Origin of the sequence: Lutibacter sp. (genome assembly GCF_046055765.1) — a bacterium.
Lineage (GTDB): Bacteria > Bacteroidota > Bacteroidia > Flavobacteriales > Flavobacteriaceae > Lutibacter.
In genome coordinates this window covers 1-95,542 of sequence record NZ_JASFZF010000015.1, presented here as the reverse complement: position 1 = coordinate 95,542, position 95,542 = coordinate 1, and the positions used below count along the sequence as shown (strand labels likewise).

84 protein-coding genes, 1 tRNA gene and 1 pseudogene are annotated in these 95,542 nt (G+C 28.6%); 38 read left to right on the top strand and 48 right to left on the bottom strand.

Going from position 1 to position 95,542, the window contains the following annotated elements; translation table 11 throughout:
• The 3 genes from QM495_RS01750 to QM495_RS01740 form a co-directional block, all read right to left on the bottom strand.
• Nucleotides 1-387: hypothetical protein (locus QM495_RS01750; RefSeq protein WP_408670382.1), on the bottom strand; the 387-nt coding region annotated here is incomplete at its 3' end.
• Between the two features lie 219 nt (nucleotides 388-606).
• The gene (locus QM495_RS01745) at nucleotides 607-1,311 is read right to left on the bottom strand and encodes a hypothetical protein (protein WP_408670381.1); all 705 of its coding nucleotides are present in this window, start codon (nucleotides 1,309-1,311) and stop codon (nucleotides 607-609) included.
• Between the two features lie 3 nt (nucleotides 1,312-1,314).
• Nucleotides 1,315-1,647 carry a PadR family transcriptional regulator gene (locus QM495_RS01740; RefSeq protein WP_408670380.1) on the bottom strand — a complete coding sequence of 111 codons (333 nt, stop codon included), beginning with the start codon at nucleotides 1,645-1,647 and terminating at the stop codon, nucleotides 1,315-1,317.
• Nucleotides 1,648-1,768: 121 nt separating this feature from the next.
• Here QM495_RS01740 and QM495_RS01735 point away from each other — a divergent pair, with 121 nt between their 5' ends.
• The 4 genes from QM495_RS01735 to QM495_RS01720 all read left to right on the top strand — a co-directional run bounded on the left by QM495_RS01735 (nucleotide 1,769) and on the right by QM495_RS01720 (nucleotide 5,168).
• Nucleotides 1,769-2,824 (top strand): 2Fe-2S iron-sulfur cluster-binding protein, encoded by a 1,056-nt coding sequence (locus QM495_RS01735; protein WP_408670379.1) that lies wholly within the window; start codon nucleotides 1,769-1,771, stop codon nucleotides 2,822-2,824.
• A 37-nt stretch (nucleotides 2,825-2,861) separates the two neighbouring features.
• Complete coding sequence (locus QM495_RS01730; protein ID WP_408670378.1) at nucleotides 2,862-3,533, top strand: LysE family translocator; 672 nt, start codon at nucleotides 2,862-2,864, stop codon at nucleotides 3,531-3,533.
• 487 nt (nucleotides 3,534-4,020) lie between these two features.
• Nucleotides 4,021-5,004, top strand: coding sequence for an NAD(P)-binding domain-containing protein (locus tag QM495_RS01725; protein ID WP_408670377.1), 984 nt, complete (start codon nucleotides 4,021-4,023; stop codon nucleotides 5,002-5,004).
• Between the two features lie 17 nt (nucleotides 5,005-5,021).
• Nucleotides 5,022-5,168 carry a YwbE family protein gene (locus QM495_RS01720; protein ID WP_408670385.1) on the top strand — a complete coding sequence of 49 codons (147 nt, stop codon included), beginning with the start codon at nucleotides 5,022-5,024 and terminating at the stop codon, nucleotides 5,166-5,168.
• A gap of 26 nt (nucleotides 5,169-5,194) precedes the next feature.
• On the opposite strand, the gene QM495_RS01715 is transcribed toward QM495_RS01720, so the two are convergent.
• Nucleotides 5,195-5,344 carry a hypothetical protein gene (locus QM495_RS01715; protein WP_408670376.1) on the bottom strand — a complete coding sequence of 50 codons (150 nt, stop codon included), beginning with the start codon at nucleotides 5,342-5,344 and terminating at the stop codon, nucleotides 5,195-5,197.
• Nucleotides 5,345-5,644: 300 nt separating this feature from the next.
• On the opposite strand from QM495_RS01715, the gene QM495_RS01710 reads away from it, so the two are divergent.
• The 5 genes from QM495_RS01710 to QM495_RS01690 all read left to right on the top strand — a co-directional run bounded on the left by QM495_RS01710 (nucleotide 5,645) and on the right by QM495_RS01690 (nucleotide 9,238).
• Entirely contained in the window at nucleotides 5,645-6,193 is a 549-nt protein-coding gene (locus tag QM495_RS01710; RefSeq protein ID WP_408670375.1) for a class I SAM-dependent methyltransferase, read from the top strand.
• Nucleotides 6,194-6,339: 146 nt separating this feature from the next.
• Nucleotides 6,340-6,663, top strand: a complete 324-nt coding sequence (locus tag QM495_RS01705; RefSeq protein ID WP_408670374.1) for a hypothetical protein — start codon at nucleotides 6,340-6,342, stop codon at nucleotides 6,661-6,663.
• Nucleotides 6,664-6,728: 65 nt separating this feature from the next.
• Nucleotides 6,729-6,923, top strand: a complete 195-nt coding sequence (locus tag QM495_RS01700) for a YwbE family protein (RefSeq protein WP_408670384.1) — start codon at nucleotides 6,729-6,731, stop codon at nucleotides 6,921-6,923.
• A gap of 199 nt (nucleotides 6,924-7,122) precedes the next feature.
• Nucleotides 7,123-8,025, top strand: a complete 903-nt coding sequence (locus tag QM495_RS01695) for an aldo/keto reductase family oxidoreductase (protein WP_408670373.1) — start codon at nucleotides 7,123-7,125, stop codon at nucleotides 8,023-8,025.
• Nucleotides 8,026-8,062: 37 nt separating this feature from the next.
• The gene (locus tag QM495_RS01690) at nucleotides 8,063-9,238 is read left to right on the top strand and encodes an ATP-grasp domain-containing protein (protein ID WP_408670372.1); all 1,176 of its coding nucleotides are present in this window, start codon (nucleotides 8,063-8,065) and stop codon (nucleotides 9,236-9,238) included.
• Between the two features lie 110 nt (nucleotides 9,239-9,348).
• On the opposite strand, the gene QM495_RS01685 is transcribed toward QM495_RS01690, so the two are convergent.
• The 5 genes from QM495_RS01685 to folB all read right to left on the bottom strand — a co-directional run bounded on the left by QM495_RS01685 (nucleotide 9,349) and on the right by folB (nucleotide 14,426).
• On the bottom strand, nucleotides 9,349-11,184 hold the full coding sequence (locus QM495_RS01685) for a M1 family metallopeptidase (RefSeq protein ID WP_408670371.1): 1,836 nt from the start codon (nucleotides 11,182-11,184) through the stop codon (nucleotides 9,349-9,351).
• A gap of 100 nt (nucleotides 11,185-11,284) precedes the next feature.
• On the bottom strand, nucleotides 11,285-12,943 hold the full coding sequence (locus QM495_RS01680; protein ID WP_408670370.1) for a S8 family peptidase: 1,659 nt from the start codon (nucleotides 12,941-12,943) through the stop codon (nucleotides 11,285-11,287).
• An 11-nt stretch (nucleotides 12,944-12,954) separates the two neighbouring features.
• Nucleotides 12,955-13,815 (bottom strand): MBL fold metallo-hydrolase, encoded by an 861-nt coding sequence (locus QM495_RS01675; RefSeq protein ID WP_408670369.1) that lies wholly within the window; start codon nucleotides 13,813-13,815, stop codon nucleotides 12,955-12,957.
• Nucleotides 13,816-13,910: 95 nt separating this feature from the next.
• Nucleotides 13,911-13,981 (bottom strand) — tRNA-Cys (locus QM495_RS01670).
• An 85-nt stretch (nucleotides 13,982-14,066) separates the two neighbouring features.
• Nucleotides 14,067-14,426, bottom strand: coding sequence for a dihydroneopterin aldolase (gene folB / locus QM495_RS01665; protein WP_408670368.1), 360 nt, complete (start codon nucleotides 14,424-14,426; stop codon nucleotides 14,067-14,069).
• Nucleotides 14,427-14,763: 337 nt separating this feature from the next.
• Here folB and QM495_RS01660 point away from each other — a divergent pair, with 337 nt between their 5' ends.
• Nucleotides 14,764-16,443, top strand: a complete 1,680-nt coding sequence (locus tag QM495_RS01660) for a glutamine--tRNA ligase/YqeY domain fusion protein (protein WP_408670367.1) — start codon at nucleotides 14,764-14,766, stop codon at nucleotides 16,441-16,443.
• Nucleotides 16,444-16,498: 55 nt separating this feature from the next.
• Nucleotides 16,499-16,711, top strand: a complete 213-nt coding sequence (locus QM495_RS01655; protein WP_408670366.1) for a DUF6515 family protein — start codon at nucleotides 16,499-16,501, stop codon at nucleotides 16,709-16,711.
• Here the strand turns inward: QM495_RS01655 and QM495_RS01650 are convergent.
• From QM495_RS01650 to QM495_RS01605, 10 genes are all read right to left on the bottom strand, one after another.
• Nucleotides 16,708-17,682 carry a DUF4837 family protein gene (locus QM495_RS01650; RefSeq protein WP_408670365.1) on the bottom strand — a complete coding sequence of 325 codons (975 nt, stop codon included), beginning with the start codon at nucleotides 17,680-17,682 and terminating at the stop codon, nucleotides 16,708-16,710. The two genes, QM495_RS01655 and QM495_RS01650, sit on opposite strands and share 4 nt — an antisense overlap.
• Before the next feature lies 1 nt (nucleotide 17,683).
• Nucleotides 17,684-19,225, bottom strand: a complete 1,542-nt coding sequence (locus QM495_RS01645) for a LysM peptidoglycan-binding domain-containing protein (RefSeq protein WP_408670364.1) — start codon at nucleotides 19,223-19,225, stop codon at nucleotides 17,684-17,686.
• Between the two features lie 6 nt (nucleotides 19,226-19,231).
• Nucleotides 19,232-20,182: an OmpA family protein gene (locus QM495_RS01640; protein WP_408670363.1), complete on the bottom strand. Its 951-nt coding sequence runs from the start codon at nucleotides 20,180-20,182 to the stop codon at nucleotides 19,232-19,234.
• 21 nt (nucleotides 20,183-20,203) lie between these two features.
• Nucleotides 20,204-20,962 carry an exodeoxyribonuclease III gene (locus tag QM495_RS01635; protein WP_408670362.1) on the bottom strand — a complete coding sequence of 253 codons (759 nt, stop codon included), beginning with the start codon at nucleotides 20,960-20,962 and terminating at the stop codon, nucleotides 20,204-20,206.
• Complete coding sequence (locus QM495_RS01630) at nucleotides 20,959-22,779, bottom strand: AMP-binding protein (RefSeq protein ID WP_408670361.1); 1,821 nt, start codon at nucleotides 22,777-22,779, stop codon at nucleotides 20,959-20,961. The genes QM495_RS01635 and QM495_RS01630 overlap by 4 nt, the downstream gene beginning before the upstream one ends.
• Nucleotides 22,780-22,787: 8 nt before the next feature.
• Nucleotides 22,788-25,076: a transglycosylase domain-containing protein gene (locus tag QM495_RS01625; RefSeq protein WP_408670360.1), complete on the bottom strand. Its 2,289-nt coding sequence runs from the start codon at nucleotides 25,074-25,076 to the stop codon at nucleotides 22,788-22,790.
• Entirely contained in the window at nucleotides 25,076-25,576 is a 501-nt protein-coding gene (locus tag QM495_RS01620; RefSeq protein WP_408670359.1) for a gliding motility lipoprotein GldH, read from the bottom strand. Before QM495_RS01620 ends, QM495_RS01625 begins: the two co-directional genes overlap by 1 nt.
• Nucleotides 25,551-26,876, bottom strand: a complete 1,326-nt coding sequence (locus tag QM495_RS01615) for a stage 0 sporulation family protein (protein ID WP_408670358.1) — start codon at nucleotides 26,874-26,876, stop codon at nucleotides 25,551-25,553. The genes QM495_RS01620 and QM495_RS01615 overlap by 26 nt, the downstream gene beginning before the upstream one ends.
• 111 nt (nucleotides 26,877-26,987) lie before the next feature.
• Nucleotides 26,988-27,218 carry a ferredoxin gene (locus tag QM495_RS01610; RefSeq protein WP_408670357.1) on the bottom strand — a complete coding sequence of 77 codons (231 nt, stop codon included), beginning with the start codon at nucleotides 27,216-27,218 and terminating at the stop codon, nucleotides 26,988-26,990.
• Nucleotides 27,219-28,472: a peptidase U32 family protein gene (locus QM495_RS01605; protein WP_408670356.1), complete on the bottom strand. Its 1,254-nt coding sequence runs from the start codon at nucleotides 28,470-28,472 to the stop codon at nucleotides 27,219-27,221.
• A 390-nt stretch (nucleotides 28,473-28,862) separates the two neighbouring features.
• On the opposite strand from QM495_RS01605, the gene QM495_RS01600 reads away from it, so the two are divergent.
• Entirely contained in the window at nucleotides 28,863-30,011 is a 1,149-nt protein-coding gene (locus QM495_RS01600) for a N(5)-(carboxyethyl)ornithine synthase (protein ID WP_408670355.1), read from the top strand.
• Nucleotides 30,012-30,109: 98 nt separating this feature from the next.
• On the opposite strand, the gene QM495_RS01595 is transcribed toward QM495_RS01600, so the two are convergent.
• A complete protein-coding gene (locus tag QM495_RS01595) occupies nucleotides 30,110-31,456 on the bottom strand; it encodes a carboxypeptidase-like regulatory domain-containing protein (RefSeq protein ID WP_408670354.1) in 1,347 nt (448 codons plus the stop codon).
• A gap of 204 nt (nucleotides 31,457-31,660) precedes the next feature.
• On the opposite strand from QM495_RS01595, the gene QM495_RS01590 reads away from it, so the two are divergent.
• Entirely contained in the window at nucleotides 31,661-32,650 is a 990-nt protein-coding gene (locus QM495_RS01590; protein ID WP_408670353.1) for an aspartate-semialdehyde dehydrogenase, read from the top strand.
• 65 nt (nucleotides 32,651-32,715) lie between these two features.
• Here QM495_RS01590 and trxA read toward each other — a convergent pair whose 3' ends face one another.
• Nucleotides 32,716-33,075, bottom strand: coding sequence for a thioredoxin (gene trxA / locus QM495_RS01585; RefSeq protein ID WP_408670352.1), 360 nt, complete (start codon nucleotides 33,073-33,075; stop codon nucleotides 32,716-32,718).
• A 163-nt stretch (nucleotides 33,076-33,238) separates the two neighbouring features.
• Here trxA and QM495_RS01580 point away from each other — a divergent pair, with 163 nt between their 5' ends.
• On the top strand, nucleotides 33,239-33,610 hold the full coding sequence (locus QM495_RS01580) for a DoxX family membrane protein (RefSeq protein ID WP_408670351.1): 372 nt from the start codon (nucleotides 33,239-33,241) through the stop codon (nucleotides 33,608-33,610).
• An 88-nt stretch (nucleotides 33,611-33,698) separates the two neighbouring features.
• Nucleotides 33,699-35,843: a prolyl oligopeptidase family serine peptidase gene (locus tag QM495_RS01575; protein ID WP_408670350.1), complete on the top strand. Its 2,145-nt coding sequence runs from the start codon at nucleotides 33,699-33,701 to the stop codon at nucleotides 35,841-35,843.
• Between the two features lie 137 nt (nucleotides 35,844-35,980).
• On the opposite strand, the gene QM495_RS01570 is transcribed toward QM495_RS01575, so the two are convergent.
• Complete coding sequence (locus tag QM495_RS01570; protein WP_408670349.1) at nucleotides 35,981-36,436, bottom strand: 3-oxoacyl-ACP synthase; 456 nt, start codon at nucleotides 36,434-36,436, stop codon at nucleotides 35,981-35,983.
• Between the two features lie 42 nt (nucleotides 36,437-36,478).
• Nucleotides 36,479-37,813 carry a YfcC family protein gene (locus QM495_RS01565; protein ID WP_408670348.1) on the bottom strand — a complete coding sequence of 445 codons (1,335 nt, stop codon included), beginning with the start codon at nucleotides 37,811-37,813 and terminating at the stop codon, nucleotides 36,479-36,481.
• A gap of 104 nt (nucleotides 37,814-37,917) precedes the next feature.
• On the opposite strand from QM495_RS01565, the gene QM495_RS01560 reads away from it, so the two are divergent.
• A complete protein-coding gene (locus QM495_RS01560) occupies nucleotides 37,918-38,853 on the top strand; it encodes a TIGR01212 family radical SAM protein (RefSeq protein WP_408670347.1) in 936 nt (311 codons plus the stop codon).
• Nucleotides 38,854-39,033: 180 nt separating this feature from the next.
• Nucleotides 39,034-40,167 (top strand): saccharopine dehydrogenase family protein, encoded by a 1,134-nt coding sequence (locus QM495_RS01555; RefSeq protein ID WP_408670346.1) that lies wholly within the window; start codon nucleotides 39,034-39,036, stop codon nucleotides 40,165-40,167.
• Here the strand turns inward: QM495_RS01555 and dinB are convergent.
• From dinB to gdhA (QM495_RS01535), 4 genes are all read right to left on the bottom strand, one after another.
• Entirely contained in the window at nucleotides 40,164-41,258 is a 1,095-nt protein-coding gene (gene dinB / locus QM495_RS01550) for a DNA polymerase IV (RefSeq protein ID WP_408670345.1), read from the bottom strand. The two genes, QM495_RS01555 and dinB, sit on opposite strands and share 4 nt — an antisense overlap.
• A 70-nt stretch (nucleotides 41,259-41,328) precedes the next feature.
• Complete coding sequence (gene gdhA, locus QM495_RS01545) at nucleotides 41,329-42,666, bottom strand: NADP-specific glutamate dehydrogenase (protein ID WP_408670344.1); 1,338 nt, start codon at nucleotides 42,664-42,666, stop codon at nucleotides 41,329-41,331.
• 205 nt (nucleotides 42,667-42,871) lie between these two features.
• A complete protein-coding gene (locus QM495_RS01540; protein WP_408670343.1) occupies nucleotides 42,872-45,904 on the bottom strand; it encodes a PEP/pyruvate-binding domain-containing protein in 3,033 nt (1,010 codons plus the stop codon).
• Nucleotides 45,905-46,041: 137 nt separating this feature from the next.
• Nucleotides 46,042-47,385, bottom strand: a complete 1,344-nt coding sequence (gdhA, locus tag QM495_RS01535; protein ID WP_408670383.1) for an NADP-specific glutamate dehydrogenase — start codon at nucleotides 47,383-47,385, stop codon at nucleotides 46,042-46,044.
• Between the two features lie 293 nt (nucleotides 47,386-47,678).
• Here gdhA (QM495_RS01535) and pheS point away from each other — a divergent pair, with 293 nt between their 5' ends.
• From pheS to QM495_RS01520, 3 genes are all read left to right on the top strand, one after another.
• The gene (gene pheS / locus QM495_RS01530; RefSeq protein ID WP_408670342.1) at nucleotides 47,679-48,698 is read left to right on the top strand and encodes a phenylalanine--tRNA ligase subunit alpha; all 1,020 of its coding nucleotides are present in this window, start codon (nucleotides 47,679-47,681) and stop codon (nucleotides 48,696-48,698) included.
• Nucleotides 48,699-48,801: 103 nt separating this feature from the next.
• Nucleotides 48,802-49,203 (top strand): hypothetical protein, encoded by a 402-nt coding sequence (locus QM495_RS01525; protein WP_408670341.1) that lies wholly within the window; start codon nucleotides 48,802-48,804, stop codon nucleotides 49,201-49,203.
• A gap of 18 nt (nucleotides 49,204-49,221) precedes the next feature.
• Complete coding sequence (locus tag QM495_RS01520) at nucleotides 49,222-50,283, top strand: lactonase family protein (RefSeq protein ID WP_408670340.1); 1,062 nt, start codon at nucleotides 49,222-49,224, stop codon at nucleotides 50,281-50,283.
• Here QM495_RS01520 and QM495_RS01515 read toward each other — a convergent pair.
• The 7 genes from QM495_RS01515 to QM495_RS01485 form a co-directional block, all read right to left on the bottom strand.
• On the bottom strand, nucleotides 50,272-51,168 hold the full coding sequence (locus QM495_RS01515; protein ID WP_408670339.1) for a hypothetical protein: 897 nt from the start codon (nucleotides 51,166-51,168) through the stop codon (nucleotides 50,272-50,274). The two genes, QM495_RS01520 and QM495_RS01515, sit on opposite strands and share 12 nt — an antisense overlap.
• A gap of 393 nt (nucleotides 51,169-51,561) precedes the next feature.
• Nucleotides 51,562-54,165, bottom strand: a complete 2,604-nt coding sequence (locus QM495_RS01510; RefSeq protein WP_408670338.1) for a PAS domain S-box protein — start codon at nucleotides 54,163-54,165, stop codon at nucleotides 51,562-51,564.
• Between the two features lie 37 nt (nucleotides 54,166-54,202).
• Entirely contained in the window at nucleotides 54,203-58,240 is a 4,038-nt protein-coding gene (locus tag QM495_RS01505) for a PAS domain S-box protein (protein ID WP_408670337.1), read from the bottom strand.
• Nucleotides 58,237-61,758 carry a PAS domain S-box protein gene (locus QM495_RS01500; protein WP_408670336.1) on the bottom strand — a complete coding sequence of 1,174 codons (3,522 nt, stop codon included), beginning with the start codon at nucleotides 61,756-61,758 and terminating at the stop codon, nucleotides 58,237-58,239. The genes QM495_RS01505 and QM495_RS01500 overlap by 4 nt, the downstream gene beginning before the upstream one ends.
• A 177-nt stretch (nucleotides 61,759-61,935) precedes the next feature.
• Nucleotides 61,936-62,463 (bottom strand): menaquinone-dependent protoporphyrinogen IX dehydrogenase, encoded by a 528-nt coding sequence (gene hemG / locus QM495_RS01495; RefSeq protein ID WP_408670335.1) that lies wholly within the window; start codon nucleotides 62,461-62,463, stop codon nucleotides 61,936-61,938.
• Between the two features lie 400 nt (nucleotides 62,464-62,863).
• Nucleotides 62,864-63,055 carry a cold-shock protein gene (locus tag QM495_RS01490; RefSeq protein WP_408670334.1) on the bottom strand — a complete coding sequence of 64 codons (192 nt, stop codon included), beginning with the start codon at nucleotides 63,053-63,055 and terminating at the stop codon, nucleotides 62,864-62,866.
• Between the two features lie 100 nt (nucleotides 63,056-63,155).
• On the bottom strand, nucleotides 63,156-64,151 hold the full coding sequence (locus QM495_RS01485; RefSeq protein WP_408670333.1) for an NAD(P)H-dependent glycerol-3-phosphate dehydrogenase: 996 nt from the start codon (nucleotides 64,149-64,151) through the stop codon (nucleotides 63,156-63,158).
• Between the two features lie 172 nt (nucleotides 64,152-64,323).
• Between QM495_RS01485 and QM495_RS01480 the strand changes: the two genes are divergently transcribed.
• The 4 genes from QM495_RS01480 to dut are packed head-to-tail and all read left to right on the top strand — an operon-like array spanning nucleotide 64,324 to nucleotide 67,511.
• Nucleotides 64,324-65,778, top strand: coding sequence for a polysaccharide biosynthesis C-terminal domain-containing protein (locus QM495_RS01480; RefSeq protein WP_408670332.1), 1,455 nt, complete (start codon nucleotides 64,324-64,326; stop codon nucleotides 65,776-65,778).
• Nucleotides 65,779-65,782: 4 nt separating this feature from the next.
• Nucleotides 65,783-66,625 carry an alpha/beta hydrolase gene (locus QM495_RS01475; RefSeq protein ID WP_408670331.1) on the top strand — a complete coding sequence of 281 codons (843 nt, stop codon included), beginning with the start codon at nucleotides 65,783-65,785 and terminating at the stop codon, nucleotides 66,623-66,625.
• A 3-nt stretch (nucleotides 66,626-66,628) separates the two neighbouring features.
• Complete coding sequence (locus QM495_RS01470) at nucleotides 66,629-67,072, top strand: SRPBCC family protein (RefSeq protein WP_408670330.1); 444 nt, start codon at nucleotides 66,629-66,631, stop codon at nucleotides 67,070-67,072.
• A gap of 7 nt (nucleotides 67,073-67,079) precedes the next feature.
• Nucleotides 67,080-67,511, top strand: a complete 432-nt coding sequence (gene dut, locus QM495_RS01465; protein WP_408670329.1) for a dUTP diphosphatase — start codon at nucleotides 67,080-67,082, stop codon at nucleotides 67,509-67,511.
• Nucleotides 67,512-67,596: 85 nt separating this feature from the next.
• Here the strand turns inward: dut and QM495_RS01460 are convergent.
• The 3 genes and pseudogenes from QM495_RS01460 to recA all read right to left on the bottom strand — a co-directional run.
• A pseudogene (locus tag QM495_RS01460) lies at nucleotides 67,597-67,872 on the bottom strand (GIY-YIG nuclease family protein); the annotation flags it as partial.
• A gap of 83 nt (nucleotides 67,873-67,955) precedes the next feature.
• The gene (locus QM495_RS01455; protein ID WP_408670328.1) at nucleotides 67,956-68,897 is read right to left on the bottom strand and encodes an ABC transporter ATP-binding protein; all 942 of its coding nucleotides are present in this window, start codon (nucleotides 68,895-68,897) and stop codon (nucleotides 67,956-67,958) included.
• A gap of 84 nt (nucleotides 68,898-68,981) precedes the next feature.
• Complete coding sequence (gene recA, locus QM495_RS01450) at nucleotides 68,982-69,989, bottom strand: recombinase RecA (protein ID WP_408670327.1); 1,008 nt, start codon at nucleotides 69,987-69,989, stop codon at nucleotides 68,982-68,984.
• A gap of 95 nt (nucleotides 69,990-70,084) precedes the next feature.
• Between recA and QM495_RS01445 the strand changes: the two genes are divergently transcribed.
• Nucleotides 70,085-70,423: a cupin gene (locus QM495_RS01445; RefSeq protein WP_408670326.1), complete on the top strand. Its 339-nt coding sequence runs from the start codon at nucleotides 70,085-70,087 to the stop codon at nucleotides 70,421-70,423.
• Nucleotides 70,424-70,495: 72 nt separating this feature from the next.
• On the opposite strand, the gene QM495_RS01440 is transcribed toward QM495_RS01445, so the two are convergent.
• From QM495_RS01440 to QM495_RS01420, 5 genes are all read right to left on the bottom strand, one after another.
• Entirely contained in the window at nucleotides 70,496-71,077 is a 582-nt protein-coding gene (locus tag QM495_RS01440) for an NUDIX domain-containing protein (protein WP_408670325.1), read from the bottom strand.
• Nucleotides 71,078-71,079: 2 nt separating this feature from the next.
• Complete coding sequence (locus tag QM495_RS01435) at nucleotides 71,080-71,526, bottom strand: GNAT family N-acetyltransferase (RefSeq protein ID WP_408670324.1); 447 nt, start codon at nucleotides 71,524-71,526, stop codon at nucleotides 71,080-71,082.
• Between the two features lie 2 nt (nucleotides 71,527-71,528).
• Nucleotides 71,529-72,434: a cation diffusion facilitator family transporter gene (locus QM495_RS01430; protein ID WP_408670323.1), complete on the bottom strand. Its 906-nt coding sequence runs from the start codon at nucleotides 72,432-72,434 to the stop codon at nucleotides 71,529-71,531.
• A gap of 19 nt (nucleotides 72,435-72,453) precedes the next feature.
• Nucleotides 72,454-72,891, bottom strand: a complete 438-nt coding sequence (gene rpiB, locus QM495_RS01425; protein WP_408670322.1) for a ribose 5-phosphate isomerase B — start codon at nucleotides 72,889-72,891, stop codon at nucleotides 72,454-72,456.
• Between the two features lie 753 nt (nucleotides 72,892-73,644).
• Complete coding sequence (locus QM495_RS01420; RefSeq protein WP_408670321.1) at nucleotides 73,645-74,571, bottom strand: diacylglycerol/lipid kinase family protein; 927 nt, start codon at nucleotides 74,569-74,571, stop codon at nucleotides 73,645-73,647.
• A gap of 111 nt (nucleotides 74,572-74,682) precedes the next feature.
• Here QM495_RS01420 and rnr point away from each other — a divergent pair, with 111 nt between their 5' ends.
• The 3 genes from rnr to QM495_RS01405 all read left to right on the top strand — a co-directional run bounded on the left by rnr (nucleotide 74,683) and on the right by QM495_RS01405 (nucleotide 77,887).
• Nucleotides 74,683-76,890, top strand: coding sequence for a ribonuclease R (rnr, locus tag QM495_RS01415; protein WP_408670320.1), 2,208 nt, complete (start codon nucleotides 74,683-74,685; stop codon nucleotides 76,888-76,890).
• A gap of 64 nt (nucleotides 76,891-76,954) precedes the next feature.
• Nucleotides 76,955-77,629 (top strand): head GIN domain-containing protein, encoded by a 675-nt coding sequence (locus QM495_RS01410; RefSeq protein WP_408670319.1) that lies wholly within the window; start codon nucleotides 76,955-76,957, stop codon nucleotides 77,627-77,629.
• 42 nt (nucleotides 77,630-77,671) lie between these two features.
• Nucleotides 77,672-77,887 carry a twin-arginine translocase TatA/TatE family subunit gene (locus QM495_RS01405; RefSeq protein WP_408670318.1) on the top strand — a complete coding sequence of 72 codons (216 nt, stop codon included), beginning with the start codon at nucleotides 77,672-77,674 and terminating at the stop codon, nucleotides 77,885-77,887.
• A 144-nt stretch (nucleotides 77,888-78,031) separates the two neighbouring features.
• Here QM495_RS01405 and QM495_RS01400 read toward each other — a convergent pair whose 3' ends face one another.
• The 3 genes from QM495_RS01400 to gltX form a co-directional block, all read right to left on the bottom strand.
• Nucleotides 78,032-78,349: a heavy metal-binding domain-containing protein gene (locus QM495_RS01400; protein ID WP_408670317.1), complete on the bottom strand. Its 318-nt coding sequence runs from the start codon at nucleotides 78,347-78,349 to the stop codon at nucleotides 78,032-78,034.
• Nucleotides 78,349-79,272 (bottom strand): SPFH domain-containing protein, encoded by a 924-nt coding sequence (locus tag QM495_RS01395; protein WP_408670316.1) that lies wholly within the window; start codon nucleotides 79,270-79,272, stop codon nucleotides 78,349-78,351. Before QM495_RS01395 ends, QM495_RS01400 begins: the two co-directional genes overlap by 1 nt.
• Nucleotides 79,273-79,382: 110 nt before the next feature.
• Nucleotides 79,383-80,909, bottom strand: a complete 1,527-nt coding sequence (gltX, locus tag QM495_RS01390; RefSeq protein ID WP_408670315.1) for a glutamate--tRNA ligase — start codon at nucleotides 80,907-80,909, stop codon at nucleotides 79,383-79,385.
• A gap of 582 nt (nucleotides 80,910-81,491) precedes the next feature.
• Between gltX and QM495_RS01385 the strand changes: the two genes are divergently transcribed.
• The 9 genes from QM495_RS01385 (at nucleotide 81,492) to QM495_RS01345 (ending at nucleotide 91,757) form a co-directional block, all read left to right on the top strand.
• Nucleotides 81,492-81,935: a hypothetical protein gene (locus QM495_RS01385; protein WP_408670314.1), complete on the top strand. Its 444-nt coding sequence runs from the start codon at nucleotides 81,492-81,494 to the stop codon at nucleotides 81,933-81,935.
• Between the two features lie 20 nt (nucleotides 81,936-81,955).
• The gene (locus QM495_RS01380) at nucleotides 81,956-82,588 is read left to right on the top strand and encodes a hypothetical protein (RefSeq protein ID WP_408670313.1); all 633 of its coding nucleotides are present in this window, start codon (nucleotides 81,956-81,958) and stop codon (nucleotides 82,586-82,588) included.
• Between the two features lie 3 nt (nucleotides 82,589-82,591).
• A complete protein-coding gene (locus QM495_RS01375) occupies nucleotides 82,592-83,368 on the top strand; it encodes a sensor histidine kinase (protein ID WP_408670312.1) in 777 nt (258 codons plus the stop codon).
• 6 nt (nucleotides 83,369-83,374) lie between these two features.
• Nucleotides 83,375-84,019, top strand: a complete 645-nt coding sequence (locus QM495_RS01370) for a response regulator (RefSeq protein WP_408670311.1) — start codon at nucleotides 83,375-83,377, stop codon at nucleotides 84,017-84,019.
• A gap of 585 nt (nucleotides 84,020-84,604) precedes the next feature.
• Nucleotides 84,605-87,778, top strand: a complete 3,174-nt coding sequence (locus QM495_RS01365; protein WP_408670310.1) for a DUF4175 family protein — start codon at nucleotides 84,605-84,607, stop codon at nucleotides 87,776-87,778.
• Nucleotides 87,779-87,788: 10 nt separating this feature from the next.
• Nucleotides 87,789-88,202, top strand: coding sequence for an rRNA maturation RNase YbeY (gene ybeY / locus QM495_RS01360; RefSeq protein ID WP_408670309.1), 414 nt, complete (start codon nucleotides 87,789-87,791; stop codon nucleotides 88,200-88,202).
• Between the two features lie 33 nt (nucleotides 88,203-88,235).
• Nucleotides 88,236-90,107, top strand: coding sequence for a tRNA uridine-5-carboxymethylaminomethyl(34) synthesis enzyme MnmG (mnmG, locus tag QM495_RS01355; protein ID WP_408670308.1), 1,872 nt, complete (start codon nucleotides 88,236-88,238; stop codon nucleotides 90,105-90,107).
• Between the two features lie 50 nt (nucleotides 90,108-90,157).
• Entirely contained in the window at nucleotides 90,158-91,018 is an 861-nt protein-coding gene (locus tag QM495_RS01350; RefSeq protein WP_408670307.1) for a class I SAM-dependent methyltransferase, read from the top strand.
• 229 nt (nucleotides 91,019-91,247) lie between these two features.
• Nucleotides 91,248-91,757: an OmpH family outer membrane protein gene (locus QM495_RS01345; RefSeq protein WP_408670306.1), complete on the top strand. Its 510-nt coding sequence runs from the start codon at nucleotides 91,248-91,250 to the stop codon at nucleotides 91,755-91,757.
• A gap of 57 nt (nucleotides 91,758-91,814) precedes the next feature.
• Here the strand turns inward: QM495_RS01345 and QM495_RS01340 are convergent, their stop codons facing one another.
• From QM495_RS01340 to QM495_RS01330, 3 genes are read right to left on the bottom strand one after another with little or no spacing between them, the layout of a single operon-like run.
• Complete coding sequence (locus QM495_RS01340; RefSeq protein ID WP_408670305.1) at nucleotides 91,815-92,339, bottom strand: hypothetical protein; 525 nt, start codon at nucleotides 92,337-92,339, stop codon at nucleotides 91,815-91,817.
• 10 nt (nucleotides 92,340-92,349) lie between these two features.
• Nucleotides 92,350-92,745, bottom strand: a complete 396-nt coding sequence (locus QM495_RS01335) for a DoxX family protein (RefSeq protein WP_408670304.1) — start codon at nucleotides 92,743-92,745, stop codon at nucleotides 92,350-92,352.
• 12 nt (nucleotides 92,746-92,757) lie between these two features.
• Nucleotides 92,758-93,900 carry an ATP-binding protein gene (locus tag QM495_RS01330; protein WP_408670303.1) on the bottom strand — a complete coding sequence of 381 codons (1,143 nt, stop codon included), beginning with the start codon at nucleotides 93,898-93,900 and terminating at the stop codon, nucleotides 92,758-92,760.
• Nucleotides 93,901-94,040: 140 nt separating this feature from the next.
• Here QM495_RS01330 and QM495_RS01325 point away from each other — a divergent pair, with 140 nt between their 5' ends.
• A complete protein-coding gene (locus tag QM495_RS01325; RefSeq protein WP_408670302.1) occupies nucleotides 94,041-95,228 on the top strand; it encodes a phosphoglycerate kinase in 1,188 nt (395 codons plus the stop codon).
• Nucleotides 95,229-95,542 lie beyond the last annotated feature (314 nt).

The window sequence follows — 95,542 nt, the reverse complement described above, 5'->3', positions numbered from 1 at the left end:
ATTATTATGAAATCCTAATCCTAATTGTTCAAATTTTTGGTTATTAAATGAAGAACACATCATTTTCATATCATCCGTTAAACCTAATTTAGAGGATGCTAATTCTGAAGCCTTTTCATATTGGTCTTTAGATAAATAATCTATTATGGATTGCACAGCTTCTACATGACTTCTCATATTCATTAACTGATGTTTCGCTTTTTGTGGAGACATATTAAGTGCAATACGATTATCTTTTTCAAACTTCATATTATGCATCATCATTTGATCATGATTATGCATGGTTGTAGTTTCTTTTTTTGGTTGTTGCTTTTTCATTTTTTCACATGAAGTAGCTAAAATTCCTATCATAAAAATAAGGATTAAGATTACTGAATTTTTTTTCATTTTTTTAAGTGTTTAATAGTAGTTTAATGTATATCCGTTTTTTAGTTATATAGTTAACACATCACCTTAAATTTATTTCAAGGGTACTCTTTATCATGTTAATTTACAATTATTATGAGATTCTGAAACAAGTTGAGAATGACGAGCATACAAATATACATTTTTAGGATAGATTAGTATTTTAAAATTAACTAATAATACTATTTATCATCATGGCAATTATAATTGTATCAATTTATATTCAGGATAGTTTTCTGATAATAATTCTTCTGCTTTTTTGGGTAACACTTCTAAAACAATATAAAATAGAATAACTAGAATTGTAAACAATATAGCATAGATTAAAGCTTCTATGTTGGAGTAAATTTGATTCCCTTTGTGGAAAAAATGCATGAAATTTAAAAAATTGACAGGAATTGCCATAAAAGATCCCATTCCAGTTTTAAAAATCATTTCTTCTAACAACCATTTTTTATCATTTTGTTTAAAATTTCTTTTTAATATTTTATTTAAAAAAAAGGATTTATACAATGCATAGATTGAAAAAATAATTAAAATTGCTAGCAAAAAAGTGTTTGCAGCGGCGGTTTTACAAATCGGATAAAACGATAAAAACAATAATGCAGTTAGTATTATTTTTGGCAATTGAAACCATTCTTTAATAAACCTTCCTATTATTTTCCAATACTTTTTACCCATGGCTTTTTGACGTTCACCAACTACATCCATAAAACCAAAAACACCAAATTTTTTAAAGGAAATAGTTTTGGCTTGCTCAAAAGATAGAGTAGGTTGTTGTTTCCAAATTTGTTCAATATCATTTGCTAAATGATCTACCAATTCGGTTTGTAAATCGTAATGCTCTACATAATGTTGACGTGTAAATTTGTAAAGTTGTTGTATTTGTTGAAGAGTAAGTTTCATAATTTAAGCAAACTTAGGATTTACAATAGTTTGCATTGTTTTTATAAACTCTTCTAGTTCAGCTAAACGATTTACGGTTTCTTTGGTGCCGTTTTCAGTTAATTTATAATATTTCCGCAAACGGTTATCAACTTTAGCAACTTCAACATCCAACATTCCTTTTGCTTCTAATTTATGCAATGCAGGGTATAAAGCACCTTCGGTAATATTTAATTCTCCTTTGGTGAGTGCTTTCACTTTTTGGGTAATTTCATAACCATACATTTTATCATTTTGTGCTAACAATTTTAAAATAATAGTTTGTAATGAACCTTTATATAATTTTTGATTTCCCATTTTTATAACTAGTAATTATTCAAATATATACATAATTTACTTATGCATTATATTCTTAGGTATTCTTTTTAACAAAAAGTTGTATTTAGTTTAATTACTTTTGTAGTTCAAAAAAATTAAAATGTCAAAATTTCATTCGCTTACCATAAAAGAACTAAAAAAGGAAACTGCTGATGCTGTTTCTATTGTTTTTGATATTCCAACTGAACTTACTAATGAGTTTAAATTTATTGCTGGACAATATATTCCCGTTAAAACAACAATTGCTGGTGAAGAAATTCGTAGAGCATATTCAATCTGTTCAGCACCAAATTGTGGAGAACTACGAATTGCTATAAAAGCTGTTGATAATGGAACTTTTTCAGTTTTTGCAACCACTGTTTTAAAAGAAGGTGCTATGTTAGAAGTTTCAAAACCTGAAGGAAAATTTATTTTAGAAACTTCTTCAAATAATAAAAATAATTATTTAGGAATTGCTGCCGGAAGTGGAATTACTCCAGTTATAGCAATGATAAAAGATACCTTAATTGAAGAGCCTAAAAGTACTTTCACGCTTATTTATGGTAATAAAACTGAAGTTGATACTATCTTTAAAAATGAAATAGATAATTTAAAAACCGAGTTTCAACTTCAATTTAATATTCAATATATATTTAGTAGAGAGCAAAAAAAAGATGCTTTATTTGGTAGAATAGACAAAGGAAATATTAATTATGTAATTAAAAATAAATTTAAAGATATACTTTTTAATACTGCTTTTTTATGTGGACCTGAAAGTATGATAGCTTCAGCAAAAGAAACATTAATTGAAAATGGTTTGGCTGAAAAAAATATTCATTTTGAGTTATTTTCAACTCCTATTTCTTCCAAAGAAAAAATAATTCAAAACTTTGAAGGAATTAGTGAAATAACAGTGCTTTTAGACGACGACGAAAACTCGTTTGAAATGGATTCAAAAACAACTATTTTAACTGCTGCTTTAAAAGAAGGATTAGATGCGCCGTATTCCTGTCAAGGTGGAATTTGTAGTAGTTGTATTGCAAAAGTTACTGAAGGTAATGCCGTAATGAATAAAAATACTATTTTATCTGAAGAGGAATTAAAACAAGGATTAATTTTAACTTGTCAAGCTCACCCAACTACACAAAAAATAACAGTAGATTATGATGATGTTTAATAATTATAGTATTTTCACATTCTTATTTAATTAATTTATGACTTTCAGCGAAATAAAAGATGCGATTCTTATTGGGTTTTTCTTAGCCTTTATGATTGGCCCTGTATTTTTTATGTTAATTAAAACAAGTATTTTAAAAGGTTTTAGAGCTGCTTTTGTTTTTGATATTGGTGTAATTTGTGGTGATATTTCATTTATTTTGATGGCCTATTATGGAAGTAAAAGTTTGTTAGAAAAAATTAAAGATGATCCTCGATTATTTTATATTGGAGGTTTAATTTTATTAGTCTACGGAATTATTACCTATTTGGATAAAGGTCAAAAAAATATAGACGAAACTACTTTTGTTTTACCCGAAAAATCGAATTATATAAAGTTATTTTTTAAGGGTTTTTTACTAAACTTCATTAATATTGGAGTGTTGGCATTTTGGTTAGGAATGATTGTAATTGTAGGTTCAAATTTACAAATGGATGCTTCAAAAATATTCAATTATTTTACTATTATTATAATTAGCTATTTAATAACTGATATTGGTAAAATATTGTTAGCCAAACAACTTAAAAAGAAATTAACCCCTAACATTGCTTATAAAATAAAACGCGCAATGGGTATTTTATTAATGATTTTTGGTATTGTACTTATTTTAAAAGGCTTTATTCCTAAAGAAAATCAAATTTTTAATCATGTAATTGAGCAAGTAGAATAAAAGAAGTTTTCATTTTCTCTTTTCCCTTAAAAGTAAACTACTAAATATCAAATTGTTATATTTTATTATGTTTGAGTGAACATTTTTTTCAAAAATGCATTGTCTAAAGTTTTTTATAAAATTCACTAGTTAAGAGAAGTTACTGGTTGTAATTTTTTATAAAATCTCTATATCATGTATAGGGGAAAACACATTTAGATGGTTTATTATAATGAAACCTACTTCTAAATATCGTGTATTTACAAGTAGTATAGTTATTGAGTATTACATCATTGGAGAAAAGAGTCGAAAACTTATGGTATGAACAGTTTCCGAGAGGAAAGATAAAATTAACAGATGAGTAAAAATAAATATCAGAACTTAAAAAATAGTACAAAAGTTATAAAAAAAAGAATAAATTATTTAATGGAATTTCAAAAATGAATTCAAAAACACCTTCTTTAGGTCTAATTTTTTCACTTTTAATTAACCTTATAAATAAGTAATTATGTACGAAATAGTTGTTGTTGGTGCCGGCCCCGGAGGTATCAGTATGGCTGTTGAAGCCAGAACATTTGGAATTCCTTCAAATAAAGTATTAATTTTAGAAAAAGCAAATGAACATTCATTTACCATAAAAAAATACTATCCAGAAAATAAAATGGTGACAGCTAATTTTAAGGGTTTTACACCAGTTTGTACAGGTGTAATGTGTTTAGTTGATTCATTAAAACATGAAACTATTTCATATTTAGATAAAACAATTAATAAGTATGAATTGGATGTTAATTATAACGAAACTGTTAGTAAAATAATTAAGTCTAATGATGAACAAAAATTTACTATTATAACAGATAAAGGTGAATATACTTCAAAAACTATCGCAATTGCGGTTGGTATTTTAGGAAAACCTAATAAACCTTCCTATAAAATTATCCCTACTATAAAAAAAAGAGTGCTTTTTGATCTAACTTCAATTAAAATTAAAAACTCAAAGATATTGGTTGTTGGGGGTGGTGATTCGGCTTCTGAATATTGCCAATTTTTATCAGAAAATAGTGAAAATAACCAAGTAACATTAAGTTACAGAAATAAAACTATTTATAGAATGAATAACATTAACAGAGATTGTTTACTTACATTGGCAGGTACTCAAAAAACAACATTAATGTTTGACTCTAATATAGAAATGTTAAGTGATGCTAACGGTAAACCAAAAGTTCATTTTGAAGAAAAACACTATTCCGATATGGTATTTGATTATATTGTATATGCGCTTGGAGGATCAACTCCTGAAAACTTTTTAAAAACAATTGGAATTAAATTTAATGGTCCTAATCCTATTTTAAAAGAAGACTATGAAACTAATGTGCCTGGAATGTTTTTATTAGGTGATTTAAGTGCTGGTAAAAAAGGAGGTTCTATTGTATGGGCTTTTAATTCTGCAAATACAGCAATGAGAAAAATTTGTTCTGATTACTTAAAAATTTAATTGGTTTTACTGCTTAAATTACAAAAAAACTGCATCAAAAAATCGGAGAATTAACTGAAATAATTATAAAAAGATTGCTTACTAAATCTTCTAATCATCCTCACGGAATAAAAGTACAATTAGAAGTAGGCGAAATAGGGCGTGTCAAAAACATTTTAAATTAGGTGAATTTAAATTAGGCATAAAACTATTAGCTTGCATAATTCTTTAAAAATTCTTCTAAAGACATAGGTGTTAAATTTCTAGATTTGTAATGTGTTACATACGTATTATAGTTCCTTTTCGCTACTCTTGATACTACTTTTGGGTAATAATTTCCTAAAAATGATTCCGTTTTCATATTAAAAGAATTTATAGATTTGTTAATTTTATTTGAAGTTATAAAGCTACAACACAAATAGTTACAAAACAAGTCTAAATACCATTTATTATCATTTTACAACTATTTATCATTATTTTATTACCATTTATGTAATATTTTCTATAAAATGTAAAATTATATTTTATAGTTTTTAAGGTATAATTACTAATTTAAAATCTTGTACTTTTACAAAATATCAATGTTTCATAATATATGAACCTTTACAACAAATACATTCTTCCTAAGGCAATTAATTGGGCTTGTAGTCAAAAACCAAGTATGAAGCAACGCGAAAAAATAATTCCTTTGGCGAGCGGAAATGTATTGGAAATTGGTATAGGTTCTGGTTTAAACTTACCTTATTATTCTAAAAATATTAAAAAATTAACCGCCATAGATCCTTCAAAAGAATTATGGCTAAGAAATAAAGTAAATACACAAAAACTACCCTTTGATTTTCAGTTTATTGTTGCTGAAGCTGAAAATTTACCTTTAACTTCAGACAGTTTTGATTCTATTATAATTACTTATACGCTATGTACAATTCCTAATTTACATAGTGCTTTTTCAGAAATAAAGCGAGTTTTAAAACCAACTGGTAAGTTACTATTTTGCGAACATGGAAAAGCACCTGATGATTTCGTACAAAAATATCAAGCCCTCATAAATCCATTTTGGAAACGAATTGGTGGTGGATGCAATTTAAATAGAGATATTCCTACTATAATAAAAGCAAATGGCTTTACAATTCAAACCCTAGAAACCATGTATCTTCCCGGTTGGAAACCTGCAAGTTTTAATTATTGGGGTATTGCTACAATTAAGTAATCTTATCTCAATTAAAAATAGCTATTTATCATTAAATCAATTTTTTAAATTTTACCTTTACTATACACTATTAAAAATAATAGTATGGAAATAGCTATTTTTATTGCAAAAATTATTGGTGTTGTTTACCTCTCATTTGGAATTGAATGTTATTTAATAAAGAGTACTATTCAAAAGCTTTTGAATATTTATTAGAGAGTACTACTTATTTAATTATTGGTGGAATTTTAGCAGTTGTTTTTGGATTATTAATTCTTGAATATCATACTATTTGGAGTGATAATTGGACTGTTTTAATTACCGTTATTGGTTGGATTGCTTTATTTAAAGGAATCCTTCTTTTAGTATTTCCAAAGAGTTTTAATCGTTTTAAATATTTGTTTAAATCTAAAGGGTTTATTAATTTTTTAACCGTGTTTATTATTCTTTTTGGATGTCTTTTTATTTATTTTGGTTTTTTCTCCTACTAAATTTAACTTTTTCTATTTTCGTAAAATCAATTAAATCTAAAGAATAAACAATGAAGGAAAGAAAAATAGATGGAAAAAGTAGAAAAAACATCAAACTAAATAGTACTGTTGAAATTGTTCAAAAACACCATCAAAGAATTGGTGAACTCACAGAAGGTATTGTTAAAAGAATTTTAACAAAATCTTCAAGCCATCCTCACGGAATAAAAGTACAATTAGTAACTGGAGAAGTTGGGCGAGTAAAAAATGTATTCATTTGATGAGGTGCTTTTATGAATATTTTTAGTTAAACTACCTCGAAAAAAACCGTATCAAATATTATTGAATAGAGGAAAAATAATCTTTGAGGATTTTAGGTTTTAAAAATGAATAAAAAGTGAAAACTTAAAACTTCTATAACCCTAAAATTAAGTAATTTTATAATCGCTCAAAAAAAGGTTATTAATTAAATTTTTTACAATGAAAAGCCTAAAACGAACTCCCAATTTTGAAATTTCCAGAATTGTTCATGGACATTGGAGACTTAATGATTGGAATTTAAACAAAAAAGAACTTCTAAAACTTACGCAACAATGTATGGAACTAGGTGTAACTACCTTTGACCATGCAGATATTTATGGAAATTATAGCTGTGAAAAATTGTTTGGTGATGCGCTATCTTTAAAACCTGAGTTAAGAAAAAAAATTCAACTTATTACAAAATGCGGTATCAAATTACAATCAGATAAATATCCATCAAGAACGCTTAATCATTACGATTATAGTTTTAATCATATCATTTCTTCTGTTGAAAATTCTTTAAAAAACTTCCAAACAGATTATATTGATTTATTGTTGTTGCATAGACCTTCTCCATTTTTTAATCCTGAAGAAGTGGCAAAAGCATTTTCAGATTTGAAAAAAAGTGGCAAAGTACTTCACTTTGGTGTTTCAAATTTTAATCCACAGCAATTCGAAACTTTAAATACTTATACAGATGAGGAATTAGTGACAAATCAGGTGGAGATATCACCTCTCTGTTTAGAACATTTTAACAATGGGAACATTGATTATTTTTTAGAAAAAAAAATACAACCAATGGCTTGGTCACCATTGGCTGGAGGACAATTATTAAAACCAACAAACGAAAAAGAGTATCGAATTTTTAAAATGCTTACTAAAATTGCTGAAGAATTAAATATCAATAGTATTGATAAACTAATTTACGCTTGGTTATTAAAACACCCTGTTGGTATAATTCCTATTGTTGGAACCCAAAAAATTGAGCGAATAAAAAATGCCATAGAAGCAACAAAATTTGATTTAAGCTTAGAACAATGGTTTAAAATTTACACAGCATCTACAGGTACAAATGTTCCTTAATTACCTTTAAAATAATTATAAAATTCATCAAAAAAAAATGATTTTAATTGATAAACCCTACGTCTCAGATTTTCTGATAAAAACTATTAAAGAAAATAACTTTCAAATTATTGCAACAAAAGAAGCTGAAGAATTAATTGCCGATAGTTCTCTTAACTGGATTTCTGAAATTAATGCAAAAAATAGTATTCTAAAAAACCCAAATCAGCCTATTTATTCAAATTCAGAAAATAGTATTAGTTGGGTTGAACAACATTTAAACACAACACAACTTCCAAACCAAATTAATATTTTTAAAAATAAAATTAGACTTCGTGAATTATTAAAAGAAACCTACCCAAATTACTTTTTTAAAGGGGTGAAATTTGAAGAATTAGACCACTTAGAAATTGTAAATTTACAATTTCCTTTTATTATTAAACCTGCAATTGGCTTTTTCAGTTTAGGAGTTCATAAAGTTGACGAGCCTTCTGAATGGAAAGATGTTTTAGCTGAAATAAAAAAAGACATCAACCATATTAAGGGTTTTTACCCAACTGAAGTTTTAGATGCCAACTATTTTATTATTGAAGAATGTATTGAAGGTGAAGAATATGCAATAGATTGCTATTATAACAATAAAGGTGAAGCAGTAATACTCAATATAATGCATCATATTTTTTCTTCAGGAAAAGATGTAAGTGATCGTGTATATTCTACTTCAAAAGAAATTATTACTTCTAACCTTCATACTATTCAACGTTTAGTAAATATCATTGGAGAAAAAGCAAATTTGAAGAATTTCCCAATTCATATTGAGGTAAGAATTGATGCGAACGGAACCATCATTCCTATAGAAGTAAACCCTATGCGTTTTGGTGGTTGGTGTACCACAGGAGATATGACTTGGTATGCTTATGGTATTAATTCTTACGAGTATTTTTTTAATGGAATAAAACCAAACTGGGAAGAAATATTTAAAGATAAAGCTGATGAAAAATACAGTCTCATTTTGTTAGATAATACTTCTGGAATATCACAAGATAACATAAAATCGTTTGATTATGATTTATTGTTGAACGATTTTGAAAAACCACTGCGTTTAAGAAAAGTAGCAATGAAAGAATATCCTATTTTTGGATTTGTTTTTATAGAAACTTCTGAAGGAAATGACCGTGAATTAAAAAATATTTTAACTTCTAATTTAAGAAAGTATATTATTACAAAATATTAGTATTCACAATAAATTAAATCAATCTAAGGTTATTTTAGATTAATGGAATAGATTGGAAATCGACTTTATAAGATTCTGAAACAAGTTCAGAATGACGATATTAAAAAAATTTATTCCTTTTCAAATGTATTGTTCGTTTTATTAATATCAGCCATCATTTCCAAAGGGTCAATTACAACAGATTTAATTTCTTTGCTTACTAAAAATGTATACGTTGGATGTGCCCAAGTCCAGTCTTTTATTACTGTAGCAGTTGTTGGTTTATTACCTCGCATCATACGTAATGGAATGTTGAAATTTTCTGAAGTTCCATCAGTATAAGTTACTGTTAAATCAATTGGCATTGGCATTTGCCCTACACGAGCTAACGTAATACTTTTTTCTTCAACTTTTGCAACTGCGTAATCTATGGTATGTGTAGTTTCAATCCATTCATTTAAAAACCAATCTAATTGAAGTCTAGATACTTTTTCTGCAACTCTTTTAGCGTCATTAGGTGTTGGGTGCTTAAATTTAAAATTGTTAAAATACTTTTTTAGTAGTTGTTTTACATTTTCTTCACCCATAATATAATTCAATTGTGTAAGAAACATGCTTCCTTTTGTATAACTTCCTACGCTAAAAGCCATATTTGTATTAAACCTATCGGCATGAGTAGTTAAAGGTTCGTCTAAGCCATTATTAACTAAATAAAAATAACCTCTATAATTTCTTGATGAAGGTTTACCATCACCTCCTCTTAAAATTTTATTTGAAGCTAAAGATGAAATGTATGTCGTAAAACCTTCATCCATCCAAGAATGCTTACTTTCATTTGTTGCTAAAATAGTATGAAACCATGTGTGTGCAAATTCGTGAAAAACAGTTCCAGCAATTTCATTCAATGATTTTCCGCCTGCAATAAATGTACACATTGCATATTCCATACCGCCATCTCCACCTTGAATTACAGAATATTGTTTCCAAGGGTATTGGCCAATGTTTTCGTTATAATAATTTAATGCTTTTTCTGTTAATGGCTGAATTTCTTTCCAAGCTTTTGAATACTCTAAAGTATTTTTATATAAAAAATGAAGCTCAGTTCCACTTGAGGTTATTAATTTATCATGTGTATAATTTGGATCTGCAGCCCAAGTAAAGTCATGAACATTTTCAGCTAAAAAATGCCACGATAATTTTTTGGAATTACTAACATTCATCGCTAAATTTTTATCTTCATAACCATGGCCAATTTCTTGTGGGTTTTGAAGTATTCCAGTCCCTCCAACTGTATAATTTCTATCAATATGAAGCGTTACATCAAAATTTCCAAAAACACCATAAAACTCTCTAGCTATGTATGGATCTGCATGCCAACCTTCAAAATCGTATTCAGCCATTTTAGGGTACCATTGCGCCATGGAGAGTGCAACACCATCTTCATTATTTCTACCTGCTCTTCTAATATGTACAGGTAATTGACCTTCAAAAACCATATTAAATGTAACTTTTTCACCTGGTTGAAGAGGTGAATTTAACTTTACTTCTAAAATAGTTCCATCTGTAGAATATTTTAGTTCTTCTCCGTTTTGTTTTAATGAAAGTACTTTTAAAAAGCCTATTTCATTTGGTTTTAATTTAGCAATTCTACTTTCATATTTAGGATTTTCTTTCGTTCCAAGATTATTTACCATTCTACCATCTGGATCTACTATTGCTTGTAGCCTTGCATCCATTTCGCTATTTGGTTGAAACGCGTTGAAATATAAATGATAGTACACATTATTTAAAACATCAGGAGAATTATTTGTGTACACTAATTGCTGAATTCCTTTATATTGGTAATTATTCACATCAAAATCAACATCCATTTTATAGTCTACATGTTGTTGCCAATATGAAGTGTTATTTTGAGCTGCAACAATAATTGTTGTAAAAATTATAAATAATGTTAGTAGTTTTTTCATGTTTAAATTATTTCTTTTTCTGCAATATAATCATAACCTTAGTAAACAAAAAAGCACACTCGTTACAGAATGTGCTTTTTTAACAAAATATTATAGTTTGTTATCTTTTATGTACCATTTTATCAGCTAAAACTAATGCATTGTAAGCATTTGCTACTTTTCCTGAAATTGATAATTCAGAAAATTTCACTTTCTTACCATCAGGGTTTTCTTTTGATTTAGATCCAGGTAGTACTACATCTATATCTAATTTAGTTCCAGAATTCATAATAATATGTTTCACCTGACTTGCAGATAATTGTGGGTAGTACGATCTTACTAAAGCAGCAACACCTGCTACTTCTGGAGAAGCCATTGATGTTCCGCTATATTTTGCATACTTGTTATTTGGTATTGTAGAATAAATTTGTACTCCAGGTGCAAAAACATCTACATTTAACTTTCCAAAGTTTGAAAATGTAGCTGGTAAATTTTCATCATAATTAGAACTCATAGCTCCAATTGTAATCATATTGTCTGCAAATTCAGTTACTTTATCAGCTGAATCATTTGGCCAATTGTGTTTTACATCAATATCTTTATTATCGTTTCCTGCTGCATGCACTAATAATACGTCATGTTTTTCGGCATATTTAATAGCATCAAATACCCATTCAGAATTTGGTGACCAATTTTTTCCAAAACTCATATTTAAAACTTTTGCTCCATTATCAACAGCATATCTAATTGCTAATGCTACATCTTTATCACGCTCATCACCATCAGGAACAGTTCTAACTGCCATTAATTTTGCATTTGTTGCAACACCGTTTAAACCAATACCATTGTTACGAGTTGCTAAAATTATTCCTGAAACATGTGTCCCATGTGATTCACTTTCTGTAGAGCCGATTACGTTTCCATTTCCATAATTGGTATTCGTTATATCTTCTGGGTTATCACCAACAATTGCTCTTCCATCAAAAGTTAAATCATAACTTTTGTTTTTCTTTTGACCTTCATAATATTCCGTAAATGCTTTTTCATCTAAACCTCTTCCAAACAAACCTAAAACATCTCCTATTTGAGCTTGTAATTTTTGGTCTTCTGTTTTTACAGCTTGTAAATCTTCAAGTGTAAAGCTATCTTTTCCTAAAAAGGTTTTTACTGCAGCAAAATTAGCTTCAATTTGTGCTAATCTTTCCATTGTTTTAAAATGACGAGAAGATTTCGCTTCATACGCTTTTAAGTATTCTTGATACTTTTCAAAATCAGCTTTTTGATCTTCACTAATTGTTTCGGCAGTTTTACCTTCAAAACGATTTTTATACTTTGCATACAAACGTGTAATTTCTAATTGCTCTGGAGCTCCAACACCGTTTCCTCCTAAGAAGTTCCAACCATGAATATCATCTACATACCCATTTTTATCATCATCAATTCCATTACCTGCAATTTCTTTAGGGTTAGTCCAAATATTATCTTTTAAATCTTCGTGATTGATATCAATACCTGAATCTATAACTCCAACTATTACTGTCACTCCTTTTTTTCCTTCTAAAAATTTATAAGCTTTATCTAAACTCATACCCGGAATAGTGTCTGTTGCTAAATCTGCATGTGCCCAATGGTTAAATTCTTCTTCTCCTATTGCTCCTTTTTTTGCTGCTATTGATACCGTTGTATTCATAGTTGGTACTGCTAAATTTTTAACAGAACTACAACTTGCTAAAGTAATAGCAGATAATGCTACTACATAAATTGATTTTACTATTCTCATTATTACTTATTTTAATTAAATACTTCGTTAAATTTATATGTTTGGTTTAATCGCACTCCTTTTTCGGTGTGTTTTACAGTGCATAACTCATTGGTTGCATCGTGTTCAAAAAATAATAGATAATTATTATCTGCTGCCTTATTTAAAAATATTTGTTTTTCATTCATGGTTAATAACGGGCGTGTATCGTAGCCCATAACATAAGGTAAAGGGATATGACCAACTGTTGGCAATAAATCTGCTACAAATACAATTATTTTTTCTTTATATTGAATATGTGGAATCATTTGTTTTTCGGTATGTCCATCCGCAAATAAAATATCAAAACCTACTTCTGAATTTTGAAGAAAATCTCCTTTAGGTAAGTGAACAAAATTTAATTGTCCGCTTGCTTCTATTGGATGGATATTTTCTTTTAAAAATGAAGCTTTTTCTCTAACATTTGGTTCTACAGCCCATTGCCAATGGTTTTTATTACTCCAAAATTTAGCGTTTTTAAAGGCGGGTTCATAACCTGTTCGGTCTTTATTCCATTGAATACTCCCTCCGCAATGGTCAAAATGTAAATGTGTAAGAAAAATATCGGTAATATCATCTCTATGAAAACCATGTTTTGCTAATGAAGTATCTAAAGAGAAATCTCCAAACATGTAATAATAACCAAAAAACTTATCGGACTGTTTATTTCCTACTCCAGTATCAATTAAAATAAGTCGGTCACCATCTTCAATAAGCATGGTTCTAAGACTCATATCAATTAAATTATTGTTATCGGCTGGGTTTGTTCGTTGCCATAAAACTTTAGGAACTACACCAAACATAGCGCCACCATCTAACTTAAAATTCCCTGTTTCAATTGGGTATATTCTCATTCAATAATCTTATATGTACAAATATACATGAAATTATACTTAAGAAAATGTTAAAGAAAAGCAAAAAACCTAAGCTACAGCTTAGGTTTTTGTTGAGGCATCGAGCGGATTCGAACCGCTGTAGGAGCTTTTGCAGAGCCCAGCCTAGCCACTCGGCCACGACGCCTTATTTGGATTGCAAATTTAAGTATTTTTAATTTATTCGCAAGATTTTTTGTGATAATTGTTTAAATGTTCAATTATACATAAAATTATCTTCTTTTTTTAGACATTTCTATAGTTACCATTGCTACATTTCCTCCTATTGGCGGATTTAATTTTGACACTGCTACTTTCGCCTTTTTTACTATAGAAATTTCATTTAAAATTCTATCCAATATTCGTTTTGCAACTTCTTCTAATAGCTGAGAACGAATAGCCATTTCTTCTTTTACTATTTTGTTTAAATACACATAATCAACAGTATCTGAAAGGTTGTCGGTTTTTGAAGATTTAGATAAATTTGCTTTTACAGATACGTCTACACGATAATCTGAGCCTATTTTTCCTTCTTCAATTAAGCATCCGTGGTATGCGTATATGCGAATATTTTTTATTTTAATTGTTCCCATTTTAAGTGCTGATTTCGAATTACAAATTTAGAGTTTAGATTTGAGATTACGGATTAAAAAATTGAAAGATTTAAGAAATATAATTACTTTGTGTTGATTATTACAATTTTAAGTTTTTTTGAGAAATCTTGACGGTTGCTCAATTCAACTTTTAAAAAAAATTTAAACAATAATCACGCGTTAGGGATAGAGCGATGTGTTTGAGCTCTTTTTTAGTTTTTTCAACTAAAAAAAGCGAGTAGCGATAGCCCGACCTGAAAGGAAACGCCCAAATAAATATTTATAGTTGCATTGCCAAAAAAAATCGATAATTTTGCAACTTATTAGTTTTTGTATTATGAATGAAGAAAAAAAGTCGCTTAATTTTTTAGAGCAAATTATTGAAGAAGATTTAGCAAACGGTTTACCTCAAGAAAAATTACGTTTTAGATTTCCTCCTGAACCAAATGGATACCTGCATATTGGTCATGCGGCCTCTATTTGTTTGAATTTTGGACTAGGTTTAAAGTATAATGCACCTGTAAATTTACGTTTCGATGATACAAACCCAGCAAAAGAAGAACAAGAATATGTTGATGCAATAAAGCAAGATATTGCTTGGTTAGGGTTTAAATGGGATAAAGAATTATATTCCTCAAATTACTTTCAACAATTATATGATTGGAGTTTACAACTTATAAAAGAAGGTAAAGCGTATGTAGATAATCAAACTTCAGAAGAAATGGCAAAACAAAAAGGTACGCCTACTGAAGTTGGAACTAACAGTCCAAACCGTGATAGAAGTATTGAAGAAAATTTGGAACTTTTCTTAAAAATGAAAAATAGGGAATTTAAAGAAGGTTCGCATGTGTTGCGTGCAAAAATTGATATGAAACACGTAAATATGCAAATGCGTGACCCAATTATGTACCGTATTCTTAAAAAAACACATCATAGAACAGGTAACGATTGGTGTATTTACCCAATGTACGACTGGACACACGGAGAAAGTGATTATCTTGAACAAATTTCACACTCTATTTGTACCTTGGAATTTAAAAGTCATAGAGATTTATATGATTGGTATGTTAATCTAGTTTATGACGCCTCAAAATTACGTCCAAAACAACGCGAATTTGCTCGTAGAAATTTAAGTTATACCGTTATGAGTAAACGTAAATTACTCCAGTTGGTTGAAGAAGGTCTTGTAAGTGGTTGGGACGACCCTCGTATGCCAACAATTTCGGGTTTAAGGCGAAGAGGTTATACTCCTAACTCGATTAAAACATTTAGTGATACTGCCGGTATTTCTAAACGTGATAACGTAACCGATGTGGCTTTATTAGAACATTGTATAAAAGATGATTTAAACAAAACGGCACCAAGAGTATTAGCTGTTTTAGATCCTGTAAAAGTAATAATTACCAATTATCCTGAAGGAAAAGAGGAATTTTTAGATGCCAGTTATAACGATTATGAAGAAGGTTTTGGTAGTAGAACGGTACCTTTTTCTCGTGAGATTTATATTGAAAAAGAAGATTTTAGAGAAGAAGCCAATAAAAAATTCTTTCGCTTAAAATTAGGAAAAGAGGTGCGTTTAAAAAATGCGTATATTATTAAAGCTGAAAGTTGTGTAAAAGATGAAAATGGTACTATTACAGAAATTCACTGTACTTACGATGAAGATTCTTTAAGTGGAAGTGGAACTGAAGCTAGCAAACGTAAAATAAAAGGAACATTGCATTGGGTTTCCGTAAAACACGCTTTAAAAGCGGAAGTTAGAGTTTATGATCGTTTATTTACCGATGAAGCACCTGACGGGCATAAAGACAAAGATTTTAAAGACTTTATAAATCCAAATTCTTTAACTGTTATAAATGCTTTTGTAGAGCCTAGTTTAAAAACTGCTACAATTTTAGAGAGATTTCAATTTCAACGTTTAGGGTATTTTTGCGTAGATAAAGATACTACTGAAAATAACTTAGTTTTTAATAGAACGGTTCCTTTGCGTGATAGTTGGGCTAAAATGGAAAAGTAAAATTAAACCTTTATAAAGTTGAAGAGTCTTATAACTAAATCTAAATTTACTAGTTATGAGACTCTTTTATTTTACCTTGTTATTTCTATTTTCTATTTCCTTTAGTTCTTGTGTAACTACTGTTAGAACAACACCTTCAAAAATTGTGGTTATAAAAAAATTACCTAAAACGCACAAGGTAGTTTATATTAAAGGACACCGTTATTACAAGTGGAACGGTAAACATTATAGAAAAACTAAAAAAGGTTATGTAATTGTTCGCTTTTAATTAATCTTTAGGGTTTTTAAAATAGCTTCCAACTCAAACATATAATCTCGTTTGTTAATAGATGGTGCATAAGTAAACCCTTCTACAACAACTAATCTATTATTTGGTTTATCTACAACTGTATAACTTAAAAAAGGTCCTGCCATAAAAACTCCTTTTATTTCCCATTTACCACGAGTTTCGAAGGCTTTTTTTCCATCTAATTTAACTTCAAAAATATGAGGTGTATATGCTTCTTCGGTAGTCATATAGGACCCTTCTAGTTCACCTGGAATATATTTTTTCCCCATAGTATCTCTAATTGCTACAATATTATTTCCGTTTTCATCATCGTCAGAGGTAATTGGAACTGTATAAGAAATTAACTCCATACTATTTCCTCCAAATAAATGATAACGATACCAAACAAAATTTCCATTATCTTCTACTTTACTATAATTTTTAGGGATTTTTAACGTGAAACCTTGTTTTTTAAATGTTTCAATTGTTGATGGCTTCCAATATTCTTTAAGTATTTTTTTTCTTATTGCTCTTAAATCTGATTTTTTAAATTCAGAAACAATTACTGAACTATTTTTTTGAATTTCCTTTATTAATTCTTCTTTGTTTTCACCTGTAATAGTAATTATTTTTTGAGGGCTTGCATACACATCCGTAGCAATTGTAAAAGAGTTTTTATCAGCAATACCAATATTTAAAATGCTTCTGCTTGCTTTAAACATACTTCCAAAGCTCTCTAAAGGCACTTGTGAAACTTCAAACTGTGCTTCTGGTTGAGGTAATCCTAAAACAGGTTCTGCAATAAATTTTCTTAATTCATCTCCTATTTCACCTTGCCATTCACTATTTTTCATTACAATAAGCAAATTGTTAATTCTACCGTTTGCCCCACTTAATACTCTTTTATTATTTCCTGAATCGCAAGAAATTAAAAAAGAAACTATAACTAATAAAATTCCTAGATTTTTCATGTTATTTTTTAAATATTTTTAATTTGGTTCCTGGTTTTAAACTTTTAACACTCCAAATATTGTTCCAATCTTTAATATCTTGTACAGAAACATTTGTAAAATTTTGTGCAATTAACCATAATGAATCTCCTGATTTAACAATATAAGTATTAAACGCTCCTTTTGGCAGTACTTTTTTAGTCGTTTTTTTAATCTTTTTTGAAGTAGAAACAATATTTAGTTTTCTAGGGTAAATAGTTAACCGTTGTCCAATTCGTAAACGAGTGCTTCTCATATTATTCCATCGCTTTATTTTTGAAACTGAAACTCCATAACGTTCAGCAATTTTACCTAAAAAATCGCCACTTTTAACTCGATAACGAATTCTGTCATTCATTTCAAAATACTTCGGTAACGGTTTTTCTCGTTTTGCTTCTTCCGCAGCTGCATACGCATAAATTTGCTGTTCATTACTTACAAAATTTCCAACATCCTTTACTGGTAAAGAAAGTGTGTAATTTTTTCCTTTTATATAAGGAATAATATCTAACTTATATTGTGGATTTAAGTATTGAAGTACCTCAATATCAATATTTAAAGTTTCATAAATTTGTTCAAAAGTTAATTGTCTTTTCACCTGAACAGTATCGGTTTCAAAATACATTAATGTACTTTCTTTTGCTTTTATATTGTGCTCGTTTGCATATTCAAAAATGTACATTGTTGCATAAAATGCAGGAACATAACCCGCTGTTTCTCGTGGTAAATTATGTCGAATATTCCAATAATTTTTATTTCCTCCTGAACGTCTAATTGCTTTACTTACATTTCCTGGGCCTGAATTATACGCTGCTAACGCTAAATCCCAATCACCAAAAATTTTATATAAACTCGATAAATATTTGCACGCAGCTTCAGTTGCTCGGTAAGGATCTGAACGCTCATCAACATACGAACTCACATTTAAATCGAATTGTTTTCCTGTTTGGTACATAAACTGCCATAAACCAGTTGCTCCAACACGCGAACGTGCTCTTGGTTTTAAAGCCGATTCTACAATAGCTAAATATTTCATTTCTAAAGGAATATCGTATTTATCTAATTGTTCTTCAAACATTGGAAAATAATAACGTGCTTTTTCCATTAAGCTAGAAAATGATGATTTTCTTCGTTTTAAATAAGTTTTAATTACTTGCTCTAAATTTTTGTTGTATTCAATATGAAAAGGTGTTTTGCTGTCTAAAACTTTCAATCGTTCTTTTAACAACTCTGTAGGTAATTCTTCTAAATCAGTTACCAAAATTTCATCGTCTCTTAACACATATTGAATAGTGTCATACAACGGCGATTTAATCAATTCATTTAGCCACAAACTATCAATTAAGGTTGCTTCTTTGTGTATTTTTAATGTTAACGAATCTGATTTTTTTATAAATAACGTATCTGAAGTTGAAAACAATTCTTTAGTGTCTTCAACTTTTTGAAGTTTTAGCGTATCTGCCTCCGTTTGCGAAAAGCCGAAACTAACTACTAATAAAAATACAATATTTAGTAATTTATTCATGTACTACTATTCGTTTAAAAGTTTCGAAATTTCATCAAAATTAGGTGCTAAAATAATTTCAATTCTTCTGTTTTTTGCTTTTCCTTTACTTGTTTTATTAGTGTCAACTGGTACAAATTCACCTCTACCTGCAGCTGTTATTTGAGTTGGGTTCACTCCTTTTCCCTTTAAAATTCTTACAATAGCTGTGGCTCTTTTTACAGACAAATCCCAATTATCTAATAACGTTTCTCCCTTGTATGGATCATTGTCCGTATGACCCTCAATTAATACTTGAATATCTTTATTTTCAGATAGAACACCTGCTAATTGTTCCACTGCTTTTTTACCTTCAGTTCCAACTGCCCAACTTCCTGAGTTAAACAATAATTTATTTTCCATAGAAACATAAATTTTTCCATTTTTATGAACTACAGTTAACCCTTTACCTTCAAAATTATGTAAAGCATTAGAAATTGCTTGTTTTAATTGTTGCATTTGAGCTTCTTTTGCATCAATTAAAGTTTGAAGTTCTGTAATTTGTTGTGAACGCTGATTTAACTCTTTTTGAAGTTTTTCTAAACGTGTACTTTCTGCAACAAGGTTTTGTTCTTTCTCTTCTAGTTGTACTAATAATTCTTGATTTTTTTTAGACTCATCAGCTAATTTTTTTGAACTTTGTGTTGAAAGTAGGTTGTATGATTCATCTAAATTTTTATATTTATGTTGAAGTGAAACAAACTCATTATCTAAAATTTCTCTTTTAATTGATAACTCATCATACTGGTTTTGAAGTTTTTCTAAATTAGCCACCAACTCTTTTTTTGAAGCCAATAAATTATCTTTTTCTTGAATTAATGATGAATTTGATTCTTGTAACTTTTCGTATTTACGGTCTAATTCTTGGTACAACTTTTTAGAAACACATGAACTTAATGTAGCTATTGCAACAACTAAAACTATTATTTTTTTAAACATACTACTGGTTTTTCTTTTAAATTAATCAATTTCTACAACAATAGGGCAATGATCCGAATGTTTTGCTTCTGGCAAAATATAGGCTCTTTTAATTCTATCTCTCATTGGCTCACTTACCATACTATAATCTATACGCCAACCTTTGTTATTATTTCTGGCATTTGCTCTGTAACTCCACCAAGAATAATGGTGTGGTTCTTTATTTAAATATCTAAACGAATCTATAAAACCACTATCTATAAATTTTCCAATCCACTCTCTTTCAATAGGTAAAAATCCTGAAACACCTTTCATTTTAGGGTTATGAATATCAATTTCTTCATGACAAATGTTGTAATCGCCACAAATAATTATATTAGGAATTTCTTTCTTTAAATCATTCACATATTCCTGAAATTCAGCCATATAATTTAGCTTAAAATTTAAACGAGCATCATTTGTTCCAGAAGGTAAATACAAACTCATTACAGAAAAATTTTCAAAATCTACACGAAGGTTTCTACCTTCAAAATCCATCGTTTCAATTCCTGTACCATATTCAATGTGTTTAGGCTCAGTTTTTGATAAAATTGCAACACTGCTGTAGCCTTTTTTTTGTGCGGAAAACCAATAATGATACTTGTATCCAGCATCTTCAAACAAGCTTAAATCTAGTTGTTCTTTATGTGCTTTTGTTTCCTGAATACAAACCACATCTGGGTTTGCAGCTTGTAGCCAAGCTATAAATCCTTTTTTTAAAGCGGCTCTAATTCCGTTTACGTTGTACGATATTATTTTCATTTGTTTTCGTATAAATCTCTTAATTTTCTACGCATTACTTTATTAGAAGCCGTGCGTGGTAATGTGTTTATTTTTATCAAGTCAGTTACTTTAAATAATGGATTTAATTGTTTTCTAATACCCGTTCTTACTTCATTTAAACGGTTTTCATTTGATAAATTTGAAGCAATTTCGACATAATAAACAACCAATAAACTTGGCCCTCCATTTTTTGGTGAAACCGCAATTGCTGCACTTTCATTTATAAATTCTAACCGATTTAAAATAGCTTCTATTTGAATTGAACTTACTTTAATTCCTCCTAAATTCATAGCATCATCAACTCTTCCTTGAGCTTTGTAATAACCATTTTCTAATTGTTGTAATTCATCTCCATGACGGCGTAATAATTGCCCTTTATATGTTGGTGTATCTTTATAATATACATCAAAATGATTTCTATTTAAAAGCGTATTAGACAATCCCATAATTGGAGGTATTAAAAACAATTCTCCCATGGTTGATTTTTGATTGTTTTTAGCTAACAAAACAAACTCACCTCCCAATGCCTGACTTGAAAATGTACTTGCAATATTTGGTTGTACAACAGTGCTTGTTACGTAACCTCCACCAATTTCAGTGCCACCACAATATTCTATAACTGGTTTATTATTAGCTAGTTGCATTAAATATTCCATTTCTGAAGGATTTGAAATTTCACCTGTTGAACTAAAACATTTTATATTGTTCCAATTGTAATTTTCCATACAATTAGATGTTTTCCAATGTTTTACGAAACTTGGAATTACACCCAACATCGTAACTTTTGCGTTTTGCACAAACTCACCAAAACCTTCACCCATTGGCGCACCGTAATACAATGCAATGCTTGCTTTATTAATTAAGGCTGTAAATACTAACCACGGTCCCATCATCCAACCTAAATTGGTTGGCCAACAAACCACATCATTTTTTTGAATATCTTGGTGATAGTAACCATCACTTGCTCCTTTTATTGGTGTTGTATGTGTCCAAGGAATTGCTTTTGGTTCACCCGTTGTCCCAGATGAAAATAGGATTGTAATTATATCATCTGGCTTTTGAATTGTTGTTATAAATTCAGTTTTTGAACTTAAAAAATCAGTCCAAAGTAAATCATTTTCCCTTAAATAAATATTTTTACTTGAAACTTTTAAAACCACCACTTTTGGTGCTTTTGCTTCACAAACTTTTTGAAAAAGTGGTAATTCTTTACCTGCTCTTTGTAAAACATCTTGTGTGAAAATTACTTTTGGTGCTGTAATTTTTAAACGTACTGCTATTTCGTTTGGTGTAAAACTATCTGCAATGGTAACAATTGGCATTCCGGCTTTTATTCCTGCTAAATAAATAGCAACAGCTTCAACAGTCATTGGCATATCAATGGCAATTTTATCACCTTTTTTTAAACTTAACTCAACGAAACCATTTGCAATTTGATTTACTAACTTTAAAAGCTCATTTTGAGTAATTTTTTGAATTGATTTTCCTTCTTCTTGAAAAATAATTGCAGTAGCTTCATCTTCATTCTGAAAACAAGAATCTACAATATTAAGTTTCGCATTTTTTAACCATTCAGAATTTTCAACACCTTTTGAAATATCTAAAATTGAAGTGTATTTTTTAGTTAATTTAATTCCTAAATTATTAACTGTTGCTTCCCAAAAATCTTCTTTATTTGAAACAGACCATTTCCAAAAATCTTGATAATTTTCAAAACCATTAGCTTGCATCATTTTAAAAATGTTGCTTTGTTCAATAATTTTTTTTGATGGCTTCCAAAAAGGTTTTACACTCATTGTTATTATTAAAATTCTGGATTTTCCTCTATAATATTTTCAAATTTTTCACCCTCTTCATTCGTTTCGTCACAATTTATTCTGATACTTAAGTTTTTAGGTTTTTCAAACTCTTCCTTACTTACATTTAACGTTGAATCTGCATACATTTTTTTATAATATAACGCCCAAATAGGTAATGCCATAGAAGCTCCTTGTCCATAAGTAATTCCAGCAAAATGGACTGCTCTATCTTCAGCTCCAACCCAAACTCCAGTTGCTAAATTAGGAACTATACCCATAAACCAACCATCAGACTGATTTTGTGTAGTTCCTGTTTTACCAGCAATAGGGTTTGTAAACTCATAAGGGTAACCTGTAGCTACATTGTCGGGATATGATCCCCATTTGGTTCTTAAACGAATACCAGAACCTGCATCTGTAACACCTTCTAACAAATTAATAATAACATAGGCCGACTCTTCACTTAAAACTTCTTTAGAATTTGGTATAAACTGTTCTAAAACTGTTCCGTTTTTATCTTCTATTTTTAGTAACATCATTGGTTCAACTTGTAAGCCTTTATTTGCAAAAGTTGCGTAAGCGCCAACCATTTCATACAATGATAAATCTACCGAACCTAACGCTATTGCTGGAACCGCTTGAATATCACTTTTTATACCAGCTCTTTTAGCTAAACTCACTACGTTTTTTGGGTTTACCATGTCAATTAATTTTGCAGTAATTACGTTTACAGAACCAGCTAATGCTTGCTTTAAAGTTAATTCACCTCCGTATTTTTCTCCTGCATTTTTAGGAGTCCAATCTTCTGGCATTCCATATTTTTCTTTTGGAATTGTATACAATGTATTTGGAAATTTATCACAAGGTGATAAATTCAATTGATTGATAGCTGTAGCGTACACAAATGGCTTAAATGTAGAACCTACTTGACGTTTTTGCTGTTTTACAGCATCAAATTGAAAATATTTGTAATCTATACCTCCAACCCAAGCTTTTATATGACCAGTTTGTGGCTCAATAGATAATAACCCAGACCTTAAAATATGTTTGTAATAACGAATAGAATCTATTGGAGACATAATTGTATCAATATCTCCTTTCCATGAAAATATTTTCATCTCTGTTTTCTCTTTAAACGAAGCTTTAATTTGTTTTTCAGTAGCTCCATTCTTTTTCATTCGTTTCCACCGATTAGAACGTTTCATTGCTTGTTTCATGGTACTTGCAATTTGTTTTTTATCTAAATCGTAAAACGGTGCTGTTTTATTTCTTTTTTGTTCTTTAAAAAATATTCGTTGTAGATTAGACATATGTTCTTTCATTGCATCTTCAGCATAACTTTGCATACGTGAATCTATAGTTACATAAATTTTTAATCCATCACGATGTAAATTATACTCTGTTCCATCAGGTTTTGGATTGTTTTTAATCCACGTATTCATAAAATTACGTAAATATTCTCTAAAATAAGTTGCAGAACCATCACTATGAGTTTCCTTATTTATATCTAAACCTAAGCCTCTTTTCTGTAAGGTGTCTTTCTCTATTTTGGTGATAAATTTATTTTTAAACATTTGACCCAAAACCGTATTTCTACGATTTTTTACTTTTTTTGGTCTTCTAAGTGGATTAAAATAGGAAGCATTTTTTAACATCCCAACTAACATTGCAGATTCGGAAACTGTTAAATCAATAGGTTCTTTACCAAAATAAATGCGAGATGCTGATCGAATACCAACCGCTAAATTTAAAAAATCGTACTTATTTAAATACATTGTTAAAATTTCTTGTTTGGTATATTGACGTTCTAATTGAATAGCAATTACGTATTCTTTAAATTTTTGTAGAATTCTTTCTGGTAAATTTTTAGACCCTTCACCATGAAATAATTGTTTTGCTAATTGTTGTGTAATTGTACTACCTCCACCACCTTTACCAAGCTTAATAATAGCTCTAACACTTGATTTAAAATCGATTCCGGAATGTTCATAAAAGCGTTCATCTTCAGTAGCAACTAAGGCTTTTAATAAATTTTCTGGTAAATCTTTATATTTTACTGGAGTTCTATTTTCTTTAAAATATTTTCCTAAAGTTTTTCCATCAATTGAAATTACTTCAGTCGCTAAATTATGTTCTGGGTTTTCTAATTCTTCAAATGAAGGTAATGCTCCAAAAACGCCCCAAGAAGCTAATAAAAATAACAATATTATTGCCGAAGTTCCTCCTAAAATAGTAATCCAAAACCATTTTATATATTTAGAAAACGGATTATTAATTGTTGTCTTTTTTTTCATTATTTAACTTTTTCTATTCTTAAACCAACATCTGTAATTCCTTTTAAAGGTATTTTACCTTCAATATCATGAACGCTTCTTGTTGCATGTTGAACATTAAATTTATACGCTCCTTTTTCAGAAAAAATGACATTTTCTTTATAAAATAATTTATTTTCTTTAATATCTGTAAAACCTGAACCTAACCAATTTCCAAAAGAATCGGTCATTTCATATTCTAAAGTATCAACTACTTTATAACCGCTAGGGAATTCCATTTTAGTAATTAAAAATAACGAGCTAAACTCGTAGTTTTTATTGTTTCTAATATTAATAAACACATTTCTAGTAGAAATAGTATCTAAATTACTTACAATAAAAGAAATATTATTTTCTGAATCCCATTGATGATTTTCAATAGACTTGTATTGATCATAAATCATGTTTGAATCACAAGAAAATAATAAGAGTGTGCCTATAAAAAAGGATATGTATTTATGTGTTTTTAGTATCGTTTGCACTTTTTCTTGGTGGTCTTCTTTTTTTATTTCTATTCGGTTTTTTACTCTGTTGATCTGGGTTCATTTTTCGTTGTGGTTGAGCTTCGTTGTGCTGATTTGGCTGCTGTTTTTTTCTTGCTCTATTATTTTTTTGTTGAACTTGGGTTGTTGCTTGTTGGTTTTTTGAATTTTTAGATTTATTTCTATTGTTCCTTTTCTTTTTACGTTTTGGAGCATCAAACCTTGTTAAACTATCTTGCCCAACAACATCTTCAAACGCTACTTTTGCAACCTCAATTAAATCAGCTTCATATTCTTCTAAAGAGTGTGCTACTTCATTATCTTTATTCAATTTAATAATTTCTTTAACCTGCTCTAAAGTGAGTTTATACCACTTTACTCTATTTTCTTTGTAGGTGTACCAAAGTAAGCCTTTGAAAATATCCATTTTAATAAAAGTAGCATCTCCTTTTTCAGTTTTTAAAATAATATCTTGCCTTGGAAAACCAGATAATGCATCTAAGTAAGTATCTAATTCATAATTTAAACAGCACTTTAATTTTCCACATTGACCCGCTAATTTCTGCGGATTTAAAGATAGTTGTTGGTAACGAGCTGCAGATGTATTAACATTTCGTAAATCAGTTAGCCAAGTAGAGCAACATAATTCTCTACCACAAGAACCAATTCCTCCAAGCCTAGCTGCTTCTTGTCGCAAGCCAACTTGTTTCATTTCAACTCTTATATTAAAAGCACTTGCTAAATCCCTAATTAATTGTCTAAAATCTACTCTTTCTTCAGCCGTATAATAAAAGGTAGCTTTATTTCCATCTCCTTGATACTCTATATCTGAGAGTTTCATTTTTAAACCTAGCCTTCCTAAAATTTCACGACCTCGATATTGTGTGTCGTATTCTTTATTACGCGCTGCAGTCCAAATATCAATGTCTTTTTGTGTAGCTTTACGGTATATTTTTTTGATATCTTCACTATCAATTTCAATTCTCTTTTTCTTTAATTGAACTTTTATTAGTTCACCTGTAAGAGAAACGGTACCAATATCGTGTCCGGGATTTCCTTCAACTGCAATAATATCCCCTATAGAAATTTGTAAATTATCCTCATTTCTATAAAAATGTTTTCTTCCATTTTTAAAACGAACTTCAACTACATTAACAGGTTCTTGACCTGTTGGTAACGACATATTTCCAAGCCAGTCAAATACCGTAAGTTTTTCACAGTCTCCTGTAGCACAACTTCCATTACTTTTACAACCTTTTGGTACACTATTTATATCTGAAGAGCAACTATTACAGCTCATATATTTCTAATTTTATGGTGTTAAGTAAAATTGAAAATTCAATTTTACAATCTTCACTAATTTGTAAAGATAAATTAAAATTACTAACTGTAAAACGTTTAAAACTTGTTTTTAAGTTTGCTTTACATCAATAATTTTTACTGGACAAGCTTCTTTTGCTTTTATACTCGAATTGAAAATAGTTTCGTCGGGTGATTTAATAGTAAAAAAGCCTTTTTTTTCTTTAGAATGAAGTAATACAGATTTGCCGTCTTTTTTAGACATTTGAAACTGGGCAGGCGCTAATTCAACACAATAATTACAACCAATACATTTGGCTCTTTGTAACGTAATAATTACCATTTAAGCTTCTACTTTGTTTTCAACTATTTTATATAATTTATCTGAAGGTCTAATTCTAAATTCTAATGGAATGGTTACAGAATCTCCTTTTTGTCCTTTCTCTGCTTTGACATCATTCACAAACATTTCTTTTACTTCCATTTCTTGCGCACCTGTTGTTGGACCGGTAATTAAAATAGTATCGCCTAAAGTAATATCATAAGCTTCTATTTTAAATTCTCCAATATTAGATTTTGGAAAATAGTGCATTCCTTTACCAACATAAACTTTTTTCTGTGTAGCATGACTTCCTGAACCTTTACTCCATTCTCCTAATTTTTGTCCTAAATAATAGCCACTCCAAAAACCACGATTATATACTTTTTCAAGTTCTTGCATCCAACTAATTACTTTTTCTTTACTATAAGTTCCCACTTCAATACTATCAATAGCATCTCGGTAACATTTTATTACTTTAGCTACATATTCTGGCGCTCTACCTCTTCCTTCAATTTTTAAAACTTTTACACCGGCATCAACTATTTCATCTAAAAAATCAATAGTGCATAAATCTTTTGGAGACATAATATATTCATTATCCAGTTCCATTTCAACACCTGTTTCCTGATCTATAACCGTATATTTTTTTCTGCAATTTTGTTTACAAGCACCTCTATTTGCCGATGAGTTATGATTGTGCAAACTCATATAACATTTTCCTGAAACAGCCATGCATAAAGCTCCATGTCCAAAAATTTCAATTTCTACTAATTTTCCTGAAGGTCCACAAATATTTTCTTTTTCAATTTGTTCAGTTATTTTCTTTACTTGACGTAAACTTAATTCTCTGCTTAACACCATGGTATCAGCAAACATGGCATAAAACTTAACAGTTTCAATATTGGTGATATTAATTTGGGTGGAAATATGTATTTCCATCCCAATAGCTTTCGCAGAAGCAATAACTGCTTGATCCATTGCAATTACTGCTGTAATATTAGCGTCTTTAGCCTTTTGAAGTAATGTTTTTACAATAGTTAAATCGTGATCATAAATTATAGTATTAAGCGTAAGGTATGTTCTTACATTTTTAGCTTTACATCTATCTGAAATCTCCTGTAAATCATCTAACGTAAAATTTATAGATGCTCTAGCTCGCATATTTAATTGTTCCACACCAAAATATATAGAATCAGCACCATTATCTAAAGCTGCTTGCATTGATTCAAAATTTCCGGCAGGAGCCATTAACTCAATTTTTTCAGTAGTTGTCATTCCTTTTTTGATTTTTGGCGAAATTACATATTTTATTATAATTATTGGTGTTTCAATAGTGTAATGGCGTTAAAAACTATGTTTAATTGGTTTAAGCTAGGTAAATTAATTGGTTTTCTCTAATCTGCCTAATTTAGCAATTTTTTTAACCATTCCTATAGACTAGTTTTTTATGAACTATTTTCATCACTTTTTAAATTCAAATATCTCTTAAAAAAATAGAGTATCTTTACAAAAGGTTTATACCATTTTTGATTTCAATCAGTCATTACTACATTTTGCCACTATAAATAATATAGTTTTTTACTTCTGCAAATGATTTCTCTTTGAATAACAGATAATCAGGTTGACATTAAATTGTTTTATAACAAAACTAACAAAGTAGAATTCATGAAAAAACGAACATTAGGAGTTATTGGAACTTCAAAAAAAGTAGATGAAAAACGTGTGCCAATTCATCCAGATCATCTATCTCGTTTACCAGAAGATATCCGGAAACAATTAATTTTTGAAAAGGGATATGGTGCACCTTTTGGTTTGGATGACGATTTTTTTATTTCGCAAGCAGGAGGAGTTGCTTCTCGTCATGATTTATTAGCTGAAATTGGCTCAGTTATCATTGCAAAACCAACATTAGCCGATTTACAAGAAATACGTGAAGGTGGACTCATTTGGGGTTATCCACATTGTGCACAGCAAGGCGACATTACACAAACTGCTATTGATAGAAAATTAACCCTAATAGCCTTTGAGGATATGTTTGTATGGTCTCCAGATGGTCATATAGGTAGGCATACATTTTATAAAAATAATGAATTGGCGGGCTATTGTGCTGTTATACATGCATTACAATTAAAAGGTATTGATGGTCATTACGGTAACCAACGTAAAATAATTATTTTTGGATTTGGAGCCGTTAGTCGTGGTGCTATTTATGCACTCAAAGCTCATGGTTTTACAGATATTACAATTTGTATTCAAAGACCTGATCATGAAGTACGTGAAGAAATTTTAGCTGTACATTATGTTCGTATCCGCGAAGGTAATAATGGCGAGGCTAGAATGGTAACTATAGAACATGATGGAACAGTTCGCCCTTTATCCGATTTAATTAGTAAATCTGAAATTATTATTAATGGCACCTATCAGGATACTGACAATCCTATCGATTTTGTAACAGAAGAAGAAAAAGATAGTTTAAAACCAGGAAGTTTAATTATTGATGTAAGTTGCGACGAAGGTATGGGATTCTATTTTGCAAAACCTACAACTTTTAAAAAACCAATGCTGAATATAGATAACATTGACTATTATGCGGTTGATCATACTCCTAGTTACCTATGGGAAAGTGCTTCAAGATCAATATCTGCAGCGCTAATTTTTTATTTACCAATAATTTTAGAAGGTCATAAAAGTTGGATAAATAATCCTACAATTCAAAAAGCTATTAATGTTGATAATGGTGTGATTAAAAAAGAATCTATTTTAACTTTTCAGAATCGTATGCCAGATTATCCACATAATTTTATAAAAATTTAGAAGTCTGAATTTATTGATTTGAGAAATTTTTATACTAAAATGGTCAATTGTTTAGGCCAATGCTAAAGAAAAACTTACATCTATTATCTTTTAAAAACCTAAAGTATTTTTGAATTATGAATTCTAGTGTTGTTAAATTCGCTAATATCAATACTAAAAAGTCCTTTCGATGGAAATTGAGAATAGGTATTTGATCTTAAACCACCAAGTATATATAATTTATTATTAGCGTAATACAATTCTGAAGCTTCCAAAGATAAATCGATAAAATATTCGTTCAATTCTTTTGTTATTATATTATATGTGTTGATTTTCCCATCATTAAAAAAATAGATGATATTCTCTTTATGCGTTATTGCAGGTTTACTAACTCCATAAAAAAGTTCTCCTTCTTTTTTCCATTTCTGCGTAATCAAATCAAAAGATTCTAGTGCCAATAATGGTTTGTTATTAAATCCTCCTATTAAATAAATTTTATCATCTATTAAAACACCACAAGGCTCTTTAGCTATTGGCATACTTCCTAATTGAAACCAATTCCCCGTTTTTAAATTATAAAAATGAATCTTATTAGAGTATTGCTTTACTCCAAAATTATTTATTTTAGTAGATCCACCCATTACAATTATATTGTCCTTATAGGTGAATGAAGCAAAACTAGCAGTTTGATGTGGATTAGTATTATCAATTTTTATAGTATTATTTTCAATATCATATACTTCAATTTTATCATCTAAATATTCAAATTTACCATTAGGCGAAAGATTTTTACCTCCTAAAATATATAAGTTATTCTTATAAAAATGTATAGCATGATAGGCTCTCTTTTTAAATTTTAATTTATCAATTGACCATGTGTCAGACGCTACATCATACACTTGAAAATCTCCTTTGTAACTTTCTTTTGAATAAATATTACCTGTTTTAAAAAAATCAGAGATAGGCTTATCCGGGTCATCATAGCTCAACATTTTTTTTAAATCATTCCGTTTATAGGAAGCATCCCCACCTATTACATAAATTTTACCGTCATTTAACACAGACCCAAATGAGTGTACTCCATTTTTCATTGGTGACAATTTTTTATAAGAAATTATCTTTTTAAAATTTATTTTTCCTGAAATTTTAACCTCTTTCAGCTTTTTTAAATCACCTTTTAAGTATACTTTATAGTTTTTATTGCTTGAAACATAAGGAATTTCAAGTTCTTCGTATGCTATATGAGAAAAACGAATAATATCACTTTTAATCATTTTATATGGAAATTTTAAATAATAATTTCCTTTTTCGTTTGTTAAGGTTCCTCTATTAATTCCTTTCATAAACACATGAACTCCTTCAATAGGTTTGTTAGTAGTTGCATCTACAACTTTACCCTCAATATATTGTGAAAACGTTAAAAATGATGAAAGTGTAAAAAATAAAAATAGCATAAATTTTTTCATGGTTGATTTTTTAAGGCAAATGTTATTATTTGCATCAAAAATTATTCCTTTTTCTATAAAAATAGCATTTTGTTTTATTTTAAACTGATAACTAAAGTGAACTCTCTTTTTAACAAAAAAATATTTATTTGTTAATTATTATTGATTATTGTTGATTTATCGTCTTTTTTTATAAAATTTGCAGTGAAATTTAAAGATAGAAAAATGAAAGTAGCAGTTGTAGGTGCAACCGGAATGGTGGGAAATGTACTATTACAGGTTTTAGCAGAACGAAATTTTCCAATTACAGAATTATTGTTGGTAGCCTCAGAAAGATCTATCGGTAAACAATTAGAGTTTAAAGGAAAAAAACACACGGTTATTGGCTTACAAGATGCTGTTGATGCGCATCCAGATATTGCGTTGTTTTCTGCAGGCGGAACAACTTCTGAAATTTGGGCCCCAAAATTTGCTGAAGTTGGTTGTACAGTTGTAGATAATTCTTCGGCTTGGAGAATGGATCCAACAAAAAAATTAGTAGTGCCTGAAATTAATGGAGATGTATTAACTAAGGAAGATAAAATTATTGCAAATCCTAATTGTTCAACTATTCAATTAGTCATGGCTTTAGCGCCTTTGCATAAAAAATATACCATGAAACGTGTAGTAATTTCTACCTACCAATCAGTTTCTGGAACTGGTATAAAAGCAGTTCAACAATTGGAAAATGAAACAAAAGGTATTAAAGGTGAAATGGCATATCATTATCCAATCAACAGAAATGCAATTCCACATTGTGATGTATTTTTAGAAAATGGCTACACAAAAGAAGAAATGAAATTGGTAAAAGAACCTAAGAAAATTTTAGGTGATGAATCTTTTTCGGTAACTGCAACTGCAGTTCGTATTCCAACTGCTGGTGGGCATTCTGAAGCTGTAAATGTTCAATTTGAAAATGATTTCGATTTAAATGAAGTTAGAAATCTATTACACAAAACTCCTGGTGTTATTGTACAAGATAATTTAGATACAAATACGTACCCAATGCCTTTTTATGCACACAATAAAGATGAAGTTTTTGTGGGTAGAATTAGAAGAGATGAATCGCAACCAAACACTTTAAATTTATGGATTGTTGCTGATAACTTACGTAAAGGAGCAGCAACAAATACTATTCAAATTGGCGAGTATTTAATTGAAAATAACTTGATTTAACATCCTAAATAGTCAATAAAAAAGCCGCATAATATGCGGCTTTTTACTTTTGGGGTTTATTGGGATTATTTTGAAGCTTTTAATACATCTCCAATAATTTGTTCTAATTGATGTTTTGGAAGTGCTCCTTGCGCCATTTGAGGTTCACCCTCTTTTGGTACAAATAATATAGAAGGAATACTTCTAATTCCAAACGCTGCAGCTAACTCTTGTTCTGCTTCAGTATCTACTTTAAAAATATTTATTTTACCTTCATATTCATTACTTAATTCTTCTAAAACTGGAGCAACAGCTTTACAAGGCCCACACCAATCTGCATAAAAATCAATAATACAAGGTAAATCACCTTCAAACTTCCACTCTTTATTTTTTTCGAAATTAAAAACCTTTTCTAAAAAGGCTTGTTTTGTTAAAAATTCAGTCATCTTTTAAAATTTATTTTTAATAATAAAGCAATTTTAATGCCATTTTATTTGACGACAAAGTGACATAAAAACTTACAATATGATAGTAACTTAAGTTACATCTGTAATTAATTTTGTAATTTAACGACTTAATCAATTAATTATAAACTAAAACTTTAATATTATGAATTCAAAATTAACAATGGCACTTAGATTACTTTTAGGACTAATTTTAGTGGTTTTTGGCGCCAACAAGTTTCTAGATTTTATGCCTCATATGGAAATGCCTGAAGCTGCAGGAAATCTAATGGGTGCAATGATGGCATCGGGCTATATGCTTAAATTAGTTGGGGCTACTGAAGTTTTTGTTGGATTATTGCTTCTTATTAAAAAATGGGTACCATTAGCATTAGTTGTTTTAGCACCAATATCTGTAAATATGATTTTCTTTCATCTATTTTTAGCACCTGCAGGAATAGGGCCAGCGGCAATTGTAACTCTTATAAATATCATATTAATTTACAGTAATTGGAGTAAATTAAAAATACTGTTTTAACTTTTAGCACTTAACTAAAAATTAAAAAGGCATACTCAATTGAGTATGCCTTTTTTAGTTAAATTTGTTAGATTCAAAAAACAAAACAATGAAAAAATTTCTTTTATTAACAATGGCTGGAGTTTTTATGTTTTCATGTAAAAATTCTGAACCTAAAAAAGGCAATGTGCAATTGAAATATCCTACAACAAAAAAAGTTGATACTGTTACCAATTATTTTGGTACAGAAGTTAAAGATCCTTACCGTTGGTTAGAAGATGACATGTCTGATGAGACTGCAGAATGGGTTGGTGAACAAAACAAAGTTACGTTCAATTATTTATCAAAAATCCCATATAGAGAAGAACTTAAAAGCCGTCTTGAAAAACTATGGAACTATGAAAAAATTGGAGCACCTTTTAAGGAAGGTGACTATACTTATTTTTACAAAAATAATGGGTTGCAAAATCAATATGTAATTTATAGACATCAAGAAAACGAAAAGCCTGAAGTATTTTTAGACCCCAATACTTTTTCTAAAGATGGCACAACTTCATTAGGTGGTTTGTCATTTTCAAAAGATGGAAATACCGTTGCTTATGCTATTTCTGAAGGTGGTTCAGATTGGCGAAAAATAATTGTGATGGATGCTATTTCAAAAGAAATAAAAGAAGACACTATTGTTGATGTTAAATTTAGTGGAATGTCATGGAGAGGAAACGAAGGTTTCTATTATTCTAGTTACGAAAAACCTAAAGGGAGTGAACTTTCAGCAAAAACAGATCAACATAGGTTGTTTTATCACAAGCTAGGAACCAAACAAAAAGATGATCCAATTATTTTTGGTGAAACACAAAAATACAGATATGTAAATGGTTTAGTAACGGAAGATGGTAGGTTTTTATCTATAACAGCTTCAAAATCTACTTCTGGAAACGAGTTATATCTTCAAGATTTATCAAAATCTAACAGCAAAATAATTCCTGTAATTCAAGGATTTGATTATGATACGTATGTGTTAGATAATCAAGATGGAAAATTATTATTAGTTACCAATTTAGATGCTCCAAATAAGCGAATTGTTAAGGTAAATTCAAACAAGCCAACTTCTGAAAACTGGGTAAATGTAATTCCTGAAACTAAAAATGTACTTACACCTTCAACTGCAAGTGGTTTTATTTTTACAAAATACATGGTTGATGCTGTTTCTCAAGTAAAACAGTACGATTTTAATGGAAAATTAATTAGAGCTATTGAACTCCCTGGGATTGGAACTGCAGGTGGTTTTAGCGGAAAAATAGCTGCTAAAATTATTTATTATTCCTTTTCAAATTATATAACTCCTGGCTCTATTTATTCATTTAAACCTACTGAAGGAATTTCAGAATTGTATAAAAAACCTGCGATAGATTTTGATTCTGATGCCTTTGAATCTAAACAAGTATTTTATTCTTCAAAAGACGGTACAAAAATACCTATGATAATTTCTTATAAAAAAGGAACTGAGTTGAATGGAAAAAACCCAACTATTTTATACGGTTATGGAGGTTTTAATATTAGTTTAACTCCAAGTTTTAGTATTGCAAATGCTGTTTGGATGGAGCAAGGCGGTGTATATGCAGTTCCTAATTTACGCGGTGGAGGTGAATATGGTAAAGCGTGGCATAAAGCTGGTATAAAAATGCAAAAGCAAAATGTTTTTGACGATTTTATTGCTGCAGCTGAGTATTTAATTGAAAACAAGTATACCTCATCAGAATATTTAGCAATTAGAGGTGGTTCTAATGGTGGTTTATTAGTTGGTGCAACTATGATTCAGAGACCAGACTTAATGAAAGTAGCTTTACCGGCTGTTGGAGTTATGGACATGTTGCGTTATCATACATTTACCGCTGGTGCTGGATGGGCTTATGATTATGGAACTGCTGAAGATTCGAAAGAAATGTTTGAATATTTAATAGGGTATTCACCTGTCCACACTATAAAAGAAGGTGTTGAATATCCTGCTACGTTAATTACTACTGGTGATCACGATGATAGAGTTGTCCCAGCGCATTCATTTAAATTTGCGGCTGAGTTGCAATCTAAACAAGCTGGTACTAATCCTACTTTAATTAGAATTGAAACTAACGCTGGCCATGGTGCGGGAACACCTGTTTCAAAAACTATTGAACAATATGCCGATATTTTTGGCTTTACTTTTTACAATATGGGCTTTAAAGAATTGCCTAGTAAAACTAAAATAAAGGGGTAGAAATTTTAAAAAATATTCATTTTGTCAAACTGAGCCTGTCGAAGTTTCATTTAAAGTCTTCAACAAGTTCAGCCTGACAATATCCTAATTAACAGATTACTTCGTCGTTTCACTCCTCGTAATGACGATGTTTTTATTTAATATATCTCCAAAATTTTAGCTTCATTAAATGGAATAATTTCTCCAACTTTTTTTCCTAATAATTGTTTTCCAATAGGAGAATTTGTTGAAACAGCGTAAAAGTCTGTATTTTCAACTGTGATTTTTCCAGCACTTATTGCTAAATAATAAGTTTCTTTATTTGTTCTAATTAAACTTCCCAAACAGCTAATTACTGAAGAATTTTTAATATTAATTTTATCTAAAACTACTTTCATTTGGTTTATAACAACTAATTGTTGACTTGCTTTTTCCATTTCAAGTTGCAACATTGCTCTACCTGTTTCATGTTTATCACCCGCAGAACTTTTAGTTTCAGAAAACAAAGCTCTTTTGTTAGACTCAATACTTGTAGTTACTGTGTTTTGTTTTTCATTCACAAATAACAAACAAGCTTCGTATAATTTCTTTTTAATTTTTAAAGAATCCTTCATAATTGAAGCGTAAAAATAACTCAATAATTATTCATGAAAAATTTAAAAACCAATAAAAACTGCAACAATAATAGCTATAGCTCCAACACTTAATATTACCAACGTAAATTTAAAAATAAACTTAAACCATTGATCAAAAGGTATTCCTGCAATGGCTATAATTGCCATTAAAGCACCTTGTGTTGGGTAAATTAAATCCGTCATTACAGCTCCATATTGATAAGCTAATACACAAACCTGCCGAGAAACCCCTATTAAATCAGATAATGGAGCTAATATAGGCATCGTTAAAATGGCTTGACCAGAATAACTTGAAACTGGGAAATGCAATACCGATTGAGAAATCATCATAGAAATAGCTGCTAAACTTTTGGGTAAGTATTGCATTGGTTTAAACAAACCATAAATAATTGAATCTATAATCATTCCTTGCTTTAAAATAATTGAAATACTACTTGCAAAACCAACAATCATAGCTGCAAAAACTAGTTCTTTAAAACCATCAATATAGGTTTCAATAGTACCGTTCATTCCTAATTTACCAATTAAACCAACAAGTATTCCAAGTGCAAAAAATTCAGCTGACATTTCGTTAAATCCCCAGTTATATTTCATCATTCCAATAATTAAAACAACAAAAGCTACTCCAACTAGTGTTAAAATTAGAATACTTCTGATGCTTACTTTTTCAACCAATTCATTCGTTTCAACAAGCTTTTCAATTTTGTTTTTATTTGCATATCTAATAATCATAAACATCCAAAATACAAAAGCAACAAACAATATTATTAATCTAAATCCGCTTCCTGAAAGAAACTCTAAACCGGTTTCTTTTTGGGCAATTACAACAGCAAATGGATTAATTGGGCTAAACGAAGCGCCTAAAATTGCAGAACCAAAACTTATAGCAATAGCTACAAAAGCATTATAACCTAAACGTGAAGTTAAATAGAGTAAAACAGGCATCATTGCTATTATTTCTTCTTGCAAACCCATAAGTGCACCTGCGATTAAAAAAATAAGCGAAACTAATATTAACACGACCTCTTCTTTACCATTGAGTTTTATTGTTAAGTAAGTAATTCCTTCTTTTAGAGCTCCTGTTTTTTCAATCACATAAAAACAGCCTCCAATTAAAAGAATTAGCGCAATTAAATCAGCTCTATCTACTATTCCTTCAGGAATAGATAACATTGTTTTTAAAATAGAAACTGGTGCTGCATTAACTAATTTATAGGAATTTGGAATAACGGTTACTTGATTCGTTTCTGGATTGGTAATTCTTTCGTATTGACCTTGTGGAATTATGTAGGTTAAAATTGTAGAAAGAAAAATAAACCCAATCATAATGACTAGCGCATTCGGGAATTTTTTCATTTGTTTAGTTAGTTAGTATTTTGTAAGGTAATAAAAAAATATAACCTAAAGGTTCTTAGGTAATTATACAAGATAATCTTAATTTTGAAGCTTATTTTTAAAAAGTGATTTTTACAGGGAAAAGATACTTAGATTATTCTTCATTTATCAAATCAACATTTGGTGAAAGAGTTCAAAAAATATCGTTAGATATTGGTTTTTCTTGTCCGAACAGAGATGGTTCAAAAGGATATGGAGGTTGTACTTATTGTAATAATAATACGTTTAATCCTGATTATTGTGAGCCAACAAAAAGCATTCAAAATCAATTAGAAGAAGGAATTCAGTTTTTTTCTAAGAAATATAAAGCACAAAAATATTTAGCTTATTTTCAAGCATATACAAACACCTATGCCGATTTTGAATCACTTAAAAAGCTATATGATGAAGCGTTAAACGTTGAAGGTGTAATTGGTTTGGTTATTGGTACTCGACCAGATTGTATTTCAAATGAAATTATTGAATATCTCTCGTTTTTATCAAAAAAACACTTTATTTCATTAGAATTTGGTGTTGAAAGTACTTTAAACCGAACTTTAGAAAATGTAAATCGCTGTCATACTTATGAGGACACAAAAAATATGTATGAAAAGTGTAAAAACAAAGGGTTTCATTTAGGTGCTCATTTAATAATTGGCTTACCAGGAGAATCAAAAAAAGAGTTATTAAAACACGCTATTGAAATTTCTAAACTTCCTATTGATACTTTAAAACTACATCATTTACAAATTGTGAACAATTCAGTAATGGCAGTTCAGTATAAAAAAAAACCTGAAAAATTTAAATTATTTTCTTCTGAAGGTTACATAGATTTTATAACTGAATTTATTAGCTTTTTAAGACCTGATATTATTATTGAACGTTTTATAAGTGAAACACCACAGGATTTGTTGATTGCTCCAAAATGGAATAACCTTAAAAACTTTGAAATTGTAGCAAAAATTGATAAAAAATTGATTGAAAAGAATACGTGGCAGGGGAAATTTTATCACAAACATTAATTGATATAAAAATAAATTGTATGTTTAACCGATGAATTACAATCCAATAAAAAACCTTTCAGAAATGCCTTGGGTACTAATACCTGGTTTGTAGTTTTTTATTAATTCATTATTTCTATTCAGAGTCTTCAACTCTTTTAAAATTTTCTTATTCAATCATTTTAAAATCAAACAAAAATTATGAGCAATATAATTGTATTAGGTGCAGGTATGGTAGGTAGTACCATGGCTATAGATATGACAAAAAAACATTCAGTAACATTAACCGATTTTAGCGAAAAAGCCTTAGAAAAAGCAATTAAAAAATGTGATAAACTTATTCCTGAAGTGTTAGATGTAACAAATAAAGATCTACTTAAAGAAACGATAAAATCTTTTGATTTGGTAATTTGTGCGGTACCCGGTTTTTTAGGTTTTGAAACTTTGAAAACTATTATTGAAGCAGAAAAAAATGTAATTGACATTTCCTTTTTTCCTGAAAATTCGTTAGAATTAGATACCCTTGCCAAAGAAAAAAACGTAACTGCCATTGTAGATTGTGGTGTAGCTCCAGGGATGGGAAATATTATTTTAGGAAACTATAATGAGAAATTAGACTTAACAGATTTTGAATGCTTAGTAGGTGGTTTACCAAAAGTAAAAAAATGGCCTTTTAGTTATAAAGCGCCTTTCTCACCAGTTGATGTAATTGAAGAATATACGCGTCCGGCACGTTATGTAGAAAATGGACATTTAGTAGTAAAAGAGGCATTATCCGATTGTGAATTTGTAGATTTTGAGGGTGTTGGAACCTTAGAATCTTTTAATTCTGATGGGTTACGTTCTCTAATTTTTACCATGCCACATATCAAAAACATGAAAGAAAAAACATTGCGTTATCCTGATCATATTGAATATATTAAAGTGCTAAAATCAAGTGGTTTTTTTAGTGAAGAAAAAATAACTATCAATGGAACTTTAGTTTCACCTCTTGAGTTTTCATCAAAAATATTATTTAATGAATGGAAGTTAGAAGATACCGAAGAAGAACTTACTGTTATGCGAATTACCTTAAAAGGAACGAATAAAAAAGGGGAGAAAAAAACCATTACCTACATTTTACATGATGAATATTGTAACAAAACAAATGTTTCTTCCATGGCGCGAACAACTGGTTATACAGCTACAGCAGCAGCCAACATGTTTTTAGATGGGTTATTTAGTGAAAAAGGAGTTTTTCCACCAGAATTAGTTGGAAAGTATGATGTATGTTTTGATTATATTTTAAAGTATTTAGCAGATAGAAATGTAATTTATACGCTTGAAGAGTCTTAAAACTCAAATTGCAACTGAACTAAAATTGGTTTTTCAGTTATCTTTTTTGAATTAATATTTAAATTAGTAACTGAAATTCCTAACAAACGTACCGAATTCATTACTTTTTCTTGAAATAATAATTCTTTAACGGTTTCTAAAATAATAGCTTTTTCTTTTACAAAATAAGGAATCGTTTTACTACGCGTTTGCGTTTTAAAATCGCTGTATTTAATTTTTAACGTAATTGTTTTACCAGAAATTTTTGAATGAATTAATCGTTGCTCTAATTCTCCTGAAATTTTTTCTAATTTTTCAAGCATAAATATTTCAGAAGTTAGATTTTTTACAAAAGTATGTTCTGCAGCCACCGATTTTCGAAGTCGATTTGGCTTCACTTCGCTATTTTGAATACCTCTAACAATCTTGTAATAATGGCTTCCAGATTTTTTAAAATGTTGCATTAAAAATGCTTCTGTTTTTTCTTTTAAATCTAAGCCTTTAAAAATACCTAAACTGTACATTTTTGAAGCTGTAACTTTACCTATTCCGAAGAATTTTTCGATAGCTAATTCTTCCAAAAATGGAATTACTTCTTCAGGCGGAATTGTTTTTTGTCCGTTAGGTTTATTAATATCTGAGGCTATTTTGGCAACAAATTTATTTACTGAAATTCCTGCAGAAGCATTTAAATGCAATTCATCTAAAATACGTTGTCTTATTTCTTTAGCTATTAAACTTGCAGATGGGTTTCCTTTTTTATTTTCAGTAACATCTAAAAAGGCTTCGTCTAAAGATAGTGGTTCAACCAAATCTGTATATTCATAAAAAATAGTTCTAATTTTTTGCGAAATTTCTTTATATCTAGAAAAACGTGGTTTTACAAAAATAAGATGTGGACAATTTTTTTTTGCTAGTACACCACTCATCGCAGAACGAACATTAAACTTTCGCGCTTCATAACTTGCCGCTGCAACAACACCTCGCTCACTTCCACCTCCAACAGCTACGGGCTTACCTCTTAACTCTGGATTGTCTAATTGTTCTACAGAGGCGTAAAACGCATCCATATCAATATGAATTATTTTACGGTATGTTGTGAAATTTGTCATTCAAAACAAATATATAAAGAAAAAGAGAAGCTTTTCAGCTTCTCTTTTTTAAAATTATATGTAAAATTATTTAAACGATACCTTGATCTAACATAGCATCGGCTACTTTAATAAATCCGGCAATATTTGCTCCTTTTACATAATCTATAAAACCATCTTCTTGTGTTCCGTACTTCATACAAGCAACGTGAATTGAAGACATTATTTGATGTAATTTAGCATCTACTTCCTCTTGTGTCCAATTTAATTTCATGGCATTTTGAGACATTTCTAATCCAGAAACTCCTACACCACCAGCATTGGCAGCTTTTCCTGGAGCAAATGGTATTTGTTTTTCATGTAATACTTCAATAGCTTCAGGAGTACATCCCATATTAGAAACTTCAACAACATATTTTACACCACTAGCAATTAATGCAGCAGCATCATCGCCATTTAATTCATTTTGAATAGCACTTGGCATTGCTATATCACAAGTAACTTCCCAAGGTTTTTTACCTGGAATAAATTTTGCTTCTGGAAATTCTTCAACGTAAGGAGAAACAATATCATTATTAGAAGCTCTAAGTGCTAATAAATAATCTATTTTTTCTTTGTCCAAACCTTTTTCGTCTAAAATATAACCATCAGGGCCTGAAATTGTAATTACTTTTCCACCAAGTTCTGTTACTTTTAAAGCAACACCCCAAGCAACATTTCCAAATCCAGAAACAGCAACTGTTTTTCCTTTAAATGAATCGTTATTAGTATCCAACATTTCTTTTGCAAAATAAGTTGCTCCAAAACCTGTAGCTTCCGGTCTAATTAAGCTTCCTCCCCAATTTAAACCTTTTCCTGTTAAGACTCCTGTGTTTTCTCTTTGTAATTTTTTATACATTCCATATAAGAAACCAATTTCTCTACCTCCAGTTCCAATATCTCCTGCAGGAACATCAGTACTTGGACCAATAAGTCTCCATAATTCTAACATGAAAGCTTGGCAAAAACGCATAATTTCAGCATCTGATTTTCCTTTTGGGTTGAAATCTGAACCTCCTTTTCCACCACCCATTGGTAAGGTAGTAAGTGCATTTTTAAATGTTTGTTCGAAACCTAAAAACTTCAAAATACTTAAATTTACACTAGGGTGTAAACGAAGACCTCCTTTATATGGTCCAATTGCATTGTTAAATTGAACTCTATGTCCTAAATTAACATGAACTTCACCTTCATCATCTACCCAAGAAACTCTAAAAGTAAAAATACGATCAGGCTCTACTAATCGTTCAATTATTTTTGCGGCTTCATATTGTGGATTTTCATTATAAATACCTTCAATAGATTCCAATACTTCATGTACTGCTTGTAAATATTCTTGTTCACCTGGGTGCTTGGTTTCAAGATTATTCAATATATCTTTTACATTCATAATACTATAATTTATACGTGTTTAAAACTAATTTAAAATTCGGTACAAAAATACTGATATTAAATACATTTTTAATTAAAAAAAATGTAATTTTTCAACTTTCTGTAATTTATGTTGCAAATCTTTATTAAAAATTAATAAAATACTTTGAAATCTACTTCTAAATTATTAAATCAATAACCAAATATTAATATTTAACTGTTCATTACATAAACCCTTCTGGTGGTAAATCTTCCATTGAATCTTCTAAAGATTCTCTGTTTTCTAGGAATTTATAATCTTTTTTAAAGATTGCAGCCTTATTACTTTTCCCCTCAATAACAATAGTTAAAGGTTCTTTAAAACAAATATGCCTTATAAACTCTCCTTCGCAACAAGCTTCTTGTGCATTTAAGTAATCTAAATCAAAAAAGCCATCATTAATGAAGGGGTTTATTGTTAAATAACCCACTTTAAATGATGTTAAATTTTGAAAAAAGTGTGTCCCTTGACTTGGATCAATTCTATAATCATTCAAACCTGCTTCAACAATAATTTTTGCAGCAGATATTTGTGGCCATATTACGGGGATTCCCAGCCAAGGATCACTTGAACCCCATCTTCCTGGGCCAACTAAAACATATTGTTTATCCGCTTCTAAAAACTTTTTATTCATTTTTTCAACGGCAGCTGCAATTTCTCTAGTATTTGCACTATTAAAAGTTTCCGGTTTTACATAAACAAAATCATAAATACCTTCATATTTTCCATTTCCAAGTGCTGATTCTGAATAAATTATAGTGTCTTTTGTGTCTATATTTTTAGGGAGTTCACTTGTGGCTTCATAGCTTTCTATAATTGGCCTAATTTGTAAAAAACTAAACTCTTTAGGTTGCCCTATTGGTACATCTAACTTTACAGCAAATTCAATTTCTATCGGGTTTCTCATTTCACGCTGACCAATGCGTAACAAATCTTGTAAAATTTCTGGTAGTGGAAACGTTTTATATTTTAATACATTGTCGAATGTAATTAATCTTATTCCATCATGTAAGGTTCCTGGTTTTATTATATTGTTTTGTAAATCGTAGGTTGAAGCTACAAATTTTAATGAACCGTGTTTTTCAGCACGTCTAATCGTAATTTTCTTTTTATTAATAGACTCATTTGTAGAAGCATGATAGCTTTTTGGATCCATATCTAAACCGTATAAATATTGCTGAGTATCTCGTTGGGTAGAATCTGGAGAAGAAAGCTGAAGTACTTTTTTTGGATGCGCAGGTGAAAATCGTAAGGTACGGCCACCACCAACAATAATTTCACCTAATCCTAAAGCTATGTTTGCTATTCCTTCTTGAGGTAATTCATTTCCTATTGGATAGAAGTTAATGGAACGGGCTACTCCAGAAATATTTGGATAATAAACATCATTATATTGTTTCCCTGTAACTTCTTGTAAAATTACAGCCATTTTATCTTCTTCAATTGAATGTGATGTCGCTTTTAAATATGCTTTACTATTTTGAAAATAAGCAGATGCCATGACCGATTTTATTGCATTTGATACCATCTCTAGCATTTCAGTTTTATTGGCATTTGGTATCATATAGGTAGAGAAAACCCCCGCAAAAGGCTGATAATGAGAATCTTCTAACACACTTGAAGAACGAACCGCAATAGGTGAAATTGTAATATTTAAAAAAGCTTGAATATCATCTAAAACCCATTGTGGAAGTGGATTTGACACAAATTTATTTAAAATATCTTCATTATTATTACAATTAGCAACAAAATCAATTAATTCATGAGTTTCCATAAATTCATCAAAAACTTCAGTACTTACAACTACAGTTCTCGGTATTGAAATGGTTACATCTTTATATTTATGAAATAATCTATGACGTTTTAAAAATGAATCTATAAAAGCTAAACCACGACCCTTTCCTCCTAAAGATCCCTCTCCAATGCGTGAGAAGCCTAAGTATTCATCATATTTGTTTTTATTAAATTTAGCAATAACACCTCTTGCTCTAAAAACACGATATGCTTTAATTGCTTTTAGTAAAAACGCTCTAATATGCTCCGCATCATCAAAATCTTCATATTCAACTTTACTAAACAAATTAGCTAAAGGAAATAATACTCTTGATTTTAACCATTTTGAATATTCACTTCTTTTGGCATGATATTCTATAGAATCAAGTGTTACAGTACTTAAAGCTTTTTGAAAATTTTTTAAATCATTTACTTTTGTTAAAACTTTCATTTGTACTGGATCCCAAAATTCAAAAGCTCCAAAAGAAAAATATTTTGTGATGTATTTCTTTAATTCACTTCCTAATGTTTCAGAATGTTTGTATAAAAATTTCCCTTTTAATTCAGTCGCTAATTTTCTATTAATTTCATCTGAAGATTGTATTAAAACAGGAAAATATCGTTTAAATTTTCTTACATATTTTAATAACTCAAAACCGGCATATGGATTGCGCTTACCTTCTTTAAAGTAACTTACATCGGATATTACCCCTAAAAGATTGTGTTTGTATTTTTCAAAAAGGTTAATACTTTCTTCATAATTTGTAGCTAATAAAATTTTTGGTCGTCCACGCATTAACATCATACCTCTATGCTCATTTAATCCTTCAGACATAAATGAATAGGCTTGCTTTACTATAATTTTATAAATAATTGGTAAATATCTAGAGTAAAATCGTAATGAATCTTCAACTAATAAAATTGCTTTTACACCAATTTTATTGATATCATTTTCAGCATTCATTCTATCTTCCGTTAATTTAATAATAGCTAAAAATATGTCAACATTACCATTCCAATGAAAAATAAAATCTATAACTCCTGTATTTGAATTTGTTATTTTTTTTCTTAATTCAGATGAATAATGACTTAATGCAGCAATTGGAACGTTTGGAAATGCTTCTTTTATTTTTTTTGATGTTTCAAATGCTTTGTAATTTCCAATATCTAGCCAAGTTATAACTAAATCTATTTTATCTAACGTTAGTACTTTTATTGCTCTACGTGCTGAGTTAGCGTGTACAAAATTTGGTGGATATCTTAAATTTAAAGCTGTATATTCATTAAAAATTCGTTCATCAATTCTACCATCTTCTTCCAACATATAAAAATCATAGTTAGAACAAACTATTAAAATTTTATTAACTCTATTTTGCATTAATTTATTAAATGCAACATCTTCAAACTCATACGCTTTTAAATCTGGTAAAGGATTTTTAATCATTTTAAGTGACTTTATTTATTGTATGCAAGATAGAATTTTAACCCTAAATTAAAATGATTTTAGTCAGGTTAGTTTTGTAAATTTAAAAAGGAATGTTAAATAACATTCCTTTTTAAATTCTTATAATTAGTATTAAATTAAACCACGCCTTGTGCTAACATAGCATCAGCAACTTTAACAAATCCAGCAATATTAGCTCCTTTAACATAATCTATATAGCCATCATCCTGTTTTCCAAACTTGATACAAGAATTATGGATATCACTCATGATTTTTTTAAGTTTAGAATCAACTTCATCACGTGTCCAAACAATACGAAGAGAGTTTTGACTCATTTCTAACCCTGAAGTTGCAACACCTCCCGCATTTGAAGCTTTACCTGGAGCATATAAAATTTTGGCATTTAGAAATATATGAACTGCTTCTGGAGTAGATGGCATATTTGCACCTTCACATATAACGTAGCACCCATTTTTTAATAATGTTTTAGCATCTTCTTTATTAACTTCATTTTGAGTAGCACAAGGCATTGCTATTTCACATTTAATTCCCCAAGGTTTTTCTCCTGCAAAGAAGCTAGCATTTGGGTATTTTTTAACATATTCGTTTATTCTACCACGCTTATTATTTTTGAGATCAAAAATAAATGCTAATTTATCTGTATCAAAACCTTCTTTGTCATAAATAAACCCTGAAGAATCAGATAAAGTAACAACTTTAGCTCCTAATTGAAGTGCTTTTTCACAAGCATATTGTGCTACATTTCCAGAACCTGATATCGCAATTGTTTTCCCTTTTATTACTTCACCTTTTGTTTCAAGCATATTTTGAGCAAAGTATACTGTTCCATATCCGGTGGCTTCTGGTCTAATTAAAGATCCTCCCCAAGACATTCCTTTTCCTGTTAATACACCTGTAAATTCATTACGTAATTTTTTATACATTCCAAATAAATATCCAATTTCTCTTCCTCCTACACCTATATCACCAGCAGGAACATCTGTATTTGGTCCAATATGTCTAAATAATTCACTCATAAAACTTTGGCAAAAACGCATAATTTCTACATCTGATTTTCCTTTAGGGTCAAAATCTGAGCCTCCTTTAGCACCACCCATCGGTAAGGTAGTTAGCGCATTTTTAAATACTTGTTCAAATGCTAAAAATTTTAGAATACTTAAATTTACGGTTGGATGAAAACGTAAACCACCTTTGTAAGGCCCAATTGCAGAATTCATTTCAATCCTAAAACCTCTATTTACTATTATTTTCCCAGCATCATCAATCCAAGGAACACGAAACATTAATACCCTTTCTGGTTCAACCATTCTAGTTAGAATTTGTTTTCCATTGTAAATTTCATTGCTAAGAATAAAAGGAACAACTGTTTCTGCTACCTCTTCTATAGCTTGTAAAAATTCTGGCTCATGTGGATTTCTTTTTTTTACTAAATCCATGAATTCTTTAATTTGTGATTCCATAATTTCAGGTTCCATAATTTGTAATTCCATAATTTTTTGATGAATTTTTTTGGTTTTTATTATTTTACTACTCAAATGTACTTAATATTTAAATAAATATATCTATAAATAGAATTTAATTTAGGTGTAAATTATCCTATTTCAAACGTTTTCGCTTTGCTTTATATAACCTGTTTGTTTCATCTGTCTTAAACTATAATTTACTTATCAAAAATTCTTTGAATAGCATTGAAGTACTTATTCTTTTTTCAAAAAAAAATTGTTTAAATTTGCTGCCTAATTTTATATGTGAAATGTTAGATAAAGTAAAAGAACTGATTGGTGAAGTAAGTGTATTTAATGCAACTACCATAAATGAAATTGAAGCTTTTAGAATAAAATTCTTAGGTAAAAAAGGAGTGCTAAATAATTTATTTGTTGAATTTAAAAATGTAGCTCCTGCTGAGAGAAAAGATTTTGGACAAGCATTAAACACTTTAAAAAATTCAGCTCAAAATAAAGTAGCTCAATTAAAAGAAACTTTAGAAAATGCAACTGAACAAAAGGGCTTTTATGGAGATTTAACACGGCCTTCTGAGCCAATTGAGTTAGGTTCTCGTCATCCAATATCTTTAGTTAGAAATCAAATTATCGACGTGTTTTCACGTATTGGTTTTACCGTTTCTGAAGGTCCTGAAATTGAAGATGATTGGCATAACTTTACCGCGCTTAATTTACCTGAATATCATCCAGCACGTGATATGCAGGATACATTTTTTATAGAAAAAAATCCAGATTTATTATTACGTACACATACCTCATCAGTTCAAGTGCGTTATATGGAAAGTCATAAACCACCAATTAGAACAATTTCTCCGGGAAGAGTTTTTAGAAACGAAGATATTTCTGCACGTGCACATTGTATTTTTCATCAAGTTGAAGGATTGTATATTGATACTGATGTTTCTTTTGCCGATTTAAAACAAACATTACTTTATTTCACCAAGGAGATGTTTGGGAAATCTAAAATACGTTTACGTCCATCCTATTTTCCATTTACCGAACCAAGTGCCGAAGTAGATATTTATTGGGGATTAGAAACTGAAACTGATTATAAGATTACAAAAGGAACAGGCTGGCTTGAAATTATGGGTTGTGGTATGGTAGATCCAAATGTGCTTAAAAATGCTAATATAGACCCCGAAGTGTATTCAGGTTATGCCTTTGGAATGGGTATTGAACGTATTGCAATGCTATTGTATCAAATACCAGATATTCGCATGTTTTATGAAAACGATGTTCGATTTTTAGAGCAGTTTAAATCGGTATTGTAAAATTTTATCAAGCTGAATTTAGTTCAGCTTCTCATTAAAAATAGAACTAACTATCCTGAGATTCTGAAACAAATTCAGAATGACGGTTTTTATCAATTTTAAAATGAAAAAAGACATTCCAATTCCTGAAGTTACAAACGTTTTTATTGCTGTAGTTAAAGAATATAATGAAGAATTTCAATGTGATGATTGGAACGCCTACATTATTAACAACAAAGAAGTTGCTTTAGAAATGGTATTAATAATTTCAAAAGGTTACGATGAAGACACGTTGTTAGAAACTTCAATAATGCGTAAAAAAATTGAAATATTACCTTCAAAATCTTTTGCTAAAATTGAGTTAATACAAGGTGAGGTAGTAACTATTTCTAACTTTTTTAATGTTACTTTTTTTGAAAACAATAAAATGTATGATAAAAAATACTTATTTAAAAAAGGAACTATTAAAGAAAGTGCTTTACGCACCATTCCTTTATTAAATAAACGTGGTATTTTAGTAAAGTAATTCAGTTAATAACTAGTTATGAAATTTTTATACGTTGTCATTTTTTTAAGTTCTTGTTTTTTACAAGCTCAAAATATTCCACTCTATGTTGGTACTTATACCGGTTCAGATAGTGAAGGGATTTATTATTACGATTTTAACACAAAAACAGGTAAATTAACCCATAAAAAACTAGCTGTAAAAACTAAAAATCCTTCATTTTTAGCGTATGCAACCAATAGAAAATTTATATATGCTGTTGGTGAAGTTGCTAATTTTAATACTACTAATAGTGGTTTTGTAAGTGCTTTTTCTGTAACTGAAAACGGCCAACTTCAGTTTATAAATACGGTGAGTTCAAATGGTGCGAATCCTTGCCATATTGAATTAAATGCTGAAAATGCCGCTATTTCAAACTATACAGGAGGAACTATATCAATTCATAAAGTTGAAAAAAATGGAGCAATTAAACCTGCACATCAAATTATAAATCATAATACACCAAACAACAAATCTCACGCACATTCAACTCAATTTATAAATAATCAATTGTTTGTTGCAGATTTAGGTCGTAATTTTTTAGCAAACTACATTAGAAATAATGACACCTATTTTTTAAAAGAAAATTATTCAATGCCTCTAAAATCTGGACCTCGCCATTTTGAAATTTCTAAAAACGGTACCTATATTTATGTAATTAACGAATATTCTTCAACTGTGACCGTTTTAAAAAAAGAAGGTGAAAAATATATTAAAATTCAAAATATCAACACCTTAGATGAAAGTTTTGAAGGCGAAAGTTTTGGAGCTGATATTCATTTATCTAATAACGAATCGTATTTATATGGTTCAAATAGAGGTGAAAATAGTATGGTAGTTTTTAAAAGAGACACTACAACTGGTACGCTTCAAAAAATACAAAATATTAATGTAAAAGGTCATTGGCCACGTAACTTTACTCTTTCTCCTAATGGACAATTTTTATTGGTTGCCAATCAAAAAAGTAAAAATATTAGTGTCTTCAAAATAGCTATTAATACGGGTAAGTTAACTTATTTATACAGTGAACAAGCTCCAACACCCGTTTGTTTATTGTTTTAATTTAAAGTAGTAAATATTATCTGTATCACTAAATCTGAACGTTGTAAGATACCCACTTTTATCGGTATCAAATACAACTCCAAGTTCATCAAATTCAGAGTTTAAAACATTTACTTTTTCTGGCAGCTGCCATTTACCCTCTTTTTTTTGTGTTTTGTAAATGTTAAAAACACCTTTTTCTCTATTTTTTTCAACTAATTTAAGTACTCCTTCAACATTTTCGTATGTAAAACCATTTAATTTTCCGTTATACATATTTGATGAAAAATAAATGGTGTTTTTATTGTAAATAGTTGGATTAATAAGTTTAAAATCTGGGTGTGAAATGTAAATAACAGCTCCTCTTTTCCATTCGTTTTTACTATTTCTCTTCAATTCTAATAAATGGTATCTTCCATTTTCATTGGTTACAATCACCATTGTATTACCATCTTTTGCTATTGCGGGGTCTTCATAAGAAAAATAAGTAGTACATACGGGTAATATTTTAAGATTGGTAACTTTTAAATTCTCAATAACTCCTTTATAAATAGCTAAATTAAATACCCCAAACGAATCAACATAGCTAGAAGCAGAAGTAACATATATTTCATTTTTAAAAGTAGTTACTGCACCTGTTTGAAATTTCTTAGGGATTTTAATTTTTTTTGACTTAGACTTTAAATCTGAATAAAATAAATGGTAAAAACTAGCTTTATTTGAAGATGAATATATAAGGCCATTATTGTAAATTGTTGGAAATATATTTTTAATAGAATTGATTGAAATGTACGTTTCGTATAATTCTAAGCTGTCATTTTCACTTATAAAAACCTTTTCTTGGGCATTTATATTAAGTGCAAAAAACATTAAAATTGTAGCTAATTTCGTTTGGTTTTTAAACATAAATTTATCTGTTTTTTTGTATTCAGCCTCAAAAATTGTGCCTTTAAAAAGTAATTATTAAACCCGTTGTGCATTTTGATGAAATTTCGTCAATTCCTTTAGATTAGCAAACTGATAAAAACATCTAAATTTGTTAAAAGAAAAAGAATACGAGTGAATTTTAGCCTTTTTAGGCTTGAAATTAGTATCGAGAATAGGCTTTTCAGTTAAAACGGGTGTCATTCCTGCAAAGGCAGGAATCTAAACGCATCCTATTTATGGATTCCTGTCTTCACAGGAATGACAAAACAACTATAAAACGCACTAATTCAACAATTTGTATTATTTTACTTATAGCGAAGTGATGCAACAGTAAGTTTAAAGAATTAAAATGCACAACGGGTTTATTAACTTTTATTTTAGATAATTCTCAATTATTTTAAATAACATTTCTTTATTTATAGGTTTTGAAATAAACTCATTACAACCAGCTTCAATAGCTCTATCTTCTTCTTCTTTTGTTGAATAGGCAGTTTGGGCTATAATTGGTATCTTTGGCAAGAACTCTCTTATTTTTTTAGTTGCCTCATAGCCACTCATTACAGGCATTTTTAAATCCATTAATACCATACTAATTTTTGGGTTAGTTTTACACATTTCAATTGCTTCAACACCATTTTTTGCGTGTAGAATAGTGTATTCAAGCTTTAAAATATCAACTAAAAGTGTTTCTAAAAATAAGTAATTTACTTCTTCATCTTCAGCAATTAAAATTGTTGATGTACTCTTAATATTTTTTTCGGATTCTTTAAGATTGTTATAAACTGGATGATACGGAATGGTCATAAAAAAAGTAGCTCCTTTTCCTTTCACTGATTCTACAAAAATTTTACCTCCTAACAATTCGGTATTTTCTTTTGCAATTGACAAGCCTAAACCTAAGCCTCCAACATTTTTAGATAGCTCTTTTTCGGCTTGTGAAAACCTACCAAAAATTAACTCTTGCTTTTCTTTGTCTATACCAATACCTGTGTCTTTTACATATAGTATTAGTTGGTTATTTTGTAATTTATATCCAAATTCAATAAAACCTTCATTTGTAAATTTTAATGCATTTTCTATTAAATTACTTAGTACTTTATTTAGCTTCGTTTTATCAATTACAATTGTACTTTCTTTATCTGAAAGTCCTTTTTTAAGATATAACGGTGTTTTGTTTTCTTTGGCTTTAATATCAAATATTGAAAACAATTCAAACAATGTATTATTTAAACAAACATTTTCATTGAATGCTTTAACTTGTTTTGTTCCTAATCTAGAAATTTCTAAAATATCGTCTATAATTTGTAATAATTGTTTTCCGCTATTTCGAATAATCTTAACAAAATATTGTCTTTTTTCTACTGAAATTTCAGGGCTTTCTAACATCTCAGAAAATCCTAAAATACCATTCATAGGGGTTCTAATTTCATGCGACATATTATTTAAAAACTCTGTTTTTAAACGATCGCTTTCTTCGGCTGCTTCTTTTGCTTTTACTAATTCTTGCTCAATAAATTTTCGTTCTGTAATATCCTGTATAGTTCCTATAAAATTAGCAGGTTCTCCATCTTTATAGCTGATTTCTCCAAGTCCATGAATCCATTTTAAGGTTTGAGTATCTTTAGTTAAAATTCTATATTCTAAATCAAATTTATCACCTGTTTTAATACATTTTTTGAGCTCTATATCATTATTATTAATATCGTCAGGATGTACTATTTTCCTCCATTGATTAAATGTAATTTTACGGAATGGCTTTAAACCAGTTATTGAATTAAACGTCACTGAAGTTTTCCCAATTAGTGTTTTTAAATCTAAATTATAACTACCTAATTTTGCTATTTTTTGAGCTTGTATTAAATTATGTTCACTTCTTTTAAGGTTGGTAATATCTTCTTTAATTCCTAAATAGTTCACAATTTCTCCGTTTGTATCTTTAATTGGTGTAATTGTTATTTGTTCCCAAATAAGGTTGCCATATTTATCATTATTTTGGTATTCTCCTTTCCAAATTTTTCCCGAAGTTACTGTTTCCATAATATTCTTATGAAACTCTTTTGTGTGCCTGTTTGAATTTAAAAAATCTAATGGTTTTCCTTTTACATCTTTTAATGAATATCCTGTAATATCAGTAAATTTTGGGTTTACATATTCTATATAAGCTTTATTGTCGGCTATAATTACACTATTTGCACTTTGCGCAATGGCAACTGATAATTTTCTATTCTCTTTGGCTATTTCTTCTGCTTTTTCTTTGGCTAATTTTAATTCTATAAGTTGTTTAATTATTTTATTTTTTATGATAAAAAACGATATTGAAGCTATCATAAGAATTAATATTATTAAGGCATTAATTGTTCCAATTAAAATATAACTAATACGATCTAATTTGTCTGATTTCTCTTTAATTCTTTGTGTAAATAATACGAAAAACTCCTCAATGGGTTCTAGTATTTTATCTTTTTTGTCATGATAATTTTCATCAAAAAGTGTAGAATATGCCAATTTAATATTTGGAGAACCTTTTATGGTGAAATTTCCAGTACCATCATCAAATAATCCTTTTACAGCATGCATTGCAACTCTTTCAGTATATACTAAATTATTTAAATTTTCTTCAGCTATTTTAAATTTTGAAAGTTCAGTTGGTGTAAATCCAAACGATTTAATTGTATCGCTAAACTTTATAATATAGCCATTTCTCCAAGGTTTTTTTCCGTTAAGTATTTCTAATACTTCATGGTACTTTTGCTCCCAAATACTATCTTGTGTTAACACAGAAGTTCTGCAATAACGTGTAAGATTATTAGAGGATCTTTTAAATTTTGTGGCTATTGCAAACGCCTTATTTTGATTTAAGTTGTTTTTTTTAACGTTTGATTTATTATTAAACATTAAAAGTGTAAGTACACTTAATACAACTAATAAAACTATCAATAATATATGAAGCGTTGTAAATGTTTTTTTTAAGTTCATTTTTTCGTTTAAAGGTTATTATTATAAATAAATAGTTTTAACAAATCTCTTTAATTAAAAACGTATTTATAACGTTAACTAATGTTTCTTTTTCAATTGGTTTAGATATAAAATCGTTGCAACCAGCTGCCAATGCTTCTTCTTTGTCTTCAATAGTTGAATAAGCTGTTTGCGCAATAATAGGTAATTTAGCGTTGAATTTTCGTATTTGTTTAGTGGCTTTAAGTCCATTCAAAACGGGCATTTTTAAGTCCATCAAAATAATATCTATCGCTGCATTATTTTTACAAATTTCAATAGTTTCTCTTCCGTTTTTTGCATGTAAAATAGTACAATTTAATTTCATAATGTCTTTTAATATTGTTTCTAAATACATATAATTAACTTCTTCATCTTCAGCAATTAAAATAGTATAGTTATTATCTTCTTCTGTTGTTTCAATTATTTTATGTACTGGTTTAAATGGTATTGTTACAAAAAATGTAGCACCTTTCATCATTTCAGATTCTACCGTAATTTTTCCACCTAATAACTCTGTATTTTCTTTAGCAATTGACAACCCTAAACCTAAGCCTCCTACTTTTTTTGTCAACTCTTTTTCAGCTTGTTCAAAACGTTTGAAAATTAATTCATGTTTTTCTGGTTTTATTCCAATACCTGTATCTTTTACATAAATTTCTAAACTAGGAGAACTTGTATTGTTTTTTAGATTATAACCAAATTCTATAAATCCATTATTTGTAAATTTTAATGCATTTTCTAATAAATTACTTATTATTTTATTTAGTTTCGTTTTATCCGTATAAATAATACTTTGCACATCTGAAAGTCCATTTTTTAAATATAAAGGTGTTTTATTTTCTTTCGCTTTTATATCAAAAATTGAAAATAATTCAATCAATGTATCATTTAGTGAAACCTCTTCTTCTATTACTTTAACTTGTTTGGTTCCAAGTCTTGAAATTTCTAAAATATCATCTATTATTTGTAATAATTGATGACCGCTATTTTGAATAATATTTACAAAGTTACGTTGCTTGTCGGCATCTAAATCATGTTCAGCTAACATTTGTGAAAATCCTAAAATACCATTCATAGGAGTTCTAATTTCATGTGACATATTATTTAAAAACTCTGTTTTTAAACGATCACTTTCTTCTGCTTTTTCTTTGGCAATTGTAAGAGCTTTTTCCGTATTTTTTTGTTGGGTAATATCTTCAATATACAAATCAATATAATTAGAATCTAAAAAATAGGCGTTAGAGATTGAAAATATTTGATTTTTATAATTAATGTTTTTCTTGCTTGTACGTGTTCCTCCTTTTTCTATGGTGAAATTTAATAACAACTTAGGGCTTATTTTTCCTACTTGTAATTTTAAATCTGAAAAAACTTTTATAGCTGCCTTATTTGCATATAGTAAAATTCCCTCTAAGTTAATTCTTAAAATAGGGTTTGGATTTTCTGAAGGAAATTTTGCTAAACTCCTTATTTCCTCTTCAGCTTTTATACGCTCGGTAATATCTCTCCAAACACAATGTATAATTTTATTAGTTGGTTCATTTGTTATAGCGGTTAGTAAAACTTCTACAGGAATTTCATCTCCATTGCTTTTTAAGTGTATCCATTCAAAACGATGTGTTCCATTCTTTAAAGCTAAAGACATCATTTTTTCAGCTTCTTCAAGAGAGTTTAAACCATTTAATTGTTTTTTTGGTGATAATTTTGAAGGATGTACATTTAAAAACTCCTCTTTGGATACATATTCAAGTAACGAAGTAGCTGATTTATTACATTCAATAAAAATGCCGTTTTTAATAATTAAAATTGCATCTCCAGATTTTTCGTACAGTTCTTTAAATTTCTGCTCGCTTACTTTAGCTTTTCTTTCTGCTTTTTTTAAAGCGGTGATATCTATTACTGAAGCAATTGCATTTCCATGATTATCAATTATAGCTGAATTTACAATTGCTTTCATAGTTTCACCATTTTTATTAGCTAATTCAGTAAAATATTTAAATTCGGTTTTACCTAAAGCCATGGAGAGTATTTCTTTTTTAAGTGCTTTAAAAGCTATTTTGTTATCTGTTTTTTGCAGGTGATTTTTAAGTTCTTGTACATTTTTAATACCAAATAATTCTTTGGTAACTTTATTTACGTTTAAAATTTTTATTTTAGAAACACATGCTTCAATAAATTTAGGATTTTGATTGATATACGCTTTAATATCTGTTGTTTCTGTTTTCTTTTTATCTAATAATTTTATAACTTCAGAATAATCTTGTTCCCAAATGGAGACCGGACTTAGTTCAAATAAATTTTTGAAGCGAGAACTACTTTCTAATAGCAATCTATTCTTTTCAGATAATTCAAAACTTAGTTTAGTTAATTCTTGATTTTGATTTTCAGTTATTTCATAAGCGTGTTTTATTGAAGAAATATCTGTAACCAACGCAAACGAACCTATTCTTTCTTTATTATTATTATTATAAATTGGAGTAGATTTAAACAAACATGGTATATTTTCCCCTTTACTGTTTTTTAGTTCAATCTCATATTTTGAAGTGAGTCCTTTGGCTCTTTTTTTCTGTTGCGCTAATAATATTTTAGCATTCTCACTATCAACAAATTCAAAAACAGAAACGCCTATAATATCACTTTCTTTAAATCCTAAAATTTTACACATTTCAGGATTTACTTCTGTAGTTATATTATCTACATTAACCGACCAAAAACCTTCATTCGTAGTTTTTAAAATGGTTGATAAGTAGTTTTCGCTTTCTTTTAATAAATCGAATGTGATTTTTAAGTTTTCCTGTACCTTTTTTCGTTTGGTAATATCTTCTTTAACCGCTAAATAATTAGTAATGTTCCCTAATTTGTTTTTAATTGGTGTAATTGTAACTTGTTCCCAAAAAATAGTACCGCTTTTAGATTTGTTTTGAAATTGACCATTCCAACTATTTCCTGCAGAAATTGTTTCCCACATTTTTTGATAATATTCTTTGGATTGATATCCAGATTTTAAAATTCTTGGATTTTGACCTTTTGCTTCTTCCGCAGTATACCCTGTAATTTCTGTAAATTTTGGATTTACATATTCTATAACTCCATGAATATTAGTAATAACAATAGTATTTGCACTTTGTTCTACGGCAGTTTTTAGTTTTTTTGCCTCAACTTCTAATTTTTTTTGAACAGTAAGATTATTAAAAGCCGATATTCTAACTATTTTCCCTTTATAATGAGTCATTCTTGCTTGTATAGCTGCAGGAAATTTTGTGCCATTTTTTCGTAAAGCTGTTACTTCATAAGCTGTTTCATTACCCGATTTAATATTAGCATATACTAACTCGCGATCTTTTTTATCAATTAGTGTTGTGGCTTTCATTCCTTTTATCTCATCATCAGAATAACCAAACATTTTTTGAGCTGCTGCATTTTGCGCTATTCCAACGCCATTTTCTGATAAAAATACGGCTTCAAAAGAGGCTTCAGATAAACTTTTATACCGTTCTTCAGCTTCTTTCTGTTTTGCATTAGAAATTTCTAAATCTTTTATTTTTAACTCTAACTTATTTTTAAAAAGGTTTTTTTCAAGTACTTGAGCAACTTTAATAGCAATAATTTGAAGATTAATTTCTATAGACTTTGTTTCTAAAATTGGTTTATCGTGTACGATAGTAATTAAACCTATTGGCTCTCCTAAAGAGCTCCATAAAGGCACGCCAATATAACTTTGTGCGCCCATTTTTTTTAATGCAGTATCTTTAGAAAATAGCGTTTGTAAATTATTTGAATACACACATATTTTTTTGTTTATCACATTTTCACAAGGTGTATTTGCTAGTTTGTAAGTTATATTGGGTAAAAACCTTTTTTTTTCAAGAACAACTACTGTTTCAACTATTGTAGGGTTTTTAAGGGAATATTTATTAATAAAAACATAACTAATATTAAACAACGCTGCTATATGCTTAGCTGTATTTTCAAGGAATTTACTGCTTTGTTCTCGCTTGTCATTTTTAGCTAAAAATTCTAACGTTTGAGAAATTAAGATGTGGGTATTTTTCATATATTAGGAACAAACTTTGTAATTATTTTAAATAACGATTCTTTACTTATTGGTTTTGAAATAAAATCATCGCACCCAAAAGCTATTGCTTTTTTTATTTCGGTTTTCGTTGAATAAGCCGTTTGGGCTATAATTGGAATGTTTGGATTTATTTTTTTTATTGCTGTTGTTGCGTCATAGCCATTCATAATTGGCATTTTTAAATCCATTAAAATAACAGCTATTGAGCTGTTTTCTTTATAAATTTTAATTGCTTCTTTTCCATTTTTAGCATGTAAAACTGTACAATTTAATTTCAATATATCTTGTATTAATGTACTAAGGTACAAATAGTTTACTTCTTCATCTTCAACAATTAATACTGTTTGTTTTTCTTCTATATGTTCAATTTTAATATCCTCATCTTTAAAAATTGGTTTATAAGGTATGGTAACATAAAAAGTGGTGCCTTTACCTTTTGTAGAATCTACTGAAATTTTTCCCCCTAATAATTCGGTGTTTTCTTTAGCTATGGATAAACCTAGTCCTAATCCTTTTGTATTTTTAGATATTTCTTTTTCGGCTTGGGAAAAACGCTCAAAAATTAATTTTTGATCTTCTTTTTTTATCCCTTTACCAGTATCTTTTACATACATTTCTAATTGTCTTAACTTATTGTTTTCTATTAAGTTATACCCAAATTCAATAGTTCCAACATTGGTAAATTTTAAAGCATTTTCTAGCAAATTACTTATAATTTTATTTAGCTTAGTTTTGTCTGTTAGTATGGTACTTTGCTTATCTAAAAGTCCTTTTTCTAAATACAACGGTGTTTTATTTTCTTTTGCTTTGGTATCGAAAATTGAAAATAATTCTAGTAATAAGTTGTTTAAATTGACTGATTCTTCAAAAACTTTTACTTGTTTAGTTCCTAACCTTGATATTTCTAAAATATCATCAATAATCTGAAGTAACTGATGTCCACTATTTTTAATTATTTTTACAAAGTATTTTCTTTTCTCATCGGCTAAATTTGGATCGGCTAAAAACTCTGAAAATCCCATAATACCGTTCATAGGAGTTCTAATTTCATGAGACATATTATTAATAAACTCTGTTTTTAAACGGTCGCTTTCTTCGGCTTTTTCTTTTGCTTGAATTAATTCAGCTTCAATTAATTTACGATTTGAAATATCTCTTAAAACACCATGCATTACTTTATTATCATTTTTATTTGAAATTGCGGTGAGTAATATCTCTACTGGGAATATTTTTCCATTCTTTTTTTTATGTGTAAATTCAAATCTATGTGTACCATTTTCAAATGCAGCACCTAGCATTTCTTTAGATTTTACATAGGAATCACTTCCATCAGGTTGTATTTTGGGATATAAATCAGAAATTTTAGTTTTTAAAAACTTTTCTTTTGATGTATATCCAAACATGTGGAGTGCCGCATTATTAAGATCAACAAATTTACCATTCTTACCAATCATAATTGCATCTCCAGATTTTTCATAAAGTCCTCTAAACTTTTTTTCACTTTTAATAAGCTGTTTGTTTTGCTCTTTAATTTGTAGGTTCTTTTGTAATAATGTTTCTTCTACTTTTTTTTGTTCAGTAATATCTTGAATGGTACCTAACATTCTTATAGGCTTTCCTTCTTCATTAAATTCTAATTTTCCAAGCCCATGTACCCAACGTTCTTCCTTATCATTATTTCTTAGAATACGATATTCTTTATCAAAAAATTCATGATTGATAAGCACATTTGTTGATAGGTGATTAAACATCATTTTTTTATCTTTAGGATGAATTATTTTTAACCAACCATCTATATCTTTTTTGTAATTTTTATCAATACCAAAAAGGGTATCTAAAACTAGTGAGGTGGTCCAAAAACCTGATTCAATATTTAACGTATATGAGCCTAGTTGTGCTATTTTTTGTGCTTCGTTTAATAAAAATTCACTGTCTTTTAATTTTTTTTCGGAAATTTTACGCTCTGTAATATCGCGGGCAAAACCAAGTGTTACTTTTTCGTTATTTACTATGGCTACTCCAATTCTAATTTCAACAGGAAAAGTAGAACCGTCTTTACGCTTATGTATTGTTTCTAATGTTTGAGGATTATTTGGTTTTAATGTACTCCAAAGTTTTTTTGGATGTTTATCCTTAATAATATTAGCGTCTATTTCAAAAATTTTCATGGAAAGCAGCTCTTTTTTACTATATCCCAATGCTTTGCAAGCTAACTCATTTACTTGTAGTATATCTCCGTTAAAATTTGCCATATACATTGCATCACCAGCATTTTCTATAATAGTTTTAAAACGAGATTCGCTTTCAATAAGTGCAGCTTTTGATTTGTTTTGCTCTGTTGTATCAATAACTAAGGCTAAAAAATGTAATTTATCATCAATCTTAAATGTACTTACATTAATTTCAACGGGGTATAATGTTTTATCTTTTCGTTGGCGAAATGTTTCAAAACTCAGCCTGTCTATTTTTCCACTTCTTAAAGGTGTTAATTTTTTTAACGCTTCTTTATGATTAAATTGAGGTGTTAAATCTATTGGAGTCATATTTTTTAACTCTTCTAGAGAATATCCTAAGTTTTTAATTGTAATTTCATTAACAAATGTAAATTTTAAATTATCTGCATTAAAAACATGAACTTCATGTGTACTGTTTTTAATAGCAGTATTTAATTTTATTAATTCTTCTTGGCGTTTTTTGTTTTTAGTAATATCTAGTATAATACCTTCATAATATGTAATTTCTCCTTTTTCATTTCTTCTAATTTGAGTACGATCTTTTACCCATTTAATTTTTCCAGATTTGGTGATTATTCTATAATGTTTATGTTCAAATTCTGTTGAATTATTTTCACTATACTTTTTTATTTCGGCTGAAACAGCGTTTAAATCTTCTGGATGAATCAACTTTAAATAAGCTATTTTATTAGTTGAAAAATCTTCCGCTGTATATTCGAAAATTTGCTGCACATTATTAGAAACATATTCAACAAGCCAATTATTTTGATTTTTCCATAAAAAAACTACTGCAGGACTTCTTTCAATAATATGAGAAGCTTGTAAAAGAGTTGCTTCTACTTTTTTAATTTCTGTAATGTCTTCTCCTGTACTTAAATGCCCTATAATAGTTCCTTTTTTATTTCTTATAATTGCATTGTGCCATCTAATAATTTTTTCTTCTCCATTTTTTGTTAAAATTGGATTTTCGTTATCTTTTACACTTTCTGTTTCTCCTTGCAATAATTTTTTAGAAATTGACAGAATCTTTACTTTTGTTTTCTTTGGAAGAAAGTTATCAAACCAATTTTTACCAATAATTTCTTTTTCTTTATACCCTAAAACTTCACACATTTTTTGGTTTACGTGTGTTACAATACCCTTGGCATTTATTTCAACCAATAAATTTTGATTAAATTCTAAGGAGGTTTTAATCTCTTTTTTAGTTTTTAAAATTTCTACTTCTTTTTCTAATTCTAGGTATGTAGGTTTATTTTTAATCATAGATTTAAAATCTTACAAATTAGCACTCATTTTAGTTGTAAGAAGTTGTTATTAAATTTTTTAAATCTATCATTAGAAACAAGCCTCTAATACACTAAAACATAGCTATACATTATATAACCTCTAAATTTATTAAATTTAAATGATTGATTGTATGATAATTATCAATTATAAAGCTTAAAAACTGTGAAGCGTTTCACTAAATTCTTTTACTTTATTCCAATTCGTGTATTCTATTTCAACATTTTTATTAGTAGGTCCTTTGGTCATCCACATAATAAACTGAATCATAATCCGATCGAAAAAAGGATATTTTTTATAATCTAATTTCCCAGCAAAAACTTCAACAATAGGAGGTTTCCATGTAATTGATTTAAAAAATTTAACAACATAAGGATTGGTAGTTGGGGTTTGTTTTTCGGGTTTACGAGCTACTAAATTAACTGAGAAAAATGCTGATTTTATAGTATCTAGTAGGTTTTTATTGGTATTGATAAACTCAATTATTTTTTTATGATGCACGCCGTATCTAATGCTCGAACCAATTATTAGTTTATCAAAATTAGTTATTTCTTTGTTAAATTCTTCAATAGAATAAATTGCAACTTGGTTCCCTTTTTTTAGTAATTCTTCTTGAAGAATTTTACTAATTTTTAATGTTTGTCCATCAACTGTTGCGTAGATTATTGCTATCTTAACTTTCATAGTTGTTATTTAAAATTATCGTTTTCAACTAAGCATTAAAATGCTATTTATGTTATCAAAGTTACAAAAATCGATAGCTTGTTTGTATGATATTTATCAACGTGAGTTCGATATAAGTAAAATAATACAAATTGTTGAATTAGTGCGTTTTATAGTTGTTTTGTCATTCCTGCAAAGGCAGGAATCCATAAATAGAATGCGTTTAGATTCCTGCTTTCGCAGGAATGACACCCGTTTTTACTATAGAATTTATAAATGACTAATAATCAGAAGTCTTTATGTCGAACTCCTTTAGATTTGTTTTTGTAAAATAAGCTAACTTTAAAAAATGGAAAAGGTACACAAAAAAGCCAGTCAATTAAATTGACTGGCTTGAGTTTTTTAAAAAAATGTAACGTTATTAAATTACTTTAACATTTACTGCGTTCATTCCTTTTTTACCTTCTTTAAGCTCAAATTCAACTACATCACCTTCTCTAATTTCATCAATTAAGCCTGAAACGTGTACAAAATAGTCTGTACCTGAACCTTCTTCTGTTACAAATCCAAAACCTTTAGATTCGTTAAAAAATTTTACTGTACCTTTTTTCATTAGTTTTTATTAAAATATTAAAGTACAAAGATAGTTTTATTTCAGTCTTAAAAGTCTCTTTTTTTTAAAATATTTTTAACTAAAAAAGCATAAACATTTGTTAATCTAATAGTTCTGTTAATTTTTTAAAAATGCTCTTTGGATTTTTGTTTTCATATAATATTGCATAAACAGCATTAATTATTGGTGTTTTAGCATTATTTTTTTTATTTAATAAATACGCACTTTTTGATGCATAATACCCTTCAGCAATCATACTCATTTCCATCATGGCACTTTTTACAGTGTAGCCTTTACCTATCATATTTCCAAACATTCTATTTCTACTAAAAACGGAATAGCCTGTAACTAATAAATCGCCTAAATAAGCTGAATTATTGATGTTTCGCTTCATTTTGTGCACTTTTTTAATAAAGCGTTTCATTTCTCGAATAGAATTAGACATTAATACCGACTGAAAATTATCTCCATAGCCTAATCCGTGTGCAATTCCGGCAGCAATAGCAAAAATATTCTTCAACATTGCTGCATATTCTGTACCAATAATATCATCCGAAATTTTAGTTTTTATATAATTGCTAGAAAGATATTTAGCTACTAATTTTGAATTTATTGGATTTTGACACGCAATTGTTAAATACGATAAACGTTCCATGGCAACTTCTTCAGCATGACAAGGACCTGTGATTACACCAATATTTTCGAAAGGAATTTTATAATGTTGATGAAAATGTTGTCCCACAATTAATCCTGTTTCAGGTACAATACCTTTAATGGCAGAAAATATTATTTTTGAAGAAAAATCTTCGGTTATTTTGTCTAACTCTACTTTTACAAATGCTGAAGGAATTGCAAAAATTAAAACATCAGCATATTGCACCATTTGATTAATATCGCTTGATAAATAAAGCTGATCTACATTAAACTCTGCCGAACTTAAATAATTTGGGTTGTGCTCATTCTCTTTTATATAATCAATAGAGTTTTGATTTCGCATATACCAACCAACTTGTTCCAAATTTTCACACAACATTTTTACAATGGCGGTTGCCCAACTTCCGCCTCCAAAAACAGCTATTTTAGGTTTTTTACTCATTTATAAAGTTTAAGAAATCAAATGTAAACAAACTAAAAGTAAGACCAAAACATATAAGCTTAACAATTGTTGAAGTTATATTATTAAATAAAATCAATTTTTTACGTTCCTTTATAAACCGAAATCTTTTGTACATTTATGCGATGAATCTTTGTTACAATAACAATCACTATTGAGCGCACTTAAACGATTTTTTAAAGACACCATTATTTACGGAATTGCAGCCGTATTACCACGCGTAATTAATTTTTTGTTGGTTCGTGTGCATACGGATGCTTTACCCGCTAATAATTATGCTGAAAATACCAATTTTTACATTTGGGCAGCATTATTTTCTGTGCTATTAACCTTTGGAATGGAAACTGCTTTTTTTCGGTTCTATAAAGCTGAAGAAAAAAAAGATTCGTTAATTTCAACAGCATTTATAAGTGTGTTTGTTTCAGCAGTACTTTTTGTTTTAATTGCATTTTTATTTTCTGACTTTTTTACACAAATTTTTGATTTTGGTGGAAATCCATTGCAACTTAAATTACTGATTGGAATTTTAGCAATAGACACGTTAGCTGTAATACCATTTGCATATTTACGCGCCTCAAACCGACCAATTAGATACACCATAATTAAATTAATAAATGTTGTAATAATTGTAAGTATTAATTTATTGTTTTTAAAATTTATACCGCAGTTTTTAAATGAAGGAAAAAGCATTCCACTATTTCTAAATAACCTTTTTAACAGTACGCAAATTGTTAATTTTATATTTATTGCTAATATTGTTGGAAGTGCTATTTCATTGCTGTTATTGCTTCCGTATTTATTAAAATTTAACTGGAGTTTTAATACCGTTTTATTTAAAAAAATGCTCTCCTATTCTTGGCCAATTGCTGTTGCTGGTGTTGCTTATGTAATTAATGAAAATTTAGATAAAATTTTAATTGGAAAATTGATAGATAAAAATGCTATGGGAATATACGCAGCTTGTTACAAGCTAGCTATTTTTATGAATTTATACATTATGGCTTTTCGTTTAGGAGCTGAGCCTTTCTTTTTTAACCACGCCGATAAAAAAGATGCTAAAAAAACGTACGCTAAAATTTTAAACTATTTTATAATTGTTGGGGCATTGGTTTTTGTTGGAATAGTTGTTTTTATTGATATTTTAAAACAATTATTTATCAATGAAGCGTATTGGGAAGCTATTGTTATTGTGCCAATTGTATTGCTAGCTAACTTATTTTTAGGCGTTTACCACAACTTAGCTATTTGGTATAAACTAACTGATAAAACTCGTTATGCAATGCTGTTTTCAATTGTAGGCGCACTAATTACTATACTTATGAATGTAGTTTTAATTCCGAAAATTGGATTTATAGCTTCTGCTTGGGCAACACTTGCAGCTTACGGAACTATGATGGTTCTCTCCTATTTTATCGGAAAAAAACATTATCCGGTTCCGTATAATTTAAAAAAAATTGGAAGTTATTTGATAGCTTCAATTGTAATTTCATTTGTTTCATTTCAATATTTTAGAGAAAATTATTTAGTTTCTGTAGCGCTTGTTTTAGCATTTGGAGTCTTAATTTTTTGGAATGAAAAAAAGGAATTATTCACAATTTTGAAACAATAGTTTTATGAAAAAAATCACAAACTTTTTTATTATTTATTGTTTTACAACTTCTTTAATTTTTGCCCAACATACTTCTAAAAAAATATCTACTGCAGCTATAAATGTTGGTATTTTAAAAAAGGAATTTATTATTCCAAATCTCAATACTATCAGTCATAAAATTTGGGTGTATTTACCACCAAATTATACTGAAACTTCAAAAAAATATCCTGTTATTTATATGCATGATGCTCAAAATCTATTTAACAATACAACGTCATATATTGGAGAATGGGAAGTAGATGAAACCTTAAATAATTTATTCGAAAAAACTGGAAAAGGATTTATTGTTGTTGCTGTTGAAAATGGAGGAAACGAACGAATTAATGAATACACACCTTGGAGAAATAAGAAATATGGTGGTGGAAAAGGCGTAATTTATATCGATTTTATTGTGAATACTTTAAAACCTTATGTTGATGCTCATTACCGAACTAAGAAACAAGCAAAATATACCAGTTTAATAGGGAGCTCTTTAGGTGGTTTAATTTCTTATTACGGCGGATTAAAATATCCTAAAACCTTTGGGAAAATTGGAGCTTTATCTACGTCGTTTTGGTTTTCAAATAAAGTTATTGATTTTACTAAAAAATATGGAACAACTTCTAAAATAAAACTGTATTTATATGTTGGAGGAAAAGAAGGAGATTCGATGGATTCAGATACAAAAAACATGAAAAACTTATTAATTGCAACAGGTTTTCCTTCAAAAAATATAACTGTTAGTATTAATCTACAAGGAAAACATAATGAAACCGCTTGGAAAAACGAATTTTTAAAAGTTGTTTCTTGGCTTTATAATAAGTAGAAAATGACAACAAAAGAAACACCTGTTATTGTAGAGGAAATATTTCAAGTACCCACAAATAAAATATGGGAGGCTATTACGAGTATTTATAAAATGAAACTCTGGTATTTTGACAATATCCCTGATTTTAAACCAGTAGTTGGATTTAAGACTGAATTTAATGTGAAGTCTGAAGATCGAAATTTTTTACATCAATGGGAAATTACCGAAGTAATACCTCTTAAAAAAATTACCTATAAGTGGCATTTTAAAGATTATCAAGGAGATGCTTTGGTTCATTTTGAAATATTTTCAACTAAAAAAGAAACTATTTTACGCGTTACAAATGAAGTTATTAGCAATTTTTCGAATGATATTCCTGAGTTTAAAAGAGAAAGTTGTTTAGAAGGTTGGAATTATTTTATAAAAGACAGATTTAAAAATTATATAGAAAAAACTACTAAATAAAACACAAATGAAAGTTCAAATTATTAATAAATCAACACACGAAAACCCTAATTATGAAACCATTGCATCAGCCGGAATGGATTTACGAGCTAATATTTCGGAAGCAATTACTTTAAAACCTTTAGAACGTGCCATTGTTAAAACGGGTTTATTTATTGCATTGCCTGTAGGAACAGAAGCACAAGTACGTCCGCGAAGTGGCCTAGCGGCAAAGAAAGGAATTACAGTGCTCAATTCTCCTGGAACTATTGACGCAGATTACAGAGGTGAAATTGGTGTAATTTTAGTAAATTTATCTAACGATGATTTTGTAATAAATGATGGTGAACGAATTGCACAATTAGTTATTGCAAAACATGAACGTGCTGAATGGGATATTGTTGAAAGTTTAAGTGAAACTGAGCGTGGAGCTGGTGGTTTTGGCTCTACTGGAGTTTAACGTCATTGCGAAAGAGGTACGATTGAAGCAATCTGCTCATTAAAACCTATAGATTACTTCTTTGTTACCAATCCTCATAACGACGTTAGAATTCAAAAATCCAATCTTGTGATAAATCAGCCCAATTAGGATTCATTGAGTTAATTAGATTTTCCTTTTTATTTCTATTTCTAAATTTTAATTGTTTTTCTCTCAGTATAGCATCATTTATATATGAAAACTCTTCAAAATAAATAAGCTTATCGCAATTATATTTGTAAGTAAACCCTTTATATTTTTTTGTTTTGTGTTCAAAAATTCGTTTAACTAAATTTGAAGTAATACCAATATAAATAACTGTGTTATTTTTATTGGTTAGTAAATAAACAAAGTAACCTGTTACTTTTTAGAAATAAACAAAAAGATTACTTCGTCGTTACCACTCCTCGTAATGACGAGATTTTATTATACTATTTCAATAAATACTTCTTTACCTATATTTAGTGAAGTCGAGTGTTCAAAAAATACAATCGTGTTTTTTAATTTAGCTTCAATTAAGTAATGATTTCCTTTAAAATAGGTTGAAATTACACTTGCTTTTATGTTTGAATTTTTAACTAATTTTAGTTGATTTGGGTACTTTAAAATTGTTTTTTTAGAAATACTATTTAAGTCTAATTCATGTAAAGGAATTTCATTTATTTCGTTAAAAAAAGAAGCTACATACGCTGATTTTTTATTATTATAAATAGTTTCTGGAGTTCCTTTTACATCTATTTTAGCATCTTTTAAAACAATAATTTCATCAGCAAAAGAAAGTGCGTCGGTGGTATCATGAGTTGCAACAATACATGTTATATTTTTCACTTTTAAATACTTAAAAAGACTTCTTCTTAGTTTGTTTTTTCTAAAATTATCAATATGACTAAATGGCTCATCTAGCAATAAAAGTTCTGGTTCTTTTGCTATTACTTTTGCAATAGCAACACGTTGTTTTTGACCACCACTTAAATTTTTTACTTTCGTTTTTAAAAAGTCAGTCATATCAACAACTTCTAATAATTCTTGAATGCGTTGTTGTTTATTTGAATCTAAACTAGATATATTTTTACCTATATTTTCTTCAACAGTTATATAAGGCATTAAATCGAAATCTTGTGGAAGGTATTTTATAAAATCTTCCCCTGGAATTAAGTGAAAATTTGGTCCTAATAATTTTTTATTACTCCAATAAACAGCACCTTTTTCAATATGAAGTAATCCGTAAATAATTTCTAAAAGTGTACTTTTTCCACAACCACTTTCACCTACAACTGCAACATAAGCGCCTTTGTTTATAGTAAAACTAATGTTTTTAAGAACTTCTTTTGAAGTGTAACCAAACGATATGTTATCTACTTTTAGCATCAATTAAAAAACCGTCAAAGCGAACCCAAAAGAAACATATTGCTTCATTTCATTCACAATGACGGTTTTTATTTAATTTTTTAATTATTCTGCTGAATTAATAGCTTCTTTAATTTTAGTTTCTAATTCTTCAGCTAAATCTGGATTGTCTTGTATTAATGCTTTTACAGCATCTCTTCCTTGTCCTAATTTAGTTTCTCCATAACTAAACCATGAACCACTTTTTTTAATAATTCCAAATTCAACGCCTAAATCTAATATTTCACCTGTTTTAGAAATTCCTTTTCCGTACATAATATCAAATTCAGCAATTCTAAATGGCGGTGCTACTTTATTTTTTACAACTTTAACCTTCGTCATATTTCCTATCACTCTATCTCCGTCTTTTAATTGGGTTCTTCTTCTAATATCTAAACGAACTGATGCATAAAACTTTAAAGCATTACCTCCCGTTGTTGTTTCTGGATTTCCAAACATGACACCAATTTTTTCACGTAATTGGTTAATGAAAATTACAGTACATTTTGTTTTATGAATAGTACCTGTTAATTTACGAAGTGCTTGAGACATTAAACGTGCGTGTAATCCCATTTTAGAATCACCCATTTCACCTTCAATTTCACTTTTTGGTGTTAATGCTGCAACAGAGTCAATTACAATAATATCAATAGCTCCTGAGCTAATTAAATTATCGGCAATTTCTAATGCTTGTTCTCCGTAATCTGGTTGAGAAATAATTAAATTATCAATATCTACTCCTAAATTTTGAGCATAATAGCGATCAAAGGCGTGTTCAGCATCAATAAAAGCAGCGATACCTCCAGCTTTTTGAGCTTCAGCAATAGCATGTAATGTTAGGGTTGTTTTACCTGAAGATTCTGGTCCGTATATTTCAATAACTCTTCCGCGCGGATAACCACCAACTCCTAAAGCTAAATCTAAACCTAATGAACCTGTTGAAATTGCATCTATATCTTCTATAGCAATATCACCCATTTTCATTACTGTACCTTTCCCGTATGATTTATCTAATTTATCTAATGTGAGTTGTAATGCTTTTAATTTTGCTGCTTTTTCTTTATCGTCTACCATAATTTTAATAAAATTAGTTAAAATAGTTTGTTGCTAAAATATAAAAAAGTATTGAGTATATTTGATGTTTATTTATAATTCTATCAACCATTTTTATGAAAAAATCATCATTATTAGAAAATATAGCTTACAACGATTCTAAACCATCAATATCTGTGCTTTTTGAAACAGAAACTACCAAAGAAATTAGAATTGTGTTTAAAAAAAACCAGTTCATGAAAGAACATAAAACTTCGTTTCCTATTACTGTTGAAATTTTTGAAGGAATTATTGATTTTGGTGTAAATGGTACAATCTATAATTTAGTGAAAGGTGATTTGGTATCGTTAGATGCAAGTGTTCCACACGATTTGGTAGCAAAAAAAGATAGTATTGTGCGCTTAACCTTATCTAAATTAGATACTGTAGATAGAGTTATTAAGGTTACGGAATAATACGTTTTTAGATAGTTTTTTTACTTTTAATAGCTTGGATATCATTCCTACCAAGGCAGGAATGATAATTTTTTACAGCAACTTATTTATTTGAGCATATTGCAAAAGTATCACTGTTTTAGCATCTTGTATTTCACCTTTTGAAATCATAATTAATGCTTTTTTAAAGCTAATCTCTAATACTTCTATTTCTTCTGATTCTGAAACTAAACCACCACCTTCACTTATTTTCATAGTGTCATTAACTTCAACAATAAAATAATGTATTCGTTCGGTAACTGCACCTGGTGAAGAATAAAGTTCTAAAATTTTTGTAGCATTATTAATTTTATAACCAATTTCTTCTTTAACTTCATTTATAATACAAGTTAAAGGATCGTTTTTATCTAATAAACCAGCACAAACTTCAATTAACATTCCGTTAGAATTACCATTTAAATAGGTTGGCATTCTAAATTGTTTAGTTAAAATAACTGTTTTTTTTATCGAATTATATACTAAAATTGCTGCGCCATCTCCTCTATTATAACTTTCTCTATTCTGATTTTGCCACTGACCGTTTTTCGTTTTAAAATCGAAATTCACTTTATCTAATATGTACCAATCATTCGATAAGTTTTTGATATTTTTTATTTTAATATTGGTATTAGACATTTTTATTGATTTTTAAGCATTCCAATATGAGGAATTCCATCTTCTAAATACTCCTCACCTATTTTTAAAAATCCGTGAGATTCGTAAAATTTCTTTAAATAAGTTTGAGCAGAAATTTTTATAGAAGTTTCATTAAAATACTTTTTTATTGCTTTTATAGAATGTTTTATAATTACATGACCATAACCAAATTCACGTTCTTTTTTTGCAACAACTACTCTACCAATACTTGCTTTTGTAAAATAATCTCCTGGTTTAAAAATACGTGTATACGCAATAATTTTATTATTTTTAACACCAATTACGTGTAATGCTTTTTGATCTTTACCATCTACATCTTGATATACACAATCTTGTTCTACCACAAAAACTTCTGAACGTAATTGAAGTATTGCATACAATTCATTGGTAGTTAATTCAGAAAATGATTTAGTAATAACTTGCAACATTATTAATCTTGTTTTATAATTTCTTTACTATCATCTCTCTTAAATTCTGGTTGAAGTGTACTATGGAAAATATGAAAATTTTCAGCTAAAATATTTTCAATTTTTTCACAAACTAAATCAAAATCAGATAATTGTACATTTTTTCTAAATTCAATGTGTGCTTCAAAATGACAATCGTGATCATTTAATTGCCAAATATGAACGTGATGAATATTTCTAACTTCTTTTATTTTTATAATTTCATTTTCAACAGCTGAAATTTTTATATGTTCTGGAGCAAATAACATTAAAATTTTTAAAGAACTTACTAAAATACTCCAACTTATATAAATTAAATATACTGATATTAGTAATGTTAATAATGCATCAACCCAATAAATTTGGTAGTATTTCATTAATAAACCACCTATTAACACCGCTACAGATGTAAGCATATCTGTTAATAAATGCAAATAAGCTGCTTTCATATTTAGGTTATGATTTGCATCTTTTTTTAATAACAACACACTAAAACCATTTACCGCAATACCTAAAACTGCTAACCAAATAACTAGATTACTATTAATTTCTTGTGGACTATTAAAACGTTTAAAAGCTTCAATTCCTAAAACTACTGCAATAACTACTAATGAGGATGCATTTATAAATGCAGCAATAATTTCAGCTCTTTTATACCCAAAAGTGTGTTGTGGTGTTTGTTTCTTTTTACGAGCTAATATATTAGCTACATAACTTATAATTAATGAAATTACATCAGAAAAATTATGAACTGCGTCGGAGATTAAAGCTAAACTTCCTGAAATAAATCCGCCAATAAGTTGAGCCAGTGTAATTATTAAATTTAAAATTATTGAAAATAATAATTTTTTTCCTGTTAATGTAGAATGGGAATGATTACGATGGCTCATTACTTATTATTTTAATAAATTAACAACAGTTAGTTGGTATTTTATTTACACGTGTTTGATGACGTCCACCTTCAAAAGATGTATTTAAAAATATCTCCACAAAACCTAATGCTTGTTGTAGCGAAACAAACCTTGCTGGAATACTTAAAACATTTGCATTGTTATGTAAACGAGCTAATTCAACTAGTTCATTATTCCAACAAAGTGCTGCTCTAATTCCTTGATGTTTATTTGCAGTTATTTGAGCTCCGTTACCACTTCCGCAAATAATAATTCCTAATTCGGCTTTATTATTTTCTACAGCATTTGCAACCGGATGAATAGCATCAGGATAGTCCATACTATCATTAGTATCGGTTCCAAAATTTAAAATTTCAATACCTTTACTTTTTAATAATTTAATAATTTCGAATTTATATGCTGTTCCTGCGTGATCATTACCAATTGCAATTGTCATAAATAAAATTTTAGTTAATTATAAAGTACAAAAATACAAATTCACAGTTATTAACAACTAAAAATACAAATGTTAATAGTAATTTTTAAATGGTTGATTTACAATTACTTTACATAAAAGTAACATTGTGTATAAAAAATGACTTAAAAAAGAAAACTATTTTTTGTAGTGTTATATATATTTCATAATACAAGAATAGCTTTTTAATTACCAAATTTTTTTATTGATTTTTTAAAAGAAGTTGTTAACCAATTATAGACCTATTATAAACATTATGAAATATTAAACTTATTAACAAAAATTGGTTAATGAACATATTTTATAAAATGTTTATAACCATATAATTTTATTGATTTTTAAGCTTTTAAATAAATAATAGGTTGTTAATATCTATTAATAAGTGATACATAAAAATTTAAGAGTAGTTTTTTATTGTATCTATTAACACACTATCATAACAACCATTTCTTTTTAAAATTTTTAATAAAACTTTTTATTATATATATAGTTGTTAATAACCTTTATAATTAAATTTTAATTGAGAGTTTTAAAATTTTAGGACTTGTAGTAACAGTTTCTATATTTTCTTGAGAAATAAAAGAATTGTTAATACTCTTTATAGTGAAGTAAATTCCTATAAAAAAAATAACAAAAAACAAAAATATAATTTTATATAACCGTTTCATTATAATAGTGTTGTATGTTAAAAAGACTATTAATATTAATAGTTGTTACACTTTTATTAATAAAATTTTAACTACTTTTAGTAGAAACAATAAAATTAAGAGCTTTTGGTAGTAATTCTACTTTGAAATTACCGAATCCAATTAATTCACCATCAGCTTGAATGTATGTTTTTTCATTACTTAAAACCTTAATATATAAACACGTAGTTTTTTCTGTACTCACTAATTTATGATTGGTAATAGTACCGTTAAATAAACCTAAAATATTAGTTAAAATGGTAAATAAACTTATTTTTTGAATGTAAGAAATATCAAATAAACCATCAGCCGGATTTACATTTTTAGTTAACTGCATTCCCCCTCCAGAATAGTTACACAAACCAATTAATAGTAATAAAAATTTACCTTTTAATAATTTATTATTAAATTTAATTTCTAATTTAGGTTTTTTAAAATTAGTTAAACTTACTAAAGCACCTACTAAATAAGCCAACCTACCTAATTTTTTATACTTATTTACGTTATTAACAACATAACCGTCAAATCCAATACCAGCTAAATTATTAAAATATACTGTTTTATTGGTAGTTGTAATTAGTAGTTTACCAATATCTTGTTGAATAATGTATTCATTTTTAATTAATTGAATTGCTTTTTTATAATTTTTAGGAATGTGGTAGGTTTTTATCCAATCATTACCAGTTCCAATAGCAATTATTCCTAGTTTTATTTTTGTAATATTTATAGGATTTAAACTTAAAATTCCGTTAACTATATGATGTAAAGTACCATCACCACCAACACAAATAAACTTTGTAAAACCTTGTTTTATAGCATTTTGAATTAATTTTATTGAATGTTTTTCATATTCTGTGAACAAAAATTTAAAATCAAAATTTTGATTCGTTAATTCATTATAAATCTTTAGCCATTTTTTTTTAGCTGCACCATTTCCAGAAGCAGGATTTACAATAATAAACCATTTATTTTGCATACAGAAACTATTAAAATCAGCACAAAATACAAATTGTAATTTATATAACTTATTATTAACTAATATCAAGTGTAATTATTCGTAATTTTGTTAATAATTAAATAAAAATGAATGTCGAAAAGAAAAATTTATAAAAAAAAAGGAAATATTATTAAAGATTTAACTAGAAAAATTTTACAACTATTAAATCAATCCCCAAGTCAAAGTTTTAATTATAAGCAAATTGCTTCAAAATTAGATTTTACGGATGCTAATACAAAAAATCAAATTATTCAAAAATTAGAAGCATTAAAATCACAACAAAAAGTAGAAGAAGTAGAACGAGGAAAGTTTAAAATACTTCCAATGGATAAATATTATATTGGGACAATTGATGCTACTACTAATGGAAACGGCTATTTTATTTGTGACGATTTAGAACATGATATTTACATTCCTGCTCGGAATTTAAATAAAGCATTAGATAAGGACACAGTTAAAATTTATGTGTATAACCGTAGAAATAGTAAAAAACAAGAAGGTGATGTTGTTGAAATTATAAAACGTTTTAAAACCGAATTTGTTGGCGTTTTACAATTAAATAGAAATTTTGGTTTTGTTGTACCTGATGATTCAAAAATGTATGCTGATATTTTCATTCCTCAAAAAAAATTACAAGGAGCTAAAGATGGTGTAAAAGTATTAGTTGAAATTACAGATTGGCCAGCTAATTCTAAAAATCCGTTTGGAAAAATAAAAGAAATTTTAGGAATGCCAGGTGATCACGATACTGAAATTCATTCCATTCTTTTAGAATATGGTTTACCTTACAAATTTCCAGAAAATGTAGAAGCTGAAGCAGCTAAAATTCCATTAGAAATTTCAAAAAATGAAATTGCAAAACGTAGAGATATGCGAAAAGATACTACGTTTACAATTGATCCAAAAGATGCTAAAGATTTTGATGATGCATTGTCTTTTGAAGTATTAGAAAATGGAAATTATGAAATTGGAATTCATATTGCTGATGTTTCATATTATGTACAAGAAAACACCATTTTAGAAGATGAAGCTTATAGTCGTGCAACATCTGTTTATTTGGTTGATAGAGTAGTACCAATGCTTCCAGAAGTATTATCAAATGGTGTTTGTTCTCTTAGACCAAATGAAGAAAAGTTAACGTTTTCAGCAGTTTTTGAAGTGAATGGTAAAGCACAAATTGTAAATGAATGGTTTGGAAGAACTATCACCTATTCAGATAAAAGATTTGCGTATGAAGAAGCACAGGAAATTATTGAAACGAAATCAAATAAAATTCCTTCAGAAATATCAATTACTGGAGAAGAATATACTGTTGAACCTAAAATAGTTTCAGCAATTTTAATACTTGATACACTTGCAAAAAAACTTCGAAAAAAACGTTTACAACAAGGGGCTATTACTTTTGATAGAGTAGAAGTAAAGTTTAATTTAAATGAAAAATCGGAACCGATTGGTGTGTTCTTTAAGGAATCTAAAGATGCTAATAAACTAATTGAAGAATTTATGTTGTTAGCAAACCGTAAAGTAGCTGAATTTATTGGTAAAAGTAAAGGCGTACCAAGTAAAAACACCTTTATTTATCGTGTTCATGACGAACCAAATTTAGATAAATTAGAAGCACTTCAAACTATTGTTAGTAAATTTGGATACAAAAATAAAATTGATACAAAAGATAAAAAAACAACATCAAGTACTTTAAATCAATTGTTAAAAGATGTACACGGAACAGGTGAAGCTAATATGATTGAAACTTTAGCAGTTCGCTCTATGAGTAAAGCTGAATATACCACTCAAAATATTGGTCATTATGGTTTAGCTTTTGATTATTATAGCCACTTTACATCACCAATTAGAAGATATCCTGATGTAATGACTCACAGATTGTTACAACATTATTTAGCTGGTGGGAAATCTCCAAAAGCTGAAATTTATGAAGAAAAATGTAAACACGCTTCAGAAATGGAATATTTAGCTTCAAGAGCTGAGCGTGATTCTATAAAATATATGCAAGTGAAATATATGGCAAATCATAAAGATCAAGAGTTTGAAGGTGTAATTTCTGGCGTAACAGAGTGGGGAATTTATGTTGAAATTATTGAGAATAAATGTGAAGGAATGTGTAGAATTCGTGAAATAAAAGATGATTATTATATTTATGATGAAAAACAATACGCTTTGGTTGGGCAATCAACAAAAAATATGTACCAATTAGGAGAACACGTATTAATAAAAGTAAAAAACACGGATTTAGAGCGTAAACATTTAGATTTTACACTACTAGATAAGATTAATAAATAATTAACTTCAAAAGGCACAATTATTGTTTATTTTGGTAGTTATACTAAGAAAATAGATTTTAAAAATGAAAAAACTAGCATTATTACTCACATTAATTTGTTCAATAGTATTTGCACAAGAACCAATTACAAAAAATTTAGGAGATTTTAATACGTTAAAAGTCTTTAATGGTTTAACAGTTAAAATCCAGCGATCTTCAACATCTAAAATTGAAATATCAGGTAAAAAAGCTGATGATGTTTCTGTGAAAAATTCCAACGGAATATTAAAAATCCGTTTAAAATTTCCTGAAGGTTTTGCTTCAGAAGATGTCACTATAAAATTGTATTACAATAGCGTAATTAATATATTAGATGCTAATGAAGGAGCTCAAATTACTTCAGAAGAAGTACTTAAACAACAACATTTAGAAGTTAAAGTACAGGAAGGAGCTTTTATTAACATTCCAATTGATACAAAATATTTAGTAGTAAAATCGGTTTCAGGAGGAGCTATTTCTTTAACAGGAGCTACTCAAAATCAAACAATTGAAGCAACTACAGGAGGTATTTATGAGGCGTTTGATTTACAAAGTAAACAAGCAATTGTAACTGCAGCTTCAGGTGCTAGAGTAGAAGTTAAAATTAGTGAAGTGTTAGATGCTAAAGTACGTTTTGGTGGTACAATTTTTTATAAAGGAACTCCTGAAGTTTTAAAAACTAAAAAAATAATTGGAGGTACTATTAAAAATAAAAATTAATTTTGAATTTATTACTATCTTTGTAACTTAAAATTTTAAAACATGAATGCATTATACATATTTTTAGGAATGGTTGGTCCTTGGCAAATAGCAGTAATTGTTGCTTTGGTATTATTATTATTTGGTGGGAAGAAAATACCAGAATTAATGAAAGGCCTTGGTGGTGGAATTAAAGAGTTTAAAAAAGCTTCTCAAGATGATGATGATGATAAAAAAGACGATAAAAAAGACGATAAAAAGATAGACGATAAAAAATAAGAGATACTACTTATATAAAAAAAACCTGTACAATTTGTACAGGTTTTTTTGGTTTAAGTTTCGTCATGTTGAACTTGATTCAACATCTGTACCTTAGTTATTCTAATTTTTTATAAAATATTGAAACAAGTTTAGGATAATATTTCAAAATTTTATTGCAGTTCCAGAAGCTGTAACCATTAACATAGCTCCTTTTGCACCAACTGTTTCATAATCTAAGTCAATACCTATAATAGCGCTTGCACCTAACCTTTGAGCCTGTTCTTCCATTTCTTTTAAAGCAATACTTTTAGCTTCTCTAAGAACTTTTTCATAAGAACTAGATCTTCCACCAATAATATCTCTAATTCCTGCAAAAATATCTTTAAAAATGTTAGCTCCAATAATTGTTTCACCTGAAACAATACCTATATATTCTTTTATTTGGTGTGTTTCTAAAGTATTTGTAGTTGATAAAATCATTATTTTTTAGTTTTTTTAGGAATTTCTTCGAGAGAAGATTCTTGTATTTTATTAGCGGCAATCAAACTTGTAACCATATCATTTAACATTGAACTGGCCGCATTTGGATTATTTGGAAGTAGAATTAAGTTTGATTTTGTATCTGAACCAATACTTTGTAACGTGTCATAATGTTGAGTAATTACAATTAACGCAGATGCTTCTTGACTATTAATACCCGCTCTGTTTAGTACAACCATACTCTCTTCTAAACCACGTGCAATTTCTCTACGTTGATCTGCAATACCTTTACCTTGAAGGCGTTTACTCTCTGCTTCAGCTTTTGCTCGTTCAACAATTAAAATACGTTGTGCATCACCTTCGTGCTGTGCAGCAACTTTTTCACGCTCTGCAGCGTTAATACGGTTCATGGCAATTTTTACATTTTCATCAGGATCAATATCTGTTACCAATGCTTTAATAATATCATATCCATAATTAAGCATAGCCTCTTTTAAATCGCGTTGAATAGCTAATGCTACTTCATCTTTTTTCTCAAAAACATCATCCAATATCATTTTTGGAACTTCGGCACGTACCACATCAAAAATAAAGGCTGTTATTTGTTCATGCGGATTTTGAAGTTTGTAAAAAGCATCATATACATGATTTTTTTGTACTAAAAATTGTACTGAAATTTTAAGATGTACAAATACATCATCTTTTGTTTTAGTTTCAACAATTACATCTAATTGTTGAATTCTTAAACTTACACGCCCAGATATTTTGTCAATTAAAGGTATTTTAAGTTGTAAACCTGGATTTCTTGTACTTTGAAATCTCCCAAAGCGTTCAATCACTGCAACTGTTTGTTGTTTTACAGTAAATAAACCCGATCCTACAAGTACAACAACGATAAAAATAATAGCATACGTTCCAATCATTTTATATTTTTTATAAGGTTAATTAATGTTTTAAAGGTACAATGATTTCACTAAGAAATCGATATAATCTTTAGTTATGTGTAGTATAAAAGATGAAAATGTTACAATTGTTATATTTTTGTAATAGCGTTATTAATTCTTAGAATAGTTTCTTCTTTACCAATCATTTCAGCAATATCAAATAAATGTGGGCCTTTCATGGCGCCTACTAAACTTAATCTGAAAGGCTGCATTACTTTTCCAAAACTAATTTCTTTTGAAGTAATCCATTCTTTAACACTGGTTTCTAAAGTTGTAGAAGTAAATTCTTCAATAGTTTCCAGTATTGAAATAAGCTCTTTCATTAATTCAGTTGTACCTTCTTTCCAGTTTTTCTTTGATGCTTTTGCATCATATTCAATTGGAGTTTCAAAAAAGAAATTACTTAATTTCCAAAAATCAGATACAAATGTGGCACGTTCTTTAATTAATGAAACTACTTTTTTAGTGTAATTCATTCCAGAAGAAATACCTTTTTCTACCAATATTGAAGTAAAAATTTCTGCTAATTCTGTGTCAGATTTTAACATCATATATTGCTGATTGAACCACTTAGTTTTATCTGGACTAAATTTTGCTCCACTTTTACTAACACGCTCTAAACTAAATGTGTTACATAATTCTTCAAGCGTAAAAATTTCTTGTTCTGTACCAGGATTCCAACCTAATAAGGCTAACATATTTATAAAAGAATCTGCAAAATAGCCGTCTTCTTTATAACCACGTGAAACATCACCCGTTTCGGTATTTGTATAAGCTAAAGGAAATACAGGGAAACCTAATTTATCACCATCACGTTTACTTAATTTACCTTTTCCAATAGGTTTTAAAATTAATGGTAAATGAGCAAATTCTGGAATTTTCCAACCAAAAGCTTCATATAAAGCGATATGAAGTGGGAGAGAAGGTAACCATTCTTCACCACGAATTACATGACTAATTTCCATTAAATGATCATCTACAATATTTGCTAAATGATAGGTTGGCATACCATCGCTTTTAAACAAAATTTTATCGTCTAATAGTTCTGTTTTAAAAGATACATGACCACGAATTATATCGGTTGTTGAAATAATTCCGTGTTCCCCTTTTGTAGGATCGTGCATTTTAAAACGAACCACATATTTATCTCCGTTTGCAATACGTTGTTCAATTTCTTCTTTAGATAATGAAATTGAATTCGTTAGTTTTACTCTATTATGCCAATTATAGATAAATATTTTCCCTTTTTCTTCATGGTCTTTTCTATGAAAATTAAGTTCTTCAGCAGTATCAAAACAATAATATGCTTTCCCTTTTAAAATTAATTTATCAGCATATTGTTTATATAAATCCTTTCTTTCTGACTGTCGATAAGGTCCAAATTTCTCATTTTTATCAGGTCCTTCATCAAAAGGGATATTACACCAATTTAAAGCATCAATAATATATTTTTCAGCATTTGCAACATATCTTGTTTGGTCTGTATCTTCAATTCTTAATATAAAAATGCCTCCATGTTTTTTGGCAAATAAGTAATTAAAAAGTGCAGTTCTTACACCACCAATATGCAAAGGTCCTGTTGGACTAGGAGCAAATCGTACTCTAACGTTCTTCATTTTTAACTTGTTTTAAAATGCAAAGATAATTTTTCAATAGGAATAAGTGAATTTTATTACAAAAAAAGGTTGCTCGAAAGCAACCTTTAAAACCAGCCCAAAAAATGATTTTAATATCCTTTGATTTTAATCAAAGAAAACGTTTGTGTGGGTATTTAGGGACAATTATATTCTTAACTATTTTATTTTAATACTTTTTTCAAATACTCTACGAGATTCTGTATTTGATTCAACATTGTATAATAATATAAAGTTTAAGCAAATTACAAGTAGAATTATGAAGCCTATTATTACTGATTTTGATTTACTAAACTCTACGTGTTCCATTTATTTTTTTCAAACAATTATACTTTTTTAAGTAGGTTTGTTATACCAAAAGTAGTAATTGTGATTTCTATATTTAAAGGGAAATACCCTAATTTTTAAAGGGGAAATTTCCCCTTATTTAATTTTTTTAAAAACCAATAAACAAGCCTATAAGTTTTATTTTCATGATAATTAAGGAAGTTTTTTATTATTCAGTTATAAAACTTTTTAAAATTGTACTTTTATCAAACATTTTATAACAAAGCTAATTAACTTATGAAAACAAATTTACCAAAAGGACTTATTACACCTTTAGAAGCTAAAGAATTGAATCAACAATTTGTTAAAACCCGTTCTAAAGATTTAAATAGAATAGTTAAAAAAGAGTCTGGAAATCCTAAAAAAGAAGACGCTATCTCTAGCTGGTTTTCTTTAGAAGAATTAGAAAATTATATTGCTTATGTAAAAGAAGAAGGAACTAAAAAAGGAATTACTGTAAATGGTTTACGTGTTTATTTTGGAGCTTATTCTAATAATGTAAAAAAGCAAGATAAAAAAGATTTATCTACGGTGTTTTTTGCTCCTACAATGGCAAAACCAGCAACATTGCAAAAATCTAGTAGTCTCGAGGTAGAAGGTAGTTCGGATATTGAAAGTATAGACGCGTTAAATGGTGGTACTTTTGGAGACCCACCTTCAAAGGAATATCCTGCAACTTAACCTATAATCTTTTTTGAAAAATGATATTCAAGTACGGATATATTGTTATTTATGTGATAATACTTAGTGTAGGGTTGTTTCATTTTAAAAAATATAAACATAGTTTTTTGTTAAAAATGTGGTTGTATTTTTTAATCTATTCATTTTTAACTGAATGTATTACTAGATATATAGTTGAAATTTATAGAGTTAGAACAATAACATTAAATAACACCTGGTTTATATTAAACGTACTATTTTATATGTTTTTCTACTTATTTAATATTAAAAATTTAGTAAGAAAAAGATTAATTATAAGTTTAAGTAGTGTATTTATTTTAATGAACATTATTATGTCGTTTTATGTGGATTATACAAAAGAATATTTTGTTTATAGTAATATTATTGGACAATTTTTTATTGTATTATCTATTATGATTTATTTTGTTGAAGTGCTTAAAAGTGAGATAATTTTAACTATTCAAAAGTCATTAATATTTTGGATAAGTTTAGGGGTATTAATTTTTAACATTGGTTTACTTCCTGTATTTGTTATTGGAGAATTAATTGATTGGCAAGGAATATTTAAGTATATAATTTTAAGCATGAATATATTAATGGCAGCGAGTTTTATTACAGGTTTTATTGTGAGTAAAAAAGAATTTAATACATAGACAATGGAGCAGAAGGAAATACAAATTTTAATTTTAGTAATTACCGTTATCGTTTTAATTTTAGTGGTTACATTGATATTTTTCTTTTTTTATTTCCAACAAAAAAAAACAGCTTATTTAATTAAACAAAGAGAAACTCAACAGCAATTTGAAGAAGAAATTACCAAATCTAAATTAGAAATTCAAGAACAGGCGTTACAAAATATTAGCTGGGAAATTCATGACAATGTAGGTCAACTATTATCGGTAGCAAAAATGCAGTTAAATATTTTACAATTAAACGTAGCTGAAGAACAGCAAAGTAAAATACAAGAAACAAGTGAAATAATTGGTAAAAGTTTGCAAGAATTAAGAGGTTTAGCTAAGTCTTTAAATCCAGAAACAATTAAAAATAAAGGGCTTATAGATTCTTTAAAACTTGAAGTTGATCGTTATAATAGATTAAACTTTATCAAAGCTTCATTAGAAATTTCAGAAAATATATTTAATTTAAGTAACGAAAAGGAAATTATTTTATTTAGAATTTTACAAGAATTTAGCAACAATACCCTAAAATATTCTAAAGCGAATACCTTACAATTTAAACTAAATTATAATGATGATTTTTTAGAAATATTTATGGAAGATGATGGTATTGGATTTGATGTGAATGATACAACTAAACAAAATGGTATTGGTTTATTAAATATGAAAAGTAGAGCAAAATTAATTGGTGCTCAAATAAAATTCTCATCAAGTAACAACAACGGAACTAAATTATATATTAACTGCCCAAAATAAATTTTAATGAAAAAAATTGACTTACTAATTGTTGATGACCACGTTTTATTTTCACAAGCGCTTAATGGGCTGGTTTCTAATTTTAAAGAATTTAACGTGTTAGCTACTTTAAATAATGGAAAAGAATTAATAAACTACTTTTTAGAGGATAACTTGCAACCACAAATTGTACTTATGGATATTCAAATGCCATTAATAAACGGTATTGAAGCTACGCAATGGTTGAAAGAAAATAAACCAGAGATTAAAGTTTTAGCCTTATCTATGGAGGCTGATGAAGACATAATTTTAAAAATGTTAAGAGCAGGAGCAAAAGGATATTTATTAAAAGACATCCACCCTTCAGTATTACAACATGCTTTAAATGAGGTTTATACCGCGGGATTTTATTATACGGAAAATGTAACCAATACATTGTTAAATTCTATTCATAAAAAAGAGAAACCTACTACAGTAAAATTAAAAGAAAGAGAATTAGAATTTTTAAAATTAACTTGTTCAGAAATGACGTATAAACAAATTGCTGAAAAAATGTTTTTGAGTCCTAAGACAATTGAAAATTATAGAGAAGCTTTATTTGAAAAATTAGATGCCAAAACTCGTATTGGTTTAGTGCTGTATGCTATTAAAGAAAAAATTGTAATCCTATAATTTAATTTTAGTTTAATTTAGCTTTTAATTAAGAACTGTAAGTAAGTAAAAAATAACACAGAGTTCAGAAACAATATCGTGACTTGAAAATGAATAAATAGCAAGATTTGATGCTTCAAATAGATTTTTCTTAGTTCTTACAGATGAAACTGATATGACAAGTAGTTGGAAATTAAAGAGAAACATTGTCTTTTTAAGAGATAAAATAAACAAACACCTGGACAATTTATTAATGGATATGGCAAGTCTTGAAACGGAATTTTATTGGTATAAAGATCAACAGACCTATAATTGTAAATCTGATATTCTGTTCTTAAAATATGGCGTTTGAATAATGCTAGCACGCAACAAAGCCTATACGCAATGCAAATTGTAGTTCTAAATATAAGAGTATATAGTAATACAATTAATAGCAAGATTTAAAATGAAGAGTTTCAAAAACCTGCATTATACATAGCAAAACCATTATATATTTTACCATTGAACAGCTTTAAAAATATACAAGTTAAACTTCAAAACTTTATTAAAAAGTTCTATTATAATGAACTTATTAAAGGGCTTTTATTGTTTTTCACTCTTGGTTTTATGTATTTATTAGGTACGCTTCTTATTGAATATTTTTTATGGCTGCAACCTTTGGCAAGAACGGTTTTATTCTGGATATTTATTATTGTTGAATTTGCATTATTAACAGTTTATATTCTTTTTCCAATAGTAAAAATAGTTGGGCTAAAAAAGGGAATTAACGAGCTTGAAGCATCAAAAATAATTGGAAATCACTTCCCTGAAATTAAGGATAAGCTTCTGAATATGTTACAATTACAAAATTTTGTTGAACATTCAGAACTCATTGAGGCTAGTATAGAACAGAAATCTAAAGAGTTACAACCAATACCATTTAAACGAGCAATAGATTTATCAAAAAACAAAAAATTTATTAAATATACTTTAATACCAATTGTAATCTGGTTTGTAGTTTATATTTCGGGAAATGTTACTATTTTTAATGATAGTTTTTCTAGAGTTGTTAATTATAAAACTCAATACAAACAACCAGCACCATTTTCTTTTCAAATTTTAAATCAATCGTTAAATGTTATTGAAGGCGAACCTTATACCTTAGAAGTAGAAACTTTTGGAAATACCACTCCTGAAGATGCTAAAATTAATTTTTTTAATAGAAATTATTATCTAGAAAACAGAGGATTAGGTAAGTTTAAATACACATTTTCAAGTATAAAATCGTCACTAGATTTCTCTCTTGAAGCAAATGGAGTATTTTCTGAAAATTACCATATTAATTGTATTGCTACACCAGTAATTACTAATTTGAAAATGATATTAAATTATCCAAAATATACTGGTAAAAGTAATGAAGTTATCCAAAATACTGGAAATGCAATCGTTCCTTTTGGAACTAAAATTGCTTGGCAAATCGAAACCCATCAAACCAACGTTGTTAATTTTAAATTAAATCAACAAGCAACAGAAAAATTTAATCAAAACAGTACAAATTATTTTAGTTTCTCAAAACAAATTTTTAATGCTATTAATTATAAAATTTCGACCTCTAATGCACAACTTTTAAATCATGAGACTTTAGATTTTGAAATTCAAGTAGTTCCAGATGAGTTTCCAAAAATTGCTGTTAAATCTGATATTGATTCTATTAGTAGAGGTCCAATACAGTTTATGGGGCAATTAAGCGATGATTACGGAATACATAAACTTCAACTAGTATATTACAGTAAAATTCAAAAAAGCGAACTTAAAACTCATTTAATTAACGTTGTAAATTCTACATTATCAGATTTTTACTATGTATTCCCTGATGGAATTTCTATTGATAAAGGTGTTGAATATGAATTGTATTTTGAGGTTTTTGATAATGATGCTGTTAATGGCTCTAAAAAAACAAAAAGCAGCGTTTTTAACTATTATAACAAAACCGAAAAAGAATTAAAAGAAGAATTATTAAAAGAGCAAAATGAAACAATTCAATCAATTTCTAAATCATTAGAAAAATCTAAACAATCTAATTCAGAAATTGAAAAGTTTAAAAAATCATTACAAAATAAAGACAAAATTAATTGGAACGACACCAAAAAATTAGAGGAGTTTATAAAACGACAAACTCAATATCAGGAAATGTTTCAAAAAGAAACAAATAAACTTCAGAAAAATTTAAATGAACAACCTAAGAGTGAAGATTTAGTATCAAAGAAAGAAGCACTTCAAAAAAGAATTGATGAGGTAAAAAAGTTAGCAAAAAAAGATAAATTATTAGACGAATTAAAGGAACTCGCCAATAAATTAGATAAAGAAGATTTAATGGATAAGTTAAAAGAACTTGTTAAAAAAAATACACAAAATGAGCAAAGTTTAGAACGTATTTTAGAATTAACTAAACGTTTTTACATAGAACAAAAAACCAATCAAATTAGCGAAAAATTAGAGAAACTATCAGAAAAGGAAAAAGATTTATCAAAACAAAATGATATTGAAAATACTTCTAAAAAACAAGAAGAAATTAACAAGGAATTTGATAATATTAATAAAGATTTTAGAGAACTTGAAAAGCAAAACGAAGATTTAAAGCGACCAATGAATCTTCCAAATATAGAAGATGATTCAAAAGAAATTGAAGAGGATTTAAAGAAAGCTTTGGATGAACTAAAAAAACAACAACCAAGTAAAGCAACAAAAAATCAAAAGTCTGCTTCTAAAAAATTGAAAGAATTAAGTACATCTATGGAGCAATCTATGGAAGCTATGGAAGGAGAAGCAATCGATGAAAATATTGATGATTTAAGAAAAATTGTTGAAAACCTTATTGAGTTTTCATTTCAGCAAGAAGCATTATTAAATAACTTTTCAAGCTCCAATAATCATCATCCTAATTATTCAAGAAATATTAAACGACAATATGTATTAAAAGAATATTTTAAACATATTGATGATAGTTTGTATGTGCTTTCTTTGCGTATTGTGAAAATAACCTCATCCATTCAAAAAGAAGTTTCCGATGCGCATTATTACCTAGATGAATCACTTATAAATTTCACAGATAATAAATTTCAACAAGGAATATCTGATCAACATTTTGTGATTACAGCCGCCAATAATTTAGCAAATTTATTAAGTAATTTATTAGAAAGTTTAATGAATGCTTCACCTAGTTTTGGTAAAGGCAAAGGAAGTCCAATGGAGTTTAGTTTACCAGATATTATAAAAAAGCAAGGCGAACTTTCTGATAAAATTAAAAAGGGTTTAAAAAAAGGAGAAAAACCTAGTGATAAAAATGCATCAGAAAAAGGACAAAAACCAGGAGAAGGTAGTGAGCAAATGAATAACGAATTATATGAAATATATAAGCAACAATCTCAACTCAAAGAAATGCTTAAAGAACTTTTAGGTTCTAAAGGAAAAAATAAAAGCAATAGTTCTGGTGATGCAATTAAGCAAATGGAAGCGTTAGAAAAAGAATTATTAGACAAGGGTTTTACAGAAGATATTATTCAAAAAATGCAGCAGCTAAACTATGAGTTGTTAAAATTAGAAGAAGCAACTTTACAGCAGGGTGAAGATTATAAGCGAAAATCTAAAACTAATATTGAAAAATTTAAAACGCGAAGTATTGATAAACTAAAACTACAGAATCAGTATTTTAATTATAACGACATATTAAATAGACAATCATTACCTTTGCGCACTATTTATAAAAAGAAAGTACAAGAGTATTTTAAAACTAAAGAGTAAAAATTTAGAAATGATTTTATTTAATTACGAAACTGATTTTAAATTAGAAAATGAAATTCAAATTCAAAACTGGATTTCTACTTGTATTGCAAACCATGGTTTTAGTGAAGGCGAATTAAATTATATTTTTTGTGATGACGCTTACCTTCATAAATTAAATGTTGAATTTTTAGAACATGATACTTTAACGGATATCATTAGCTTTGATTACACTTTAGGAAAGTTAATAAGTGGAGATATTTTTATTTCTATTGAAAGAGTATTCGAAAACGCCCAAAAATTCAATCAAACAGCTGATAATGAGTTAAATAGAGTTGTAATTCATGGAGTGTTGCATTATATTGGTTTTCAAGACAAAATGGATGAAGCTAAAGTTATAATGAGGCAAGAAGAAGATAAATGTTTAGCATTATTACAATTATAAAAACGTTCCACGTGGAACATAATAAATTTCAATATGTTTAATACGGTTTATGATGTTATTGTTGTTGGTGGTGGACACGCGGGAAGTGAAGCGGCAGCTGCAAGTGCAAATTTAGGCGCGCATACACTTTTAATAACAATGAATTTACAAAACATTGCTCAAATGAGTTGTAATCCTGCAATGGGTGGAATTGCTAAAGGGCAAATTGTTAGAGAAATTGATGCTTTGGGTGGATACAGCGGAATTGTAACAGATAAAACAGCTATTCAATTTAAAATGTTGAACAAATCTAAAGGACCTGCAATGTGGAGTCCAAGGGCGCAAAGTGACCGTATGCGGTTTGCGGAATGTTGGAGAACGATGTTAGAGCAAACTAACAATTTAGATTTTTATCAGGATAATGTTGTTGGGCTGTTATTTAATGAAGATGTAATTGTTGGTGTAAAAACTGCATTAGGAATTGAAATAAAATCGAAGAAAGTTATCATTACTGCTGGTACTTTTTTAAATGGATTAATTCATATTGGTGATAAAACTTTTGGAGGAGGTAGAGCAGGAGAAAGTGCTTCAATTGGTATTACTGAAGATTTAATAAAAGTGGGTTTTGAAGCTGGAAGGATGAAAACAGGAACACCTCCAAGAGTTGATGCGAGATCGTTAGATTTTTCAAAAATGATAGAACAACCTGGCGATCAAAATCCTGAAAAATTTTCCTATTTACCTATTACAAAATCACTTAAAAAACAACGTTCTTGTTATATGAGTTATACTTCATTGGAGGTTCATGATTTGTTAAGAACAGGTTTTGATAGGTCACCAATGTTTAATGGAAGAATACAAAGTATTGGACCAAGATATTGTCCTTCAATAGAAGATAAAATTGATAGGTTTGCAACTAAAGATCGACATCAAATTTTTGTTGAACCTGAAGGCTGGGAAACTGTTGAAATTTACGTAAATGGGTTTTCAACTTCACTACCTGAAGATGTTCAGGATAAAGCTTTGCGTAAAGTTGCAGGTTTTGAAAATGTAAAATTTTTAAGATATGGTTATGCAATTGAATATGATTATTTTCCACCAACACAATTAACACATACTTTAGAAACTAAGTTAATTAAGAACTTGTATTTCGCTGGTCAAATAAATGGTACAACTGGTTATGAAGAAGCGGCAGCACAAGGATTAATGGCTGGTATAAATGCAGCTTTAAATATTAAAAATAAAGCACCATTTATACTAAAAAGGAACGAAGCTTATATTGGCGTTTTAATAGACGATTTAATTACAAAAGGTACTGAAGAACCTTATAGAATGTTCACATCTAGAGCTGAATATAGAACCTTATTACGTCAAGATAATGCTGATTTAAGATTAACACCGTTATCTTTTAAAATAGGGTTAGCATCAAAAGAACGTTTAGATAGAGTAAATGAAAAGCAAACAAAAACAGATTTATTTGTTAAATTTTTAGTTCAAACAAGTGTGAAGCCAAATGAAATAAATCCAATTTTAGAAGCCAATAATACTGCTAAAATTTCGCAATCTATGAAGTTGTTTAAGATTGCTGCAAGGCCTCAATTAAACTTTAATAACCTTCGAGAATTAGAGAAGGTTGAGAGATTTATTATTGAAAATTTAATAGATAACGAAGTGGTTGAGCAGACTGAAATTCATGTAAAATATGCTGGTTATATTGAAAAGGAAAAGAATCAAGCTGATAAGTTAAATAGATTAGAAAACGTATCTATTCCATCAAAATTTGATTATACAAAAGTGGTTTCATTATCAATTGAAGCACGTCAAAAATTAACAAAAATACAACCAATAACTATTTCTCAAGCTAGTAGAATAAGTGGAGTTTCACCTAGTGATATTTCTGTTTTATTAGTATATATGGGAAGGTAAATTTTAGTGTTCCACGTGGAACATGAACTATTTTTAAGTATTTTAAGAATATGAATAACAACAAAAAGCATTATTTAACTTGTAAAGATTATACTGTTTCAAATCAAAAATTTGATTTACGGTATAATAATAAACTTGAAATGCTTGTAACATCACCTCAACCTAAATTAGAGGAATTAGCTTCTTATTATAAAAGTTCAGCCTATATTTCACACACCGATTCAAAAAAATCATTGACAGATAAATTATATCAATTTGTAAAATTATATGCTTTAAAAAAGAAATTGAATTTAATAAATTCATTTAATTCTGAAGAAAAAAAGATATTAGATATTGGTTGTGGAACGGGTGATTTTTTATTGACATGTGTAAATAACGGCTGGAATGTAGTGGGAGTTGAGCCAAATAACAACGCGAAAAAATTAGCTGAAGCTAAATTAACATCCAATCAAGAATCACAAATTTATTCAGAATTAAAAACATTAACTTCTCAAAAATTTGATGTAATTACATTGTGGCATGTGTTAGAACATGTACCAAATTTGGAAGATTATATTTTAAAATTAAAATTATTATTAAAACCTAATGGTGTTTTAGTAGTAGCAGTTCCAAATTATAAAAGTTACGATGCTACTTACTATAAACAGTTTTGGGCTGCTTTTGATGTACCAAGACATTTATGGCATTTTTCAAAAAAATCAATTCAATTACTTTTTTCTGAAGTAAAAATGAATGTTGTTAAAATACTTCCTATGAAATTTGATTCATTTTATGTTTCATTATTAAGTGAGAAATATAAATCGGGTAAAAGTAATTTTGTTATCGCTTTTTGTATTGGTTTGTTATCAAATTTAAAAGCTTTGAAAACAAAAGAGTATTCATCGTTAATTTACATCATCAAAAACAACTAAAATCTATTTTAAAGCCATTTAAGCCCTCTTTTTATAATGAAAGAGCATAATATATTCATTTTAAAAGTTTTTAGTTATAGAAAGCTACAATCAGCCTCTTTTTTATAAATAATAATTATTAAATAATAGTTAACAATAAATTAATCTAATACTGATAAATAGTAGGCTAAACTTGAACTTTTGTTCATATATTCGCAAAAATTTTAGATCAACATCAAAATAGAAAAAAATGAAAAAATTATTAATTGTTGCTATTGCATTTATATTTGCATCTTGTAATCAAACTAAAGTTGCTTATATAGATATTGAAGTTTTAATGAAAGATTATGAAGCAACAAAAGCATTAGAAACTTCGCTAAAAGCGAAACAAGAAGTAATGGCAAAAGAATTAGACAGTATTGGTGCTCCTTTTCAATTAAAAGTGCAGCAATATTATCAAAACCAACAAAAAATGTCAACTCAAAAAAGAGCACAAACAGAACAAGCATTACAACAAGAACAACAATTTTTACAGTCTAAACAACAGGAAGCTTCTCTATTATTACAAAAAGAAAATCAGAAAATGAGTGAGATAATTACTAAAAGAGTTGATAGCTTTGTTGAAAATTTTGCGAAATCTAAAGGTTATAATTTAGTTCTTGGAACTTCAGGACAAGGAACAGTATTATATGGTGATGAATCTTTAAACGTTACAACAGAAATTTTAGAGATATTAAATTCAGATTTTTCTAAAAAATAACATATAACACTGATAATCAATAAATTAAAAAGCTATAATTATTAATTATAGCTTTTTTTATTTAGATTTTTCACCCGTAAATTGGTGTTCTTTAATTTTAAACAATACATTAAATGTTGTTAAACTTCCATAAATACGGGTAATATATTGTTGTAAATTTACTTTATCTTGATTATCTAATTTACTGGAATTTATCTTTTGTTCCATTACTCTAATTCTATCACGAACCATTACAATTTTATGAAAAAAGGAATCGATTTCAATTTCTTTACTTGCCAAATTTGTGTCTTTTGGTTCTAAAATTAATTTACCACCTTTCCATTTATCAGCAATAGGAATTATTTCTGAAATATCTGACCATTGTTTTAGAATAGTTCTTAATGTAGATTCAACTTCAAAAAAACTAATAGTATCTACTTCATCTTCAACACTTTCAATTACTTCAAATTCACTATCAATATCAATTGTTTCTAACCCATTTTCAATAAAAGTAACCCAATAATGTTTAGATGTAACGTTGGTAACAACTCCTAAACCAAATTCAGTGTGATTGATGCGAGATCCTATACCTAATAAATTCATAATTAATATTTTATGTTAATATATAAATGCCAATTATATTTAAAATAAAGTATACGGTAATATTCATAGCACCTTGGTAATCTTTTACGAATCGTTGACCAACTAAGAATATTAAGAGTGTAATAGCAGATATTTCTAACCCAATTTTTACAATAATTTTTACATCTTCAATTACTAAATAGTAGAGACCAAAAGTTAATAATAGTACTGTTAGAATCTCAAAAATTAACACTTTGATAAGTAGGAATGGAATGATATTTTTGAGTATTGTTTTACCAAAATGGTTATTATAATATATGACCGTTCCTTTCCAATCTACCAATTTTTCAAGTATTGATAAGAAATACGTAATAATAAAAAAAAGAGTTATTAAAATTTCAGATGCATGTTCATTAAAAATAGACATAATTTAAAGTAATTAAGATTCTTCTTTTACGTGTAAAAGTCGCGTTAATTTTATCGATAAATCAAGCAGAATTATTTTAGCATTTCCATTTCTTTCAATATGATAAATAGCTTCGTTTAACTCTTTATTTATTTCTAAAATATTTCCACTATGAATAAAAGGAGCAAATTTTTCTAGTTTAAAACCAGGTGTTTTTGGTTGTAAAAATACAAGTGAAGCCGCATCGTAATTAAGTAGCATTGCTTGCCTAAAAAACTGTAAGCAATAATTTAAAAAACGCTTTTGAGTTTCTCTACCAGTTTTAGCAATTGTTTCACTCCATTCAATTAATAATTGAATAACAGAAGCATTTCCTTTCGCTTTAAAAGCTGCTCTTACCCAAGTAATAAACCATTGTTCAAATTTTTCATCCGAATTGTCATTATGTAATAAATGCAAAGCTTTGTTTATGTTACCGTCTGATTGTTGTGCAATTTGTGCAGCAATTGGTAGGTCAGTTCCTTCTTTATTAACTAAATAATTATGAATATCAGCTTCAGATAATAAAGGAAAATGTAATACTTGACAACGAGATTTTATAGTTGAAATTAGTTGTTCTTCATTTTCGGTAACTAAAATAAAAACCGTTTTTTCTGGTGGCTCTTCTAATAATTTCAACAACTTATTAGCAGCTGAAGTATTCATTTTTTCAGCCATCCAAATAATCATTATTTTATAACCACCTTCATAACTTTTTAATTTTAAGGCTTTTACAATTTCTCCTGCTTCATCTACACCAATTTGACCTTGTTTATTTTCAATACCAATAGATTGCAACCACTCGAATAAGTTACCATACGGATTTAAGGCTATAAAATTTCTCCAATCTTCTAAAAATAAGTTACTTACAGGATGATTTTTTACAACATCATTTGTTGCAACTGGGAAAGCAAAATGTAAATCGGGATGGGATAATTTAGCACATTTTAATGCGCAGGTTTCTTTATCGTTACTTGAACTACACAAAATATATTGCGCATAAGCTATTGCTATTGGCAAGGTTCCAGACCCTTCTTTTCCAACAAATAACTGCGCATGTGAAATTCTACCATTATCAGTAGATTTCATTAAATGATTCTTTAAATGTTTTTGTCCTAAAATTTCTGAAAAATTCATTAAAGCGAATTTAAAACATTTTTTCAATCTTTAAATGTTTAATCATTCAATCTTTAAAATATTTTATGAAATCGGTTTCGTAGAAAACTTTAATAACTACGTTAAATTAAATTATATTTGTACACCAAATAATTATTCAAATGAAAACAATACAAGACATAAATTTTGAAGGGAAAAAAGCACTAATTAGAGTTGATTTTAATGTGCCCTTAGATGAAAATTTTAATATAACTGACGCAACAAGAATACAAGCTGCAAAACCAACAATTATTAAAATTTTAGAAGATGGTGGTGCTGTTATTTTAATGTCGCACTTAGGACGTCCAAAAGGTGTTGAAGAAAAATATTCATTAAAACATATTGTTGAAAAAGTTTCTGAAATTATAGGTGTTGAAGTAAAATTCACTTCAAATTGCGTAGGAGAACAAGTAGAAAAAACAGTTACTGAATTAAAAATGGGTGAAGTTTTACTATTAGAAAATTTACGCTTTCATGCCGAAGAAAAAACAGGTGATGTAGCTTTTGCAAAGCAACTTTCTAAATTAGGAGATGTATATGTGAACGACGCTTTTGGAACAGCTCATAGAGCACATGCTTCAACTACAATTGTAGCGCAATTTTTTCCAGAAAATAAATGTTTCGGAAATTTATTAGCACAAGAAATTAGTAGCCTTAAAAAAATATTGGAAGAAGGAAAAAAACCAGTGTTAGCAATTTTAGGAGGTGCAAAAGTTTCTTCAAAAATTACAGTTATTGAAAATATTTTAGATAAAGTAGATCACTTAATTATTGGTGGAGGAATGAGTTTTACCTTTATTAAAGCTCAGGGTGGAAATATTGGAGATTCCATTTGTGAAGATGACAAACAAGAATTAGCTTTAGCTATTTTAAAACAAGCAAAAGAAAAAGATGTACAAGTTCATATACCTGTAGATGTAATTGCAGCGGATACTTTTAGTAATAATGCGAACACACAAATTTGTGATATATACAATATTCCTGACGGTTGGCAAGGGTTAGATGCCGGTCCAAAATCAAGAGAATTATTTAATAATGTAGTTTTAGAGTCGAAAACAATTCTTTGGAATGGTCCTTTAGGTGTTTTTGAGTTTAAAAATTTTGCTGGCGGAACTATTGCATTAGGAAATTCTATTACTGAAGCTACTAAAAATGGAGCGTTTTCTTTAGTTGGAGGTGGTGATTCAGTTGCCGCAGTTAAACAGTTTGGTTTTGCAGATAAAGTAAGTTATGTTTCAACTGGTGGTGGCGCCATGTTAGAAAGTTTAGAGGGAAAAACACTACCAGGTATTGAAGCAATTTTAAAATAAAATAATAATGTTTTTTTGAATTGTCACACTGAGCTTGTCGAAGTGTTTTTAATTTAAATAAGCTGTATAAAAAGTCATGAATCCGTCATTCTGAATTTATTTCAGAATCTCACATTATTGATTACCATTGATTATGAGAACCTGAATCAAGTTTAGGTTGACGAGAATTATACTTTTTATACAGCTTTTTGTTACTCTTAATTTTACTACATTTAAAATGTCTAGTCCTAAAATACGGCTACAGGTTAAATTGAATTTACGCTGTTAATTTATATACCATATTTGGTGTTTTATAATCCAAAGATAGGTGTAAT

What these genes read in the sequence shown, in the direction of transcription:
- QM495_RS01400 (WP_408670317.1), bottom strand. Translation starts at nt 78,349, where the DNA reads ATGATTTTATCAACTACAAATACTTTAGAAACACACCAAATAAAAGAA.
- QM495_RS01365 (WP_408670310.1), top strand. Translation starts at nt 84,605, where the DNA reads ATGTATTTATTAGGTACGCTTCTTATTGAATATTTTTTATGGCTGCAA.
- gdhA (WP_408670383.1), bottom strand. Translation starts at nt 47,385, where the DNA reads ATGGAATCACAAATTAAAGAATTCATGGATTTAGTAAAAAAAAGAAAT.
- QM495_RS01680 (WP_408670370.1), bottom strand. Translation starts at nt 12,943, where the DNA reads ATGAGAATAGTAAAATCAATTTATGTAGTAGCATTATCTGCTATTACT.
- QM495_RS01435 (WP_408670324.1), bottom strand. Translation starts at nt 71,526, where the DNA reads ATGTTGCAAGTTATTACTAAATCATTTTCTGAATTAACTACCAATGAA.
- gdhA (WP_408670344.1), bottom strand. Translation starts at nt 42,666, where the DNA reads ATGAATGTAAAAGATATATTGAATAATCTTGAAACCAAGCACCCAGGT.
- QM495_RS01430 (WP_408670323.1), bottom strand. Translation starts at nt 72,434, where the DNA reads ATGAGCCATCGTAATCATTCCCATTCTACATTAACAGGAAAAAAATTA.
- QM495_RS01660 (WP_408670367.1), top strand. Translation starts at nt 14,764, where the DNA reads ATGAATGAAGAAAAAAAGTCGCTTAATTTTTTAGAGCAAATTATTGAA.
- QM495_RS01650 (WP_408670365.1), bottom strand. Translation starts at nt 17,682, where the DNA reads ATGAAAAATCTAGGAATTTTATTAGTTATAGTTTCTTTTTTAATTTCT.
- QM495_RS01470 (WP_408670330.1), top strand. Translation starts at nt 66,629, where the DNA reads ATGACAACAAAAGAAACACCTGTTATTGTAGAGGAAATATTTCAAGTA.
- QM495_RS01490 (WP_408670334.1), bottom strand. Translation starts at nt 63,055, where the DNA reads ATGAAAAAAGGTACAGTAAAATTTTTTAACGAATCTAAAGGTTTTGGA.
- QM495_RS01675 (WP_408670369.1), bottom strand. Translation starts at nt 13,815, where the DNA reads ATGAGAATATACCCAATTGAAACAGGGAATTTTAAGTTAGATGGTGGC.
- ybeY (WP_408670309.1), top strand. Translation starts at nt 87,789, where the DNA reads ATGATTTTATTTAATTACGAAACTGATTTTAAATTAGAAAATGAAATT.
- QM495_RS01500 (WP_408670336.1), bottom strand. Translation starts at nt 61,758, where the DNA reads ATGATTAAAAATAAACCTACATACCTAGAATTAGAAAAAGAAGTAGAA.
- gltX (WP_408670315.1), bottom strand. Translation starts at nt 80,909, where the DNA reads ATGAAGAACGTTAGAGTACGATTTGCTCCTAGTCCAACAGGACCTTTG.
- QM495_RS01575 (WP_408670350.1), top strand. Translation starts at nt 33,699, where the DNA reads ATGAAAAAATTTCTTTTATTAACAATGGCTGGAGTTTTTATGTTTTCA.
- QM495_RS01745 (WP_408670381.1), bottom strand. Translation starts at nt 1,311, where the DNA reads ATGAAACTTACTCTTCAACAAATACAACAACTTTACAAATTTACACGT.
- QM495_RS01590 (WP_408670353.1), top strand. Translation starts at nt 31,661, where the DNA reads ATGAAAGTAGCAGTTGTAGGTGCAACCGGAATGGTGGGAAATGTACTA.
- QM495_RS01640 (WP_408670363.1), bottom strand. Translation starts at nt 20,182, where the DNA reads ATGTTTAAAAAAATAATAGTTTTAGTTGTTGCAATAGCTACATTAAGT.
- QM495_RS01525 (WP_408670341.1), top strand. Translation starts at nt 48,802, where the DNA reads ATGAAAAAAGACATTCCAATTCCTGAAGTTACAAACGTTTTTATTGCT.
- QM495_RS01570 (WP_408670349.1), bottom strand. Translation starts at nt 36,436, where the DNA reads ATGAAGGATTCTTTAAAAATTAAAAAGAAATTATACGAAGCTTGTTTG.
- rnr (WP_408670320.1), top strand. Translation starts at nt 74,683, where the DNA reads ATGTCGAAAAGAAAAATTTATAAAAAAAAAGGAAATATTATTAAAGAT.
- dut (WP_408670329.1), top strand. Translation starts at nt 67,080, where the DNA reads ATGAAAGTTCAAATTATTAATAAATCAACACACGAAAACCCTAATTAT.
- QM495_RS01630 (WP_408670361.1), bottom strand. Translation starts at nt 22,779, where the DNA reads ATGAGTGTAAAACCTTTTTGGAAGCCATCAAAAAAAATTATTGAACAA.
- QM495_RS01405 (WP_408670318.1), top strand. Translation starts at nt 77,672, where the DNA reads ATGAATGCATTATACATATTTTTAGGAATGGTTGGTCCTTGGCAAATA.
- QM495_RS01610 (WP_408670357.1), bottom strand. Translation starts at nt 27,218, where the DNA reads ATGGTAATTATTACGTTACAAAGAGCCAAATGTATTGGTTGTAATTAT.
- QM495_RS01515 (WP_408670339.1), bottom strand. Translation starts at nt 51,168, where the DNA reads ATGTTTAAAAACCAAACGAAATTAGCTACAATTTTAATGTTTTTTGCA.
- QM495_RS01685 (WP_408670371.1), bottom strand. Translation starts at nt 11,184, where the DNA reads ATGAAAAAACTACTAACATTATTTATAATTTTTACAACAATTATTGTT.
- QM495_RS01380 (WP_408670313.1), top strand. Translation starts at nt 81,956, where the DNA reads ATGATATTCAAGTACGGATATATTGTTATTTATGTGATAATACTTAGT.
- QM495_RS01455 (WP_408670328.1), bottom strand. Translation starts at nt 68,897, where the DNA reads ATGCTAAAAGTAGATAACATATCGTTTGGTTACACTTCAAAAGAAGTT.
- QM495_RS01325 (WP_408670302.1), top strand. Translation starts at nt 94,041, where the DNA reads ATGAAAACAATACAAGACATAAATTTTGAAGGGAAAAAAGCACTAATT.
- QM495_RS01475 (WP_408670331.1), top strand. Translation starts at nt 65,783, where the DNA reads ATGAAAAAAATCACAAACTTTTTTATTATTTATTGTTTTACAACTTCT.
- trxA (WP_408670352.1), bottom strand. Translation starts at nt 33,075, where the DNA reads ATGACTGAATTTTTAACAAAACAAGCCTTTTTAGAAAAGGTTTTTAAT.
- QM495_RS01410 (WP_408670319.1), top strand. Translation starts at nt 76,955, where the DNA reads ATGAAAAAACTAGCATTATTACTCACATTAATTTGTTCAATAGTATTT.
- QM495_RS01440 (WP_408670325.1), bottom strand. Translation starts at nt 71,077, where the DNA reads ATGTCTAATACCAATATTAAAATAAAAAATATCAAAAACTTATCGAAT.
- QM495_RS01510 (WP_408670338.1), bottom strand. Translation starts at nt 54,165, where the DNA reads ATGAACTTAAAAAAAACATTTACAACGCTTCATATATTATTGATAGTT.
- rpiB (WP_408670322.1), bottom strand. Translation starts at nt 72,891, where the DNA reads ATGACAATTGCAATTGGTAATGATCACGCAGGAACAGCATATAAATTC.
- QM495_RS01335 (WP_408670304.1), bottom strand. Translation starts at nt 92,745, where the DNA reads ATGTCTATTTTTAATGAACATGCATCTGAAATTTTAATAACTCTTTTT.
- QM495_RS01625 (WP_408670360.1), bottom strand. Translation starts at nt 25,076, where the DNA reads ATGAAAAAAAAGACAACAATTAATAATCCGTTTTCTAAATATATAAAA.
- QM495_RS01370 (WP_408670311.1), top strand. Translation starts at nt 83,375, where the DNA reads ATGAAAAAAATTGACTTACTAATTGTTGATGACCACGTTTTATTTTCA.
- QM495_RS01710 (WP_408670375.1), top strand. Translation starts at nt 5,645, where the DNA reads ATGAAGCAACGCGAAAAAATAATTCCTTTGGCGAGCGGAAATGTATTG.
- QM495_RS01705 (WP_408670374.1), top strand. Translation starts at nt 6,340, where the DNA reads ATGTTATTTAATAAAGAGTACTATTCAAAAGCTTTTGAATATTTATTA.
- QM495_RS01615 (WP_408670358.1), bottom strand. Translation starts at nt 26,876, where the DNA reads ATGAGCTGTAATAGTTGCTCTTCAGATATAAATAGTGTACCAAAAGGT.
- QM495_RS01600 (WP_408670355.1), top strand. Translation starts at nt 28,863, where the DNA reads ATGAAAAAACGAACATTAGGAGTTATTGGAACTTCAAAAAAAGTAGAT.
- QM495_RS01580 (WP_408670351.1), top strand. Translation starts at nt 33,239, where the DNA reads ATGAATTCAAAATTAACAATGGCACTTAGATTACTTTTAGGACTAATT.
- mnmG (WP_408670308.1), top strand. Translation starts at nt 88,236, where the DNA reads ATGTTTAATACGGTTTATGATGTTATTGTTGTTGGTGGTGGACACGCG.
- QM495_RS01330 (WP_408670303.1), bottom strand. Translation starts at nt 93,900, where the DNA reads ATGAATTTTTCAGAAATTTTAGGACAAAAACATTTAAAGAATCATTTA.
- QM495_RS01725 (WP_408670377.1), top strand. Translation starts at nt 4,021, where the DNA reads ATGTACGAAATAGTTGTTGTTGGTGCCGGCCCCGGAGGTATCAGTATG.
- QM495_RS01645 (WP_408670364.1), bottom strand. Translation starts at nt 19,225, where the DNA reads ATGAATAAATTACTAAATATTGTATTTTTATTAGTAGTTAGTTTCGGC.
- QM495_RS01445 (WP_408670326.1), top strand. Translation starts at nt 70,085, where the DNA reads ATGAAAAAATCATCATTATTAGAAAATATAGCTTACAACGATTCTAAA.
- QM495_RS01565 (WP_408670348.1), bottom strand. Translation starts at nt 37,813, where the DNA reads ATGAAAAAATTCCCGAATGCGCTAGTCATTATGATTGGGTTTATTTTT.
- QM495_RS01605 (WP_408670356.1), bottom strand. Translation starts at nt 28,472, where the DNA reads ATGACAACTACTGAAAAAATTGAGTTAATGGCTCCTGCCGGAAATTTT.
- QM495_RS01555 (WP_408670346.1), top strand. Translation starts at nt 39,034, where the DNA reads ATGAGCAATATAATTGTATTAGGTGCAGGTATGGTAGGTAGTACCATG.
- dinB (WP_408670345.1), bottom strand. Translation starts at nt 41,258, where the DNA reads ATGACAAATTTCACAACATACCGTAAAATAATTCATATTGATATGGAT.
- QM495_RS01740 (WP_408670380.1), bottom strand. Translation starts at nt 1,647, where the DNA reads ATGGGAAATCAAAAATTATATAAAGGTTCATTACAAACTATTATTTTA.
- QM495_RS01655 (WP_408670366.1), top strand. Translation starts at nt 16,499, where the DNA reads ATGAGACTCTTTTATTTTACCTTGTTATTTCTATTTTCTATTTCCTTT.
- hemG (WP_408670335.1), bottom strand. Translation starts at nt 62,463, where the DNA reads ATGAAAGTTAAGATAGCAATAATCTACGCAACAGTTGATGGACAAACA.
- QM495_RS01485 (WP_408670333.1), bottom strand. Translation starts at nt 64,151, where the DNA reads ATGAGTAAAAAACCTAAAATAGCTGTTTTTGGAGGCGGAAGTTGGGCA.
- pheS (WP_408670342.1), top strand. Translation starts at nt 47,679, where the DNA reads ATGTTAGATAAAGTAAAAGAACTGATTGGTGAAGTAAGTGTATTTAAT.
- QM495_RS01595 (WP_408670354.1), bottom strand. Translation starts at nt 31,456, where the DNA reads ATGAAAAAATTTATGCTATTTTTATTTTTTACACTTTCATCATTTTTA.
- QM495_RS01520 (WP_408670340.1), top strand. Translation starts at nt 49,222, where the DNA reads ATGAAATTTTTATACGTTGTCATTTTTTTAAGTTCTTGTTTTTTACAA.
- QM495_RS01635 (WP_408670362.1), bottom strand. Translation starts at nt 20,962, where the DNA reads ATGAAAATAATATCGTACAACGTAAACGGAATTAGAGCCGCTTTAAAA.
- recA (WP_408670327.1), bottom strand. Translation starts at nt 69,989, where the DNA reads ATGGTAGACGATAAAGAAAAAGCAGCAAAATTAAAAGCATTACAACTC.
- QM495_RS01505 (WP_408670337.1), bottom strand. Translation starts at nt 58,240, where the DNA reads ATGAAAAATACCCACATCTTAATTTCTCAAACGTTAGAATTTTTAGCT.
- QM495_RS01420 (WP_408670321.1), bottom strand. Translation starts at nt 74,571, where the DNA reads ATGCAAAATAAATGGTTTATTATTGTAAATCCTGCTTCTGGAAATGGT.
- QM495_RS01695 (WP_408670373.1), top strand. Translation starts at nt 7,123, where the DNA reads ATGAAAAGCCTAAAACGAACTCCCAATTTTGAAATTTCCAGAATTGTT.
- QM495_RS01735 (WP_408670379.1), top strand. Translation starts at nt 1,769, where the DNA reads ATGTCAAAATTTCATTCGCTTACCATAAAAGAACTAAAAAAGGAAACT.
- folB (WP_408670368.1), bottom strand. Translation starts at nt 14,426, where the DNA reads ATGGGAACAATTAAAATAAAAAATATTCGCATATACGCATACCACGGA.
- QM495_RS01395 (WP_408670316.1), bottom strand. Translation starts at nt 79,272, where the DNA reads ATGATTGGAACGTATGCTATTATTTTTATCGTTGTTGTACTTGTAGGA.
- QM495_RS01730 (WP_408670378.1), top strand. Translation starts at nt 2,862, where the DNA reads ATGACTTTCAGCGAAATAAAAGATGCGATTCTTATTGGGTTTTTCTTA.
- QM495_RS01345 (WP_408670306.1), top strand. Translation starts at nt 91,248, where the DNA reads ATGAAAAAATTATTAATTGTTGCTATTGCATTTATATTTGCATCTTGT.
- QM495_RS01385 (WP_408670314.1), top strand. Translation starts at nt 81,492, where the DNA reads ATGAAAACAAATTTACCAAAAGGACTTATTACACCTTTAGAAGCTAAA.
- QM495_RS01540 (WP_408670343.1), bottom strand. Translation starts at nt 45,904, where the DNA reads ATGATTAAAAATCCTTTACCAGATTTAAAAGCGTATGAGTTTGAAGAT.
- QM495_RS01715 (WP_408670376.1), bottom strand. Translation starts at nt 5,344, where the DNA reads ATGAAAACGGAATCATTTTTAGGAAATTATTACCCAAAAGTAGTATCA.
- QM495_RS01350 (WP_408670307.1), top strand. Translation starts at nt 90,158, where the DNA reads ATGAATAACAACAAAAAGCATTATTTAACTTGTAAAGATTATACTGTT.
- QM495_RS01690 (WP_408670372.1), top strand. Translation starts at nt 8,063, where the DNA reads ATGATTTTAATTGATAAACCCTACGTCTCAGATTTTCTGATAAAAACT.
- QM495_RS01375 (WP_408670312.1), top strand. Translation starts at nt 82,592, where the DNA reads ATGGAGCAGAAGGAAATACAAATTTTAATTTTAGTAATTACCGTTATC.
- QM495_RS01340 (WP_408670305.1), bottom strand. Translation starts at nt 92,339, where the DNA reads ATGAATTTATTAGGTATAGGATCTCGCATCAATCACACTGAATTTGGT.